We start from the raw sequence: 111504 nt of genomic DNA on the forward strand, positions 1-111504 counted from the left end.
AGTGAAGCTGACACTCATATCATCGGACCGAAATCCTAATGAGCCGATATGCTACGGTTAAACGTCGAAATCGACCAAACCGCCCACATATCTCTTCAGATAAATAGCAATGTCAAAGAGCGTGAGGCCAAAAAGAACCGGAAGCGCTTATCTTTAAGCGCAGCCCGCCCTCAAACCTCGAATTCTTGGTGCCATCCGTTCCAGCGCTGCTGGTCTTTCTGGCGTCCCGTGCGGCGTTGTGTGCCGCTTCGGTGAGGGGACTTCTACGGTTAGTGCCCAAACTCCGCAACCACTTTTTTCACTTCGGGCGCATTTTTTTCTCACCCCCTTTATTTCATTGGTGAAAAATCAGGCGTCTAGCACGGACACGCCGTCAGTGCAGCGCTGCGAAAAGCCGATCGGCGCCGCCTCCCCCAGGGGAAAGCGATTCATCTGCGGGTTTTCGGTGAGTCTTGGGGGCGTTTTGAGCGCGCAATCGGGCGATTCCAAAGCGACTCGCGCGTGCAAGGGTCGTGATATCAGGGAAACGCCTTAGTCATGCCACTCAAAGGCGAGTCGGCCCGACTTAGCCGCGCAGAATCATTCCGCGCGCACGCCAGATCGCGGGCATCAACAGCGCCACATAGATTACGACGATAATCACCATCAGCAGCCAGATCTTGGTGAACACCATGCCCACCGCAATCACCGTTCCGATCAGGGCAAATCCGACAGCCCCCCGCGGGATGCGCAAGGCTTTGGGCGAGAACGTCTTGATCCGCGAGATCATCAGCGTGCCCACCAGCCCGAGCCAAATCGCCACCAGAGCCGGCACAGCGCGCGCGTCCCCGAGATCGGCGAAGGTGACAAACATCGGCAAAAGCGCAAGCCCCGCCCCCGCAGGCGCGGGCACCCCGGTGAAATGACGCATCGATTCGGGCTCGGCGCGCATCACATTGAACCGCGCGAGGCGCAAACAGGCGGCCCCGGTATAGATCAGCACGAAAATCCAACCAAACGCATGGGTCTCTCCCAGCGCGAACCGATACACCAACAGACTGGGCGCGACGCCAAAGCACAGGAAGTCAGACAGGCTGTCGAGTTCCGCCCCAAAATCAGAGGTCGCGTGCAGACGGCGCGCAATCAGCCCGTCCAAGCCATCAATCAGCCCTGCGAGCAGGATCAGCACCACAGCGAATTCGAACCGGTCATCCATCGTAAAGCGGATCGCGGTCAGACCAAGACCCATCCCCGCAATCGTGACCAGATTGGGCACAAGCTGCAAAAACGGCATCCGGTCTTTTTCATGCGGCTCCATTCTGCGCTCCCCTGCCCTGTTGCTTAGCGAACGCCGCCTTGGCGCTGCGGTTCCGTGCCGTCGAGATCGGCGATCACGGTTTCGCCTGCACACATCGTTTGACCAATGCACACCAGCGGCGTCACCCCTTCGGGCAGATAGATATCAAGACGCGAGCCAAAGCGGATCAGGCCAAAGCGCTCACCGCTCATCAGATTCTGGCCCTCTTTGGACCAGCACAGGATGCGCCGCGCCACGAGTCCCGCGATCTGCACCACGCCATATTGCCGCCCATCGGGCAGCGTGACGGCCAGCCCGTTGCGCTCATTATCCGAGCTTGCCTTGTCCAGCGCGGCATTGAAGAACTTGCCAGGGCGATAGGCGATTTTCGAAATCCGCCCCGCTGCGGGCAGCCGGTTCACATGGCAGTTGAACACCGACATGAACACCGAGATCCGCATCATCGGCTGATCGCCCAAGCCCAGCTCGACCGGCGGCACGGCGGGTTCAAGCAATGAGACAACCCCATCCGCAGGCGAGACCATCAGCCCCTCGCGCGTGGGTGTCACCCGATCCGGATCGCGGAAGAAATAGTAACACCACACCGTCAGCCCGACACCGATCCAGCCCAGCGGCTCCCATAGCAGGAACAGCACAAGGGTGATGCCCGCAAAAATGGCGACGAATTTGCGCCCCTCGGGATGCATCGGTTTCACAAAGGTGGAGAGCATAGAGACGGACATGGGGCCTCGCATAAGGTGTTTGCCCCCGTTGCTTAGCCTATGCGGTCGGGCTTGGAAATCCCGTCCATTCGGCTTTGACACATCACGACCGCGCGTGCCCTGCGCATCTGGTGCCCCGCGTTGCCGAGAAGTCGGCTATGTTTAGCACGTGCCGGGGCGCAGGATTGGCCCCGGCACGGCCTGTTCAGGCGTCGGGATTCCCGTTGAGGGGCGAAGACGCAGCGGGGGTCGCGAGGGCCGTCGCGCCCGCGCCACCAAAGCCGCCGACATTCATCATCGTGATGCGGTCGATCTTTTCGGCCGGGCGCATCATCGCCTCAAGGGTCGCGGAAAACGTCCATGCCTGCTCGCAATGACTCTGGCGAGGAAATACCGCTTGGGATGGTAGATCTGTTGCAATAGTGCCCCCTCGCCAGCGCGCCGTTGAGGGGAACACTATTTGACCAAACTCACGCTAAAACTGCGTGCACAAACAGCTATAATTCGACGAAGACTGGGCAAAGCCGTGGCGTTGCAGACGAAACCAGTGACAAGACCAGCCTGATCTGTTGGCAACAGGGCGCGCGTGTCTTGAACGGGATGGGCCGCGCCAAAGGCGCACCCCTGCCTTTAGCGGATTTTCAGTGTCGCCAGTCCGATCAGCGCCAAGATCAGCGAAATGATCCAGAACCGAATGACTATCTGGGGCTCGGACCAGCCCTTTTTCTCAAAATGATGATGGATCGGGGCCATCAGGAACACCCGTTTTCCGGTGCGTTTGAAATAAGCGACTTGAATGATCACCGACAGCGCCTCGACGACGAACAGCCCGCCCACGATGCCAAGGACGATCTCATGCTGGGTGCACACCGCGATCGCGCCCAAGGCACCGCCCAGCGCAAGACTGCCCGTGTCGCCCATGAACACCGCCGCGGGGGGCGCGTTATACCACAAGAACCCAAGCCCGCCGCCCATCAGCGCCGCCGTGAAGATCGCCAATTCCCCCGTGCCGGGCACGAATTGCACGCCCAGATATTCGGTGAAATCGGTGCGCCCGACGACATAGGCAATCGCGCCCAGCGTGCCCGCAGCGATCATCACCGGCATGATCGCCAGCCCATCCAGACCATCCGTCAGGTTCACCGCATTGGCTGACCCGACAATCACGAACATCGCGAAGGGGATGTAGAAATACCCCAGATTGAGCACAACACTTTTGAGGAAGGGCACCTCGACATGACCTGCCAGCTCTGCCGGGTGCAAATACCAGGTGGCCAGCGAGGCGATCAGGGCGAGCAGAAACCCAAGCCCGAGGCGAATCTTACCACTGACACCTTTGGTATTTTGCTTGGAAACCTTGGCGTAATCATCGGCAAAACCAATCGCCGCGTAGCCATAGGTCACCAGCAGGACAACCCAGATATAGCCATTGCTCAGGCGCGCCCAAAGCAGGGTCGAGACCAACAGCGCCGACAGGATCAGGATACCCCCCATCGTGGGCGTGCCTGCCTTGGCAATATGCCCCTCGGGGCCGTCATCGCGAATGGGCTGGCCCTTGCCCTGACGCATCCGCAAGGTGCGGATCAGCCAAGGGCCAAAGATAAAGCCAAACAGCAATGCGGTGAAAAACGCCCCGCCCGCGCGGAAGGTGATATAACGAAACAGGTTAAACGCGCCGCCGCCATCGGACAGATCGGTGAGCCAGTAAAGCATTACTCTTTCCCCCTATGCGCATCGCGCGCGCCGGGCTGGCGCAGTTTCTTCAAAGCCTCGACCACAAGGCTCACCTTTGAGCCTTTGGACCCTTTCACCAACACCACATCGCCGGGATCGACAAGGTGGCGCGCGCGCGCAGCCAATGCTGCGGCGGTCTCAAAATACTCGCCCCGTTTGGCGCGCGGCAGCACATCGCGCAGCGCCGCCATGCGCGGCCCCGCCAGATGCACCACATCGACGCGCGCCATCGCAGGATGTTCCGCAAGGGCTGCGTGCATCGCCCGCTCGTCGGGGCCAAGTTCCAGCATATCGCCCAAGAACGCGATCCGGCGACCCTTGGCGGTGCGCCCGACCCCATCGCGCGGCGTGCTGCCGGCCAGCACCTCAAGGGCGGCCACCATCGAGGCTGGATTGGCGTTGAACGCGTCATCAAACAGATCAAAGCTTTCGCGCTCATCCACGATATCCATATAGATCCGCTGGCGCTGGCCTCGACCCGCCGGGGGCTCCCAAGCGCCGAGATCCATCGCAGCGACCGTTGGATCGCAGCCCGCGGCCTCGGCCAATGCCAAGACGCCAAGGGCGTTAGAGGCAAAATGCGTGCCCGGCGTCATCACCTTGAACAGCATCGGCTTGCCCGCGCGCTCGGCCTGCACCACCGTGGCATCGCCCGCGATATGGGCGCTGATCAGGTGATAATCAGAGCCCGGCGCGGTGCCAAAGGTCACGATCGTTGCAGCCCCCGCTGCGCCTGCGCGCAAAATATCGCTGACCTCAAGTCCGGTGGGGATCACGGCAGTGCCGCCGGACTCCAGCCCCTCAAAGATCGAGGCCTTTTCGCGCGCAATCCCGGCCAGATCGTCAAAAGCCTCAAGATGGGCGGGGGCAATGGTGGTGATCATCGCGGCATGCGGGCGCGCCATTTTCGCCAGCGGCGCGATCTCGCCGGGGTTGGACATGCCGATCTCGATCACCGCGAAATCGGCGTCTTGCGGCAAGCGCGCCAGCGTGATCGGCACGCCCCAGTGGTTATTGAAACTCGCCTCGGCGGCGTGAACGGTGCCATGCGCCGACAGCACTGCGCGCAGCATTTCCTTGCTCGAGGTTTTGCCAACCGAGCCCGTCACCGCCAACACGCGCGCCCGCGCGCGCGCCCGGCCCGCGCGGCCCAGATCTTGCAGCGCGTCCAGCACATCGGGCACGACCAGCAACGCATCGTCTTGCGAACAGCCCTCGGGGATACGCGAAACCAACGCCCCCGCCGCCCCCGCATCCAACGCCGCGCGCACGAAATCATGCCCATCGCGCGCGTCTTTTAGCGCCACGAACAAATCGCCGGGGCGGATCGTGCGAGTGTCGATGGAAATGCCCGTGGCGGCAAAGCGTTGCGTGGCGCGCCCTTGGGTCGCCGCCGCCGCATCCTCAGAGGTCCAGAGCACCGACATCAGATTTTCCCATCCAGAGCGGCCACCGCAAGGCTCGCCTGTTCGACATCATCAAACGGGTAGACATCGCTGCCAATGACCTGCCCGCTTTCATGGCCCTTGCCCATCACAAGCAGCGCATCTCCGGGTTGCAGCGCATCCACGCCGCGCAAGATTGCCTCGGCGCGATCACCCACTTCCATCGCCTCGGGCGCGCCCAGCATCACGGCGGCGCGGATCACGGCGGGGTCTTCCGAGCGCGGGTTGTCATCGGTCACGATCACCAGATCGGCATTCTCATGCGCCGCCTGCCCCATCAGCGGGCGCTTCGTGGCATCACGATCGCCCCCCGCCCCGACAATCGCAATCAGGCGGCCCATCACATGCGGGCGCAGCGCGGATAGCGCGGTTTTCACCGCATCGGGCGTATGGGCATAATCGACGAAGACGGTGGCGCCGTTTTCGCGCGTCGCGGCCAGTTGCATGCGCCCGCGCACGGTGGTCAGGCGCGGCAAGGTGGCGAACACCTCTTCGGCCTCGGCCCCGCACGCAATGGCAAGGGCGGCGGCGCTAAGCACGTTCATCGCCTGAAATCCGCCAATCAGCGGCAGGCGGGTCATCTGCGTCCAGCCCTGCCAGGCAAAGCGCACATCCTGCCCCGTCGCGTCATAGCGCTGCCCGAGAATCTGCATCTCGCAATCATCACCAGTGCCGATCCCGATCAGTTCCTGACCGCGCGCGACGATGTATTTCGCCAACTCGCGCCCCTTGGGATCGTCGAGATTGATCACCGCCGCGCCATCCTCGGGCAGAACGCGGGTGAACAGCCCGGCCTTGGCAGCGAAATAGTCATCAAAACTGGCGTGATAATCGAGGTGATCTTGCGTGAAATTCGTGAACGCCGCCGCCGTCAGCGTCACCCCGTCAAGGCGGCGCTGCGCGAGACCATGCGAGGAGGCCTCCATCGCGGCATGGGTCACACCCGTTTCCGCCATATCGCTGAGCAATCGGTGCAGGGTGATGGGTTCAGGCGTGGTATGGGGCGAGGGTGCGGTATAGCTGCCCTCAACGCCCGTGGTGCCGATATTGGAGGCCTCAAGCCCCAGTTCTTGCCAGATCTGGCGGGTAAATGTGGCCACGCTGGTCTTGCCATTGGTGCCCGTCACCGCGACCACCGTCTCGGGCTGGCGGCCAAACCAAAGCGCCGCCGCAAAGGCCAGCGCCTGACGCGGGTCTTCGGTCACGACAATGGCGACATCGGTGCCCGCAAGTGCTGCGCGCGCCACGCCTTCGCCTGCGCGGTCGGTCAAGACAGCGCCCGCCCCCATACGCAGCGCATAGGGCACAAATTCAGCGCCGTGCATATTGCTTCCGGGAAGGGCTGCGAACAGATGGCCGGGCTTGACCTGACGGCTATCCACCGACAGCCCCGAGACCGGACGGTCCGGCCCGTTCAACGGCGTCAGCCCCAACTCGCTTAGCATCTTGGTGCCTGCGGCCATATCGTTTTATTCCTCACTCAGCCCGCAGTTCTTATCATGGCCCGGTCTGCCAAGGTCAAGGCGGCGGGACGCACTGGGCACGGCTCTGTGTGCGACCGTGTGCCCGGCTTAGTCGGCTTTCACCAGCGAGATCCCGTCCAGCACATCGGGGGTCGTCGGTTCCGGGCGCAGACCCATCAGGGGCGCGACGCGGCGGATCACCTCGGCGGCGACGGGCACAGCCGTCCAGCCTGCGGTGCGCCGCGGGGTCTTGCCCGAGGTATCAGAGGGTTCGTCCAGCGTCAGCACCAGCACATATTTCGGGTTCGTGACCGGGAATACTCCGGCGAAGGTCGAGATCACCTTCTTGTCGTAATAGCCCCCTTGCGGGTCGGGCTTGTCGGCGGTGCCGGTCTTGGCGGCGACCTGATAGCCCGCGACATCGCCATAGCTGGCCGTGCCCCGAGTCACCACGGCGCGCATCATCGCCAGCACTTTGCGCGCCACGTCCGGCGCAACGACCTGCGCCCCCTCAGGAGCGCCGAATTGCTGTTTCACCTCTTTGCGCGGACCGCCTTTCGCAATCAGCGTGGGCAGCACCCGCTTGCCACCATTGGCAATCGTGGCATAGGCAGCGGCGAGATGCAGCGGGCTGTCGGACAGGCCGTGACCATAGCCGATCGTCATCGAAGACATCTCAGACCACTTACTCGGCACGATCGGACGCCCCGTGGGGGCCTCGATCAGCTCGACCGGGGTCGGCTCAAGCAGGCCCAGCTTACCCAAAAACGCCTTTTGCGCTGCGGGACCGATCTTTTGCACGATATGAGCGGTGCCGATATTGGACGATTCCACAAGGATATCGGTGACCGAAAGCTGCTTGCCGTAATTGTGGAAGTCATGGATCGTAAAGCCGCCAAAGCGGAACGGCTTGGTGTCGATCATCGTGTTTGGCGTCACCAACCCTTCGCCCAAAGCCTGCGCCACAGCGAAGATCTTGAAGGTCGAGCCAAGTTCATACACGCCCTGCACAGCGCGATTGAACAGCGGGCTGTCCGAAGGGTCGCCCTTGAGCAGCGGCGCGGGACGATCATTGGGGTCGAAATCGGGCAGGCTCGTCATCGCGACGATCTCTCCGGTCTTGACCTTCATCAGCACGGCCGTCGCGCCCTTGGCATGCATCAGCTTCATGCCACCTGCCAGCACATCTTCCAGTGCGGTTTGCACCGTCAGGTCAATCGACAGGCGCAGCGGCTTGCCGCCATTGGCCGGGTCGCGCAGCCAGCTATCATAGTCTTTCTCAATCCCCGCGACGCCCAGAATCTCGGCCGAATTGACCCCCTGAGCGCCATAGCGCGCGCCGCCCAGAATATGGGCCGCCAAATGACCGTTGGGATAAAGGCGCATCTCGCGCGGGCCAAACAGCAGCCCCGGATCGCCGATGTCATGCACCGCTTGCATCTGCTCGGGCGAGATCTGCTTTTTGATCCAGACGAATTTGCGCCCGCCCGTGAAATCCTTGATCAACCGGTCGCGGTTGAGATCGGGGAAAATCTTGACCAGCTTGTCGATTGTGCCCATCGGATCAATCATCAGCGGCGGCTGGGCATAGAGCGCATGCGTCAGCAAGTTGGTCGCCAGAACGCGGCCCTTATCATCCACAATATTGGCGCGCTGCGCGGAGATCGCCACACGCGGACCATCGGTTTGGGGCTCTTCGGGGCGCGCGGCGGCAAACGACCCCATCCGCAGACCCACCGTCAGAAACGCCGCCAGAAACAGCACCGACATCACCAAAAGACGCCCCTCGGCGCGCTGGCGGGCATCATCGCGCGTGACTTCGCCGCGCAGACGGCGGTTTTCGCGCTCGATCGCATCGGTATTTTCGCCTTTGGCGCGCGCGTTCAGGATGCGAGCAAGCGGGCGAAGCGGCGTGCGCATCAGCGATCCTCCTGCGGGGCGCTGCTGACCTCGATCGGGGCCGAGATCGGCTCCATCTGCGGGGTCGGATAGGCGATTTCGGCCACGGTGCCGAATTGCTCGGGCGTCATCGGCAGCAGTTTGAGCGCGGTGAAATTCAGATTAACAAGTTCGCGTAACCGCTTGGGGCGGTTCAAATAAGCCCATTCGGCATTGAGCACCGACAGCCCCTCGTTCAACGACGCAATTTCACGGTTGAGATCGCGCAGATTATCGACGCGATCCTGCGTGTCGTAATTGACGTGATAGGCCCAGAACGCAAGCGCCATGACCCCCAAAGCCGTAGCAAGATAAGCAAGATGTCTCAACGGCGGCGTCCTTTCTTCGATCCGACGACCAGCCCGGGCAGGCCCAACTGGCTGCGGTCGGTGGCGATGGCGGGTGCATCGGTGCGCCGCGCCACGCGCAGCCGTGCCGAGCGCGCACGCGGGTTGATCGCCAGCTCTTCATCATCGGGGCCATCGCCCTTGACGGTAATCTCGAATGCGGGAACGCGGGTGTCGCCCATCGGGGCATGGCGCGAACCGCCGCCCCCGGTCGAAGCGCGCGCCGCCATAAACCGTTTGACCACCCGATCTTCGAGCGAGTGAAAGCTGACCACGGCGAGTTGCCCGCCGGGTTTGAGCGCACGTTCTGCGGCCTCCAGCCCCGCGATCAGCTGGCCAAATTCGTCATTCACCGCGATGCGGATCGCCTGAAAGCTGCGCGTGGCGGGGTGACTTTGACCGGGCTTGGGGCGCGGCAGGCAAGATTCGATCACCTGCACAAGCTTCGCTGTGGTCTCAAACGGGGTGCCTTGGCGCGCGGCCACAATCGCCTTGGCGATGCGGCGCGAGGCGCGTTCTTCGCCATATTGGAACAGGATATCGGCCAGCTCGGCCTCATCCAGACTATTGACCAGATCGGCGGCCGAGGGGCCCTCTTGCGACATCCGCATATCGAGCGGGCCGTTGCGCATGAAGGAAAACCCGCGCTCGGCCTGATCGAGCTGCATCGAGGAGACGCCCAGATCCAGAACGATCCCATCGAGCGGCACATCGCTATAGCGGTCCATGTCAGAAAATGTGCCTTCGACCAGCTCCAGCCGGTCGCCATATTCATCGCGCCAGCTTTGCGCCATCTTGAACACGGCGGGATCGCGATCAACGCCGATCACCTTATCCGCGCCTGCCTCAAGCAGACCGCGCGTGTAGCCCCCTGCCCCGAAAGTGCCATCCATCCAGGTTCCCGAGACCGGCGCAACCGCCTTGAGCAGCGCGCGCAACAGCACGGGAACATGGGGGGGCGCGGTTGGTTTGGCGTCCCGATCCGACATCGCTCACTCCGCGTATAGCAAGCTGAGGGGGTCGAAATCTTCACCCTGCTCTTCGACCCAAGTCTCGGTCTGTGCCGCGTCAACGGCGTCGAAGGTTTCGGGTTTCCAGATTTCAAAGGTCTCACCGACCCCGGTGAATTTCGCCTCGCCCTCCAGCGCAATCTTCGTGCGCAGCGCGGCGGGCAATACCAGACGCCCATCCGGGTCAACCTCGGTCGGGTGCGATTTCGACAGCACGAGACGTTGCAGCATCACGCGGTTTTTCGACCCGCGCGGCATCGCGGCGATATCCGCGGCCAAAGTCTCAAAGGCTGTTTGGGTGTAGACTTGCAGCATTTTCTGGCTGTCAGAGCCGAACACGATAACCATGCGCGGGCGGTCTACATTGGGGCGCTGGGGGTCGCCCTCTTCGAGCTCACGACGAAACAGGGCGGGAATCGACACGCGACCCTTGCTGTCCACCTTGAAGGTGTATTCGCCTATGAACATGCCCGCCAAACCGCGCGCTCCTTAACCTGTCCCTGACCCGAAGGCCCCGAATGGAAAACGGCGGACTGAGCTGCTGCCACTGCTCAATCCGCCGCCCTCGTCCCATCACTGGGTATGTCCGACTACACGCGCCACCTGGGGGGATGTCTGCTCGCCCGCGCGCCGGATCTCTTTGTTTTCGTGAAGCGAGAGCCTGTATGAAACCTGCATTTCGCCGTGAGGTCTTAGTGCCTCGTTTGTTTTCGCTTCCGATGAACAAGGGATGCCACGGGAATTCATGGCACGCAACAAAAAACTTGCTCTTTTTGACCTAGATGTTGCGGCGGAGTCGCCTTAAAAACAAAGTTTAGTAGGTGAATTCTACTAACTGTTGACGCCACGTCGGCGAATAACACCACATATAGATAAAAATTAGTTCCAAATTTTTTCCGATTTTTCCCCATAAAATCCCAGAATGCGCCCCGATCCCCCCGGATCACCCCCTCAGAGCCAAACATCACACCCCATCACGCAACCGTGATTCGGCCATATTCAACGTGATAAGCGCGTGACTCCTCCGAATCTCGGCGCGAAATGACGTCACGGACCGAAAACACCCCCGTGACTTCCCATATACTGTGCCATGAATTCCCATGCCTCACCCAAACGCCGCGTCAGATAGAAAAACGGCGCCCCAAAAGGACGCCGCTTTCCCTCTCTATATGATACCCTTTTCGCGGTCAGATCAGCCCTTGAGCGATCAAGCCCTGCGCCAATACAGCGTAACTCTGCGCAGCCGGCCCCTCCCCCGAAGCGATCGGCGTACCCGAATCTCCGGCCAATCGCACCTCAAGGTCGAGCGGCAACGCGCCAAGGAAGGGCAGATCCAGCCGCGCCGCCTCGGCAGCAACCCCACCATGGCCAAACAGATGCGCCTCATGCCCGCAATTGGGACAGATATAGGTAGACATGTTTTCGATCAGTCCGACGATGGGGGCCTTGAGGCGGCGGAACATGTCGATTGCCTTCTTGGCATCCAACAGCGCCACGTCCTGCGGGGTGGATACGATGATCGCGCCGTCCAGCGTGGTTTTCTGACACAAGCTAAGCTGCACGTCCCCTGTCCCGGGCGGCAGGTCGATCAACAGCACGTCCAGCGGGCCATATTCGTCCCATTTCACCTGAAACAGCATCTGTTGCAGCGCGCCCATCAACATCGGACCGCGCCAGATCACCGCCTCATCCTCTTTCAGCATCAAGCCGATCGACATCAAGGTGACGCCATGGGCCTGCAACGGCAGGATCGTCTGGCCATCGGGAGAGGCGGGGCGCTTCGTGGCGCCCATCATGCGTGGCTGCGAGGGGCCATAGATATCGGCATCCAACAGCCCGACCTTCTTGCCCGCGCGCGCCAGCGCGACGGCAAGGTTTGAGGAGACGGTGGATTTCCCCACCCCCCCCTTACCCGAGCCAATCGCGAGAATCGTTTTCACGCCGGGTACTTTTTGCGGCCCCGATTGCGGCTTGGCATGACCGCCAATCGCGGGGCCTTTTTGCTGTTGCGCCGTGTTGCCAAGCCCGCGCGGCGGGCCTGCGGGCACAACGACCGTCACGCTAATAATACCGGGCAGCGCGCGCACAGCCGCCTCGAGCGCGGGACGCATCGCCTCCAGTTCGGGCTGCGCCGCCCCTTCCAGCACGAATCGCACCGTGCCGTCCTGCACCGCCAACGCGCGCACCAGATCGCGACTCACCACATCGCCACCGCCAGGCAAAGCCACCCCTTGCAGCGCCGACAGCACCTCTTCTTTGCCCAAAGCCATGCAAATTTCTCCTTGCTCATTTTCCGGGCGCAGATGTCTTGCTGACCCGTTTCGCGCCGACTGTGGCGTTTTTGCCTCGGGGTTCAAGGGGCGAACCTATCTGAAAGGTCAGGAAACCCACCGCCAAAACTGAAGCTGCGCACATATCTTGCCGAAATGGCCCCGAAATGGGTCAGAATCGGTTATGCATTTTCTGCATAGCGGCATTGCCCACCTCCGCCATTGTGCAATCGCAGCATTCACCTCATCTTAAGGCCAACGCGATAGAAAACGCATCGTAACAGACACGGGCCTCAAGACGGAAAATCCGCACGGGCCCAGTAGGAAAGAGTGAGGCTAAAGCAATGGCACTCGTACAAGACATTCGTATCTCTGAACATGGCCTAAGCGGCGTCATGACCAAAATTTCCGAGGCGCTGGCACGTCGTAAAGTGTACCGCCAGACGTTGAGCGAACTGCGTTCGCTGAATGGGCGTGAGCTGGACGATCTGGGGCTGCATGCCTCGATGATCACCCGCGTGGCCTATGAGGCCGCATACGGTAAGTAATTGAATTCCTGAGCCTCTCCTCCTCCTCCCTGAGGCTCGGAAATCGGCGACACCCTCTCTCCTCCTCCCTGAGGGTGTCGCCACAAAGATACCGGCCCGACTTGGCGCGATGCCTTGATGCCGGAACGAGCTGCTCGGTTCCCTCTCCTCCTCCCTGGGAATCGCGCTGAGAAGGCGGCGAGCTCTCTCCTCCTCCCTGAGGTCGCCGCCTATTCTTCAGCGGGCAAACTGCGACAGGCTGTCGCATGCTGCAGCGCAGCACTTGAACACCGGAGCAAATGCTCCACTTTAATACGAAAGGCCCTCTCCTCCTCCCTGGGCCGATCGTTTCGGCGGCACCCTCTCTCCTCCTCCCTGAGGGTGTCGCCACAAGGAATACCGAGGGTCCTCTCCTCCTCCCTGGACCCGAGGCTGCGATGTCACTCCTCTCCTCCTCCCTGGAGTGGCGTCGATCATACCGAAGGGTCTCTCCTCCTCCCTGAGACCCGAGGTAGCTAAAGACGGCGGCACCCTCCTCCTCCCTGGGTGCCGCCGTTTTTTTGTGTCTGGAGCTGCGTTAGGGGTGCTGCCCCCGTCGCCGGATGGCGACATGTGCAAACAAAAAGGGGCGCTGCCCCCGGCCTGCGGCCTCCCCCGGAGTATTTCTTGCTAGATGAAGGGGGCTTGCGCGTGCCCGGCCGGGCGGGCAGGTAGTCTGCAAGGAGTTTGCCGATGCTGTCTTATCAACACGCCTATCACGCGGGAAATCTGGCCGATGTGCACAAGCATGCGCTATTGGCTTGCGCGCTTGACTATCTGACGCGCAAGGACAAGCCGCTGAGCTATATCGAGACCCATGCCGGGCGCGGGTTGTATGCGCTGGATGGGGCGGAAGCCGTGAAAACCGGCGAGGCGGCGGCGGGGATTGCGCGGATTGCCGATCTGGACTGGTTTGCGCCCGAGCACCCCTATGCGCGCGCGCTGGAAACGGTGCGCGCGGCGCATGGTGCGCAGGCCTATCCCGGTTCGCCGCTGATCGCGCAAGCGCTGTTGCGGCGCAGCGATACGCTGCATCTGTGCGAATTGCATCCGCAGGAATATGAGGCCCTGCGCGAGGCGATCGGGCGCAGGCGCGCGATCTTGCATAAGGCGGATGGGTTGGAGATGGCGATTTCGCTGAGCCCACCAACGCCACGGCGCGGATTGATGTTGATTGATCCCTCTTATGAGGTGAAATCCGATTATGATGCGATCCCGCGTGTCATGGCGCAGGTCTCAAAAAAGTGGAACGTTGGGGTGATCGCGCTTTGGTATCCGCGTCTGGCCTCGGGGATGCAACGCGCGATGGTGGCAAATTTGGCCGCGAATTTCCCCGATGCGTTGAGCCATGAGGTCGATTTTCCACCGGCGCGGGACGGACATGGCATGATTGGCTCGGGGATGTTCGTGATCAATCCGCCTTGGGGATTGGCGGATGAGGCCAAGCGGTTATCGACGCTGTTTGCCGCGCTCTAACGTGCCTATTCAGTCAGAGATTGGAGCCATGCAAACAGCGCATAGCTGATCCAGCATGGACAATCCCCCTGCGGCGCGCAATTTTTCCGCGAAACGGCTGCATGCAATGGCATACGGCTGCCACAAGGTCAGAAAGAGGACGCGCCTTGTCCAACAACCCGCGCCTGCGCCACCCCAAATTTCGCGAAAAGCTTATGAGCGCCGAGGATGCAGCGATGCTGATCGCGCCCGGTGCGGTGATCGGCATGAGCGGGTTTACCGGTTCGGGCTATCCCAAGGCCGTCCCCCAGGCGCTCGCCAAACGGATCGAGGGCGAGCACGCCGCAGGACGCCCATTCAAGGTGTCGATCTGGACGGGCGCTTCGACGGGGCCCGAATTGGACGGCGCGCTGGCAAAGGCAGATGGCATCGAATTTCGCCTGCCCTACAACTCTGACCCGATCGCGCGCGAGCGTATCAACAAGGGCCAGATGCAATATTTCGACATGCATCTCAGCCAAGTCGCGCCGATGGCGTGGATGGGTTTCCTTGGCAAGCTTGATACAGCGGTGATCGAGATTTCGGGCGTCACCGAGGATGGCGCACTGATCCCGTCGTCTTCGATCGGCAACAACATGACGTGGCTGGAGCAGGCCGATCAAGTCATCCTTGAGGTCAATAGCTGGCAGTCCGAGGCGCTCAACGGGATGCATGACATCTATTACGGCACCGCCCTGCCCCCCAATCGCGTGCCGATCCCGCTGATCAAGCCCGATGACCGGATCGGGCAAATGCATTTTCGCGTGGATCCCGACAAGATCGTGGCGGTGGTTGAGACGGACGGACCAGATCGCAACGCCCCCTTTAGCCCACCCGATGCGGTGGCCGAAGCGATTGCTGCGAACATCATCGACTTCCTCGCCAATGAGGTGAAACTGGGCCGCATTCCACGTGGTCTGTTGCCGCTGCAATCGGGTGTGGGCAATGTTGCCAATGCGGTGATGGCGGGTTTGATCGAGGCTCCCTTTGACCAGATGACCGCCTTTACCGAGGTCATTCAGGACGGCATGCTGGACATGATCGAGGCAGGCAAGCTGCGCATGGCCAGCGCCACGGCGTTTTCGCTATCGCCAGAAAAAGCGCAGTATTTCAACGATAACGCGCAGGCCTTTCGCGATAAGCTGATTTTGCGCCCGCAAGAGATCAGCAATCATCCGGAACTGGTGCGTCGCCTTGGCTGCATCGCGATGAATGGGATGATCGAGGCTGATATTTACGGCAATGTGAATTCCACGCAGATCATGGGATCGCGCATTCAGAACGGCATTGGCGGCTCGGGCGATTTCGCGCGCAACGGCTATGTGTCGATCTTCATGACACCCTCGGTGGCGAAGGGTGGCAAGATTTCTGCGATCGTGCCGATGGCCGCGCATGTCGATCATATCGCGCAAGACGTGCAGGTGATCGTGACCGAACAGGGGCTGGCCGATCTGCGCGGTCTCTCGCCGCGTCAGCGCGCCGAAAAGATCATCACCAACTGCGCCCACCCCGCCTATCGCGACATGTTGCGTGACTATTATGAGCGCGCCAAGAAAGGTTCGTTCGGGGGGCACGCGCCCAATCTGCTGGGAGAGGCGCTGAGCTGGCACGAACGCTTCGTGCAAAGCGGCTCAATGCTACCCGATTAATCCGTTTTGCGGGTCAGATAGGCTTCGAACGCCGCCAAAGTGCGGCTGGAAACGTGGTGCTCGATGCCCTCGGCATCGAGTTCGGCGACCTCGTCGGGCACGCCCACGGCACGCAGCAGCGCCACGACCACCCGGTGACGCGCGCGCACGCTTTCGGCCATCGCCTCGCCTTCTTCGGTCAAAAACACCCCGCGATAGGGGCGCGATACCGCCAGCCCCTCGCGCTTGAGCCGCGCCACCGCCTTGGTTGCCGTGGGATGCGCCACGCCCAGACGCGCCGCCAAATCGGTGATGCGCGCCTCGCCGAATTCCGCCGCGAGATCCGAGATCATCTCAACGTAATCTTCCGTCAGCGCCCGCGAGGCGGCCTGTCTGGCACGGTCAAAGCCCTTGGTCTGGGTCGGATCTGTCTCGGTCATCGGCAAGCCTTTCGGGGCCTGTTTCGTAGCGTGCTGGCGCTGCCCTGCCAAGGGAAACTTGTATCTGGGTGACACTCTTTCAGCATTGAAATTAGCCCCTTGATAAAATTGTAGCCAAGGCTACATTCCGCAAGACTTTTGTTTTTGATCGCCCCGACAGAAAGCCCCCCCATGAGCACACACGGCCTTTCAGACCGCACCCGCCTCAAGATGTCAGATGTTCTGGCCGGGCGCAGACGTGGCGGTTTGCTGTTGTTCTTTGGCCCTGCGGTGATTGCATCGGTCGCCTATATGGACCCCGGCAATTACGCGACCAATATCGAGGCAGGCGCGGGCTATGGCTATGGGCTGCTTTGGGTGGTGGTTGTAGCGAATATGATCGCGATGCTGTTTCAGGCGCTTTCGGCCCGCGTCGGGATCGTGTCGGGGATGAACCTGGCCGAGCTGTCGCGCGAACATTTCCCCCGTCCGGCTGTAATCGCGATGTGGATCGTGTCGGAAATCGCCGCGATGGCCACCGATCTGGCAGAGTTCTTGGGCGGTGCGCTGGGGCTGTCGCTGCTATTTGGCTGGCCGCTGATCTGGGGCATGGGGGTGACGGCCATCGTGACCTACGCGATCTTGATGTTCGAACGCGGCGGCTTTCGCCCGATGGAGTTGGTGATCGGCGCTTTGGTGATGATCATTGGGGCGAGCTACCTGATCGAGATGTTCATCGCCCCCGTCGATTGGGCTGGCGTTCTGATGGGGATTGGCACGCCCGATCTGCCCGATGCGCGAGCGCTGACCATCGCGGTGGGCATCATCGGCGCGACCGTCATGCCACATGCGATTTTCCTGCATTCCGGGCTGACCCAACATCGCGCCGTCACCAAGGATCCGTCTGAAAAGAAACGCATTGTGCGCTTTTCCAACATTGAGGTGATCATCGCGCTCGCGCTGGCGGGAATGGTGAATATGGCGATGGTGATCATGGCGGCCTCGGCCTTTCATCAAGGCCATTCCGACGTCGCCGAGATCGAGACCGCCTATCACACGCTGACGCCGCTTTTGGGCGGGGCGGCGGCGGCGGCGTTTCTGGTGTCGCTGATCGCCTCGGGCGTGTCGAGCTCGGTGGTGGGTACAATGGCGGGCCAGATGATCATGCAAGGTTTTATTCGCCGCCAAATTCCGGTCTGGTTGCGCCGCGCAATCACCATGCTGCCCGCCTTTGTCGTGGTGGCGATGGGCGTGAACACGACCGAGGCGCTGGTGATGAGCCAAGTGGTTCTGTCGATCGCCCTGCCCGTGCCGATGGTCGCGCTGATCTTGTTTGCGCGTCGGCGCGATGTGATGGGCGAGTTTGTCGTGCAGGGCCCGGTTTTGTGGCTGGCCGGATTGGGCGCGGGCTTGGTTTTGGCGCTGAACTTCGTGCTTTTGTGGCAGATGGCAGGGTTTGCTGTGCCGGGGCTTTCCAGCTAATATTTGCCGATAACCATTTGACAACTATAATCGTTTACAGTGACGGCTCCCTTCGTAGGAACCCGTCTGATGTCTATGATCATCTACGCCATTGATGAACAGTTTGCCGTATCCACGGGCAGCAACGTCAACTCGTCGGCGGGCATGTCTACCTTCGATTATCCACCAAACTCATCAAAGGATTTGGTGATTGAATCGCATCCCGGTGATCCAACGCCGTTCGTTTTCTCACCGGGTGACACCTATACGGTCAGCTTTGCTGGACATGGCGGCACAACGATATCAGACGCCACGGTGCTGCGATCAGATTACATCGACTATGACGGGGATCAGGGCCACGCTATCGTCTTTGAAGGGCTCGATGGAAACGGCGACCTTACGCAAGTGGCTTGGTCGCCGGATTTCAATCTGGAAGACTGGTATTGGTACAACTTCCATGCGGGCAATCCACCGGGATTTTACACCACGGACCAATCCGCAACGACCGAATATCAAGCCCCCTGTTTTGAGGCCAGCACTTTGATTGCGACGCCAGATGGCCTGCGCCGCGCCGATACGTTTAGCGCGGGGGACTGGGTGGTGACACATGATGGCGGCCCGCGTCAGATCCGCTGGGTGTCGCGCCGCCGCGTGCGCGCGATGGGACGGGGCGCCCCGATCTGGTTTGAGCGCGGCGTTCTCGGCAATCATCTGCCCCTTGAATTAAGCCGCCAGCATCGCGTTTTATTGCAAACCCCGCTGGCGCAGGCCGCCTATGGTCAAGATCAGGTGCTGGTGCCCGCATTGGCCCTGGTCAACGGCGCAACCGTGCGTCCCGCGCCCCGCGCGCAGGTCATGTATGTGCATCTTCTGCTGGATGATCATGCCCTTGTCACGGCGTCCGGTGCACTTTGTGAAACCCTGTTGATGGGCGAAATGACGGCGCGCATCTTACCCGATCCACAAGCTCCGGGCCTTACCCCGGCGCTTGCAAGCCTGTCGCAAACGCCCTGTCGCCCGATCTTGAAGCTGCGTCCAGCGGCAGAGCTATGGCGCGCCATGCAAGCCGCGCGCCCGATTGCGCGTGCAGTGCTTGGAAAACGCGGCAAAACCCATGCCAAGGCGTTTATCTTTCACCCCACGCCCGGACAGAATTGCCGCCTGTCAACCGAGTTCGCCGATCAAAATGGCACGTCATCAGCGCTGTCGGCAGGCACCACGAAAGACGCCAGAAGATGCTTTTCGCCTGCCTTGTCAAACTCGACCACCAGCTTGCCACCCTCGGACCCCATCACCTCGCCATAGCCGAATTTCTTGTGAAAGACGCGATCGCCAATGTCGAACGCGGCAGCCTCTTCGGCGTCGATGATCACAGGTTTGCCGCGTGGCTTGGGCGAACTGTAGACGGTGCCACCGCGCGCAGTCGATTGCTGCAAACGCCGCCAGCCCGGTGAGTTATAGACATCGGCACGCGCGGCGCGGTCCGCCATCGCCGGGCTTGCGGCCACGTCGCTACCAAAACCGCCGCCCATACCGCCGCCATACAGGCCCGGCGGGGTCAGCACATCGACATGACGACCGGGCAATTCATCGATGAAGCGCGAGGGCATCTGGCTTTGCCATTGACCATAAACGCGCCGGTTGCCTGCGAAGGAAATCGTACATAGCTGCTCGGCGCGGGTAATGCCGACATAGGCAAGGCGGCGTTCCTCTTCGAGGCCCTTCTGCCCGCTTTCATCCATCGAGCGCTGCGAGGGAAACAGCCCGTCCTCCCAGCCCGGCAGAAAGACCACGGGAAATTCCAGCCCCTTGGCGCCATGCAGCGTCATGATCGAGATTTTATCGTCATTCTCTTGCTTATCATTATCCATGATCAGCGAGACATGTTCGAGAAATCCCTGAAGGTTTTCAAACTGTTCCAGCGCCTTGATCAGTTCCTTGAGGTTCTCCAGACGGCCCGGCGCCTCGGGCGTCTTGTCGTTGAGCCACATCTCGCTATAGCCCGATTCCTCAAGGATTGCTTCGGCCAGACGGACATGGGACAAGTCATTGGCCGGTGCCACGCCCGCGGCATCGGGCTCGATCAACTGATCATCATCCAGCGCCGCCGTGCTGGCCGTCGCGGGCGATGCGGCCCGAATTTCGCCATGCCAGCGGGTGACATTCTCCACGAACAGGCGCAACTGCCCCACCGCCTTGCCCGACAGCGCGCCCTCTTGCAGCAGCAATTTGGCCCCATCAAGCAGGCTCAGCCCGTTCTCGCGTGCCGCGATCTGAATGCGACTTTGCGCCTTGTCGCCAAGACCGCGCTTGGGCGTGTTGATCACGCGCTCAAAGGCCAGATCATCTTCGGGACTGATCGCAAGACGGAAATAGGCCATTGCATCGCGAATCTCGAGGCGTTCATAAAACCGCGGCCCGCCGATCACGCGATAGGGCAGACCAATGGTCAAAAACCGATCCTCAAAGGCGCGCATCTGATGGGAGGCGCGCACCAAAATCGCCTGATCGTTCAAGCTCACCGGGGCGTTGCCGCGCGTGCCGCGTTGAATGGCCTCGGCCTCTTCCCCGATCCAGCGCGCCTCTTCCTCGCCATCCCAATGGCCGATCAGACGCACCTTGTCGCCGCCCTCGGCCTGCGTCCACAGCTCTTTGCCCAGACGGCCCGCATTCTGCGCGATCAACCCCGAGGCAGCGGCCAGAATATGCTCGGTGGAGCGGTAATTCTGCTCAAGCCGAATGACGGTCGCGCCGGGAAAATCCTTTTCGAACCGCAGGATATTGCCCACTTCCGCGCCGCGCCAGCCATAGATCGACTGGTCGTCATCGCCCACGCAACAGATATTGCGATGCCCCTGCGCCAGCAGCCGCAGCCACAGATATTGCGCGACGTTGGTATCTTGATACTCATCGACGAGGATGTATTTGAACCAGCGCTGATACTGTTCGAGCACGTCCGGGTAGGTCTGAAAAATCGTGACCATATGCAGCAGCAGATCGCCGAAATCGACCGCGTTGAGCGTTTTCAGCCGGGCTTGATAGCTGTCATACAGCTCTGAGCCGCGATTGTTGAACGCCGCCGTTTCGCGCCCCTTCACCTTTTCAGGGGTGAGCGCGCGGTTCTTCCAGCCGTCGATCAGCCCGGCCAACTGGCGCGCGGGCCAGCGTTTTTCGTCAATATCGGCGGCGAGAATGAGCTGCTTGAGCAGTCGGATCTGGTCATCGGTATCCAGAATCGAGAAATTTGACTTCAACCCGACCAGTTCAGCGTGGCGGCGCAGCAATTTCACGCAGACCGAGTGGAACGTGCCAAGCCAAGGCATCCCCTCCCCGCCCGTGCCCAAAAGCGCGCCGACACGTTCCTTCATCTCGCGCGCAGCCTTGTTGGTAAAGGTCACGGCCAGAATTTCATTGGGACGCGCGCGGCCCGTGTTAAGCAGATGCGCGATTCGGCAGGTCAGCGCGCGGGTCTTGCCCGTGCCCGCCCCCGCCAGCATCAAGACCGGGCCATCCAGCGCCTCGACCGCGGCACGTTGTTCGGTGTTCAGCCCATCCAGATAGGGCGTGCCGCGCGCCGACATGGCACGTTGCGACAGGCTCATCGCGCCTTCATAGGGATCATCATCAAAAGCCTCGGTCATAGCGGCAATCTAGCGTTTGCGCGCGCCAAGGCCAAGCCCATGTTCGGCATCTGTTCGCAATTTTCTTTGCGGCAGAAAGAGGCGCTACCCCCGTCGCCAGATAGCGACAATTCATAACCGAAGAGGGAGGCCGAGTTTGCCCGTGATTTGCTGGCGCCAATAACGGACAAGAAATTGCGAGCGATTGAAAGGCCTAGGGGTCAATATCGGCCCAATACAGCCCCTCCAGACTTTCGCCGCAGTCATGTCATTGGCCGGTTTCGGTGACCGTCGCGGCCTGCCTCGCGCCGCCCGACACGTGTCAGTATCGGGCAGCGCGCGGCATACGCTTTGCTCTTGCGGGGCTCAGTCCCAGCCGACAACGCCCTTGATCTCGGTGAAGTCGTGAAGACCCCAGTCGGCATATTCGCGGCCGTTGCCCGACTGCTTATAGCCGCCGAAAGGCGCGAAGAGATCCCAATCAGGCCCATTCAAATAAACCGACCCGGCGCGCAGTTGACGAGCCACCCCTCGGGCGCGATCGAGATCGCCCGACTGCACATAGGCGGCCAGCCCGTAGACCGTGTCATTGGCGATCGCGATCGCCTCATCTTGGTTCGTGTAGGACAGGATCGACAGCACCGGACCGAAGATCTCCTCGCGTGCGATGGTCATCTCGCTGCTGACATCGCCAAAGACAGTCGGCTTCACGAAATAGCCGATGTCGTGCCCTTCTGGTTTGCCCAGGCCACCGGTCGCCAATGTAGCACCTTCGGAAATACCCGTCTCGATCAGCCGCTGAACCTTGTCGAATTGCAGAGCCGAGACCAGCGGCCCCATCGTGGTCGCCTCGTTCGCCGGATCGCCAACCACCACGGTTTCCGCAGCGGCGCGGGCGATCGCCATGGCCTGCTCCATGCATTCGGCAGGAACCAGCATCCGGGTTGGCGCATCGCAGGACTGTCCGGTGTTGTTCATCACGGCGAGTGTGCCTTCGGTCACCGCCTTTTCAAGATCGGCATCGGGGAGAATGATATTCGGAGATTTGCCGCCCAATTCCTGCGCCACGCGCTTTACCGTTTCGGCGGCCGTACGTGCCACACTAATGCCGGCGCGGGTCGAGCCGGTGAAGCTGACCATATCGATATCCGGGTGCCCCGACATCACCTGCCCTACATCCGTGCCGGTGCCGTTCACTAGGTTAAAGACGCCTTTTGGGAAACCCGCCATATCGATGAACTCGGCAAAGAGCACCCCCGACATCGGTGCGATTTCTGACGGCTTGAGGACCACGGTACAGCCCGCCAAAAGTGCCGGCGCCACCTTGCACATGATCTGGTTCATCGGCCAGTTCCACGGCGTGATCAGTCCGCAAACGCCAACGGGTTCGCGCAGGATCATAGTGGTGCCGCGCGGAGCCTCCCATTCGAAGGTTTCGGCGGCGGCAATCGCCGCTTCAAGGTGGCCCGATCCGGCAAAAGCCTGAGCCTCGCGCGCCCAGGTGATCGGCGCGCCCATCTCAAGGCTGATCGCCTGCGCCATCTCCTCGTACCGGGCATTGTAGACCGCAAGCAGGCGTTTCGCGGCGGCGATGCGCTCGGTCACCGGGGTCGCGGCCCAGCCGGCGAAGGCTGCGCGCGCGGCCGCCACGGCGCGGTTCACGTCCGCCTCGGCGCCAAGTGAGATCTTCGCATAGGGTTGTTCCGTCGCGGGGTTGATCACCTCAAGCTCGGCCGGGACTGCGGGGGGTACCCATGCGCCGTCGATGTAAAAATTCTGGGCGTTGGTCATCGTCGTCTCCAAATGTCAGTGGCCAATCAGGCCGGAAGCAGGATGGCGCCAGCGCCGGGGCGCAGGGCAAGGGCGGCGGCACCACCGTCGGCGGGCAGCCCGGCCGAGGCGGCACGTTGCACGTCAAGCACCACTTCGGCACCATCGTTCAGCCGCCCGATCACCCGCAGGCTGCGCCCGTGGAAGACCGTGGTCTTGACGGTCAGCCGCGCACCAGCGCCAATCGGCGCAAGGATTAGGTCTTCGGGGCGCAGGCCTAATGTCACCGCAGTCCCCGCAGCAAGCGCTCCGGCGCCTTCGACCGGCAGCACAAAACCCGCGCTTTCGACCTGTCCGTCGCCGGTGACGCGGCCCGCAAGCAGGTTCATGGTGCCGATGAAACTCGCTACGAACCGGGTGGCGGGACGGTCGTAGAGTTCGGCCGGCGTGGCGATCTGCTCGACTTGGCCGCCATTCATCACCACGATCCTGTCCGAGATCGACAGGGCTTCGGTTTGGTCATGAGTGACCAAAATGAAGGTAGTTCCCAGCCTGTTTTGCAAGTTCTTGAGCTCGACCTGCATCTGTTCGCGCAGGGACGCGTCAAGCGCCGAGAGCGGTTCGTCGAGCAAGAGCACCTGCGGCTCGCAAACGATGGCTCGAGCCAGCGCCACACGCTGCCGCTGCCCACCCGAAAGTGCTGCAACTGGGCGTTTGGCCTTGTCGCCCAGCCCCACCATTTCCAGCGCCTCGGCGACCCGGCGCGTGGTCTCGCGCGCCCCGGTGCCGCGCACCGAAAGACCGAAGCCCACGTTCTCGGCCACGTTCATATGCGGAAAGACCGCATAATCCTGAAAGACGGTGTTTACGGGACGGCGATTGGCAGGCAAATGCCCGATCTCGCGCCCGTTTAGCAGGACCTCCCCGGCAGTGGCGGGCTCGAATCCGGCGATGACTCGTAGCGTGGTGGTCTTACCGCAGCCAGAGGGGCCGAGCAGGCTGACAAATTCGCCCGAGGCGATGTCGAGGTCGATATCCTTCAGTCCGAAGACGCCGCCGCCGAAATCCTTCGACACCCCGCGCAGGCTGAGGAGCGGATCAGTAGTCATCCCGGATCTCCGATGGCTTGGTGGTATTCACCCAGATAATGACGCAACGCTCTTCACCGTTATTGCTGAAAGCGTGAAGCAGCGTCGAGCGAAAGGCAAAGCTGTCGCCTTGGCGCAAAAGATAGGTGGTGCCGTCGATGATCAGGTCTACCGAGCCGGTCATCACATACCCGAATTCGTGGCCTTGATGTGCATAGGCCTCGGCAGTGCCGCCGCCCGGCTCGATCTCGACGGTCATCCCGGTGAGGGTGGCGCCGGGGGGGGACAGCAACTGTTTGCGGATCCCTTCGGAACGTACCGGCAGATCACGACGGCGTTGGGCGCGGACGCAGTAGATGTCATTCCCCTCTGACCCCTCGTCCAGCAACAGCGAGGGCTCAATCCCCAGCGCGGCGGCCAGCGGCCAGATCGTGCGCACACGAAGCGAGGAGACCCCGCGCTCGATCTGGCTGAGCGCGCCAACCGAAATCCCGGCCTGCCCGGCCAGATCGGCGAGCGAAAGCCCCGCTTCAAGTCGCAGCGCGCGCAAGCGACGGCCCACCAGAATGTCGGCCAGATTGCTGTCCGCAGGCTTGCGCGCTGTTTCAGCTGAGGGGGGGGTATCACGGGTCATAGGGTTCCTGTCGTCGCGGTAGGTAAGGGGCGCCGATTGCCGGCGCCCCGCTGTTTCAGCCACCGGCCTTGATGCGTTCGAACATCTTGGCGAGCGCGTCGTTCTGCTTCATTGGCCCGGTGAAGATGGTCGTCTCCAGCATCTTCTGCGGATCTGCGGGCAGTTTCAACTCGTGGAGCGTCTCGGCGGGGACTTCCGCAAAGGCGCTATCGGTCGAAGCCCCGTAGCCGTAATCTTCGATCAGATGCTTGCCCGAGTTCGCATCGAGCCGAGCGTTGATGAAGTCATAGGCTAGATCAACGTTCTGCGCATCCTTCAGCATCACGAAGCCACAGGTCCAGGTCAGCATACCCTCTTTCGGATTCATGAACTCGACCGGCACGCCTTGCGCCTTTAGCGCCACGGCCGAGGCGTTCCAGGTCATCGCGGCGGCAAGCTCGCCCGAGGCCAGAGACTGCTCGATCGAGGTCATGTCAGTGGTGTAAGTGGTCAGCAGCGGGCGCTGTTCGCGCAGCTTGTTGGCGACCGTCTCCAGATCGGCGTCGGACATGTCGAACGGGTTCACCCCGGTCAATACAGCTGCAACCAGTGGCGTGTCATGCACCGCGTCAATGGTCGCAAGGCGCCCCGCATATTGCGGATCCCACAGCATATTCCAGCTCATTTCGGCGTCGGGTGCGACCATGTCGGTGCGGTAAAGAATCGAGGTGTTGCCCCAGTCCCACGGGACCATCCAGACCTTTCCGTCACCGGCCTGAATGTCGGGCAGTTCGCGGAAGACCTTGAAGATGTGGTTCCAGTTTTTGATGCGCGAGGTATCGATCGGTTGCAGCAGGCCTTCGGCGTTCCAGCGCGCGATCTTGTCGTAGCAGGGATGCGCCAGATCCGGATGGAAGCCTGCCTTTACCTTGGTGAAGGCGTCGTCGTCATCGCCAAAAACCGAAACATCCAACGCGTCGGGATGGGCGGCGGTGTACCCTTCATGAAAGACTGGCAGCTCATAGCCAGACCAAGTGAAATATGCCAGTTTGCCGTCAGCCAAAGCTGGAGCCGCTAGCATCGCCAATGCGGCCAAGGATGTCGTGAGCAGGAATTCTTGTTTCATTTTTGGACCTCCGTGTTGTTGATTATCGTTTCGTTTTTTCTTTGGGGATGTGCCTGTCAGATCCGGCTGCGGCGGCGCAGAACCTCAGCCAGCGTCGCCAAGATGACTGACGCCAGCAGGATCAGCGTGCCAAGCGCCATCACGACGGGCAGCGATTTCGGGAAGCGCAGCTGGCTCCAGATATAAAGCGGCAGGGTGGGTTCAGTGCCGGAAAGAAAATAGGCCACGATGAATTCATCGAACGAGGTCAGGAAGGCCAGCGTGAAGGCCGAGGCGATGGCGGACCCGGCCAATGGCAGGATCGCACGACGAAACACCGTCCAGTCCGAGGCGCCAAGGTCGGATGCAGCCTCGGCCAAGCTTTGCGGGATCGCGACGAAGCGCGCGCGGATCACTGTCACCGCAGCAGGCAGGCAGACCAGCACATGCCCCATCACGATCGCCGGGCGTGAGGGGCCAAGCCCCGCGAGGTTCACGAGGATCAGCAATGCAATCCCCACAATTACGCCCGGTATCAGGATCGGCATTCGCGCCAGCCCCGAAACCAGCCGCGACAGAACCGGCCGTGGGAAAACGTCGAGATAAGAGATCGTGGTAGCGCAGAGCGTGGAAATCGCGGCTGCGGCTGTGGCGATGATCAGACTGTTGATCAGTGCCTGGCCAATTGCCGGGGTCTCCAACAACGTACGATACCAAGACAACGTGACGCCCTTAAGCGGAAAGGCAGCCTGAATCGCGTCGTTGAAAGAGAACAGCGGGATCAGCGCCACCGGCAAGTAGAGAAAGACAATATAGATCCCTACATAGGCGGGCAGGATACGCGAGGATTTCATACGCGGCTCCCCCAGCGACGGTCGGCCTGACGCAGCAAAATCACGGCGACCAGGATCACGAGCATTGTGGCCACGGCCAGCGCCGCGCCAAAGGGCCAGTCGTTGGCCTTGCCAAACTGGGCTTGAATAAGATTGCCGATCATCGTGCTCGACGGGCCTCCTAGCATGGCAGGTGTCACATAGTCGCCAATGGTAGGTACGAAGACGACCAGCGCGCCGCCGAGCACTCCGGGCATCGACAGCGGCAGAATAATGCGGGCAAAAACCTGCGTCCGGCTCGCCCCGAGGTCGGAAGATGCCTCAATCAGCGATCTCGGGATCGTCTGCAGCGCCACAAAGATCGGCAAGATTGCGAACGGAGCATAAGCATGGGCTAATGTAATGATGACGGCGGTGGGGTTGTTCAGGAACGCGGTCGATGGTTGGTCCCAGATCCCTAGGCTGACCATGGCCGAATTCAGCACCCCATTGTAGGCCAGGACCACCTTCCAGGCGAAGACTCGCAGCAGGTAGCTTGTCCAGAACGGCAAGGTGACCAGAAACAAGATCAGGCCACGTCGCTTGCCCGCATGGAAGGCTAGATACCAGGCTACCGGATAGGCGGTCGCCACTGTCGCCAGCGTCACCAGCCCCGAGATCCACAGCGAGCGCAGCATCACCCGCGCATAGAGGCTATCGGTCAGTATCGTGATAAAATTCGCGAGTGACATTGGCCCCTTCAGGAAGGCACCGTCATTGATCCGGAAGGCCAGAGCCACCACAAGCACCATCGCAAACAGCACCAGTCCGAAAGTGACCAGCACGCCGGGCAGCGACATCGTTGCCCGGAAACCGGTTCCGTTTGTCAGGGCGTGTCTGGGGCGCATTTGGTTTCCTGCCATGCCGGTTTCGTGAATAATTATGACTTTAAGTGCTAAAAATGAAATGGCAACATAAAATTTCATTTTTAGTAAAATTTCCGTGCGCCTCTTCACATTTTCAAGACTCAGAGCCCCAGTGTGTCGCGCAGGCGAAATAGCACCACAGCAGAGCGAACGGCGGGCTTGCGCAAGAAATGGAAAGGAAGCGGTCGCGCGGGCGTGACTGGGAAGTCGAGCGCCGCCTCGGGCACGCCTGCAGCCCAGTCGGCCAGCACCTTTCCCATCGCAGTTCCAAGCGCCAGTCCCCGCCCATTGAACCCCGTCGCCGACATCACCCCTTCAGCCAGCCGTGACAGATGCGGCAGATGGCTGGCTGTCATCGCCACATACCCGCCCCAAGCATATTCGAAGGGCACATTCCCCAGTTGCGGGAACATCTTGCGGCTGACTTGGCGCAGGTTCTCTTGCAGCTTGGCGGTGGTGGCGTTGCTATAGTCGCCACGCCCGCCCATTAGCAGTCGCCCTGCCCCATCCATCTTGTAATAGACCATCACCCGTCTGCTGTCCGAGGCCGCCTGCAGCCCCGGCAGGATGGTGCGGCGGATATCGTCGGGCAGAGGGGCTGTCGCCACCTGCACCGAGCGTACGGGCACCAGAGTTCGCTCCAGCGGAGGGCACAGCCCGTCTGTCTCGGCATTGGTACAGATCAGCACGCGCCGCGCCCGAACTGGGCCTGCGGCGGTCTGGACCAGCGTAAAGTCTCCATTAGTTTTCAATGAAGTAACACGAGTCTTTGCATGAATGCGCACGCCCGCTGCCCGGGCCGCTCGCGCCAGACCAAGCGTGTAATTCAATGGGTGCGCATTGGCGCCGCGCGGATCCAGCAATCCGCCAATATAGATCCTGGTGCCGATCATCTGCGCCACAGTCTCTTGATCAAGCAGCTGCAGTGAGATGCCATGGCGCGCCCATTGCTCTGCGCGGCGCTCCAGCGCCCGCATCGAAGCCGCGTCATGAGCCGGCTGGATCCAACCCGATTGCAGCGCGTCGCAGGAAATCTCGTGACGCGCAATCAGAGCCATGGCCAGATCCGGAGCGCTCCCCGATAGATGGAGCATACGCTCCCCCATGGCTTGTCCGAAGCGTGCGATTAACGCGTCCGGATCGTATTTCAGCCCCGGATTGAACTGACCACCATTGCGCCCGGACGCCCCCCAGCCTGGAGTCTCGGCCTCAAGAACCATGGTGTCGATTCCGTGTTGTGTCAGGTGCAACGCTGCCGAAAGCCCTGTTACGCCGGCGCCGATGATCACCACTTCGGCCTCGGCTGCGCTGTCCAAAGGTGCGCAATCGGGCACAGGTTGGGCCGTCGCCGCCCAAAGGGAGTTCGCAAGGACAGAGGGTTCGTTCGCGATCATGAAGGTCTCCTGCCGCTGCCCGTCGGACGTGTCAAAGACCAGACACACGACGGCATTCATGAAATATAGACTCTAATAGTCTGTTATATGAAATGACAACTGTAAATTTCATTTATCGACAATATGTAACGGCAACCTACGTGTTTAGCCTCGCCTGCATATGAGGTCCGCTGTAGGTTGGGAGCGCTCATTACACTTGTTTCGCCCAAGCGACGGGGCTCTGGGTTCAACGCGTCCCTCTACGATGCCGAGCACCCAGCTCAGTTGCGCGAGCGAAGTTTGCAATCGCTGTATTGCAGCTCTGACGGCGTGGTTGTGGCGCTCCCGTGACGAACGTGCCCAAGAATGCACCCTTCCCTTCCTGCAAAAGATCGCACGGATTGACTTGATCTATTCGTGCGGATTGGCGGCGAAAAGACGTCGGGCAGCGGGCACGAATATGCCGATTAGGGGGACACGTCTTCGACGGGGGCGTATGGCGATGACCGACGTCGTCGCTGGAATGCGCCCGCCCGACCGGGCGAGCGCATAGGGCCACGATCAGATGCTGGCGATATAGCCGCCATCGATACGGATCTGGCTCCCCGTGATGTAGGAGGCACGTTCCGAAGCGAGGAAGGTGACCATATCGGCGTATTCCTCGGGGTCGCCATACCGCCCCATCGGGATCGCCGCGAGGCTTTGCGCGCGCACATCCTCGACGCTGCGGCCTTCGCGCTCGGCTTTCTTCTCGTCAAGGAAGGTAATGCGCTTGGTCGCAATGCGGCCCGGCATGACGATATTGCTGGTGACGCCGTCTTTGCCAACTTCTCCGGCGAGTGTCTTGGACCAGCCGACCAGACTGAGCCGTAGCGCGTTCGACAGACCGAGATTGGGGATCGGGGAGACAACGCCCGACGAGGTCGAGGTGATGATCCGGCCCCAACCACGTTCACGCATTCCCGGCAATACGCGATCGGTGATCGCCATGACCGAAACCACCATCGAGTCGAAGAACTTGCGCCAGATGTCAGGGCTTTGGCCGTTCACGGTTCCGGGCGGTGGGCCACCGGTGATTGCGACCAGAATGTCGACCTGGCCAAGTTGGGCTTCGATCTTTGAGACATGCGCATCGATATCGTCGATCTTGCCAAGATCCCAGGCAAGAGACATCGCTTTGCCGCCCGCATCCGTGATTGCCTTGGCGGTTGCGTCTGCGGCGCCTTGATCAAGATCGGCGACTGCCACAGTGGTGCCCTCGGCGGCAAGGCTGGTGGCGATGGCGCTACCCAATCCGCCACCGGCGCCCAATACCAGTGCCACCTTTCCATTCAAACCAAGATCCATCTACATTCTCCTTTTCCAGATTTTGAAAATTTCGGCGTTTGGCGCATCAGTGTTCGCCTTGGATGATTTCGGCGAAGATCTTGTAGATCACGTCGCGAAACCATTTCTGACCGGGGTCACGGTCGCTGCGCGCATCCCAGCGCAGGTCGACCGAAAAGCCGACCTCGCTCATCGGCAATTCCCGCGCGACAAGTGCCGCCAGCCGACTGTCGGCCTTCAGCCATTCGCTGGGAACGACGGCGATGAGGTCGGTCGTTTCGATGATCTGCGGCAGATCGAACCACGAGGGCACGGTGATCACCTGACGCCGCTGCAACCCGCGCCGCGCAAGTGCATCGTCGATCAGCGTCGTGCCGATCGCTGCTGGCGAGATCCGCGCATGGCGCAGACTGGCATAGCGTTCGACAGTCAAATCCTCGCGCGCAGCGGGATGCTCTTGCCGCATCACCACCAGAAAACGGTCGTCCAGCAATCGCCGCGTCCGCACCGCGGCTGACAGGCTCGCCTCGGGGGCGAACATGATCTGGACATCCGTCTGCTTGCGTCCCGCCTCGGTGCCGGTGCCGAAGGGGATCACGTTTACCGAGACCCCCGGCGCGTCCGCCTCCAGTCGCTGGGCCAGCGGTGCCAGAACCATCCCGGAAACGTAATCAGCGATCTGCATGGTGAAGACCCGATCGCTCATGGACGGGTCGAAACGCTGCTGCATGTCGATCGCGGTCGAGATGTGATGCAGTCCCTCGCCGATCTCCAGCCCGACTTCCAGAGCGCGTTCGGTCGGCTCTAACCCGTTCGGGGTGCGCCGGAACAGTTCGTCGTTAAACATGACCCGCAACCGGGCCAGCGCGTGACTAACAGCCGAGGGCGACAGCCCCACTGCATCGGCCGCGCCAGCGACCGATCCTTGCGACAGGATCGCCTGAAAGATCACCAGAAGATTTAGGTCGAAGCGGCGTAGATTGGTCTGATCGGGCATGGTCTATCCTCGGCTATATGTCACGATCCAAGCATGGCGTCCGGCAGCCACGTGGCAAGCCCCGGAAACAGCACGAGCAGAAAGATCGCGACGAGCATCAGTAGAAAGAACGGAAACGCCGCGCGGGCGATGCGCAGAATATTCGCGCCGGTCATCCCCTGAATGACGAACAGGTTGAACCCGACGGGCGGGGTGATCTGGCTCATCTCCACGGTAACCACCAGATAGATTCCGAACCACAAAGGGTCGATGCCCGCGGCCTGAACCATCGGCAAGATGATCGCGGTGGTCAGGATCACGATAGAGACACCATCCAGAAGGCAGCCAAGAAAAATGAAGACCAGCGTCAGGGCTGCAATCAGTGCGGAGGCGCTCAGACCCATCTCGCCGATCCAGGAGGCAAGATTGGCGGGCAGGCCAATGAACCCCATCGCGGCGGTCAGGAAACTCGCCGCGGCGACGATCAGTCCGATCATGCAGTTGGTGCGGACAGCGCCGTACAGGCCGTCGCGAAACGTTTTCCAGGTAAGGTCGCCGGACAGGCCAACCACGATAAGCGACAAGAGGATCCCGATTGCAGCCGCGTCCGTCGGGCTTGCCAGTCCGGCATAGATCGACCCGATGACGCCGACGATCAGCGCCACGACCGGGATCAAGCGACGCGACAAGCGCAGTTTTTGGGCGAAGGGGATCGCGGGCTCGGGCGCAGGAACAAGCCCGGGCGAAAGCGTCGCGCGGATCATCACATATCCCATGAACAGTCCGATCAGCATCAGCCCCGGCACCACGCCGGCGATGAACAACCGCGCGATCGACTGTTCGGCGGAGACGCCATAGACGATAAGGATGATCGAAGGCGGGATCAGTAGGCCCAGCGTTGCCGAGCCTGCCAAGGTGCCAAAGATCAGCGACTCGTCATAGCCGCGGCGTTTGAGTTCTGGCACCGACATCCGGCCGACCGTGGCGCAGGTGGCCGCCGATGAACCAGAGACCGCCGCAAAGACACCGCAGCCGATGACGTTCACATGAACCAGCCCGCCGGGCAGTCGCCGCAGCCATGGGGCCAATCCGTCAAACAGGTAGGCCGACAGACGTGACCGGGTCAGGATTTCTCCCATCCAGATGAAAAGTGGAAGCGCGGTCAGGGGATAAGAGGCGGTCGAGCTCCAGCCCGCGCTCGCCATCAACTGCCCCATCGGGACATGTGTGAACAAGGTTACCGACAGCGCGGCCACCGCCAACAGCGCCAGCGAGACCCACAAGCCCATGGCAAGCAGTCCGACAAGCGCGCCAAGCGTGACGATCGCAACAATTGCATCCATCGTTATTCGCCTCCAAAGCCTTCGGTTTCGCCCCATGGCGGGGGGGCATCGCGCAGAAAAGCCAGCGCCAGATCGGCCAGCGCGACGGTCATGATCGCAAGGCCCAAAACCATCGGCACCTGAGGGATCCACATCGGAATGGAAACCGCTCCCAAAGACCGATCTCCGAATTGCCAACTTTGCAGCGCCATTTCGCCCGCGCAGATCGTGAAATAGCCCACCAGGATGCAGGCCAATGCGCTTGTCGCGATTTGCATCGCCCGTGCCGCAGACGTGGGCAACGCCCCCAACAGCAAGGTGACCCGGACATGCGCGCCCGCCCGCAACGCGCCAGCGGTGCCAAGAAAGATCGAGCCCGCGAGAAGGAAGCCGCAAAATTCCGCATAGGCCGGCACCGAGAGTCCGGGCGCGGGTTCGCCGAGGGCTTGTGCGCCTCTGTCGAGCAGACCGAAGCCGACCTGCAGCAACATGATCGTCAAAATCGCCACCACTTGCAGCGCCGCCAGAAATTCGGCCAGCCGGTAGATTGGGTCGAGAAAGCGTCGCATCGAAAACCTCCCGTTGCTGGTCCGGGGCATGGACAGGCCCTGCCCCGGTCCTTCGGCTTACTTGCCCATCGCCTTGAGGATGTCTTCGCCCTCGGGACCTGCGCGTTTACGCCACTCGGTCAACATCTCGGCGCCGACCTTCTGCAGGCCTGCGACCAGTTCGGGCGAGGCATCCTCCACCGTCATCTGGTGCTCGGCGAGCGTCTTGGCCGCGTCGGCATTGTTTTGTTCGGACAGTTGCCAGCCGCGTTGCTCGGCCGTTGCCGCAGCTTTCATCAGGGCGTCCTGTTCCTCCTTGGACAGGGCGTCAAACATGCGGGCGTTGACCACCACGATGTTCTTGCCAAGGAAGGAATTGACCTTGGTGTAGCGCTTGACGAAATCCCATGCCGAAATGGACACCCCGGTCGAGGCCGAAGTGATCAGCGCATCGACCCGGCCCGTTGCGAATGCCTGCGGGATATCGGGCACTTCGACCTGCGTGGGCACCGCGCCGGTCAACTGGGCGAGCCGATCGGTCGTGGCATTATAGGTTCGCAGCTTGAGCCCGCGCAGATCCTCGACCGACTCGAGCGGCTTATTCGAGTAAAGGCCGTTGGTCGGCCACGGCACGGCGAAGAGAACCTTGAGGTTCTGTTGCGCCAACTTTTTCTCGATGACCGGGCGCGAGGCATCCCACATCTTTTTCGCTTCGCCATAGCCATCGACAGCGAATGGCAACAGGTCCAGTTCGTAGATTGGGCTTTCATTGGCAAGCCGGCCCAAAAGAAACTCACCCATCGGAACGGTGCCGTTGCGCACCGCATTCTTGATTTCAGGATGGGGGATCAGCGAATTGCCAGTGTGGACCGAGATCGTCAACTTTCCATTGGTGGCCTGTTCCACATCCTTGGCGAACTGCAAAATGTTCTGTTCATGGAAGTTCGCTTCGGGATAAGGCGTCGCCATATCCCAGTTCTGGGCCGTGGCGGGGGTGGCAAGCATCCACGCACTGGCGGCCGCGGCCGCAAGGACCATCCGGATCGGTTCGAGTTTCATAGTTTTCCTCCCTACTGGTTAGACCCGTCCTCCACGGGCATTTTCATCAATCTGCCAAAGCCGGAGCGATCCGGCGCGACGCCGGTGCGGCGCATGGCCAGCCATGCAAGGGCCTGGTTGCTGGTAAGAACCGGCCGTTGCAAAGCTTCTTCGAGCGGCGCGATGATGCGATGGCTGCGAATGGCGGTGCAGCTGAGAACATAGGCCTCGGCCCGGTCATCTTGCGCGGCAAGGCACATGTCCTGCCAGCGCGCTTCGGGCTCCTGCGCCATGTCCCAGTTGCTGTTGATACCTGCTCCATGGGCGCCCAAAACCTTGACGCCGTGCCATTCGAAGAACGCTGTCTCGCGGGCCACTACGGCGTCGATATATGGGGTGACCAGAACGATCTTCCGGGCATTCAGCGCGCGCAGCCCCTCAATCAGCGCGGTGCCCGTGGTGATCGCAGGATAGTCTGTTTCGCGTTCGATCCGTTCGGCGATTTCCGTGTCGGATCCGGGGCGGCGGGTCGAAACGGCCGTGCAGTTGAACGCGATCAGGTCAGGGCGCGTATCGGCCACAAGCGAAGCGGCTTGCGACAAGTCGGTCAGCATCCCGTCGAGATCGGCGTCGCTACTACCGGTAAGGCGCAGCCGGGTCACGTGCAGCTCAGCAGTGGCAGGCACCATATCGCGGATCTGGCTTTCGGCCAAAATGTTACCCGAAGGCAGGATCATCCCGATCCGCACAGGGCTTTCGTTGCAGCTCATCGTGCCTCCCATTCCCGCGCATTGCGAGAAACCTTGACCTAGCCTAGGGGGAGGGCATACTGCACCAAAGCGAATAACATACAGTCATAAATGCATATGGTGCAGGTACCTGGGTAAGGCGCTCAGTGCAGGATGGATTGCAGGAACAAGGTCACCGGTGGCACGAAGGCCGTTGCCAAAAGCACCAACGCCATGACCCCGAGCATCGGCAACATCGCCCGAGAAATCGCCCCGATGGGCTGTTTGCTGATCGCCGCACCGACGAACAAAGCATAGCCGAATGGCGGCGTCGCCATACCGATGGTGAAGTTGATCGTCACCATCGCACCGAATTGAATCGGGTCGATCCCCAGCTGATTGCCAATCGGGATGAGCAGGCTCGACAGGATGATCATCGCCGCAAGGTTGTCCATCAGGCAGCCTATGACCAGCAGGACCAGATTGAGCATCAGGATGTAGATCACCGGGTGATTCGCAAATTGCGACAGCGCACCGGTCAATTTGGCGGGCAGCTGTTCGAATGCGATCAGCCAGCCAAAGCCGTTGGCCGCCGCGATGATGAACATCACCATCGTCATCGTGCGTACAGACACGCGGCTGACGGTAATGATCGAAGTCAGGGTCAATTCACGATAGGCAAACCGCCCGACAAACAAGGCGAAAACTACGGCGACGACGGCGGCTTCGGTCGGGGTGACAATCCCGCCATAGATCCCGCCCAGAACGAAGACAGGGCCAAGCAGTGCCCATTTGCCTTCGTTGATCGCCGCGCGCCGTTCCCGCCAGCTGGCGCGGGCTTGCACGGGGATGGCGTTGCGCCGTGCATGGAACCAGCTGATCACCATCAACCCGGCCGCCAGTAGCACCCCCGGCACCACGCCAGCCATGAAAAGGCGGCTGATCGATTGTTCGGACATCACCCCCCAAATAACCAGAGGGATCGACGGGGGAATGAGCGGACCGATGATCCCGCCTGATACCGCGAGCGCCGCTGCAAACGCCCGCGAATAGCCGCGCTTTTCCATTTCGGGGATCATGATCGTACCGATCGCGGCGGTCGTCGCCGGAGCAGATCCTGAAATGGCGGCGAAGAAGGCGGCCGCCAGCACCATTACCATGCCGAGCCCGCCGGTCCGGTGACGAACCAGCACATCGGCGACATTGACGAGCCTGCGCGAAATACCGCCCTTGGTCATCAGGTCGCCGGCAAGGACAAAGAAGGGTATCGCGAGCAGGCTGAAGGATTGCGTCGATGCAATGAAGCGCTGCGCCAGCACGACCATGTCGATATGCGCCAAATAAAGCGCGAGCGCACTGGACAACCCGAGTGCAAGGGCAAGGGGTACGCGCGCGACCACCAGCGAAAGCGTCCCGAAGACAAGGGCATAGCCGATACCGCTCATTCGATCGTCCTTTTCGCACGTTCTCTAAATCAGTTCCGGGCTTCGCTGCCGGAAGGCGGCGAGGGGTCAGAAGGCTCTTCCCAGGGATCGGCGCCGGATCCGTGAGCCGTGTCGTCACGCGCGAGGGGCGAGACCAGCGCCGCGATCGCATGCAGCGCGATCAACGCACCGGCGACCGGGGCCGACAGATACAGAATGTCGATAGGAGCTTGCAGTGCTGCTGTGCGTTGTCCCTGAGTACGCAACACATAGAACCAGCCTGACCAAAAAAGGATTCCCCCGAAGGTCAGAACCAGAACCTGCACGATCCGATCGGAAACGGCGCGGATACGTTCGAACCGCTCGGGAAGCAAATCGACTGCCACCTGCGATCCTTCCCGTAGCCCGACCGACCCGTAAAGCAGAACCACCCAGCAAAACAGGATGATAGCCATCTCTTCGGTCCAGCTTGGGGGCGCGCCTAACAGGTACCTCATGGCGACCTGCAAGCTCAGCAATCCCAACATCACGAAGATCAGCAGCACGCAAATGCCCGATGTTACCTTTGCGATCCAATCGCTCAGCCATCTGATGGCAGCTGTGATGCGGTTCATCGGCTCCTCCCCTCTGGCGGCGGCCCGGCGCATCGACTGGCGCCGGGCCGTCTTGTCAATTGTCTTGCGCGACCGCGTCTTCGGCTTCTTTCAGCAGATCCGGGCCGATCGAATTGGCGAATTGCCCGTAGACACCTTTCACTTTCTCGCGGAAGGCAGCAAGGTCGGGTACGTCATTGATCTGCATCCCCTCCGCCACAAGCTTTTCGCGGACCACGGATTCGTTGGCCTCGACGGTCTTGCGTTCCTCCAGCACGGCTGTGTGCCCGGCTTCGCGGATCGCAGCCTGAACATCTGCAGGCAGACCATCGAGTGTCTTTTTCGAGATCAGCAGATGGACCGCCGAATAGGTATGCCGGGTCATCGAGGCATATTTCACCACTTCGGGGAACTTGTTCGCCTGAACAACCGACAACGGAATTTCAAGCCCGTCGATCGTCCCTTGCTGAACGGCGGTATAGACCTCACCCCAAGCCATCGGCACCGGGCTGCCGCCAAGCGAATTGAACATGTCAATAAAGACCGGGTTCTGCATCGTGCGGAACTTGACGCCTTCGACATCCGAGGGTTTCTCGATCGGATGGTCGTTGTTGATCATGTTGCGGAACCCGCCCTCGGCCGCGCCAAGCGAAACCACGCCGCGCTTTTCAAGATTGGCTGCCAGTTTCTCGCCGACCGGGCCATTAAGCACCTTATGTGCCTGCTCGGCGCTGGAAAACAGGAAAGGCAGGTCCAGCAGTTGGTAGCTTGGTTCGACCGTCGCGACCACAGCGTTGGTGATCACCCCCATGTCGATCGTGCCGAACTGCATGTTCTCCAGCACGTCCTTTTCGTCGCCAAGCTGCCTGTTGGGAAACAGCGCGACGCTGACCTTGCCCGGCATAGCCGCCTCGATCGCGTCTTTGAAAGCATGTGCTGTAACCGCGTAGGGGTCATTGGGGCTGTCGGCGCTCAGCCAGGCGAGCTTCAGCTCGATATTTTGAGCCTGCGCCGCGCCGCTCAGGGCGGCAATCGCAATTGTGGTCGCAGCCGCGAGACTGCTCAATGTCCGTTTCATCATTTCTCCTCCCATTCACCAATGCTCGCCAAGCGCGGCTGACCGGCCCAGGCATCGTCGGTGTCTGATGAGGTTGGCACAGCCCGGGCCGAGGGCGTTAGCCGTTTTTACCTGAAGGTGATGCAAATTCTTCATGTCAAAATGAATGAGGTGCATGAGCGTCCTGTCTGGGTATGCTGCACGACATGCAGTGTGCCCTGCCGCATATGAAATGTAATGCAGTGCGCCGGGGCGCTATCAACACATCAGGAGATGGCCGCAAGCAAGGGAGAAGCCTCATGCCCCGAGATAACGTTCAACCAGAAATCGTCGAAGCCCCCAAAGGCTTCCGTTGGCCGGGCGACCGGCATGTAGCGGTCGTTTTCAATATCGCCTACGAAGTCTGGTCAGAGGGTACATCCTCGGGCGTTGGGCCGATGGGCAATCCTCTCCCTGCCGGGGTTTTTGATCCCAATGCCGACAGTTACGGCAATTACGGTGCGCAAACAGGGATCAAGCGTCTCGTGAAAGAACTCGGGAAATCAGAGGTCTCGGCCAATATCTTTACCTCTGGTGCAATCGCTGAACGCGATCCCGAACAGCTGCGCGCGGTGATTGAGGCGGGGCATGAAATCGTCGCGCACGGTTACGCGCAGGATCTAATCCCCGCCAAGTTGAGCGCTGAAGACGATGCCCGATACATTGCCCAGACGACGGATCTGCTGGGCGGTGCGCTTGGGCAGCATCCGAAAGGCTGGATCAGCCCGCGTGCGACGGCCGGCCATGACACGATGCGCCGCCTGATTGGTGCGGGATATGAATGGCAAGGGGACATGCTTGATCGCGATCTGCCCTATCTGCAACGTTATCCCGAAGGCGAACTGATTTCGATTCCATTGACGATTGATTTCAACGACTTGTCGCACTCCATGCGGTTCGGGCGGACGCCGCGCCAATTCGTGGAAGTCTTCGATGACGCGCTGGAGCATATGCTGGCCAATACCGACGACCCGGTGATCATCGATGTTCTGGTGCATTGCCATTGCTACGGTCGCCCCGCCGGGGCTTGGGCCTATTCGGAAATTGCCAAGAAATGCGCTGGCCGCGACGATATCTGGGTCACCACCCGTGGTCAGATCGCCGAGCATTTCCGCAAGAGCCTGTGACCGCGCATACCTGGGCACAAAAACTTAGCAAGGGAGATGAGGATGTTGATTGATTGGAGTGCGCTGCCCACGGTGGGCGGAATGCGCGCAGGTTCGGACCGGCAAGGAATCTGCGGCGACAAGATCTCGGCCGTTCGTGTCGTGACCGAACCGGACGCAGAGTTCGATGGCAAGACCCATTGGCACGAGAACGAACAGCTGTTGGTGATGGTCGAGGGGATGGTGAGGGTCACGATCGACGACCGTGAGATGGAAGCCAATCCGGGCGATCTGATTTTCTTTCCTGCGGGGTCGCGCCACGCTGCGATCGGCGTCGGGCCCGAAGGCGCCGTCTATTACGAGATTTTCGCCCCCGCGCGCCCCGACCAGCTTCCCGGTTGGGTCGGCAGTTCCGTCCTGCGCTTCGACTAGGAGCGCCTGCCCCGGCCATCAGGCCCGTTCCCCACCTGATGGCCGAAGACGGCAAATTGCCAAAAATCGGACTGCCTTCAGCTCGGCCCCGCCCTCACGGCGGGGCCGTTTCGATTCTATCAGGTCAACGAGCCGGACTGAGCATCTGACCATAAGGCATTGCCTGTCATGGGACACGAGGTGGGAACGAAGATCTCAGACAAACGTGAGAAGCCGGAAGCCCTCATCGCCAAGCTGCGACGGGTTGAAGGGCTGCAGGTTCAAGGCCCAAAGCTTGCAGCTGCGGTGCGCCAGATCAGGAACTCCCTGCGTCGGTGGCCGACATGTCGCAAAGACAACCACGGCGCACCTAACCAACGCGCACTAGGTCAATTTAATCCGAAGGATCACCCTCACACCGGATCCGGAAAATCCAAAGCACCTGAACGCCGAGATCGAAATTGCACTCGGCGATTTGATGTGTGCCGCAGAGCAACCGATACTCTTGATTGAGAGAGACAGAGGGGATCGGCAAATAGCGGTCAAGCTGGGGGGCGCTGCCCCCGGCTCCTGTGGAGCCTCCCCCGGGATATTTGGATCAAGAGGAAGGAGAGGCGGTTTCGAAAAGCTCTGATCCGGGGCGCGCGGATATTTCGAGCAGCCCCATCACGTAACTCGCGACCGAGCGAAAACAGATCAGCGAAATTTCATTTGGGCCCGAGCGCCAGAACGCGGCAGGCACCTGCGCCAGACGCGTGCGGCGCATCTCGCCCGTGGGCAGGGCCGCGATATCGGCGGGGCACAATTTCATGATGACCTGATCGGATTTCGCGCCTTGGATGCGAAAAAGCGCGCGCGCATCCGAAACATTACTGATCAGTGCATGAGTTTTCTCCAGCGCCTCCGACAGCGTCCGCGCCAATTGCGTAGCCTGCGCATGATCGCATATCAGCAGCAATTCATCCGGGCTCATCCACGCCAACGCGCCGCTTTCGGCTTCCACGATCTGGCGCGGCTCAGGCTTGGGAAAACCATGCGCCTTCAGCGCCTTGAGAAGCGTTTTTGATGTTAAATCACAGCGGATCGACAGCATCCCGACCAGCCCGGCTTCGGCCACGGTGACAAAGCCCTCATGCGTTGCGCCTTGCAAGGCGCTCACAGCGTCAGACATTCTGCTTCTCCCCGTCCTTGTCGTAAAAGACTGGATCGGTGATGCGCGCCTTGACCATCGCATCGCCCTCTCCGGTAAACTCAATCACCTCACCCATCCGGTCGGGCCCGTGCAGCACCAGCCCCATCGCAATGCCCTTGCCGATCGTGGGCGAGTAATAGGTCGAGGTGACGCGGCCTTGCGTGTTGCGCTGCCCATTGGCGTTATAGCCATCTGCGGGGGCGTGGCTGCCATCGGGGATCACCGAGCCATCAAGCGTTTCTAACCCGACCAGTTTCCAGCGGTTGGGATCAGTCATATGCGGGCGCTGTTGGGCGCGTTTTCCAAGGTAGTCGGTCTTCTTTTTCGAGATCGCCCAGTTCAGCCCCAGATCCTGAGGGATCACCGTGCCGTCGGTCTCATCCCCGATCATGATAAAGCCCTTTTCAGCGCGCATCACATGCAGCGCTTCGGTGCCGTAGGGCATGACGCCAAGGTCTTTGCCCTCGGCGACCAGTTTCTCCCACAGCGCAAGGCCCTGCGAGGCGGGCACGGCGATTTCGTAGCTGAGTTCGCCTGAGAAGGAGATACGGAAGATGCGGGCGTCGAAACCGCCAAGGCTGCCCTCAAGCCATTGCATGAAGGGCAAGGCCTCTTTGGACAGATCCATGCCGCCAAGCCTCTCCAGCAACTGGCGCGCCTTGGGCCCGACCACTGCGATTTGGGCGAATTGCTCGGTGAGATTGGCGGTATAGACCTTCCAGTCCCACCATTCGCATTGCAGCCAATCCTCCATCCAGCTGTGGATGCGATCGGCCCCGCCCGAGGTGGTGTGGCACAGCCAGCTATCGTCAGACAGGCGCGCCACGACACCGTCGTCCATCAGAAAGCCGTTCTCGTTGCACATCAGCCCGTAGCGGCATTTTCCGACCGGTAGGGTCGACATCATGTTGGTATAGAGCATGTCAAGGAAGCGTCCGGCATCGGGCCCTTTCACCACGATCTTGCCCAGAGTCGAGGCATCGAGCAGCCCGACATTGCTGCGCGTATTGGTGGTCTCGCGATTGACCGCCTCGCGATGGGATTCGCCCGCTTTCGGATAGCAATAGGGGCGGCGCCATTGGCCCACCGGCTCCCAATGGGCGTGGCGCGCCTCGTGCCAGCTTTGCATCGGCGTGCGGCGCAGGGGTTGGAACAGCGGCCCCTTGGCCTCAGCAGTGATCGCGCCAAGGCTGATCGGAGTGTAGGGCGGGCGGAAAGTGGTGGTCCCGGTGGCCGGGATCGGCTGGCCAAGCGCATCAGAAAGCACGGCGAGCCCATTGATATTGCTTAACTTCCCCTGATCCGTCGCCATGCCGAGCGTGGTGTAGCGCTTGGTATGTTCAACGCTTTCATAGCCCTCGCGCGCCGCAAGCTGCACATCCGAGACCTTCACGTCATTCTGAAAATCAAGGAAGCTTTTGAAGCGCAACGCAGGGGGCGCGCCTGCGGGCATTTGCCAGACCGGCATCATCGCGGCCTCATCGCTGGAACAGGCGCCAAGCCCCGCCCCCCCCATTACCGCCGCCAAGGTCAGATCGCCATTGGCCGCACCGACCACCTGCACCATCGCCGTGCCATCCGCGCCCAGGGGTGGGCGCTCGGGATCGGGGCGGAACATCGCCTGCCCCGCGTCCCAGATCAGCTTGCCGCCGCAATGCGACCACAGATGCACAACCGGCGACCAGCCGCCCGACATTGCCACGCAGTCGCAGTCGATGGTTTCAATCGCACCGCCTTCGCCAGCCTGTGTGCAGATTTCCACCCCCGAGACCTGCTTGCGCCCCAAAACCTTGGCCACCGCGCGCCCCTCAAGCACGCGCACGCCGCGCGCCTTGACCTCTTGGGGCAGCGCGCCGTGACTGGCCTCGCGCGCATCCACGATGGCGGGCACCGACAGCCCGGCATCCAGCAGCGCCAGCGCCGTGCGATAGGCATCGTCATTATTGGTCACGATCACCGTGCGATCCCCGGGCGAGACCGCCCAGTTCGCCACATAATCGCGCACCGCACTGGCCAGCATCACGCCGGGCACGTCATTGCCCGCGAAGGCCAGCGGGCGTTCGATTGCGCCCGTCGCAGTGATCGTGCGCCCTGCGCGGATGCGCCACAAACGATGGCGCGGCAGGTCAGCACCGGGGCGGGTATCGCCCACGCTTTCCAGCCCGATGACATAGCCATGATCATATTGACCCGCCGCCATCAGCCGTGTGCGCAGCGTGACATTTTCCATCAATTCAAGCTCTTGCAGGGTTGTCTTAATCCAGTCGCAAGCCTCGAACCCGTCGATCTGGCCGCCATCGACAGGCGTGCGCCCGCCCCAATACGCGCTTTGCTCAACCAGCCAGACGCGCTTGCCCGCGCGCCCTTCGCGCAGCGCCGCCGCAAGCCCCGCCACACCGCCGCCCACAACCAGCACATCGCAATGCGCATAGGCCTGTTCGTAGCGGTCGGGATCAGCCTCTTTGGGCACGCCGCCAAGGCCTGCGGATTTGCGGATGATCGGCTCAAACAGGTGTTTCCACGCGGCTTGCGGGGCCATGAAGGTCTTGTAGTAGAACCCTGCGGGAAGGAATTTGTAGAACGCGTCGTTGATCTCGCCAACGTCGAATTCAAGGCTGGGCCAGTGGTTCTGGCTGCGCGTTTCCGCGCCCTCGAACAGCTCGGTCGTGGTGGTGCGCTGATCGGGTTCGAAACGGGCGTTGCGACCAAGCCCCACCAGCGCATTGGGTTCTTCGACGCCGCTGGCCATGATCCCGCGCGGGCGGTGATATTTGAACGAGCGCCCGACCATCACCTGCCCCGCCCCGAGCAGCGCCGAGGCCAGCGTGTCGCCCTCATAGCCCTGCATCGGCTTGCCGTTGAAAGTGAAATTCAGCCGTTTTGCGCGGTCAATCAGGCGACCGCCCTTGCTTAGACGTGTGCTCATGCTTGAGGCTCCCATTCGGGCCGTTTCGCCTTGATTTTCTTAATCAAATCGGCAGGCGGCTTGTGGGTTTGCGCCGCGTAGGTGCCAAAGACTTCCAGCGTCGCGGTGCAGCGCGCGGCCAAGAACCACTTGCCGCAGCCATAGGCGTGACGCCAGCGTTCGAAATGCACGCCTTTGGGGTTTTTGCGCGCGAACAGGTAGCCCTCAAAGTCGGCATCCGAGGAGTCTGGTCCAAAGCGTTTGAGATGGGCCTCGCCGCCGGGCGCGAATTCGGTTTCCTCGGCGATGATGCCGCAGCAGGGACAGGTGAGGGTCAGCATGTCAGCGGGCCTTTGCTTGGCAGGCGCCGGGGGCTTCGCGCCCCCGGACCCCCGCGGGATATTTTCGTCAAGAGGAAGACAGATTGCGCCATCAATGCGCCACCCCTGCCGCCACCGACTCGTCGATGAAACGGCCTTCCTTAAACCGGTTGAGGTTGAATTCGGCGGCCAGCGGTGAGTGGCCGCGCGCGATCAGTTCGGCCATTGCGAAGCCCGAGCCGGGAATCGATTTGAACCCGCCCGTGCCCCAGCCGCAATTGACGAAGATGCCCTCAACCGGGGTTTTGGACAGGATCGGAGAGCGGTCGCCCGTCATATCCACGATACCGCCCCATTGGCGCAGCATCTTGAGACGCGAGATGATCGGGAAGGTTTCGACCAGCGCGCGGGTGGTTTCCTCGACATGATGCCAACTGCCCCTTTGGGTGTAGTTGTTAAACCCGTCCGTGCCGCCGCCAATCACCATTTCGCCCTTATCCGATTGGCTCATATAGCCGTGCACGGTGTTGGCCATTACGACCACATCCATGCAGGGTTTGATGGGTTCAGACACCCAAGCTTGCAGCGCCACGCTTTCGATTGGCAGGCGGAAGCCGCCCATTTCGGCCAGAACCGAGCTATGGCCCGCTACCACAATTGCGAGGTTTTCACAGCTGATCTCGCCCTTGCTCGTGGTGATTCCTGTCACTTTTCCAGCATTTTGCGAGATTCCAGTGACTTCGCATTGCTGGATGATATCCATCCCCATGCTTGAGCAGGCGCGCGCATAGCCCCAAGCCACCGCATCATGACGCGCGGTGCCGCCGCGGGCCTGATACAGGGCGCCCAGCACCGGATAGCGCGGCCCGTCGATATTGAGGATTGGCACCAATTCCTTCACGCGTTCGGGTCCGATCCATTCAGTGGCGATGCCTTGCAGGCGGTTTGCATGGACCGTGCGCTGATAGCCGCGCACCTCATGTTCCGTCTGGCCCAGCATCAACAACCCGCGCGGCGAGAACATCACGTTATAATTAAGATCGCGGCTCAGCCCCTCATACAGTGAGCGGGCCTTTTCATAGATCGCCGCCGAAGGGTCCTGCAGGTAATTCGAGCGGATGATCGTGGTGTTACGCCCGGTATTGCCCCCGCCCAGCCAGCCTTTTTCGATCACCGCGACATCGGTGATCCCATGCACCTTGCCCAGGTAATAGGCCGTCGCCAGCCCATGCCCGCCTGCGCCGATCACGACCACCTTGTAGCGTTTCTTGGGCTCGGGGCTGCGCCAAGCCCGCTCCCATCCCGCGTGATAGCGCAGCGCCTCGCGCGCGACAGCAAAGATCGAATAGCGTTTCATGGGCGGCCCTCGGTAACTGATCTGGCGACTCTCATCTGTCTTTGTGATGGACTGCGCGCCCCTTTGACAGCCCCCCCGATGCGGCATTGCAGAGAAAAAAGCGACATCAGGCTGCGACATCGCGCTCCATCGTGGTGCTGGGGGCTTTCAGGCAGGGCATTTCTCGCCTAAATGAATGCGCAAGGAGAGGAAACGCCATGCTGTTCTGGACTATCGCTGCCGCGCTTGTCGCGATCATTACGCTATTGTTTGCACTTGCCGTGATGCGCGGGGGGGCAAGCGATCCGGCCCCGACTGCGTCATATGATGTGCAGGTTTATCGTGATCAGCTGCGCGATATTGAACGCGATGTCGAACGCGGCGTGACCTCGCGCGAAGAGGCCGAGCGCGCCAAGCTTGAAATCTCGCGCCGGATGCTGGAGGCAGACCGCAAAGTGCAGGCGGGGTCGGACACGTCGCGCGCACCTCAGTGGGCGATGATCGTGCTGAGCGTCGGGGCTGTTGCGCTGGTTGGCGGGGCGTTCTGGCTATATGGCCGGATGGGCGCTGAGGGCTATGGCGATCAGCCCATCGCCGAGCGTTATGCGATGGCCAACAAACGCTATGACAGCCGCCCGACGCAGGAAGCGGCTGAGAAAATGGTCGCCGCGCGCCAGGTTGACCAGCCCAAACCCGACCCGAAATTCACCGAACTGATGGTCAAACTGCGCGAAGCCGTTTCAAAAAAACCAAACGACCCCAAAGGGTTGGAATTGCTGGCGCGCAATGAAGCCGCGATGGGCAATTTCGACGCGGCCTGGAAGGCGCAACAGCGGTTGCTGGCGCTCAAAGGCGAGGCGGCCAGTGCCGATGACTACGCCCAGCTTGGCGAATTGATGGTTGTGGCCGCAGGGGGGCTTGTCACGCCCGAGTCGGAGAAAGTCTTTGCCACTGCGCTGCAGAAAGATCCGGAAAACGGGCTGTCGCTTTACTATGTCGGCCTGATGATGGTGCAGAATTCACGTGAGGACCGGGCGTTTCGCATTTGGGACGGCTTGCTGCGCAACTCGCCCGATGATGCGCCTTGGGTGCCCACGATTCGTCAGAATATCAACGAGTTGGCATGGCTTGCGGGCGAAAACGACTACACGCCACCGATGCCGCGCGGCGTTGGTCCAAATCAGGCCGATATTGCCGCCGCTGCCGATATGACCCCGGCCGAGCGTCAGAACATGATCCGCGGGATGGTCAACCAGCTCAATGATCGGTTGGCGCAAGAAGGTGGCAGCGCAGATGATTGGGCGCGGCTGATTTCCTCGTTGCGCATGCTTGGCGAGGTGGATCGCGCCAATGCGATTTATGGCGAAGCGAAGGGCAAATTTGCCGCCCAGCCCCAAGATATGGCCAAGATCGACACGGCGCATCAGGCCCCCGTGGGCAAAGCGCTTGAGGCGACGGGTGGCACGCCTGCCCCTGCCCAAGGTGCGACCCAAGGCGCCCCGATGCTGCCCGGCCCGAGTGCCGAGCAGATGAAGGACGCCGCGCAAATGAGCCCCGCAGATCGCAAGCAGATGATTCAGGGCATGGTCGATGGACTGTTTGACCGCCTGACGACCGAGGGCGGCACCGCAGCGGAATGGTCGCGCGTGGTGTCGTCGCTTGCCACGTTGGGCGAAAAGGATCGCGCGCTTGAGGCATTGGGCGAGGCGCAGCAAGCGCTGGCCAGTGATCCCGCCGCTTTGGCGCAGGTTCAAGCCGCTGCGCAAGCCGCCGGGTTGTCTCAGTGATTTGCCCCGACATGATCGCATTCGCCGCCCAGCTGCCGCGTACAGGCGGGGTGGCGGGTCTTGATCTGGGCACGAAAACGATCGGGGTGGCGGTGTCGGACGGGCTGCGCTCGGTCGCCTCACCGCTGCTCACGATCCGGCGGCGCAAGTTCGGTCTGGATGCGCAGGCGCTGCTGGCCATCGTGGCCGAGCGGGATTTGCGCGGGCTGATTTTAGGGCTGCCGATGAATATGGACGGCTCTGAAGGGCCGCGCTGCCAATCGACGCGGGCCTTTGCGCGCAACCTTGAAAATCTCACCGACCTGCCAATCTCTTTCTGGGATGAGCGGTTGTCGACAGTGGCCGCCGAACGCGCGATGCTAGAGGCCGATCTGTCGCGTGCCAAACGCGCCGAGGCGATTGACCATGTGGCGGCGGCGTTTATCTTGCAAGGCGCGCTGGATCGGTTGCGCTATCTGGGGGCGCAATGAGCGACGAAATCTGGAAACGCGACGAGGTCGAAAGCCCCTGCGTCAAGCTGTGCCAGATTCACCCCCAAGAGCGGCTGTGCATCGGCTGTTTGCGCACCCTCGACGAGATCGGCGCCTGGACCCGTCTCAGCCCCGAGCAGCGTCGTGAGATCATGGCGCAATTGCCCGCCCGCGCGCCTCGGTTGCAACAACGCCGCGGCGGGCGCGCAGCCCGACGCGAGCTCTGATCAGGTGCACCACAGGCCTGCCGTTGAGCAGGCCCGCCTCCCGCCCTATAGTGGCGCGCGCACCTCAAGAACGGATATGACACATGGCTGCTAAACGCGTTCTCATCACCGGCTCTGCCGGGTTTATCGGCTACCATCTGGCCAAGCTGTTATTGGCGCAGGGTGTGCGGGCGCACGGCTTTGACGGGATGACCGATTATTACGACGTCGCGCTGAAACAGCGCCGCCATTCAATGCTGCTGCAAGATGCGAATTTCTCGGCCACCGAGGGGATGCTGGAAGATCGCGATCTGCTAGATCGGGTCTGCGATGAATTCGCCCCCGATGTGATCGTGCATCTCGCCGCCCAAGCCGGCGTGCGCTACAGCCTTGAAAACCCACGCGCTTATATTGAAACTAACGTGGTGGGCACGTTCAACATCATGGAGATCGCGCGCCGTCTTGAGGTCGATCATCTGCTGATGGCCTCGACCAGTTCGGTTTACGGGGCCAACACGGACATGCCCTACGCTGAGACCGACAAGGCCGACACGCCGCTCACGATCTATGCCGCGACGAAAAAAGCGACCGAGGCGATGGGCCATTCATATGCCCATCTGTGGAATATCCCGACCACGATGTTTCGGTTTTTCACGGTTTACGGGCCGTGGGGGCGCCCCGATATGGCGCTGTTCAAATTCACAGATGCGATCCTCGATGGGCGGCCCATCGACGTCTATAATCACGGCGAAATGTATCGCGATTTTACCTATGTCGAGGATCTCGTGCGCGGTATCGCCTTGCTGATCGACACCCCGCCCGTGCGCCCTGCGACCCCCGAGGACATCGCCGAGGGCGACAGCCTGTCCCCCGTCGCGCCCTATCGCGTGGTCAATATCGGCAATTCCGACAAGGTGCGCCTGTTGGATTTCGTCGAGGCCATTGAGGCGGCGATCGGCATCCCCGCCAAACGCACTTACATGGATATGCAAAAGGGCGATGTGCCAGCAACCTGGGCCGATGCCAGCCTGTTGCACAGCCTGACCGGCTATCGCCCACAGACCGATTTCCGCGACGGGGTTGAACGCTTCGTGGCGTGGTTTCGCGACTATTACAACCGCTAGGCCACGCCCCGCCTAAAGCGTGCCCGTCAGCACATAGCGCAGCGCGCGCGCGACTTGTTCGGGTGTGCGCGCAACGGCATTGGCAGCGGCATCCACCTCTTTGAGCGCATGGTCGTGATCATCAGGTTGCAGCACGATGATCGGCTTGCCCAGTGCCGCCCCGTAGCCCGCATCAAAGGCCGCGTTCCACTGTTTGTATTTCTCGCCAAAGCACACAACCAGCACGTCACAGCCCTCAATCCCGCGCCGTGTGCGGATCGCGTTGAGCGACGCCCCCTTGCGGTCATGCCAGAACTTATCCGCCTCGGCCCCGAAGATCTCGACCCCGCAATCATCAGAGGCCGCGTGATCGGTGACCGGGCCGGACCAGTCAATTTTGAGCCCCTTGCACGCCGATTTGACGCTGTCACGCCAGTCGGTGTGGATCTCGCCCGAGAGATAGACTTTCAGCATAGTGCTTCCTTTCATTACCCTCGGGCAAAATGGCGCGCAGCCTCACGCAGTGCAAGACCGCGCCTAGCCAAACACCCGGCCCAGCGCTCCATCCACCGCAGTTGTGATCGCGTCAATGTCATCGGGCGTGGCGATCAGCGCGGGGCTGAAACACAGCGTGTTGTTAAAGCCGGGCAGCGAGCGGTTGGTCATGCCGATGATCACGCCCTGCGCCATGCAATCTGCGACCACGGCGGCGACGCGTTTTTCATCCGCAGGCTCTTTGCTGGTGCGATCGTTGACCAGCTCAGCGCCACAAAACAGCCCCTTGCCGCGCACATCGCCGATCACCGCATGACGCTCCATCAGCGCGTGCAGATTATCCATCATCCGCGCGCCCATCCGGTTGGTGTTGTCCAACAGGTTCTCGTCTTCGATGATGCGCATGTTTTCCAGCGCCGCCGCAGGCCCTGATGTGCAGCCACCAAAGGTCGAAATATCGCGGAAATAGCCCAGCGGGTCGCTGTCATCCTTGAACATTTCGAACACCGCCTCGGTGGTGACGGTGCACGAAATCGCGGCATAGCCAGAGGCCACGCCCTTGGCCATCGTCACGAAATCGGGCTTTACCCCGTAATGCTGATAGCCAAACCACTCGCCGGTGCGCCCGACGCCGCAGACCACCTCGTCGATATGCAGCATGATATCGTATTTGGCGCAGATCTCTTGCACGCGCTGCCAGTAGCCCTCGGGGGGCGTGATGACGCCGCCGCCTGCCGTCACCGGTTCCAGACACAGCAGGCCGATTTCATCAGGACCTTCGCGCAAGATCACCTCTTCGATCGCATCCGCTGCGCGGCGTCCGTAATCTTCGACATCCCATTGCGCGCGATATTCCAGACAATGGGGCACTTCGATGAAACCGGGCGTGAAGGGGCCGTATTGCTGCGCGCGCTGGGGCTGACCGCAAGCCGCGAGCGCGGTGATCGTGGTGCCGTGATAATCGCGCTCACGATAGAGGATCTTGGTTTTGCGCCCGCCATGCACCCGGTGGCCGATCTGGCGCACCATTTTGAAGACCTTCTCATTGGCCTCCGATCCCGAGTTGGCATAATAGACCCGGCTCATCCCCGGCATCTTTTCGATCAAAGCTTCGGCAAACAGCGCCCCCGGGATCGAGCCCGCCGAGCCTGCGAAATAATTGAGTTTCACCAGTTGGTCGCGCACAACATCGGCGATGCTTTCGCGCCCGTAGCCGACATTGACCGTCCAGACACCGCCCGAGACCGCATCCAGATGCTCTTTGCCCAACGCATCCCACAGCTTCATGCCCTTGCCCTCGACCATCACGCGCGGGTCGATGCTTTCAAAGGGTTTATGCTGCGTCAGGTGGTGCCAGACCCGCGCCTTATCAGCCGCGATCACATGGCTCAGATCGTTCGAAGTCAGGTTCTTGTTCATGCTAATCGCTCCACTCAGGGGGCCGCAGGGCGCGGCGGATCAAGCGCTGATCTTTCCGCGCTGCGGCGAAACTGCGTAGTGCCAATTGTGCCCGCCAGATAAGGCCAGTTTTGCAAATTGCACAGGCGCCCCGTCAAAAGCCCCGCCAAAAGTGCCTTTGCTTCAAACGCCGGTTTGCGGGCGCATATCGGCAGCGTTGATCCCGGCGACGCCAACCGGTTTCTTCATCGCGTCGCGGCGGAACGGCTCGCCCAGTTCCTGATTGATCAGCACCTCGATAAAGGTCGTCTGGCCTGCTTTTTGCGCCTTGATCGCGCCATCTAGCGCGGCTGTCAGATCGTCCATGGTTTTCACCTGCACCCCCTTGAGGCCGCAGGCATTGGCGATGGCGGCATAGCTGACGCCCTCATTCAGCTCGGTGCCCACGAAATTGTCGTCAAACCACAGCGTCGTGTTGCGCTTTTCCGCGCCCCATTGGTAGTTGCGGAAGATCACCATCGTGATTGCAGGCCATTCCTTGCGCCCGATCGCCGTCATCTCGTTCATCGAAATGCCAAACGCGCCGTCGCCCGCAAAGCCCACGACTGGCATATCGGGCTGCGCAATTTTTGCCCCCATGATCGCAGGCAAGCCGTAGCCGCACGGTCCGAACAGACCCGGCGCCAGATATTTCCGCCCCGCCTCGAAACTCGGATAGGCGTTACCGATGGCGCAATTATTGCCGATGTCGGAACTGATGATCGCCTCTTTTGGCAGCGCGGACTGGATCGCACGCCACGCCATGCGCGGGCTCATCCAATCGGGCTTGGCGTTGCGCGCGCGGGCGTTCCAAGTGGTGCCCGGATCGTCGTCCTCGTGATCCATGCTGGACAGCTGCTGCGCCCAAGCCGATTTGGTTTGCCCGATCAGCGCGCGGCGCGCCTCGCGCCCGGCATCGCCCGCATCTGTCGCCAGTTCCGCCAAAATCGCATCCGCCACCTTGCCCGCATCACCAACAATGCCCACCGCCACCGGCTTGGTCAGCCCGATCCGGTCGGGGTTGAGATCGACCTGAATGATCGCGGCGTCTTTGGGCCAGTAATCCATGCCATAGCCCGGCAGCGTCGAGAACGGGTTCAGCCGCGTGCCCAGTGCCAGCACCACATCGGCTTTGGCGATCAGCTCCATCCCCGCCTTGGACCCGTTATAACCCAGCGGCCCCGCAAACAGCGGATGCGAGCCGGGGAACGCATCATTGTGCTGATAGCCACAGCAAACCGGCGCATCCAGCCGCTCTGCCAGCGCAATTGAGGCAGGAATAGCCCCCGCCAACACGACACCCGCACCGTTCAGGATCACCGGAAACTTCGCTTGCGACAACAGGGCTGCGGCCTGTGCAATCGCGTCTTGGCCCCCCGTGGGGCGCTCAAAACTGACGACCTTGGGCAGATCGATATCAATCACCTTGGTCCAGAAATCGCGCGGGATATTGATTTGCGCGGGCGCTGAGGCGCGCTTGGCCTTGAGGATCACGCGGTTGAGCACCTCGGCGATGCGCGACGGGTCACGCACCTCCTCCTGATAGGCGACCATATCGGCAAATAGCCGCATCTGTTCGACCTCTTGAAAGCCGCCCTGCCCGATCGTGGCATTGGCCGCTTGTGGCGTGACCAGCAAGAGCGGCGTGTGATTCCAATAGGCGGTTTTCACGGGGGTGACGAAATTGGTGATGCCGGGGCCGTTTTGCGCCACCATCATCGACATCTTGCCACTCGCGCGGGTAAAGCCATCGGCCATCATCCCCGCATTGCATTCATGCGCGCAGTCCCAAAAGGTGATGCCCGCCGCCGGGAAGAGATCGGAAATTGGCATCATGGCTGATCCGATAATACCAAAAGCATGTTCAATCCCATGCAGTTGCAAGGTTTTAACAAAGGCCTCTTCGGTCGTCATCTTCATGGCATAGGCTCCTTGGGATCTCGGGTTTGGGGCCTGAATACGCGCCCCTTCCGCACGATCTATGACGTGGTGCAGCGGGACTGATTAGGGCCAGCCGGACAGGCTACTTAAGTCCAGTTTTGGCAATTTCTTGGGCGATCAGCGCAATGCCCTCGGGGATTCGCGCGTTGCGGATCGAGGAATAGGCGAGGCGATAGAATGGGCACGGTCCCTGCGATTCGTCAAAAAACGCAGCCCCCGGTTCAATCAACACCCCGCGCGCGGCCAGCCGTTCCGCCAGATCGCGGGTATCAATGCCCTCGGGCGCGCGCATCCAAAAGCTGGAGCCGCCAAACGCGCCCTGCCCCGCGACCTGCAATCCCTGCGCGGTGATCGCCTCATCCATCAACATCCGACGGCGGCGATAGGCCTGATGCAGCCGGTTGACCAACGCATCATAATGGCCCAGCGCCAGAAAATAGGCGGCGGTGCGCTGCACATGGCCGGGCGGGTGGCGCAAGACGGTGGCGCGCAGGGCGCGCGCCTCAGCGATGAAGGGCTCAGAGCCCACCAGAAAGCCCAGCCGCAGCCCTGGAAACAGCGATTTGGAGAACGAGCCGACATGGATCACCCGCCCCTCGCGATCCAGCGATTTCAACGAGGGCGAGGCGGCCTTGAGAAAGGACATCTCGAATTCGTAATCATCCTCGACCACGACGAAATCACGCTCGGCTGCCAGCGCCAACAGCCGTTCACGCCGCGCGCGCGGCATCGTCGCATTGGTCGGGCATTGATGGCTGGCGGTGGTGAAAACCACATCGACATCTTCGGGCAGCGCCTCAGGGGGAAGACCGTCTTCATCGACGTCGATCTGCACGCTGCGACAGCGGGTCTGGTCCAGCACGCTGCGCAGCCCCGGATAGCAGGGGTTTTCCAGCGCCGCCGTGCGCCGGCTATTGAGCAAAACCTGCGCCGACAACCACAGCGCATTTTGCGCCCCCAGCGTTAGCAAAATCTGGCTTGGATGGGCGGAAATCCCGCGTCGTGGCAGAATGTTGCGCGCGATATATTCGATCAGCATCGGGTCGTCATGTTCGTAATAATCGCCCGCCATCACGTCGAAATCGCGCTTGCCCAGCGCGCGCAGCGCACAGTGCCGCCAGTTTTGATGATCAAACAGTTCGGGGTCGGTCTGCCCATAGATGAAGGGGAATTCGTAGCTGCGCCAGTTCTGCGCCTTGGGAAAGCTGCGCTGACTGGTGAAGCGCTGCCCTGTCACGCGCGCCCAATCCACACTGTCCGTTTGCGCCCCGGATGGGCGGGTGAATTCAGGCTGGCGCGGCGCGGTATCAGACACGAAATAGCCCGAGCGCCCGCGCGATGTCAGATAATCATCGGCCACGAGTTCGGTATAGGCCAGCGTCACCGTGATCCGGCTGACGCCCAGATGCACGGCGAGTTTACGGCTTGAGGGCAGCTTGTCGCCCGCGCGAAAGCGCCCCTCAAGAATGCCCTCGGCGACCATCTGCTGAATGCGCTGTTGCAGCGTGCCGCTTTGATCGGGCGCAAGGAAGAAGGTCTCGGCAGGGACTGTCATACTGGACCTAAATGCGAACGAAACTGGACTGAAGGCATTTAGCCGTCATCGCCCCGTCTGCGTCAAGCCAACTGCCCGCTGGCGCAGCGCCTAATTGCGATGCGCCAGACGGCTGCTTAGCAAATCGCCGGTTTCCGACAGGATCGGCGTGGCGACGGTCGCGAACGAGGTATTGACCTGCTTAAGCGCACGCAGCGTTTCCTGATGGATATTGCTGGTTTCAATGCTTTCGCCCGCGCCCTCATGCAGACGCATCAGATGCGCGCGCTGCAGGCGTTGTTCGAGCGCGCGGATGTCGTCTTTTTCCTCGACCAACTCGCGCGCCTCATCGGGGTTTTGCGTCATCATCACGCTAAGCGCAAGCTGCACATTGGCCAACACCCGGTCATGAAAATCGCAGATCTCTTTCCAGCCCTGCTCGGAAAAGCGCACCCCTTCGCTATCAAGACGGCGCGCCAGAGAGACCATGTTGCGCGAGATCATCTCGGCCGCGGCAGACAGGTTTGCGGCATTGCTCGACAGCTCCATCGAGCGCGTGCTGGTCTCATCGCTCAGCGCGGCCTGGTTGAGCTTGGCAAGATACAGCTTCACCTCCATCAAGGTTTTGTTGGCGTGGTTTTCATCCGTCACCATGCGCGCGGCAAGCACGTCATCCCATTGCACAAACAGCGCCGGAACCGCGCGCAGCATCGCCTCGGCGGTCTCGCCCATATGCATCACCTCGCGCGCCGCACAGGTCAGCGCGCGCTCGGGGCTAGCAAGCGCTGCCGGGTCCAGCGCGCTGGTGGGGCCGATCCCGGCGCTTGGGTCCATACGCGGGGGCATCAGCGTGCCTGCCAGCCGCGTCACCACCCCGGTCAACGGCAGCGCCAACAGCGCCAGACCGATGTTGAACGCCAGATGCAAATTGATGATCTGCTGCGCCGGGCTATGGCCCAGCCAGTCAAGCGGCAAGGACAGCCTGCTGATCAGCGCCAATAACATCACCGCCCCGCCGCCGCGCAACACGAAATTCGCAACGATCATGCGGCGCGGCTCAATCGGGGCGGTCAAGGTCAGCATGAAAGCGATGAACGTGCCGCCCATATTGGCCCCCAGAACCATCGCCACCGCCGCTTCGGGGGGCAACAGGCCTTGCGACACCAGCGTCACGAACAGCAACACCGCCGCCACGCTGGAATGCACGACCCAAGCAAACACCGCGCCAATCACAAAGGCCGTCACCGTATCGCGCGCCAGATAGGCCATCACATTCGCCGCCCCCTGACTGTCCACCAGCGGCGTCGTGGCCTCGCGGATCATCGCCAGCGAGACAAAGATCAAAGCCAGCCCGATTAGGATACGCCCGGTCTGGCGGATGCGGCGCTGATGGCCGCGCAGGAACATCGCAACCCCAACCAGCAACAGCAGCGGCAGCAAGAAGGTTTGGCGCAACAGCAAGAGCTGCGCCACGATCGCCGAGCCCACATCCGCACCCAGCAAAATCGCCAATCCCACCGCCACCGCAATCGTGCCGCGCGCAACGAAATTGGACACAAGAAGCGCCACCGCCGTCGAGCTTTGCAGCAAGATCGCCGTGCTCATCCCCGACGCCGCCGCCAGCACCCGACTGCCCGCCGACCAGCGCAGCCAGCGACGCAATTGCAATGAGAACGCGCGCTCGACCCCAGTGCGCACCAGACGCACCGACCAGATCAACAGTGCTGCCGCCCCCGCGATATGCAGGAAAAACATCGGGATATTAGGGTGGTCCAAATTGCGTCCTCTCTGCCCCCTCTTGTGATCGGGGCTTCACATTACATAGCGCTCAACGCGGCAAAACCAGCATCCCGCCCGCCGTCTCGAACACCGCGCGCGTCTCTTGAGGGGGCGCGGCCTCGGTCACCAGACGGTCGATCTTGCTAACCGGGCATACCGAAAATGACGCGAGGGCCGCAAATTTCCAGCTGGCAGCCAAGACCATCACGCAATTGGATTGCTCAATCATCGCGCGTGCGATCTGCGCCTCTTCGAGAGTGTAATCCATCGCCCCGCTGCGCGCGTCAAGCGTGCCCATCGTGAGAACCGCGTGATCGGCCCGAAAGGCGCGGATCTGAGTCAGCCCATCGATCCCACGGCCTGGCTATTATCGCCGCTGAATTTGCCCCCCAACAGAAACGCCCGGCTGCCAGTATGGGCGCTGGCAATCGCCTCGACAAAGATCAGCGTCATCAAGCCGGTATCGATGAACAAGGCTTTGATGTCGCCATTCTCGGTGCGGGCGTGGTGGGCAGTGCGATGGCGCGCCGCTTGACGCAGGAAAGAGCGCGCCGTGGTGATAAGCGCGCCGAGCATGGCGATGCAACTCACCCTCAACACTCACCGAGGCGGTGGCCGATCCTGGGCGCAAGTTCCTTAACGAAACTTAACAGAACTGTCACACGAACCCGTTAGGGAGCCGTGAAAAGGGCAGCACACACCCTTTCGAACGCAACCCGACCTATCTGGAGATAGCTGATGTCCCGTTTCCTTCTGGCCGCCGTCATTGCCGTGGCCCTGCCCTCGCTTGCCGGTGCCGAGACCCTGACGCTCTATACCTCGCAGCCCAATGCGGATGCGCAACAAACCGTTGATGCGTTCTCCGCAGCAAACCCCGGCATCGATGTCGAATGGGTGCGCGATGGCACGACCAAGCTGATGGCCCGCGTCGCCGCCGAGTTGGAGGCAGGCCAGCCGCAGGCCGATGTCTTGCTGATCGCAGACACGGTAACGCTGGAGGGCATGGCGCAGGCGGGTCAGCTTGCGGCTTATGCTTCGCCCGAAGAAACCGCTTACGACCCGGCGCTTTACAGCGCGGATGGCTATTACCACTCGACCAAGCTGATCACGACCGGGATCGTCTACAATACGGGCGCGCCGAGCGTGCCGACCTCTTGGGCTGATCTTGCCAAGCCGGAAATGGCCAATCTCGTGGCCATGCCCTCGCCGCTATATTCCGGGGCCGCGCTGATCCATCTCGCAACCCTGACCAACACCAAGGGGCTGGGTTGGGAATATTACGAGGCGCTGGCGGCAAATAAGACGCGCGCCGAGGGTGGCAATGGCGGCACGTTCAAGGCCGTGGCCTCTGGCGAAAAGCCCTACGGTGTCCTCGTCGATTTCTTGGCGTTGCGCGCGAAGGCCCAAGGCTCGCCGGTCGATTTCGTCTTTCCCAAAGAAGGCGTTTCCTACGTCACCGAGCCGGTGGCAATCATGGCTGGCACCAAGCACATGGATGCCGCGCAGAAATTCGTCGACTTCCTGCTAAGTGAAGACGGCCAGAAACTGGTGGCCAAAATGGGCTACATCCCCGCGCGCAACGGTGTGGCAAGCCCCGAAGGCTTCCCCGCGCGCAAGGATATCAAGCTGATGGATTTCGACCCCGCCAAGGCGCTGGCCGATAGCGATGCCAACAAGGCGCGGTTCGCAAAGATCTTCGGCGTCCAATGAGCAAAGCCACGACTGCAAGCGGTGGCAGCCGGTCCCTGGACCGGCTGTTGCCTTTGTTGCTGCTGCCCGTCGCACTGATCGCGCTCGGGCCGGTTCTGCGACTGCTGCTGGAGGGGATCGGCTTTGGCGACGGGCTGACCACGGACCACCTCACAAGCGTGCTTGCGCGCCCCTCCACCGCCACCGCGCTGCGCCATTCGCTGATCACAGCGGGCGGCGGCACGCTTCTTTCGGTGTTGATCGGGGCGGGCTTTGCCTTTCTCGTGGCGCTGACCGATATACGCGGCAAGGGGGCGCTGGTGTTCTGCCTGATGATCCCGATGATGATCCCGCCCCAGATTACCGCGCTGGCGTGGATGCAGATGGCCGGGCCATCCTCGACGATCCTGAAGATGCTGGGCCTTGCGCCACCCTTGGGCAGCCCGCAGCCGCTGCATTCTGCAGGCGGCATCATCTTGCTGCTGGGGATTCAGCATGCTTCGCTGGTGTTTCTGACCTTGCGCGCGGGGCTGCGCATGATCCCCGCCGAGCTGGTCGAGGCGGCGCGCATGTCGGGCGCGGGGCCGGTGCGGGTCTGGGCGCAGACGGTGTTGCCGCTGTCGATGCCATCGCTGATCGCGGGTGGCGCGATGGCCTTTGTCACCGCCTTGGGCAATTTCGGCATTCCCGCGATGCTGGGCATTCCGGCGGGCTACGCAACGCTGCCGACCCTGATCTATCAACGCCTTGTCAGCATGGGGCCCTCGGTTCTGTCCGAAGTCGCTGTGCTGTCGCTGCTGATCGGCGCGGTGGCGATCCTTGGTGTTTTGCTAAGCCGTCTCGTGCTGAAGCGTCAGGGCTTCGGGCTGGTCGGCCTGTCTGGCGCGCCGCTTGCGCTGTCGCTTGGGCGGGCGCGATTGCCGGTCGAGATCGCGATGTGGGTCTTTATCTTTGCGATCCTCGCGCTGCCGCTGCTTGCGCTTTTGGCGACTTCGCTGATCCCGGCCTATGGCGTGCCCCTGACCTTCCACACTGCCACGCTCAAAGCGTGGATCGAGGTCCTGTTCGTGCAGCCCGTCACCCGGCGCGCCTATGCCAACTCCCTGTTTCTCGCGATCACGGCGGCGGCGATCCTGCTGGCGATCTGCCTGCCCCTCGCCTGGCTGATGGAGCGCCGCGCCAATCGCTTCAGCCAGATTCTCGATGCGCTGATCGACCTGCCCTACGCGCTTCCCGGCGTCGTGCTGTCGATTGCCTGCATTCTGACCTTCATCAACCTGCCCTTCACCGATCTGACGCTTTACGGCACGATCTGGATCATCTTGATGGCCTATCTCGCGCGGTTCTTCGTCGTCATGTTGCGCCCGATCCAAGCCAGCATCGCCCAGCTTGATCCCGCGATGGAAGAGGCCGCAGCCAGCGTTGGTGCGCATCTGGGGCGGCGGTTGCGCGACATCGTCCTGCCGCTTGCGGCACCCTCGGCAGCGGCTGGCGCGATCCTTGTGTTCCTGACGGCGGTGAACGAACTGACCGTTTCGGCCCTGCTGTGGTCATCGGGGACCGAAACGCTGGGCGTGGTCATCTACAATCTCGAAGACAGCGGCGAGACGGTCATGGCCTCGGCTCTGGCGATGTCGATCGTCTGTCTGATCATTGCGCTCATGGGGCTGGTGCAAGCCGGGGCGCGCCGTTTTCCGAAAGGGGTCATCCCATGGCAGAGCTGACATTTTCCAACCTATCCAAGACGTTTGGCGGCGCGCCTGCGCTGGATGCGATCAATGCGCAGATCGCCTCGGGCGAGTTCGTGGCGCTGCTTGGCCCTTCGGGATGTGGCAAGACCACCCTGCTGCGCCTGACCGCCGGGTTTGAACACCCCAGCGCCGGTGAGATCCGGGTCGGGGGCGAAACGGTCGTCGGTGCCGGGCGCTTCGTGTCGCCCGAGGATCGCGAGATCGGGATCGTGTTCCAATCCTACGCGCTGTGGCCGCATAAATCGGTGTTCGACAATGTCGCCTACCCGCTTGAGGTGCGCCGCATTCCCCGCGCAGCACGTCAGGCCCGCGTGGCCGATGCGCTGGCCCTCACCGGGCTTGGCGCGTTTGCCGACCGGATGCCGTCGCAATTGTCGGGCGGGCAGCGGCAACGGGTCGCACTGGCGCGCTGCCTTGTGTTCGAACCGCGCGCGGTTCTGCTGGACGAGCCGCTCGCCAATCTCGATCTGGCGCTGCGGGCCTCGATGCAGGACGTGTTCAGACTGTTTCACCGTCGCACGGGCGCGACCATGCTTTATGTGACCCATGATCAGGGCGAAGCGCTGGCGCTGGCCGATCGGGTGGCGGTGATGAATGCGGGGAAAATCCGCCAATTCGCGGCGCCCGAGACTCTGTATCGCGAGCCCGCCGATTGCTTTGTGGCGGGGTTTGTCGGCGATGGCGCGGTGGTCTCGGCCCGCATAACCGGACGGGCCGAGCGCGCGGGCCTTGTGTTGAACGTGCTGGGTCAGGATGTCGTGTCGCGCAGCGCCGCCCCCGAGCCGAGCCATGTCAGCATCCGCCCCGAGTCGATCACATTGGCCGATGACGCCCCGCTGCGCGCCCGCGTGACCAGTTGCACCTATCTGGGGGGGCGTTTTCGGCTGGAGATGGATGCGGCGGGCGAGACGCTGGTGGCCTTCTGCGCCCAGCGCGCCGCGATTGGTGAAACGGTCGGCGTCAGGCTGCACGATCTCTGGGCGTTTCGTGATCCCGACGGCGACGTCGTTTTGCAAAAGGCGCTGGCCGATGCGTGATCAGGTCTCAACAACCACCGCTTGGGTCGAGGTCCTCTCAGGGCTTGGCGAAAAAGGCCCCGCCTGCATCCGGCTCTGGACCGGGCGCGAAATTTGGGTTCTCGACGTCGGTGTCGGACCCGAGGCAACCTCACCATTCCATCCCGAATGGCTGGACGGGGCCGACCGTGTCTTCATCTCTCACGACCACATCGATCACATCGGCGGGGCCGCGCATGCGATTGCTGCGGGTCTGCCGATCCATTGCACCGCGCAAACCGCGCGCGCCCTGCCGCCGGGGGCCGATCTGGTGCTCGTGCCCGAGACGGGGCAGACGCGGGTTGCTGGCGTGACGGTCACGACCGGGCGCAATGGTCACGCTTTGGGCGGGGTCTGGTTTCATTTCGATCTGGGCGACGGGCTGTTCTTTTCCGGCGATTGGTCGCAAGAAAGCACCTGGTTTGCCTTTGACCCGCCGCCCCCTGCCGCAACCGCGCTGATTGACGCCTCTTATCAACTCGATGATGTTCCCCAGACCGCCCGTCGCACCGCGCTGGACGAGATGCTGGCGCAAACTGACGCGCGGCAGTTCCTGTTCCCTGTGCCGCCATCGGGGCGCGCGGGGGAATTGGCGCTGCACTTGATGCGCCACGGCGACGTCTCTTTCGATGACACCTGCCGCGAAGCAATTGAGGATGGGATCCAAAGCGGCAGCCTGTCCCCACAATCCGCAGCGCTCGCACCGCTTTTGACCCGTGGCTTTGACAAATCGGCGCAGTTTCTGCTTTGCGACACGCCCAATGCCGATGGTGGCATGGCGCAGAAAATCGTGCGCGACTGGCATGAGGCAGGTCGGCTTGGTCAGGATGCGATCGTCGTTTTCACCGGGCATATGACGGCACATGCACGCGCGATTGCAGCACAGGGCGGGCGGTTCTTGCGATGGAATGTGCACCCTCCGCTTTCGGACCAGATCGAAATGATCCGCCACCTTGGCGCGCGCCGCGCAGCCCCGTTATTCTGCGCCCAGCCCGAGCAATACCTGCTTGAGCCACGCTTCCCGGCCGAAATCCTGCTCAATGAAAGATGCCCGCTATGACCCTGCCAGACCTGCCCTTCGTCGTGATCCGTCACGGTGAGACCAATGCAAACCGCGAGGGATGGATCGCAGGTCGGATCGAGGCGCAGTTGACACAGGCGGGGCAGCGCGCCGCGCACTCCTTGTCAGACCGGGAGTGGCCCGAGGAAATCGTCCTGTTCGTCAGCCCGCAGCAACGTGCCCAACTGACCGCGCAGCTGGCGTTTCCACAACGTCCGTTGATCACGCTGGACGGGCTGCGCGAACGCGATTGGGGCGTCTTCGAGGGGCGCCCCCTTGCCGAGGCACCACCGCGAGAGGCCACTCCCGACAAGGGTGAGCCCTGGGCCGACATGATCGCGCGTGTCGCGGCCGCGATCACGCAGGCCCAAGCTGAGGCGGCAGGCGCCCTGCCCGTTCTGGTCGCGCATTCCGGCGTCATTCGTGCAGCACGTCACCTGACCTGCGGCTCCGCGCACGGCCCTACCCCCGCCAATACCACACCATATCTGTTCACCCCACTCACGGGCGACTGGCGCGAAACCGAATTGGCGACACAGGACGCTATATTTCAAACGTAAACCTGCAAAGTCGGCGGGTGAGGCCACCAAAGATGCGGCTGCGAAAACCGGGAGGCTAAGGGAAATGTCCCGCGGATAACGGCATCTCTACAGAGCCTGCGCCATTTCAATCACCAAATACTCACTTGATGAACGCATCTTTGTGAGTAGGCAGCCGCCTCACCCAGCCGTGAGGCCTTGTGATGAAAGGCGTCACGGAACTGTCAAATCCCTCCCCTAGCGAACGGTCATGCCCGAAGTCGCCATTCAAGCGGCAGGCTGCCAAATATGAGGGAAAGTCCATGACCACCAAATTCCGTTCAACGGTGTGCCTCGGTGCGCTCGCATTGGCCTGCGCCGCTGCGTCTGCACAAGCGGGCGACGCCACCAACACCGCTACACCGATTAAGCACCTCGTGGTGATCTTCCAGGAAAACGTCTCGTTTGACCACTATTTCGGAACCTATCCCAAGGCCGCAAATCCCGACGGAGAGCCAGCATTCACGGCCAAAGCGGATACGCCACAGGTCAATACGCTGACCTCGGCAGGTTTGCTGCAGGCCAATCCCAACAGATCAAACGCAAAGAATGGCGCAGATGCCGCTGCCCCGTTCCGTCTGGATCGCACCCAAGCCGCCTCGGCGGACCAGAACCATGGCTACACCGCCGAACAGGCCGCCTTTGACGATGGCCGGATGGATCTTTTCCCCGCCAATACCGGACGCGGCTCAAAGGGGGGGGCCGGATCGTTTGGCACCAAGGGTCAGGTGATGGGGTATTACGATGGCAACACTGTTACCGCACTTTGGAACTATGCCCAAAGCTTCTCGATGAATGACAATGCTTTCTCGACCACCTTTGGCCCGTCGACCCCGGGCGCGATCAACCTTGTTTCCGGGCAGACCAATGGTGCGATCCTGCCGCCGGGGCGCGAACTTGAAGCGGACGGAACTTATGACAAAGGCCGTGTGGTTCCTGACGGCAATGGCGGCTGGACGATGATTTCCGACCTCGATCCGACAGGAGACGTCTGCTCCAAAGGCAAGACCACCTTGATGAGCGGGCCCAATATCGGAGACATGCTGAACGCGCGCAACCTCACTTGGGGCTGGTTCGAGGGTGGCTTCGATCTGAGCCAAACCAATGCGAACGGCACCACCGGATGCGACCGCAAGACGACCTCGGACGTCACCCATGTCAGCATCGTGGACTATATCCCACATCACCAGCCCTTCCAGTATTACCCCTCAACGGCAAACCCAACGCATAAACGCCCGTCTTCGCTCGCGGCGGTTGGCACCTCGCAGGATGGCGGCGCGAACCACCAATATGATATCACTGACTGGTATGGCGCGCTCAAGGCGGGCAATTTGCCTGCGGTCAGCTTCCTCAAGGCATCGGGCTTTGAGGATGGTCATGCGGGCTATTCGGACCCGCTTGATGGTCAGAATTTCATCGTGCGGGCAGTGAACGCTGTCGGGAAGTCGAAATTCTGGAACGATACCGCGATCATCGTTCTCTATGATGACTCTGATGGCTGGTATGATCACGCGGCGGCCGTCATCAACCCCTCGAATATCCCTCTCAAAGGCTATGACGTGCTCAATGGCGATCGTTGCGGCACCACGGGCGTAGCGCTTCCGGGCGTCAACGGCAAACCGGCGCAGGGTCGTTGCGGGTATGGCACGCGCCAACCGTTCCTCGTGATCTCGCCTTATGCCAAAGCAAACCATGTCGATCATACGCTGACCGATCAAACCTCGGTCCTGCGCTTTATCGAGGATAACTGGATGGGTGGGTCGCGCCTTGGCGCAGGATCGTTCGATGCGGCCTCAGGCTCGATCGACGCGATGTTTGACTGGGCCAAGGGCGCGGCCAAGCCGTTGATCCTTGATCCCAAAACGGGCGAACCGGTTCACTCGTAAGGAGATAGGGATGCGCATGTCGATCACTCCCAGGATCTTCCCCCAAAGGCGCATCCTTACTGTAGCGCTGGCTGGCCTCGTGCTAGCCAGCGTCTTTTTGCCCCTCTCAGGGGGGCGCAATCTCGCCTATGGCGCAAACCTGCCCGCCATTGCGGCCCCCAAGCCCGCCCCGCTGACGCACCCCCTCAGCGCCGTGGCGATGATCGGGCGCGACATGTTCAGCGATACCGCGCTATCCGCAAGTGGCCGTTTGTCCTGTGCGTCCTGTCACGATCCGCGCAATCATTATGGCCCTGATGGAACTGCCCCAGTCGTTCCGGGGGGCGCACATCTTGACCGGGTTGGGCGGCGCGCGGTGCCAACGCTCAGCTACAAATTTCTCACCCCAGCCTTCACCATCGGGCCGCAAGATCCCTCATTGGAACAAAATGAGGCCTCGCCCGAACTGGTCGCCGCGCAGGGCCAGAACGCAGATGCCAGCGCACCCGCGTCATTGGGGCATTTGCCCTCAGCGCCCAAGAAATTAGCGGGGCAGACGACGCTGGGCGCACCCGTTCCCCGCGGTGGGCTGTTCTGGGACGGGCGGGCCGACACGCTTGAGGATCAAGCCGAAGGCCCGTTTTTTACATCTTTCGAGATGGCCAATACTCGCCCCGCGCTCGCTCAGGTCTTGCGGACGCGCTATGGCGCGCGCCTCGCTGCCCTGTTTGGTGCAAATGTGCTGAGCGACGAGCCGATGCTGATTTCAGAGGCCGCCTTTGCGCTTGCCCGTTATCAGATCGAGGACCCTTCGTTTCACGCCTTTTCAAGCAAATTCGACGCCTATCTTTCCGGCCACGCTCGTCTTAGCCCAGCAGAGGCGCGCGGGCTGGCATTGTTTAACGATCCCACAAAGGGCAATTGCGCGGCCTGCCATCTCGACACGACAGCAAAAGACGGCACACCGCCCCTTTTTACCGATTTCGAATATGAAGCGCTCGGGGTGCCGCGCAATTCCAGGATCCCCGCCAATGCGGATCCGAATTGGCATGACCTTGGTCTGTGCGGGCCGATGCGCCATGATGCAACGTCCAGACAAACATCTTATTGCGGCTTGTTCAAAACGCCGACGCTGCGCAATGTCGCGACCCGGCATGTTTTCTTTCACAACGGGGTTTATACCAGCCTACAAGATGTGTTGGATTTCTACGCAAGGCGCGATAGCGACCCACAAGCAATCTATCCAGTGAAGTCCGGCAAGGTTCAGATTTTCAATGACCTGCCCCGTCGCTATCACAGCAATATTGATGTCACTGATGCGCCCTTCGGGCGGAAACGCGGTGATGCGCCCGCTTTGAGCAAGACCGAGCAAGCCGACATCATCGCTTTTTTAAACACCCTCACCGACGGCTATCATCCGTATAAAAACTAGCCAAAGAGCCAACAGGTCGCACGACTGTCGCCCAAGCGCCATGCAACGCTGAACCGCCGCCCCACCTCGCTCTCGGATTATCACAAACGCGTCGTCATTCGGTAACAGATCCGTCACATGCGCGGTCTACTTCCCCCCTCATTGCATGGGTGGAAACATGAAACTTGAACTCCGCAACGTCAGTAAGTTTTTTGGCCAGAAGGCAGCGGTTGAAACTGTTTCTCTGACGCTGGAAGGCCCCGGTTTTGTCGGTGTCATCGGACGCTCGGGGGCTGGTAAATCGACGCTGTTGCGCATGATCAACCGTCTTGGTGATGCCACTACGGGCAATGTCATGTTTGACGGAACCGATGTTCTTTCGCTCAAGGGGCGCGAAAAGCGCCAGTGGCAAACCAATTGCGCGATGGTGTTTCAGCAGTTCAACCTCGTGGCGCGGATGGATGTCGTCTCAAACGTGTTGCACGGGCTATTGGGGCAGCGTTCGACGCTATCGAGCCTGCTCAATCTCTGGAGCGCGGCCGATATTCGTCGCGCCCTCGAAATCCTCGAACGGCTTGGCATTGCCGAACAGGCCACAAAGCGCGCCGAGGCGCTGTCGGGTGGCCAACAGCAGCGCGTCGCGATTGCGCGCGCCTTGATGCAAGACCCCCAGATCATTCTCGCCGACGAGCCTATTGCCTCGCTTGATCCGATGAACGCCCAAGTGGTGATGGATGCGCTCAAACGGATCCAGGTCGAAGACGGTCGAATGGTCGTAGCCAACCTGCACACGCTCGACACTGCGCGTCGCTATTGCGACCGCGTCATCGGCATGCGCGACGGGCGCGTGGTCTTTGACGGTCGCCCCGACCAACTCACCACCGGAGTCGCGCGCGATATCTACGGCGCTGACGCCAGTTTTTCTGAATCCGCCACCTCAACGGCAATCGAGGCGCTGGGGGATGACCGCGAATACGCAGCCGCCATGTTGGACGGTTGAGTAACCATCGGCCCGGCTGCCGGGCCATTCAAACCAAAGGGAACGACCATGAAACAGCTGCTTGCCATTCTGGCCGCGACCACCGCCCTTGCGGGCGCGGTGCAGGCTCAAGAGATCAAACAATTCAACATCGGCATCCTGGGCGGCGAGAACGCGCAAGACCGTATCGCCAACAACCAATGTCTGGTGGACTACATGTCCGACGCCTTGGGCGTGCCGGTCAAATTGTTCACCCCGGCCGATTATGACGGCGTGTTGCAGGGCCTGATCGGCGGCACGATCGACTTCGCGATTCTGGGTGCTTCGGGCTATGCCAAGATCGCACTGGATGATCCGGGTGCGGTGACACCTTTTGCGACGACGGCCAACCCTGACGGCTCGTTTGTCTACTATTCGGTGGGCTTTACGCGCAAAGACACGGGCATCAAGTCGCTTGACGACATGAAGGGCCATAGCTTTGGCTTTGGCGATCCGAATTCGACCTCGGGCTATTTGATCCCTTCGGTCGAAATTCCCAAGCAAACGGGCCATTCGATGAAATCGGGTGACTATTTCGGCGAGGTGAAATTCACCGGCGGTCACGAGCAGACCATCGTCGCGGTCAACAATGGCGATATCGACGCTGGCGTGACCTGGGCCGATGGACAGGGCAACTGGGAAGACGGCTACAATAACGGAGCCCTGCGCAAGGCCGTCGATTCCGGCCTGATCGACATGAACAATATCGTCGAAATCTGGCGCTCCAAGCCGATCCCGAATGGCCCGTTGGTCATTCGCAATGCCCTGCCCGAGGACATCAAGCAAAAGGCCGAACAGGTCATGCTGACGCTCAAGGACAAGGATAGCGAGTGCCTCTATAACGCGGCTGGCGGCGAGTCGGCAGGCTTCGTCAAGATTGACCCGTCCTATTACGACTCCATCATCGACGTGCGCAAAGCCAAGATCGAACAGGGCTCGTAAGCCCTGCCCCCTGTGGGCCGGCGGGACACCTCGCCGGCCCCATTGTTTTTGGAAAGCCCATGACCGAAACCAACGCCACGACCCTATCGCGCCAAGACTATCTTGCACTGGTGCGTCGCAAGCGTCTTTACAGCGCAATTATCTTGACGATCTTCGTGGCGCTTATGGTGTCGGGCTTTCGCACGGCGGATGCACGCAACGCGGGTGGCTTCTTTGCGGGGCTGCATCGTTTTTTCGATTTCCCAAGCGAGATATTTTCCGAAGCCATCACCAAATGGCGCCGGTTTCCCGAATTGCTTTGGCGGTATTTGCCGTCGCTGTTTGAAACGCTCAATATTGCGGCGCTTGCGATCGTTCTGGGCGGGTTGGGCGCGGTGGTGCTGGCACTTGTCTCAACGCATGGGCTTGCACCTTGGCCGCGCGCCATTCCCCTCTTTCGCCGCACCATGGATGTGATGCGCGCCTTGCCGGAAATCGTCGTCGCACTGGTGCTGATTTATCTGCTGGGCGGTGGGCCGGTGCCTGCAATGGCGGCGATCGCGCTGCATACCACCGGCGCGCTAGGCAAGCTGTTTTCCGAGGTTGCCGAGAATGCCGATCTCAAACCGGTTGAAGGGTTGGCCTCGACCGGGGCTGGCTGGGTGCAGCGTATGTGGTTCGGGGTTTTGCCGCAGGTGGCACCGAACTGGTCGTCCTACGCGCTGCTGCGCTTTGAGATCAATATCCGCGCCTCGGCAATCCTAGGTTTCGTGGGCGCGGGCGGGATCGGTTATGATCTCAAGACCGCGCTGCAATGGGGACAAGGTCGCTATGACGCTGTGGTTGCGATCTTTGCGTTGCTCTTCGCAACCATCGTGATTGTTGATCACATCTCGGACCGGGCGCGCGGGCGACTGGTACGGGGCGCAAAGGCCACGGAGGGCCGGATATGAGCCTGTTGAGCACCGACCAACCCAGCGGCCTTGCTCTGGCAGGGCTTGATCAGGTTTTCCGGGCGCGGCGGCTCCGGTCCTTTGCAGGGATCGCCGCAGTTCTGGCCTATCTGGTCTATGTCTTTTTCGCCTTTGACATTCCCGGTCTGGCCGCCAAGGCGCGCCCCGAAAACGCCGCCGTGCTGCTTGGCGATTTCTGGTCCTACAAGACGCATGTCACGCGCGACAACCGCTCCGACAAGGTTACCGTCGCGATCGAGGGAGAGCGCCGTGGCACCTATCTTGCAGACGCGCCGCCCGATTGGGTGGCGCGCGACGGCTCTCTCACGCAGATCACATTGCCCCATGGCGCGCATGTCACCTACACGTCCAAGGCAGCACAGGTCGACGTGCCCGATTTTGGCATGATCCAGCTCGCATTACAGGGACGGCATGTCCTGCTTACGCTGCCCGAGGGCCGCGCCATGCCCGACTGGATCTCGGCGGCGCGCAACCGGGTGTCGATGGATCGCGGCGACTGGCGGTTCTCGATGACACCAAGCAGAACCGAGACCTTTCGCTACTTCCCCGGCTGGGAGATGTTCTTTTTCACGCTCGACAGCCCGTTCTCGGGTAAGTCAGTCGTCGAGCTTGCGAAACTGGCCATTTCGGGCAAGCGGGTGAACCCCGAGATGTCGAACCTGTCTGCGATGTTTGGCGATTTTTGGAACAATAAGGTCTGGCATCATGGCGACGTCTTCTGGGCGCTCTGCGAGACCGTGCTGATGGCATTTCTGGGCACGATGGGGGCGGGCATGATCGCGCTGCCGCTGGCCTTTCTGGCGGCCACCAACTTTACCCCGCTCGTCGCACTTCGGCTAAGCCTGCGACGCGTTTTCGACTTTTTGCGCGGGGTGGATGGGTTGATCTGGACGGTGATCTTGTCGCGCGCATTTGGCCCCGGCCCCCTGACCGGATCGCTTGCGATTTTGATGACCGATACCGGCACTTTCGGAAAAATGTTTTCCGAAGCGCTCGAAAACATCGATGACAAGCAGGTTGAGGGCGTCGGGTCGACCGGGGCCAACGCGCTGCAACGTGCGCGCTTTGGGGTGCTCCCGCAGCTTGCGCCGGTGATCCTCTCACAGCTTCTGTATTACCTCGAATCCAACACCCGCTCGGCCACCGTGATCGGCGCTTTGGTGGGGGGCGGGATCGGGTTGTTGCTGACACAAGCGATCCTGACCCAAAAGGACTGGGAAGAGGTTTGCTATTATGTGATCCTGATCGTTCTGACGGTCATGGCCATGGATAGCGTGTCCGGCTGGATCCGGCGGCGTTTCATCAAAGGATGAAGCGATGCCAAGCGTGAGCTTTACGCCCCCCCTTGGACAGGCAAGCGCCAGTTTCGACGCTGCCCGCACCGATAGATTTCTATATTCCAACGGTCCTCTCCACGCTTTTTAACCCCACCCGACCCGAGGTTCCCATGCCCAAGCTATCCCCCGACACGCCCCAAATATCCGCCGATTGCGAGGTGGAGAATTCGACCTTCGGCCGCTATTGCGAATTGGGTCGGGGGTGCCGCGTTCTCAATTCGAGTTTCGGTGACTACGCTTATGCCGACCGCTTTGCCGACATTGCCAATACCAGCGTCGGGAAATTTGCCAATATCGCGGCGTTCACCCGGATCGGCCCGACCGATCACCCGTGGCGCAACGCGGCGCAGCACCATTTCCTCTATCGTTCGCGGTCCTATTTCGATGATGAGCCGGATTGGAAGGACTTTTTCGATCAGCGCGCCGCGCGTCGAACCACGCTGGGCGCTGATTGCTGGATCGGGCATGGTGCGATCATCAAGCCCGAGGTGAGTATCGGTGTCGGGGCCATCGTGGCCGCTGGCGCGGTGGTAACCAAAGACGTAGCCCCCTTCACGATCGTGGCAGGCGTGCCAGCAACACGACTGCGGCTGCGCTTTCCCGAAGACGTCGTGCAAGATCTGCTCGCGCTTGCGTGGTGGGACTGGGACCATGCGCGCTTGCGCGACGCGCTCGCCGATTTCCGCACGCTCTCGGCGGCGGAGTTTGTTGCCAAATACCGAGAGTGAAGGGCGCGGCAAGTTCCGAAGCGACCCTCTCGTGGCTTGCGAACAAGCCACTGTCGAGCCATAGGCGAGTGACGCGTACACGAAGGAGGCGCTGGTTATCCGTGTCAAACGCAAGCTTAAATCCGTCAACATGGTCGACGCCTTGAGCGATCTGTTCAGGCCTCACGCGGCCCGCCTGAGGTCATAAGGTCAAACAATGGCGCCAAAACGGTCTTCATCGCATCAGGATCACTTGGGAAAACGGCTCCTGCGAGAGCTTCAATGCTCGGTTCCGGGACGCGTTGCTGAACGGTGGGGTCTTCTCGACGCCGCGCGCGGCACAGATCCTGATCGAACGATACCGGCCGCCCGCGCCCGAAAGTATCGTCACGATGGAGCGCAGGCCAATCCTGCCCTAACAATCACTCTGGACCACTCAGGTGGGGCTGATCAACATAACAGTGGGCAGAAACGCTTTGCTGAGTGGAGTTTCGTGTGCGGCGCTGCCCCCTTACCGAATGGAAAGACAGGGCTGACCCTGCCGAGAACCAAATGGACCGGCAGGTCTGCGGAATGATCTCAATTGGCAGGCGGTCTTATTAACGCCTGACCTGGCCAAACGCCTACTCCGGTCTCTTTCGACCCGTCACCATCGAACGAACCAGATTTTCTCTGTGGACAAAGCTCGCAAGGAAAACGCCGCCGATGTGCAACAAAGCAAGGATCAGAGTAAGATTGGCGACCACTTCGTGCAGGTCCTTGAACGTCTCACCTTGGCCCCCTTCGCCCCGCATACCTTCATCGTCGTCATCCTCCTCACCGACATCCGCACGGGCCGGAGTCACGATGGAAAACCCGCTCGGCATATCGCCCGAAGAGGCGAATATAGCTGCCAGCGGCCCTTTGTTCTCATCCTGAGCATAAACTGCCATCGCGCTCAGAACTGTGATCAACAGCGCTGTGAGTAGCCCAAAGACCATCCACGCCCCTGCGGGACTGTGGCCAAGGTAGCGTTTTGAACGACCGCCCAACAAACTCAGCAGATACCGAAATGCGGTAAAAGGACCGAACAGGAAATCGCTAAATCTCGCGTGCGGAGCCCCCACAAACCCCCAGATAATGCGAAGGACAATCAGTCCGCCGACAACATATCCGGCCCAGACATGAACCGCCAAGGTGCTGTCTTCTGGTTCGATGAAGTAGGCGACCAGAAAGGCCATGACGAGAGACCAATGGAAGACGCGCACGAACGGATCCCAGACTTTGATCGCGGGTGTTGTTGGACGTTTCATCGCGGAGGCTCCCCAATCAGATCGCGATAGGCTCGACGCTGCCATCGAGGTTCATCAGCAATGTTTCCATCTGCAGTTCGGGATGAAGTGTCGTGATCTCTGCTGCCAGCAGCGTGAGATATTCTGTGTGGACCTGCGTTTCCTTTGCAGGATCCTTGCCAAAATCCTCGCCGAGGATGGTCTTGTAAGCGCCGCAATCGCGGTGATCCATGATGATGACCCGTTTGATCTGGTGCAGGTCAATCGCAACCTGAAGATGATCCCGGAACGTCTTGCCCCATTCCGAGAACTGATCGGTCATCGCCCCAAGCGACGCCCCCGCGAGGACAACATGGTCATATTTGTCAGTCATGCCCCGCCCGTCCATGTAGCGCACGATGTCATCCATCAGACGGTAATCCATGCAACTCAGCAGCAGGGCATCGGTTGTTGCGGCCCGCGCCGCAGATGGGGTGATCACGTTATATAGACTGACCGCGCCGCCAAGCGCGGCGAGTTTGACGAACTTGCGTCTGCCAATGGCCGTTGGCTTTGGGTTATGTTGGCACTGCGGTTCCGGAATATGGTTATCACACATGGGATTATTCCTTTTTCAATCTGGGCTACGTCGTGTTTTGCATGAAATTCCGCCGCTACGCGGGCAGATCAAGAGATCGCCACGCAGCAGGGGAAAGGCTGGTGCAGACAGGGCGTCCGGTCAGAACGGGTTTTGTTGCGCACGGAATTCCCAGACGGTGACCTTGCCATCTTTGTTGGCGTCCGCAGCTTCGTAACTGGCCTGCGCCTTTGCCATGAACTCGGCCAGCGTCACATTTCCATCGCTATCGGCGTCCATATCTTTGAATCGCACGGCGCGGTTGACATAAAGCCGCTCAACATTCCTGCGCCCCATCGGCATGGACGACGGTGCGCTGTCCATATACTCCTCTTCGCTGATCTGGCCGCTTCCGTCAGCGTCAAATTGGGCAAATCCAACACTGGCATGTGTCGATGCCTCAGCCGCACTGATAAACCCGTCGCCGTCTGTATCAACCGGGCGCGCCATCATGCCCATTCCGCCGCTACCATAGGGTCCATACCCCAACGGCATGACCTGCATCATGTCGTCATTTTCAGAGTCACCATCCGCCAGAACGACCGTCCCGGTTGCCAATGCGGCCATGACTGTGGTTGCGGCCACCAAGCCGCGAATTGAAATGTATTTGGGCATCTTGGTCTCTACCTTTGTGTTAGGGAAAGAAGTGCCGATCACAGCGATCTGACCGGCACCGCTGAAAATCAATTGTTACCGGAGCCGCCCGAACCTGCAGAATCCGGGGCGCAGTCTCTGGCCTGCTCCTTGGTCTGGTCCTTGTCCTGAACTTGGTCGGCACATGCCTGCAAACGATCATGTTCGCGCAAAAGCGTGGTGCAGGCGTCCGATGACACACCATCGCAATCTTTAAGCTGATCTCGAATCCTTAACAGATCGGCGCAATCGCTTGCCCCCAAGGAACCGCAATCTTGAAGTTGGTCGCGGTCCTGAGTTTGGTCCTGCGCCACAACCATGTTGGGAACAGTGATGCTCATCGCAAGCGCAAACGTTGAAATCATAGCGAGTTTCATAACCTTTGTCCTTTCCTGATATCTGTTTCCGAAGATCAAGTTTCACATGGCCGCGCCGCCACTCCATTGATCCTGATCAACCCACCAAGGTCGCCTGCCAAGAATAGGCGAAGAACCGCCGAACGACGGCGTAGGTCGCCATTCGGCCGATGATGCACCACGCCTCAGATTATCGCCCCGGAACAGCAGCTGCGCTGTTCCGGGGCATCTCAGTGTCGGCGCTGTGATCAGTCGTCGCTGCCCTCGCCGCTGTCGCCATCACTTCCGTCTTCGCCGTGGCTTTCGCTGTTCCGGTCATTTTCCCGCTCTTGGTACTCGTCGCGTTCGCGGTATTCTTTCCGCTGCGTGTACTCATTGCGTTCGCGGTACGTGTTGCTCTCGTCCGACATTTTGGTTGAGACGAACTCGTAAGCGTTCCGAAACGCGTTTCCGTATTCGTTGTTGTCGGACTTGCCCGATGCTTGGGCGGCGCCTAGTGCGACAAAACCAACGGTGGTTGCCAGTGCGGTCGTGAAAAGGATTGTACGTTTCATGCTATCTTGCTCCATATCGACGTTGCGAGAGGCGTGTTTGCCGTCTCTGATGCAGCATTGATGACACGAGTCGCCTGACACGCCGCTGACTGGGATTGTCAGCAGATTGTCAGCTGGCAAGTGATCGAAAACAGGCGTGAAAAGCCTGTAGGGCATCCTTTTCATTGGCTTTGCGCTACCAGCTTTGCCGCAGAACCGGGGGGGAGGTCACATCATCACAGCCGATATTTATCGGGAAAAATCTGGCATATGGAGGATAGTGGCGGAAGCGGTGGCCGCCTAGGCCCTTTCGCGTGCTGTCGCGACCAATCGCCATAACCCAATAAAATAACAAGATTTATTCAAAATCCTTTCGCAAGCTATTGCAATCTGTCGCGCCCAATCACATTCTCTTTGGTGGGTAGGATGCTGGGTAGGATAGTTAGGTTCCCATGCCGAAAATCGCGAAAGAACTCTCTGCGCTGGAAGTGAAGAATTTGCGCCATCCCGGCGTTGGTCGCAATGTCTGTATTCCGGTGGGTGGTGTATCGGGTCTGTATTTACAGATTACGCCCAGCGCGGGGCGGTCTTGGCTGTTGCGCACGACGATTGCCAGCAAGCGGCGCGAAATCGGGCTGGGTGGATACCCTGATATTACCCTAAGCCAAGCGCGTGAGCGCGCCAGAGAGGCCAAGGCGCAGGTGTTGGCAGGAATTGACCCTGTGGCCCAGCGCAAGGCTGTCAGAGCGGCGCTAGTGGCCGATCAACGGCGCGGGATGCTCTTTGGCGAGGCGGTGGACCATTACCTGAGCGCCAAGCTCGACGCCTTCAAGAATGACAAACACCGCGCGCAATGGCGTAGCACGCTGGAAACCTACGCCGTGCCAGAGTTGGGCAAAATGCTGGTGCAGGATATTACCGTGCAAGATGTGCTGCGCGTCCTTGAACCGATTTGGCACAGCAAGACCGAAACCGCATCGCGCCTGCGCGGTCGCATTGAATCCGTGCTGTCTTGGGCCACGGTCGCAGGCCATCGCCGGGGGGATAACCCTGCGCGCTGGGCTGGCAACCTCAAGGAACTGTTGCCCGCGCCTGCCAAGCTCAAGGGCAGCGCCAATCAACCCGCCTTGCAAATTGATGATGCACCGCTTTGGCTGGCGGATCTGCGCAAGCGTGAGGGCTTTAGCAACAAGGCGCTGGAATTTGCAGCGCTGACCGCCTCACGCTCGCAAGAGGTGCGCGGGGCGCGTTGGGATGAAATCGACCTAGAGGCGGCTTTGTGGACCATCCCGGCCAGCCGCATGAAAATGGACCGCGAACACCGCGTGCCGTTGTCGGGCGATGTGGTGGCGCTGTTGCGTGCGCTGCCACGGCTCAAGGATAGCCCGCTGGTGTTTCCGGCGGCTCGGGGCGGGGAATTGTCAGACATGGCCCTGAGCGCCGCTATGAAGCGCCTGCACGCGGCCAAGCTGGCAGAGGATGGCGTGGGCTATGTGGACCGGGCCAGCAAGCGCCCAGCCGTGCCGCACGGCCTGCGCTCGACCTTTCGCGATTGGGTGGCAGAGCGCACGCATTTCCCCGGCGATATGGCAGAGGTTGCCTTGGCGCATAAAGTCGGAAACGCTGTCGAGGCTGCGTATCGGCGCGGCGATATGGTCGAGAAACGGCGCGCGATGATGGATGCTTGGGCGGATTACTTGGCTGGCAGAGCGCGGGCTGGGGCTAATGTGGTGAGGATTGGCTGATGTGGTGTCCAGAAGGTTATTTGAGCTACTCCGACTTCGAGGCCATTTGCTATGAAGCTGGCCAAAAGCTATTTCCTTATGACGATTACTTTGCCGAGCAACGAAAAGACAATTGGGCACGACATAAAATCTCTGAAGATCCGTCTATTCGCGCTTTAGCGACTACCGATTGGCTCAAGATACAGTGTTTAGGGAGCGATATAGTCGAAAAAACAATATGTTCTCCGAGAGGCGAACGTCTTAAGGTAACGGGACTTTTCTTTTCTGAAATACCTTGGCCCGACAAAGCCGATCCTTGGCAAATCTATCCCAAAGATAGCGACTTCGAAGAAATCCGGTCTTTTATTCTCGCGCAATTTAGTGCGCCGTCTCCTTGGGTGAGCTTGTCAGTGAATGGTGAGGTCCGCTGTCCGAGCTTTCTTAAAATGGTAATGTACGATGTTAGAAATCTCTTTAAAAGATCAGCTTTCCCGATAATCTTTCCGCGTCTAACCTACGTGAGAAGGAATGTAGCGCCCTTTGTCGGTTGGAGAGTGTGTTTTGACAAGGCAACTTTCCCAGCCTCGTCACAAGAGTTAATCGCACTTTTTGCGGACAGGCTGACCAAGCCATCGGAGGAAGAAACCCGAAATAATGACTTTCGACATAGGGGAAAGCAGGACGAGATAAGAGCACTCATTGCGCTACACTTTCCTAAAGGGATTCAAGACGTTTCTGCTAAGAACTTGCAGAGAGCACTTGAGGGGCATTTTAATAAACTGCCGCATTTGGACACAATTAGAAGGGCGGTAGGCAGGAAGAAATAAAATTGGGCAAAAGGGGTAGGCATATCAGTTAATACTAGTTTTGCCCAAAATGCCTATCTTTTTTAGACCTAACGTAGTGCCAATTATTGCACCCAATCGCAACGCTAACCGATTGGATCGCAACAAATGCCACAAACCTACCTCTCCGACCTTCAACTTGCCGCCCGCTATGGCGTCCACCGCTCGACGCCGTGGCGCTGGGCAAAGACCGATCCGCGCTTTCCTAAGCCTGTAACCCTTTCGCCGGGTTGCACCCGGTGGAACTTGGCAGAATTAGAAAACTGGGAAGCTGCCAAAACAAACGCTGCATGAATAAAAACCGCCACCCATTAAACGGGCAGCGGCTCTATTCAGCATCGTTTTCACAGACGCAGAATACCCCCGTCCCGTTTTGTTTTCAACGAAGGAAACAGAACAGATGAAAATCAAAGCGAAAATCGAAACGGGCGAAATGCCCATCACTTTGCAGCTAAAGGGCCGCTTGGCGTGGACGCTGATGGAATTGGTGAAAGCTGGTGACGTTGGCATCACGCCACTGCACAATCCCGCACCGCGCGTCTCGCATTATGTGATGAGCCTGCGCCGCAAAGGCGTTGCCATAGATACCGAAATGCAACCGCACTTTGGAGCCTTCCCCGGTGAGCATGGTGTCTATCGCCTGAAAAGCACCGTGACGATTGAACGGGTGGAGGGCCGCGCATGATGGCCCTTCGCATTTCCCGCCTTTGTCGTGAACTTGGTGTTTCCCGGTCGGTGGCAAAGTCCATTGCAGCCCTTGCCTATGGGGAGGGGAAGCAATGACAGCCCTTCGGGTTTCGAGTTTGCCCGATGAGATCCGCAATGAGGTCGCTCGCCTGAAAGGGGCGGGCTTCCCCTTGCTGCCCTTGGGCGGTGCGCATGGCAAAGCACCACTGTTGAAGGCATGGGCAGGCCCCGGCCTAACCTTGGCACGGATCTTGGCACCGATGCACCGCACAGGCTCACAAGCCTATGGTGTGCGGCTGGATGGCTTGGCCGTGATCGACTGCGACAGTGACGACAGCGCCCTTGTCGCGCAGATGGAAGCGCGCTTTGGTCAAAGCCCTGTCCACATCAAAACCCCACGCGGGCGGCATCTATATTATCGCGCTGCCGGGGCCGTGCCAAACTTGCGCGGCGAGGGCTTGCCAGTAGACATCAAGACGGGCGCGCGCAGCTATGTGGTGGGGCCGCAGTCTTTGCGCCCTGATGGCGGTTTCTATGAGCCTGTGAAGGGCCTGCTAGGGAAAGACGCCCTGCCAGCCCTTCGCATCGCAGCAAGCCCGATGTGCGCACAGATCCTGACAGGGCATCGTCATGTTGAACTTGTGAAAGAGGCTATGCGGATGGTGGAGCTGGTGGACAGCGTCAAAGAACTGCAAGCCAATCTGGTGGGTATCCGCGATGATTGGTGCGTTGATCCCGCGACCATGCCCGATAGCGAGTTGCACGATATTGCTGGATGGGCTTGGAAGTGCCGCTTGGAAAACCGCATTTATCGGGGCCGCGACAGCGCCTTTGCGGTGCAACGGCTGGCCTTGGATTCCCTACGCAGCCTTTCCAACGGTGCGGACGCCATCGCGTTACTGGTGCTGTTAGAAGATCAGCACGGCCATACTCCTGGCAAACGCTTTCCTTTGGACTTTGACGCAATGCGAGCGGCTGGCCTGTTGAACCTGTCCAAACCAAGGCTGCGCGCAGCACGCCGTGCTCTGGAAGGTGCTGGGCTATTGCGGCTGGTGGGCAAGCATCGGGCCGGATCAAAACCGCAAACCTTTGTCCTAAGCAGGCCACAACCCGCAGTCGGTGGGGCCATGAATGTGCAGCCGATGCCAAACGTGCGCCGTGATGTGTTGCCGGGGAAAACAGGGGGGAAGGGCTAGTATTACTTATGACGCACGATTTCAGACCTACAAATTCAACGGAGGCGACGAGAAACGCCATGACAGCCAAACCTCAAAAGCAAAAAATGCCCGCGCCAATCACGGACGCGCAACAGGCCCGCATTGATGCCGTGGCTCTAAAGCAGGCCGCTAGGGCAGATGGGCCGCCAATGAAGCTCAAGACAGTGGATGGCGTGCTGCAAATCAACTTCACCCATGCCGATCCAGACTTGGCCCATATCCTAATGATGGCAGACCTTGGCACATGTGATCCAGATTTCATGGCTGGGATTCAAGGGCAGGTAGCATATGTCGGTGCACAGGGTCGCCAGATTGACGAACGCGCAAGCAACTTCCTTTTGTCGGTCGCACGCGCTGTGCAGCCACGTGATGAATTAGAGGCCATGCTTGCGGTGCAGATGGGCGCGATTCATCAGGCCACCATGATGATGGCAAGGCGGTTGAACCATGTTGAGACGATTCCGCAGCAAGACGCTGCCGAACGGGCGCTTAATAAGCTGGCGCGCACCTACACCACGCAGATGGACGCGCTCAAACGCTATCGCACAGGCGGGCAACAAAAAGTTACGGTAGAGCATGTGACAGTGAACCAAGGCGGGCAGGCTATTGTCGGTGCGGTATCACACGGAAGGGAGAAATTATGAAAACTAGAATTGGTTTTTGCGCGACCATCTTAGCAATAACGCTAACTTCTGGGGCGCTTCATGCTGACGCAGATCATAATTTACAGATTATGATTGATGCAGCGCGAAAGCTCAATTGGGGCGATTGGATGGGTGACAACCATGCCTACTTACTAGTCAAACAAGAAACACAAGTCGCACCTGTCGCAGTCATATTCGGATACGCCGACAATGCTGCTGCATGTGAAACACTTGCTAGCGCCCTGTCACAGCCACAGGCTCGGGCAGGAACCTTCAAATGTCAGCCCATTTTTAGCTCAGGAGGGGGCCGCAATGAAAAGTAACGCCAACCCCATGCACAAGGCTCACAGTGCGCCCCGATGCCATGCCAAGGCCAAGACAACTGGCAACCGCTGCAAAGCCCCTGCGCGGCGCGGCTGGACGGTTTGCCGGATGCATGGCGCAGGTGGTGGCGCACCCGCTGGCCCCGGCAATGGCTCTTGGCTGCATGGGGGGCGTTCGCACGCTATGGAACAGGACAGGCGCAACCTGATGGCGCTTGTGAAATTGTCTCGGGATAGTTTGAAGGCGATGCCACGCTGACAACACGCGTTTTCCTCAAGCGTGGATGCGCACACAAGCCGGGGGTGTCGGTGTCCCGCTAGATGCTGCCAAAGGCTGAAATGCCCCCCCCCCTAGAGTGGATCTGCACCGGGCCGACCGCTCGAACACGGCGAATCCCTAGCGTTTTTCCTTTGGTGGGTAGGTTGGCGGGTAGCACCAAGATAATTGAAAATAAGTCAATGTTTTCAAAGGTAAATGGCGGAAGCGGTGGGATTCGAACCCACGGTACGGTTCCCCGCACGCTAGTTTTCAAGACTAGAGCCTTAAACCACTCGGCCACACTTCCATCCGCGCTCGCATTAGCCCGGTTCACGCGATTCTGAAAGCCTTTCGCGCCAATTTCCGCCCGCCTTGTGCAGCGCAGCTTTTCATGAGCCGGGCAACGCGCTAGGATCACGCGCGAAGGCGCTGGCTGCGCAGGCCGTTTCAGGCTGTACAGGACAGGATCGCTGACGGGGCAGATAGAAGCGGGACAACCGCGCGAAGCAAGGGGCGAAGGATGAAACGGCAGCAGATGCAGGAAAACGGTTTGCGCATGCGCGCATCGGCAGTGGCGCTGATTTTTGGGGCGGGGCTGGCGCTTTCGGGCTGTCAGGATGGCGCAAAACCCTTTGATTTCCTAAAGAAAAAACCTGCAGATGACAGCAGTGCCGACGCGGCTGCGACCCCTTCCAAGGCGACCAAACTGGTCGAGCGCGATGTCGAAGCGCCGCAGGTGTTTTCCGTTGATGAGCAAGGGTTGTGGGACGGTCGTCCGTCATTGGGCGGTGTCTGGGTTGCGCATCCCAAGGTCAAAGACCCCGAGCGCGTGATCATTCGCAACCCGAGCAATGGCAAATTCGTGATCGGCGCGCTGTTCCGGCGTGAAATCGACAATCCGGGACCGAAGCTGCAGGTCAGTTCGGATGCGGCCGACGCGCTTGGCATGCTTGCGGGCGCACCGACGGAATTGTCTGTCGTGGCGCTGCGCCGCGAGACGGCTCCGGTTGCGGATGAAACCACGCCATTGGTCGACAAGCCCGTGATCGCCGCGCCCGAAAAAGTTGAACAAAAATCGCTCGATACGGTGACCAGTACGGCGGCAGGCGCGATCGCCAAGGCTCAGGCAACGGACAAAGCCACCGCAAAAGCTCCGGCCAAACCCGCGATCGGCGAAGCCCCGACCCCTGCACCCGCCCCCGCACCGCCCGTTGCGGAACCGCAGACGCCTGCTAAATCCATGGTCAAAGCACCCGCAGGCAAGATGTATATCCAGATCGGTATCTTCTCGGTCGAGGCCAATGCCAAGCGCGCCCAAACCCAAATGGGCAAGGCCGGTGTGATCGCGACAATCAAGAAAGAGCAAAGCCAAAACAAAACCTTCTGGCGTGTGATCGCAGGGCCTGCGCCCTCCAAATCCGATCTCAACGCGCTGAAGACAACCATTCACGGGCTCGGCTATCCCGATGCCTACCCCGTCTCGAACTAGGATCGATATGAAACTTACCCGACTGATATTTGCCACGCTGCTGGGGGCGCTGATCGCCCTGCCCGCCTTTGCCTTTGACACCAAGGCGCGCGCGGCCTGGGTCTATGATGTGACGACGAAAACGGTGCTGCTGGACAAAAACGCCGATATCCCGCTGCCCCCGGCGTCGATGTCGAAACTGATGACGCTCGATCTGCTGTTTGAGGCGCTCGAAGATGGCCGCATCACGATGGACACAACCTTTCCGGTCTCGGCCCATGCGCAGTCGATGGGCGGCTCGACGATGTTTCTCAACACCACCGACCGGCCCGCGGTGAAAGACCTCATTCAGGGGATCATCATCAATTCGGGCAATGATGCCTGCGTGACCATCGCCGAGGGGCTGGCCGGATCAGAGCCAGCCTTTGCCAAGCTGATGACCGAACGCGCTCATGAACTGGGCATGAAGAACTCGATGTTTGCCAATGCCAGCGGGTGGCCCGACCCCGGTCAGCGCATGTCGATGCATGATCTGGGTATCGTTGCCGATCGCATCATCACCCATTTCCCGCAATATTATCACTTCTTCAGCGAGACCCATTTCAACTACAAGGATCGCGCCCCCGCCAATGCGCAAAACCGCAATCCTCTGTTGGAAATCAAGGCCGCTGACTGGAAGGCCGATGGCATGAAAACCGGCCATACGCAGGAATCGGGCTATGGCTTGGTGGGCTCTGCGGTGATGGGAAATCGTCGGATTCTGTTCATCCTGTCGGGCCTTGATTCAGAAGCTGCGCGCGCTCAAGAGGGTGAAGCGGTCGCGAATTGGGCCTTTCGCCAATTCGTGATGAAAGACGTCGCCAAGGCCGGCACGCAGCTCGCGCAGGCCTCGGTCTGGCTGGGCGCGCAAAGCAGCGTCGGGCTGGCCCCGGAAAGCGACCTCTCGCTGCTGATCCCGGCCAATGCGCAAGATAAGGTCAAGGCCGAGGCGGTGTTTGACGGCCCTGTGTCCGCGCCCATCAAGAAGGGTCAAAAGCTGGGCAAGCTGGTCATCACGGTGCCCGGTCTGGATGCCCCGCGCGAAGTGGCGCTGGTGGCGGAAAACGACGTCAAACGCGGCGGCTTCATGGTGCGTGTCAAGGCCGCTATTGCGCGTCTTGGCGGCAAGGCCTTCACCGCCGCGATGCAAAAGGTCAACAGCTAGGGTATGTTCATCAGTTTCGAGGGGATCGACGGGTCGGGCAAGTCGACGCAAGCGCGGATGCTGGCCGAGTCCCTGCGCACGCGCGGGCATGACGTGGTGCTGACGCGTGAACCGGGCGGCTCTCCCGGTGCCGAGGAAATCCGTCGTCTCGTGCTGGAGGGCGACCCTGATCGCTGGTCGGCGCATACCGAAATCCTGCTGTTCACCGCCGCGCGCCGCGATCATCTGGAACGCGTGATCGAACCTGCGCTTGCGGCGGGCAAGGTGGTGATTTGTGATCGCTTCGCCGATAGCACGCGGATGTATCAGGGCCTCTCGCGCGGCGATCTGCGCGCGTTGGTGGATCAGTTGCACGCGCTGATGATCGCCCGCGAACCTGACCTGACGATCCTGATCGACATCGACCCCGCCACTGGCCTCGCGCGCGCCAAAGGGCGGCAGGGCAGCGAAGAGCGGTTCGAGGATTTCGGCCTTGGCTTGCAGCAAAAAATGCGCGCCGGATTTCTGGATCTCGCGCGCGAATTCGCGCCCCGTTTCGCCGTGATCGACGGCGCGCGCGCATCTGAAATAATCGCGCAAGACGTGCTGGAAACCGCCCTCGCCAAGCTCTAGAGTGGCGGGCATGAGCGCAGCCGACCTCCCCGACCCAACCCTCGCGCCCGGAGCGCGCCACCCGCGCGAAACCCGCGTGTTGGTGGGTCAAACCCGGGCCGAAGAAGATTTCCTCGACGCCTTCAACATGGGGCGGCTGCATCACGGCTGGCTGCTGACCGGTCCGCGCGGCGTTGGCAAGGCCACGCTCGCTTGGCGCATCGCGCGATTCCTGCTGACGCGCCCCGATGACAGCGGGCCGGGCCTGTTTGGCGAACCCGACCTGCCCCACAGCCTTGATGCCGATCCCGATCACCCGGCGCTTGCGCGCATCACGGCTGGCTCGGAGCCCGGTATTTTCACGCTCAAACGCGGCCCCAATGAAAAGGAAACCGCGCTGTCGCAAGACATTCGCGTCGATCAGGTGCGCAAGCTGAAATCGTTCTTGCACCTGTCCGCGACCGAGGGCGGGCGGCGCGTGGTGATCGTGGATGCCGCCGATGAGCTCAACATTCAAGCCGCCAATGCATTGCTCAAACTGCTTGAGGAACCGCCCCCGCGCGTGACCTTCCTGCTGATCGCGCATCAACCCGCGCGACTGTTGCCTACGATCCGCTCGCGCTGTCGCGAATTGCGCCTCGGCACGCTGTCGCCCGAACAGATGGAAGCCGCCCTCGCCGCCGCCGAAGACGAGGGCGAGCCGCCCGAGTTGGACCACCATGCGCTGGCGGCGCTGTCGGGGGGCTCGGTCGGGGCGGCGATCCGGCTGATCAATCTTGAGGGCATGACGCGCTATGCCAATCTGATCAAGCTGATGGCCACCCTGCCCCAGCTGGATCGTCTTGGCGCGATTGCGCTGGCCGAGGGTTGCGCAGGCAAAACCAACGAGGCGCGCCTTGATCTGACGCTGGGCCTTGTCGAATTATTTCTGGCCCGCGTGGCGCGCACCGGGGTTGCGGGCGCGCCCATGCCACAGGCCGCGCCTGGCGAGGCGGAGTTGCTGACCCGGCTGTCTCCCGATGAACAGGCGGCAATGAAATGGGCGCGACTGCATCAAACGCTGGGTGTGCGCGCGCGTCATGGCCGGGCGGTCAACCTTGACCCTGCCGCCTTGGTGATGGATATCGTGCTAGAGATCACCGCCGCTGCCGCGTGAGCCGCGCGAAAGGAGCCTTGTTTTGACCCTCCCCCCCGAGATCACCGCCCCCACTGAGATCACGGACAGCCATTGCCACCTTGATTTCCCCGATTTCGCGGGCGAATTGGATCAGGTCGTCACGCGCGCCAATGCCGCCGGGGTGACGCGGATGGTCACGATCTGCACCAAGCTGAAAAACGAGCCTTCGGTGCGCGCGATTGCTGAAACCCATAAAGGTGTGTTCTACGCCGCGGGCACCCATCCGATGAGCGTGGCCGAAGAGCCGATGACATCGGTCGAAGAACTGGTCGCGCTGGCCCAGCATCCGAAATTCGTCGGGATTGGCGAAACCGGGCTGGATTACCATTACACCGCCGAGAGTGCCGAGGCGCAAAAGGTCTCGCTGCGCATCCATATCGCGGCGGCGCAGGAAACCGGCTTGCCGCTGATTATCCATGCGCGCGATGCTGATGAAGATATGGAAGCGATCCTGACCGAGGGGATGCGCGCCAAGCCCTATCCCTGTGTCATGCATTGCTTTTCCTCGGGTCCGCGTCTGGCGCAGGCGGCGATTGATCTGGGGTTCTACCTGTCGATGTCAGGCATCGCGACCTTCCCGCGCAGCCAGGAGGTGCGCGATATTTTCGCCGCCGCGCCGCTTGATCGCATCCTCGTGGAAACCGACAGCCCCTATCTTGCCCCGCCGCCCCATCGCGGGCGGCGCAACGAGCCTGCCTATTCCGCACTGACCGCCAAGGTCGGGGCCGATGTGTTCGGAATTTCTCTCGAGGACTTCGCCGCCGCCACGCAGGCCAATTTCGATCGGCTGTTTGCGAAAGCCGCCCAACATGGCGAGCGTGGGAGTCTCGCGCCATGAGCCACCTGCGTTTCACCATTCTGGGCTGCGGCTCGTCGGGCGGCGTGCCCCGGATCGGCAACCACTGGGGCGAATGCGACCCGAACAACCCAAAGAACTACCGCCGCCGTTGCTCGATGCTGGTGGAGCGCATCACGCCGCAGGGCCGCACGCAGGTGCTGATCGACACCACGCCCGACATGCGCGCGCAACTGCTCGATGCCGGTGTCGGCACGCTCGACGCGGTGGTCTACACCCATAACCACGCCGATCATGTCCATGGCCTCGACGATCTGCGCCAGATCGTGTTCAACATGCGCAAACGCCTGCCCGTCTGGGCCGATAGCGACACGCAAGAGGCGCTGCTGAACCGCTTTGCCTATGCGTTCGTGCAGCCCGCTGACAGCAATTACCAACCGATTTGCGATCTGCATGCGATCCGCCATGACAAGGCCTTCGAGGTCACTGGCGCGGGCGGCGCGATCCGCTTTCAGCCCCTGCGGGTCGAACATGGCAATATCGACGCGCTTGGCTTTCGCATTGGCCCGCTCGCTTATCTGCCCGATGTCTCGGCGATTCCTGATCCGGTTTGGGCGCATCTTGAGGACCTCGATTGCTGGGTGCTCGATGCGCTGCGCCGCACGCCCCATCCGACCCATGCCCATCTGGCGCGCGCGCTGGAATGGATCGAACGCGCTCAGCCCGCAAGTGCGGTGCTGACCAATATGCATATCGAACTGGATCATGACACGGTGGCGAACGAAACGCCCGATCATGTGCGCCCGGCTTATGACGGGATGGTGTTGGAGTTTGCCGCCCCTGCGAGCCCCGCATGAGCGTTCTCATCGACGTTATCCTGCCGGTCTTTCTGGTGCTTGGTTTTGGCTATGTGGTCGCGTGGCGGGGGCTGTTTTCCGAAGGTGCCGTCGATGGGCTGATGCGCTTTGCGCAGAATTTCGCGGTGCCGGTCTTGCTGGCGCGCTCGATTGCCAATCTTGATCTCGGGCAAAGCTATAACTGGGGCATGATGAGTGCGTTTTATGCCGGGGCGCTTGTGGCCTTCGCCATCGGGATCGCAGGGGCGCGGGCGATGGGGCGCACCGGGCCGGAAAGCGTCGCCATTGGCTTTGCCTGCCTGTTTTCCAACTCGCTGCTACTGGGCGTGCCGATCACCGAGCGCGCCTATGGCGCCGATGCGCTGTCGGGCAATTTCGCGATCATCTCGATCCATGCGCCGCTGCTGTATACCATTGGCATCCTCACGATGGAGGGCGTGCGCAATCACGGCACCGGCGCGGGTCTGGGCCGGGTTGGGATGAACGCGCTGGTGGGGGTGATGCGCACGCCGCTGGTGATTGGCATCCTGACCGGCTTTGCAATCAAGATCGCGACCACGCTGACGGGCTATCCCCTGCCCCATCCGCTGCGCGAGGCGATGAATATGATGGCGCAAGCCGCGCTTCCGGCAGCGCTGTTCGGGCTGGGCGGCGTTTTGTATCGCTACCGCCCTGAAGGCGACACCCGCGCCATCGCAATGGTCACCGGTCTGTCCCTGCTGGTGCATCCCGCGATCACGTATTCGCTGGCGCATTTCGCCTTTCATGTGGATACAAACGCGCTGCGCTCGGCCACGCTGACGGGCGCGATGGCACCGGGCGTGAATGCCTATCTGTTTGCCAATATCTATGGGGTTGGGCGACGCGTTGCTGCCTCGGCGGTGCTGATCGCCACGGCGCTGTCGATCCTGACGATTTGGGGCTGGCTGGCGATCCTGCCTTAGGTGGGGCTGCCTTGAGTGCGCCGCACCCGGATCACCACATCCACACGCGTCACCTGTGCCCCTGCGGGGGCTTTGGGCACGCGGATCAGTTCCAACTCTTCTGCGGGGGCGTCCGAAATCCGGTTCTCGTCTTCCCAGAAGAAATGCGGGTGATCGTCCATGCGCGTGTCGAAATAGCTGCGCGAGCCATCAACCGTGATCTCATGCATCAGCCCGGCCTCACAAAAAGCGCGCAAGGTGTTGTAAATCGTGGCCAGCGAGACCCGTTCGCCCGCGTCCTGAGCTGCAGCAAACAGGCTTTCGGCGGTGACATGACGGTTTTCACCATCGCCCACCAAAAGGGCAGCCAATGCCAGACGTTGGCGCGTCGGGCGCAAGCCTCCTTCGGCCAGCCACGCCCGTCCACGCTCTTGCATTACTGTTATTCTTGCGGGCATTAGACCTCTCCTCTGCCCCAATATGCCCCTTCGCTAGTAATATTTCAATGGATCCCCCGTGGTGGCCTTGCCCTTGCGCCGATCAGGGCGGCAATGATAGAGGATTGAAAACGCACGGCAGAACCGGGAAGGAGCACCGATGGCAGGGTTTCCGACAAGCTTCGGGAAAGAAGATCTACTCAAATGCGCCCGCGGCGAGCTATTTGGCCCCGGCAATGCGCAGCTTCCTGCACCGCCAATGCTGATGATGGATCGCATCACCGAAATCTCGGGTGATGGCGGTTTGCACGGCAAAGGCCATGTGGTTGCCGAGTTCGATATCACCCCCGATTTGTGGTTCTTTGACTGCCACTTCCCCGGCAATCCGATCATGCCGGGCTGTCTGGGCCTTGATGGTCTATGGCAGCTGACCGGGTTCAACCTTGGCTGGCGCGGCTGGCAGGGTCGCGGTTATGCGCTGGGTGTGGGCGAGGTCAAACTGACCGGCATGGTGCGCCCCGATCGCAAGATGCTGACCTATAAAGTTGATTTTACCAAAGCGATCCAGACGCGCCGCCTGACAATGGGCGTGGCCGATGGCATTGTTGAGGCCGATGGAGACGTGATCTATCAGGTCAAGGATATGAAAGTCGCGCTCTCGGAAACCTGAGCGCTAGAGAGAAAAAATGGAGGGCCGCATGCGCCGTGTCGTCATTACCGGGCTGGGCATCGTCTCGCCCATCGGCAACTCAGCCGAAGAAGTCACCGCCAGCCTCAAGGCCGGAAAATCGGGCATCACCTTCCAGCCCGAATATGCCGAGCTGGGCTTTCGCAGTCAGGTCGCGGGCGTGCCCGATATCGATCTGGCCGCCAATATCGACAAGCGCCAGTTGCGCTTTATGGGGCCGACGGCCGCCTATGCCTATATCGCGATGGCGCAGGCGATTGCCGATGCTGGTCTTGAGCAATCGGATATCTCCAACGAGCGCACCGGCCTGATCGCAGGCTCGGGCGGACCGTCCACCTCGAGTTTCTTTGCCGCACACCAGATCGTTCAGGAAAAGGGCAGCCCCAAGCGCATCGGCCCGTTCGCGGTCACCAAATGCATGTCCTCGACCGTCTCGGCCTGCCTCGCCACGCCGTTCCAGATCAAGGGCGTGAACTACTCGATCACCTCGGCCTGCTCGACCTCGGCGCATTGCATCGGCAACGCCTGCGAGCTGATCCAGATGGGCAAGCAGGACATGATCTTTGCCGGTGGCGGCGAAGAGGTCGACTGGACGCTGTCCTGCCTGTTCGACGCGATGGGCGCGATGTCATCCAAGTATAATGACGCGCCCACCACCGCTGCGCGCGCCTTCGATGCGACCCGCGACGGGTTCGTGATTGGCGGCGGCGGCGGGATGCTGGTGCTTGAAGAGCTTGAGCACGCCAAGGCACGCGGCGCGAAAATCTATGCCGAGATCACCGGTTATGGCGCGACCTCGGATGGCTATGACATGGTTGCCCCGTCCGGCGTGGGTGGTGAGCGGGCGATGAAACTCGCGGCCTCCACCCTGCCCGAGGGACGCAAGATCACCTATATCAACGCCCATGGCACCTCGACCATGGTCGGCGATGTCGTCGAGGTTGAGGCCGTGCGCCGCGCGCTTGGCGACGATCACGCGCCGATCAGCTCGACCAAGTCGATGACCGGGCATGCGCTTGGCGCGGCGGGCGCGAATGAGGCGATCTATTCGCTGCTGATGATGCAGAACGATTTCATCGCGCCTTCGATCAACGTCACCCAGCTGGACCCCGGCATTCGCGAAGGCGAAATCGCCACCAAGCTGGTCGAGAATGTGAGCCATGATTCGGTGCTGTCCAACAGCTTCGGCTTTGGTGGCACGAATGCCTCGCTTTTGATGAGCAAATACAAAGACTAAATCTAAAAATCTCGGCGAGGACGGACATGGCAGATCTGATGAAGGGCAAGCGCGGCCTCGTGATGGGCGTCGCCAATGAGCGCTCGATTGCGTGGGGCATCGCCAAGGCGCTGGCCGATGAGGGCGCGGAACTGGCGTTTTCCTATCAGGGCGAGGCGTTTGGCAAGCGGGTCGAACCGCTTGCCGCCAGCGTCGGGGCCAGTCTGCTCGTCGATGTCGATGTGAATGACGACGCCTCGATGGATGCGGCTTTTGCGCGGCTCAAGGACGAATGGGGCAGCCTTGATTTCGTGATCCACGCCATCGCATTCTCCGACAAGACCGAGCTGGCGGGCCGTATCATCGACACCTCGCGCGACAACTTTAAGAACTCGCTCACGATTTCCTGTTATAGCTTCATCGACGTGGCCAAGCGGGCCAGCGAATTGATGAATGACGGCGGCTCGATGATCACGCTGACCTATATGGGCTCGCAGCGCGTGACGCCATTCTACAACGTGATGGGCGTGGCCAAGGCAGCGCTGGAATCAGCCGTGCGCTATCTCGCCGCCGATCTGGGGCCTGACGGCATTCGCGTGAACGCGATCTCGCCCGGTCCGATGAAAACACTGGCCGGCGCCGCGATTGGCGGGGCGCGCAAGACCTTCCGCCATACCGAAGCCAACGCACCCTTGCGCCACAACGCCACGCTTGAGGCCATCGGGGGCACCGCCGTCTATCTGTGCTCAGATTACGGCGCGTGCACCAGTGGCGAGATCATCTCGGTCGATAGCGGCTATCACGTCATGGGCATGCCCGCCGCCGATAACCTCTAGGCGCGCCTCGGTTCGGCGCGCTAGACTGCTACGCAAGGGAGGACCATCCATGTCCATTCAGCTTTGTGTTTTCGATGCTTACGGCACGCTTTTTGACGTCGACGCCGCCGCGCGCGATCTGGCGATTGAAGAGCCGCGCCTGCACGCGATCTGGCCGCGACTGGCCGCTGATTGGCGGCGCAAGCAGTTGGAATATAGCTGGCTGCGCGAGATCATGGGCGAATATGTCGATTTCTGGCAACTCACCCGCGACGGGCTGGATTGGGCGATGGAGGCACAGGGGCTGAATGACCCCGATCTGGCAGACCGGTTGATGGCGCTCTATCGCGCATTGCCCGCCTTCCCCGAAGTCCCCGAGATGCTGGACGCGCTGCACCATCGCGGTGTCGGGCGCGCGATCTTGTCCAATGGCGCGCCAGATATGCTGGAATCTGCGGTGCAGGCGGCCGGGATTGGGCATCTGCTTGATGAGGTGATCTCGATCCACGATCTTGGCCAATACAAACCCGCAAGCGCGGTCTACGCGCTGGTGGCCAAACAGATGGGCGTCGCCCCTGAACAGACCGTGTTTGTGTCCTCCAACGGCTGGGATGCGGCGGGCGCGGCCAAGGCGGGCTTTCGCGTGCTGTGGGTCAATCGTGCGGGCGCGCCGGTTGAACGGCTACCCTATAAACCCGCCGCCATCCTGAGCGATCTGCGCGCCGTGCCCGACAAGCTTTGACGCCTAGCGGTCGTCTTTCATCTGGCGCAGCGCATTGCGTAGCCGCACAGTCTGCGCATTGAACGCCTCCGGGTCGCCGTAATCGACAAAATCGAGATAGCGCGCATGTTGACCGTGCAACCGACGCGCATGCTTGATCGGGCACCAGAATTGCTCAGTGCGCGCGGCCACCTCACTCACATAGCTCAGCAGCCCGTTGCCATAGCCGCAATAAACACAGTTCAGCTTTTGCAACGCGTTCAGATAGGCCAGATGCTGGCGGTCGATCGCAATGTGATCGGCGCGTTTGACCTTGGCGATGCGATAGATCGGGAAACAGATCGCCTGATAGATCGTGATGAAAATATCCAGTACAATGAAGGGGATGATCAGCGAATAGATCACCGGAGATGTCAGCACCACCATCGGGCGCGTGCGCTTAAGGAAGATCCACAGATTCACTCGAGCGCGCCGCTGCGCCTCACGCGCGCTTTGCTCGAACACCACGCGATTATGTTCCAGCCGATAGGCCATCGCAGCGCGGCGCGTCGCCCATTCTGCCTCGATTTCCTCTTCGATCGCGTTCAGTTTTTCGTGCAATTTTTCGAGTGTTTCGGGCATGGCGCTCTCCTTTGAACGCAGTATGATCCGAGCAGCCGCAGCAATCCAGAGGAGACCGCCATGAAGTTCTTCACCGCCGATGACGGGGCGAAACTAGCCTATCTCGATGAGGGCGCGGGCGTGCCGGTTCTGGCCTTGTCGGGGCTGACGCGCACGGTGCAGGATTTCGACTATGTGGCGCCGCATCTCGACGGCATCCGTTTGATTCGCATGGATTATCGCGGGCGCGGGCACAGCGCGTGGACCGGACAAGATAGCTATAACGTGCCACGCGAAGGGGCGGATGCGCTGCAACTTCTGGACCATCTTGGGCTGGACAAGGCCGCGATCTTGGGCACCTCGCGTGGCGGGCTTATCGGGATGTATCTGGCGGCTACGGCGAAAGATCGGCTGATCGGGCTCGCGCTCAACGATGTGGGCCCGGCGCTGAACACGGACGGGCTGAACAAGATTTTCGACTATATCGGACGCAATCCGGCGGCCAAAACCCATGCCGAGATGGCTGCAAAACTGCCCGCCGCGATGACGGGCTTTGCCAATGTGCCCGAGGGCCGCTGGCTAAGCGAAAGCCAGCACCACTACACCGAAACCGAGGCGGGGCTGAAAATCAACTACGATCCCGCCCTGCGCGAGGCATTTCTGGCGGCCTTCAAAGGTGGCGTGGCCGAGGTTTGGCCGCTGTTTGACGCAACCGAAGGCCTGCCGCTGGCGCTGATCCACGGTGCGAATTCCGATCTGCTGAGCGAGGCCACGGCGCAGGAAATGCGCGCACGTCGCCCCGACATGATCTACACATCGGTGCCCGACCGCGCCCATATCCCGTTCCTCGACGAGCCCCAATCGCTGGCATCCCTGCGGGCGTGGATCACCAAACTGCCCTGATGTCTTACGCATGAACGAAGCCCGCATCACCCTGATCGCCAGCGCGATCACCCTTGCGACCGGCGTAATCTGGGGCCTCTATTGGCTGCCCGTGCGCGCTTTGGCCGATCACGGTTTCGCAGGTGCCTGGGGTAGTTTGGTGATCACGCTGGGCGCGCTGATCGTGCTGGCGCCCATCGCCTATGCGCGCCGCCACACCATCGCGCGCAGTTCCAAATTTGGGCTGTTTTCCATTGCCTTGGGCGGCGCGGCCTTCGCGCTATATTCAATCGGGTTTCTTTATGGCCGGGTCGCACTGATCATCCTTTTATGGTGCCTCACCCCGGTCTGGAGCACGCTGATCGCGCGCTTCATCATGGGCTGGCCAACCCCGCGGCTGCGCATCGTGGCGATGATCGTTGGGATTGGCGGGCTTGCGCTAATGCTGGGTGCGGGGGGCGGGTTGCCGTTGCCGCGAAACTTGGGCGAATGGATGTCGCTGCTCGGGGGCTTTTTGTGGTCGATCTCAACCACCGGCATGCGCGCGAAATCCACGCTGCAACCGGGGCCTGCCGCCTTTGTTTTTGCGCTTGGCGCGGTCCTCGCCTGCGCGGTGCTCGCGCCGATCTTGCAGCCCATACCCAGCACGTTTGAGCCACGCGCGCTGCTTGCGTCTCTCGCCCTTGCGCTTTTCACCGGAGCGCTGTGGTGGGGGCTATCGCTCGCGGCCTTGATGTGGGCCACGGTGCGCATTGATCCCGCGCGCGTGGGCATCTTGATGATGACCGAGGTGGTGGTGGGGGCCGCCTCGGCTGCGGCCCTTGCCCATGAAACGCTTTCGACCCTTGAACTCGCGGGCGGCACGCTGGTTCTGGCGGCCGGTGTGCTGGAACTCTGGCCCGTCAAACCCGCCCGCGCCCCGGCGTGAGCGCATAGAAAAGGCGCCCCGAGAGGCGCCTTTTGCGTGCATCCATGGCGACAGAATCAATCCTTGGCGCGCTCTACATAGGTGCTGTCGTCGGTGTTGATTACGATGCGCGTGCCCGCGCCGATATGGGGGGGCACCATGACGCGGATACCACCGGTGCAGGTCGAAGGCTTATAGCTTGATGACGCGGTCTGCCCCTTGACGACCGGCTCGGTTTCCTCAACCTCAACGGTCACTTTCTGGGGCAGTTCGATTGCAATCGCAGCCCCTTGGAACGTCTTGAGATAAACCCGGAGACCATCGCGCAAGAACACCTTGGAATCGCCAATCACGTCCTCTTGGACCGCAATCTGCTCATAGGTGTTGGGGTCCATGAAGTGATAGCCCTCGCCATCCTCATAGAGGAAATCATATTCGTCATCCTCGACATGAGCGCGCTCAACCTGCTCGGTGGTGCGCCAGCGTTCCGACACTTTGGTGCCATCGGAAATGCGGCGCATGTCGACCTGCGTCACTGGCGTGCCCTTGCCGGGATGGATGTTTTGGGCCGTGATCACGACATACAGCTTGTCGTCGATTTCAAGCACATTGCCCTTGCGGACCGAAGACGCGATGACTTTGACCATGGGATATCCCTTGTGAATTCGCAAAAAACAGGCTCTGGCGCCCAGATTGCTGAGCGCCTAAACCATTTGAACCCGGATTTCCAGCCTGAAAGCCACGCTATGCCCCGCCCCTTCTGGCATCCTGACCGCCATGCCGACCGCCGCGCCGCGCTGCTGGCGCGCAATCGCATTCAATCGGCGATCCGCGGTTGGCTGGCCGATGAGGGCTTTCTTGAGGTCGACCCATGCGCGCTGCAAATCAGCCCCGGCAACGAGGCGCATCTGCACGCCTTCTCCACCCAAGCCATCGGCAATGACGGGCATCCGCAGACTATGTATCTGCACACCTCGCCCGAGTTTGCGATGAAAAAGCTGCTCGCGGCGGGCGAGCCCCGGATCGCGACCTTCGCCCATGTCTGGCGCAACCGCGAGCGCGGGCCGCGCCACAGCCCCGAATTCACCATGCTGGAATGGTATCGCGCGGGCGAGGATTACACCGTTCTGATGCGCGATTGCGCCACGATCCTGCAACTGGCGGCGCAGGCGGCGGGGGCCACGCTGCTTCGCCATAACGGCGTTGACTGCGACCCGTTCGCTTTGCCCGAGCGACTCTCGGTGGCCGAGGCGTTTGCGCGTTTTGCCGGAATCGATCTGCTGGCAACCTGCGACGGGGCGGCAACCGATGCCGAGGCCCTGCGCGCGCAATGTGACAGCGCCGGCTTTGGCGTGGCGGATGACGACAGCTGGTCGGATATGGTCTCAAAGCTGCTGGTCGCCAAGGTCGAGCCGCATCTGGGCCATGGTCGTGCGACAATCCTCGATCGCTACCCGCTGGCCGAAGCCGCACTGGCCCGTCCCACCTCCGACGATCCGCGTCTTGCCGAGCGGTTTGAGCTATACGCTTGCGGGGTCGAGCTGGCGAACGGCTTTGGCGAGCTGACCGACGCATCCGAGCAACGCCGCCGTTTCAGCGCCGATATGGACCTCAAAGAGCAGCTTTACGGCGAGCGTTATCCGCTGGACGAAGACTTCCTCGCCGCACTTGACCTGATGCCCCCGGCTTCAGGGATTGCGCTGGGGTTTGACCGGCTGGTGATGCTGGCCACCGGCGCGCCCAAAATCGACGACGTGATCTGGGCGCCGGTGGGCTGAGGCGCTACTTGCTTTGCGCGGCATGTTCCTTAAGGACGGCCAGCGACACTTCGCGCAGCGCATCACGATGGGTCGAGGCAAGCATGACCTTGGGCGCGCAGCCCTCAAGCGCCGCATCGGCAAACCGCGCCGCACATAAACACCAGCAATCTCCCGGTTTGAGCCCGCCAAACCCGTATTCAGGGCGCGGCGTGCTCAGGTCATTGCCGACATATTTCGACCAAGCCAGAAATTCGGCCGTCATCAGCGCGCAGACCGTGTGAGAGCCCGAATCCTCCCAGCAGGTGTTACAACTGCCATCGCGGAAAAACCCGGTCATCGGGCGCTTGGAGCAAGGCTGCAACGCCTCGCCCAGCACATTCACCGCCTCATACATCTGCATCGCGCATCGCTCCCTTTCACAAAGCTTCCGCGATGCGCCGCAGCATGGCAAGGTTTTCCGCGTCCACACCAGCCTCTTTGAAGCCGCGATCCGCGGAATTGACCGCAATTACGGCATTATGGGCGGGGTTGATGTAGATATATTGGCCGTAAATCCCGTGGGCGAAATAATCGCCGCCATTTTGGGCCGTATCTGTGGGCACCCACCATTGATAACCATAGCCCGCCCCGCCCGGCGCTTGCAGTGAGGTCGAGGCCTTAACCCAATCGGCGGGCACGATCTGGCGGCCCTGCCATTGCCCATTTTGCAGGAACAGCTGCCCAAAGCGCGCATAATCACGGGTGCGCAGGTTCAGCCCGCCCAGCACAAAGGATGTGCCCTCACCATCCGTCAGCATCACCGGTGACGCCTCCAGCCCCAGCGGCTTGATGATCAGATCGTCCATCGCCACCGCCGGATCAGCCCCCGTCGCCCCCGCGATCACCATGCCCAGCACATGGGTGTCAATCGAGACGTAATGCATCCGCGCGCCGGGATTGGCCGCGCGCATCTTCAGCCCAGCGGCGAAATCATTCATCGACCCGCCCAGCGCCAGCACCCGGCCCATGCGATTGATGTCGGAATTGTAGTCAAGGTAGTCCTCGTTGAAAGCTACCCCCGAGGACATCGTCAGCACATCGCGAATGCTCGCCCCGTCATAGGCCGAGCCTTTGAGCGCGGGCGCATATTGCGTCACCTGCGCGTCCAGATCGGGGATCGTGCCGTTGTCATGCAAAATACCGAAGGTGGCGGAGAGAAAGGATTTCGCCACCGACCAGCTAATGCGTTCATCATCGGGCTTGGTGTCGCGGTAATAGTGCTCAAACACTTGCTGGCCGTTATGCAAGACCACCAGCCCTGTCACCCAGCGCCGGTCAATCCAATCCTGCGCGCCTGTAGGCAGCGTGATCTGCGCCCCCTTGGGCAAAGGCACCACCGGCCCCGCGCCGCGATCAAGCACGCGCGAGCGAAACAGTGACGGCATATTCGAAAAATTAGCCGTGATCCGGTCGGCATTGAACAGGTGATTGACCGCCCAAAGCCGCGCGATTTCCTGACGCTTCCAAATCGCCAGCCCCGCCACGACGATCACCAAAACAGCAAGTATCCGCAACGTCCAACGCAGAAATTTCCGCATAGTCCCCTCCCCAGGATTATTTGGGACAAAGCAAACACGCGCCGCCCCGCTCTCACAAGCAAGACGGCGCGTCACCACGGAAATTTGCGGGTCGCTTAAGCGCGGCATCGCCCAGCGCACGGACCCCCAGCGCACGGACCCCCAGCGCATGGCACATTACCGCGTGCAACGCAGGCTTCGCTGCCACGTGCGATCAGTAAATATAGCGGATCTGATCAGACCAATAGCGTTCCATCCGGCGCAGCGTGTGATTCATCTCCTCCATCGCCTCGAACGAGATCACACCGCGCACATCCATACCGTTGGCATGGCGTTCAAACAGCGCCTCAACCTTCTGGCGCAAATCATTGCCCTTGGGCGTCAGGCGTACCCGCACGGAGCGGCGATCAATCTCACAGCGCTGGTGGTGCATATAGCCGGCTTCAACCAGCTTTTTGAGGTTATAAGACACGTTGGAGCCTTGGTAATAGCCGCGTGTCTTCAACTCACCCGCCGTGACCTCATTCTCTCCAACATTGAATAGCAAAAGCGCCTGAACCGGATTGATCTCAAGGATATTGAGTCGTTCAAACTCATCCTTAATCACATCCAGAAGCAGGCGATGAAGCCGCTCTAACAGCGCGAGGCTGTCCAGATAGCCCGCCATCAGCCCCGGCATTCCCGGCGCGGGCGTCATATCACTTACCGATTTCTGCACGGTCATTCGATTCTCCGCGAGTTCGCATCCACAGATGTAAAACTGGCGGAAAATGGCAAAGATACCGTTAAGCAGCCCAAACGCTTGTTATTTGGGCGATTTTCGCACGAAATCGCGCGTTCCTACTCCTGCGGAGTGTGGCGCGCGCGGGCAAATTCGCCGATCTCGGCCAGCAAATCCCGATACTGCGCCGGGCCGGGTTGCGCCCCCGACACCCACGGGTAGAGGTCTTGATCGTTCTCCTCAAGCAAGAGGTCATACAGATCAAGGCTGGGCGCATCGAGCCCCGCAAGCCGCGCGTCCGAGAACGGCCCGAGGATCATGTCCATCTCTTTGGTGCCCCGCCGCCAACTGCGCATCCGCATCCGCTTGATCCGTGACTCTGCCGTTTCGCTCATTCGTTCTCTCCTGCCATAAGCCGCTTTTCCAACCGGCCCAGCCGCGCATCCAGCTCTTCAAGGCCAGAGCGCACTTCGCGGATCTCGCGCACAAGGGCACGATCCGCCCCCGGCTCTGCCACCAGATCGGGCGGACCGTCAAGCCCTGCGCCCTCGCCCGTGAGCAACCACATCAGCGTCACGTTCAGCATCCCCGCCAGCATCTGCAGCCGATTGGCGCGCGGCTCGGCCACGTCATCTTCCCACGCCGCAAGCGTTTCAAACCGCACGCCCAGCTTTTTGGCAAGATCCTCTTGGCTGAGCCCCGCGGTTTCGCGCGCACCGGCCAAACGGTCGCCAAAGGTCGCACTCGCCTCGCCATACCAATGATCGGTCATGATCGACTCCTGCTCTGTCTTGATTGCACTCGCGCGCAAGCCTAAGACCGTTGGCGCAAAGTTACAAACCGGAGACGACCCGATGGCCTTTCTTTCCGACACGCTCGCACGGGTGAAACCCTCTCCCACGGTCGCCATGACGGGCAAGGTCGCCGAGTTGCGCGCCGCGGGGCGCGATGTGATCGGCCTGTCAGCGGGTGAGCCAGATTTCGACACGCCCGACACTATCAAAGCCGCCGCCAAGGCCGCAATCGATGCGGGGCGCACGAAATACACCGCCGTTGACGGGATTGCCGAACTCAAGGCTGCAATCTGCGCCAAATTCGCGCGCGAAAACGATCTGACTTACACGCCGTCGCAGGTCTCGGTTAGCTCTGGCGGCAAGCAGGTGCTGTTCAACGCGCTGATGGCCACGCTCAACCCCGGTGACGAGGTCATCATCCCGACGCCCTATTGGGTGAGCTATCCCGACATGGTGTTGATCGGTGGCGGCACGCCGGTTTTCGTTCAAGGCGAGGCGGCGCGGGACTACAAGATCAGCCCCGAGGCACTGGAAGCCGCGATCACACCCAAGACCAAATGGTTCCTGTTCAACTCGCCCTCCAACCCCTCGGGCGCGGCCTATTCGCGTGATAAATTGCGCGCGCTGACCGATGTGCTGATGCGTCACCCGCAAGTCTGGGTGATGACAGATGACATGTATGAACATCTCGTCTTTGACGGGTTCGAATTCACCACGCCCGCGCAGGTCGAACCGGGGCTGTATGAGCGCACGCTGACCGTCAATGGCGTCTCCAAAGCCTATGCGATGACGGGCTGGCGGATCGGTTATGCGGCGGGGCCCGAAGCGCTGATCGCGGCAATGCGCAAGGTGCAGTCGCAGTCCACCTCCAACCCCTGTTCGATCAGCCAATGGGCGGCGGTTGAGGCGCTCAACGGCCCGCAAGATTACATCGCCACCTCGTGCGCGGCGTTCAAGCGCCGCCGTGATCTGGTGGTGGCGGGCCTCAACGCCTGCCCCGGCATCTCCTGCCCCACGCCCGAGGGCGCATTTTACGTCTATCCCTCGATCAAAGACTGCATCGGCAAGACCACCGCTGGGGGCACCAAGATCAGCGATGACGAGAGCTTCGCCAACGCCTTGCTGGAAGAGGGCGACGTGGCCGTGGTGTTCGGCGCGGCCTTCGGGCTTTCGCCAAACTTCCGCATCAGCTACGCTACCTCAGATGAGGCGCTGCTTGAGGCTTGCGCGCGCATCAAACGGTTTTGCGAAGGGCTGCGATAAGGCGGAAAACGGCCAGCGGGGACACAGGTAAATGGGCGATCTGCCAGAGTATTACTTCCGGGTGAAAGATAACGGCGCGGCGGTGTTTCGTGTCGATACCGAGAACCGTCAGCGCCGCATCGAGATGGATCAGATCGCGGTCGTGAATATCCGCAATGGCGAGATCAAACCCCAAGGCGAGCGCGCGCTCACGCCCGAGGACCGCACCGAAATCGAAACTTGGATCGCCCATCGCCGCGAGGTTCTGGCCGCGCGCGAGGTCGATGACATCCTGCGCGCCGTCGATCACCTCAACCTTGTGACGCAATGGGCGCAATCGAAGGCTACCGACACCCAGCTTGAGGAAATCACCGACACGCTTTTGCTGACGATGCATGACCTGCGCACAGTTCTGGTGCGCAAAAAGGCGGACCGGCTATTGGCAAAAGGCTAAGCGCGTCAGATCCGCGACTTCTAGCCTTTGAAGATGAACCCTGAAACGGGATAGACGCTGCCCAGCGCATTGGGCTGGCTCATCACGCGCACCTTGCTCCAGTCATTCTTGGGCGACACATCCATCACGACCATGCCCAGCGACACCTGATTGCGCTTCCAATTGGCGTGATCGATGCGAATTTGGCGCGACGATTCGATGGCCGAGACAACCGCGACATGGCCGAGCGGAATCTTGCGGTTTGCCGAAAACGCCATCACCGCCCCGACTTTGGGGGCGTGGCTGCGCTGATAGCTGCCCTGCGCCTGCGCCCACCACGTCCGCGCATTGCCGCGAATATCGACGCCCGAGGCATTGCGCGCAAACGGCACGCACCAGACTCGCTGACGCTGGGCGCGCATCTTCTTGGCCACGGCAATCGCATAGGCGCGGCGTTCGGGGGAAATCTCGCCCGTCTGATCCTGCGCGCTGGCAAAATTCATCGCCCCTGTCGCGCCAAGATTGCTGCCATCGGAACAGGCGGCAACACTCAGCAGCGCAACAATAAGAAGCGGCAGCCGGAAGGTTAGTTTCGGAGCGGTCACGCTATGGGGCATTGGGTCACTGTCTCGTTGGCGGCATTGCCGACTTTTTTTCAAGCTTTAGCGAGAAAATCGTGATGCGGGAAAGATAAACTGACCCCACCAACAGGGCGGCGGCGGAAACTCGCCAGTCAGAGGACCCGGCCCCTCATTGATGCGCGGTATTTGACACCACGCGACCTTGGGCTAAGACCAAGCGAGACGCCGATAAATGCGATGGGCTTGGCCCAGGGGGCAGGCATGACGAATTCCGGGACCGTTCTGGTGATGGGCAGCGCGCCAAACGTCACCGCGTGCCGTGACTGGCCCAAATCGTATTTCTCCGCGATCATCGCGATCAATAACGCATGGCGCGTGCGCGACGATTGGGATTTCCAAGTCGCCCCCGACGATTTCCCCAAGGATCGCCTGCCACAGGCTCTGCGCGACAGGCAAAGACTGATAGGTTCGGCCAGCTATGTGCCGGCAAATAATGACTTTGGCGGCATCATCTATGCGGGGGCGACGATGGTCTTTTCGGCAGGCTATTGGGCGCTTGCAGAACTACGCCCGAAAACGATGGTGTTTGTGGGCTGCGACATGGTCTATCCCACGCGCGGCAAGACCCATTTTTACGGCTCTGGCACACCCGATCCGTTGCGCGAGGATGTGACCTTGCGCAACCTCGAGGCCAAGTCAGCCCGCCTGATGGCCCATGCCGCGCGTCAGGGCTGCGCCTGTGTGCGCCCGGATGGGGGCGAAAGCCGTCTGCTATTTCCCACCGTCACGCTTGAAGAGATCGCGCAGGGCGCGGTGGGTTCGATTCTGCCCGATCCGTACGCGTTCTTGCAGGTGAAGGCGCGCGAACAGGCGCTGGGGTATTTCGTCAAATCGGGGCGCTATTGGGAAAGCCCGGATGCGTTAAACGTCACAGATGTCGACGCGATCGACCAGATGTGGGCGCAGCTTTGTACGCGCAGCGCCCCGCAGCACCGCCCGCTTTCCGCCTAGCGCAACGCGTGCATCACGCCCCGGGCCAGATCACACACTCACCACCTCGCGCAGCGCCTCGCGGGTGAGCGTCGCCTTGGTGCCCTCCATCGCGACCGCACCGCGTTTGAGAACATAGAACCGATCGCCCAGATCATGGGCAAAGTCGAAATACTGCTCGACCAGCACAATCGCCATATCGCCCTTTTCGCGCAGATACGAAATCACCCGGCCAATCTGCTGGATGATATTGGGCTGGATGCCTTCGGTCGGCTCATCGAGCAGCAGTAACTTGGGCTTCATCAGCATCGCGCGCGCAATCGCCAATTGCTGTTGCTGCCCGCCCGACAGATCGCCGCCCCGACGGTTCAGGAACTCTTTGAGGATCGGGAACAGCTCGTAAATCTCATCGGGAATGAAATGTTCCGATTTCGGCAAGCAGGCGAAAGCGGTCTCCATATTCTCGCGCACGCTGAGCAACGGAAAGATCATCCGCCCCTGGGGCACATAGCCAAGCCCCGCGCGCGCCATCGCCTGCGGCGGCACACGCCCCATCTCGACGCCATCCAGCACCACATCCCCGCCCGAGCGGATATGCGTCCCCGAAATCGCCTTGAGCAGTGAGGTCTTGCCCACCCCGTTCGTGCCCATGATGCAGGTCACCTCGCCCGCGCGCGCCTGCATGTCGATCCCATACAGGATCTGCGAGCCACCATAATGCAGCGTCAGCCCGCTGGTCCTCAGCATCGCGGTTTTCACTTCAGCGTCCAAGATACACCTCGATCACCCGTTTATCCGCCGTCACATGATCCAGCGATCCTTCGGCCAGAACCGAGCCCTCATGCAGCACCGTCACCCGGCAATTCAGACGGCGCACGAATTCCATGTCATGCTCGACCACCACCACCGCGCGGGTGCGGGCGAGATCGACCAGCAGCGCGGTTGTCGCCTCGCGCTCTGCCAAGGTCATGCCTGCGGCTGGCTCATCGACCAGCAGCAGCTTGGGCTCCTGCGCCAGCAGCATCCCGATCTCTAGCCATTGCTTTTGCCCGTGGCTCAACTCACCCGCCTTGCGCGGCAGTTGATCGGCCAAACCGACCTGCGCTGCGATCTCGGCCACGCGGGCATCGTCCTTGGCCCCCGCCCGCCAGAACAGCACCTTCCACGGGCTGCGCGCAGCTTTCAGCGCCATCATCAGATTGTCGGTGACCGATTGATCCTCAAACACCGTGGGGCGCTGAAACTTGCGCCCGATGCCCGCGCGCGCGATCTGCGCCTCGTTGCGCTTGAGAAGGTTGGTGTAATTTTCGCCCCAGCGCACCGTACCCTCATCGGGGCGGGTCTTGCCGGTCACGATATCCATGAAGGTCGTCTTGCCCGCGCCATTGGGGCCGATCACCGCGCGCAGCTCGGCCGGGCCGATGTTGAAGCTGAGATTGTTGATCGCCTTGAACCCGTCAAAGCTGACCGAAATGCCCGACACTTCCAATAGCGTGCCCGCGCCTGCGCCGATGGTCATTCGCGCGCCTCCTCTTGCTGCAAGCTGCCCGCATCGGGGCCAAGCGGCGCACCGCCACGCCTCGGCGAGCGTAGCCCCGCGATCAGATCGACCAACCCCGACAGCCCCTTGGGCGCGAGCAACGTGACCAGCACAAAGGCCAGCCCGAGCAGCACCTGCCACCAATCGACCCATTTGATCGTGTAAAACCCAAGCGGCACATCAGGCACCCGGCCCCCGGTGAACCAGCTGGACACGATAGAGACGAAAAACGCCCCCATCACCGCGCCATATAGCCGCCCCCGCCCACCAATCGCGACCCAGACCGCCAGATAAATCGAGGCAATCGGCGCCATCTCTCCGGGGTTGATGATGCCCGCCTGCGGGTAATACAGCGCCCCCGCAATCGCCGCGATCACCGCCGTGAGGGTAAAGACAAACAGCTTGAACCCCTCGACCGGGTAGCCCAGAAACCGCACCCGCGCCTCATCATCGCGAATACCGCGCATCACCGAGCCGAACTTGCCCGCCACAATCGCTGCTGCAAGGAGATACCCCAAAGCCAGCGCCAGCGCCGAGGCCCACAAGAACCAGACCGAGGAATGATCTTGATCCGCGCTCAGCCCGGGAATGTTTTGCAAGCCCGACAGCCCGTTATTGCCCCGCAGCCCGCTTTCGTTCTGAAACAGATAGAGCGACAGCGCCAACGTCATCGCCTGCGTCAAGATCGACAGATACACCCCCGCCACCCGCGAGCGAAACGCCAACCAGCCAAAGACCAGCGCCAGCAGCCCCGGCACCAACACCACCAATAGCAACTGCATCGGCAAGCTGCCCGCAAAGCTCCAGATCGCGGGCAGGTTCGAGCTGCCTACGACACCGAAAATCTGGCTGCCAATCGCGTCTTGCAGCTCTTGCGGGGTCATCGGGAAATCGCTGGCCGAGGCCAGCACGATATCGCGCGTGCGCTCATACATCAGCCACATGCCGATCATATAGCCGCCAAGCCCGAAAAACGCGAAATGGCCAAGGCTGAGAATGCCCGTATAGCCCCAGACCAGATCCATCGCGATGGCGATCAGGCACAGGCACAGCGTCTTGCCCAGCGTCTTGACCATCGAGGTCGAGATCACGCCCGGCCCATAGGCGTGGCTGAGCAAGGTGATCGTGAGCGTGAAGATCGCAAGGATCAGCAGGAACCAGATCACCGAGGGGTTCTTGGCCAAAAATCCAGGTCTCATGCGGCTGCCTCCGATGTCGCAGCGGGGGTTTCGCACCCCCGCGCCCCCGCGGGATATTTGGACCAAGGGGAAGGGAAAACCGGGTTTGCCATGCTTAATCCCCCGCCGCCCGGCCCTTGAGCGCGACGATGCCGCGCGGGCGGAATTGGATGAAGATGATGATGAACAAGATCATGTAAGTTTGGGCGGCCAAGGTGTTGGAGGGGTTGAGGAACTCGATCCCCTTTTGCAGCCCGCCGATCAGCGTGGCCCCCGCCAACGTGCCAAAGATCGAGCCAACCCCGCCCACGACCACCGTCATGAAGCTTTGCACGATGTAATCCTGTCCCATTTCGGACGTGACCTTGGCGAACAGCCCGATCGCGACGCCCGCGATCCCCGCGATTCCGGAGCCAAAGCCAAAGGCCAGCATGTTGATGCGATCCGGGTTGATCCCCATCGAGGCCGCCATCGAGGGGTTTTGCGTCACCGCGCGCACCTCAAGCCCCAGCCGTGTGCGCTTCATCACCCAAAGGTAAAGCCCGAGGAAAACAAGGGCGAGCACGAAGATCGCGATGCGGATATAGCTGATCGAGACGATGTCGTTGATCTGCAGCGCTCCATCCAGCCAAGGTGGCGAGGTCAGCGGGCGCGCCTGCGTGCCGAATATATTCTTGAACAGTTGTTGCAGCGCAATCGAGATGCCGAATGTCGCCAGCAATGTCTCAAGCGGGCGCTTATAGAGATAGCGGATCACCAGCCTTTCCATCGCCACCCCCGCGCCAAAGGTAATCGCGAAGGCCAGCGGCAGCGCGATCAGGATCGAAGCGGTGTAATCGGGCACGAATTGCTGCACCACATAGCCGGTATAGGCGCCCATCGTGATGAACTCGCCATGCGCCATGTTGATCACGCCCATGATGCCAAAGGTGATCGCGAGTCCAATGGCCGCGAGGAAATAAATCGAGGCCAGCGACAGCCCATCGAGCCCCAGATCGACGCTTTGCATCAGCCCCACCTTGCGACTGACGCGAGCCAGCCCGGCCTCGGCGGCCTTGGTCACGGCGGCGTCGGGCTCGGCGTAGATATCGGCATAACTGTGAGCGTCGATCAGGGCCTGCGCCTCGGCCTCGCTGAGGCGCGGCGCGACCGTGCCCGCCTTGGCCAGCGCGCTATAGGCCAGCTCGCGTTTGGCCGAATCGGACATGTCCGCCAAGGGCAGCCCGCCGACGGAACCATTTACCACATTGGCCGCTAGCGCCTGTTTCATCGCCCCATCGCTGATACGTTCGGGCGCCATCTTGGCCGCAACGAGCAGCGCGTAGGCCTCACCCTCGCTCAGATCGCGACCGAGGCGCAGTGTTTTGGCGACATTGCCTTGCGGCGCCCCGTCGAACGCCTTGCGTTGCGTCGCGACCAGCGGGTTCAGCGTCGCACGCAGATCGAGCCCGGTATCAGCCCCAAAGCTGTCTATGGCTGCAACACGTTCGCCCGCATCCTTGCCAAAGCGGATCGTCAGCAACCGCTCAAGCCGTTGCTTTTCCAACCTGATCTGAGCGTCTGGCTCCTGCGCAATCGAGGCCCGCAATGGCGCGAGATGGCTGGCCTCGCCGTCGCGTTCAATCGCCGTCAGCGCCTCGCGCCGCTTGGTCGGGTCGGGATCGGACAGCAGAAAGCGCACAAGCGCAGCACCGATCACCGCGCGCACGCCGGAATTGGGTTTGACCTCGGAAATCTCGTTGCGCGGTGCGGTGCCAGCCGACGCGCCCGTCACCGGATCGCTCAGCGCATAGTCTTGGCCCTTCTTTTCGATCAGGAACAGCGTGTCATCAGACGTGCGCAGCCCCACGCGACGATCCGCCCAAGCCTGCAAAAATCGCGATGCACCGGGGCCGGAGGCTACGATCTCATCGATCACCGGGCCGATGGTCATGCGCGAGGGTTTGGCGATTTTCGTGACGTTCCTGGCCAACACCGCCGCCAGCCCGGTTTGCGGGTCAGCACCCTGCCCAGCCGTGGTGGGGGCCGTCTGAGCGGCGCTCTCTTGCGCCACGCCCGGAAGCGCCAGCATCAAGAAAATTCCCAGCGTCATTAATACCTTGCGCATCCCGCCCCCTTGGAATTCGGCGGGGGATTGCCCCCCGCCATCGGTCGATCAGTAATTCGACTTCTTTTGCACGCAGGTCTTGGTCTCGGTGTTATACATGCCGCAATCGAGACCCGGCCAATCCGATTTCAGCACCGCAGATTCCGGCAGGAAATCGGTCCAGGCATCGCCCGGCACCGGATCGGTCTGGGAGATGATGTCGAACTGGCCGTCCTCCATGATCTCGCCGATCAGCACGGGCTTGGTCAGATGGTGGTTGGGCAGCATCCTGGCGGTGGTTCCGGTGAGGTTGGGGAATTCCTGCCCCGGCATCGCGGCAATCACCTTGTCGGTATCGGTCGAGCCGACCTGCGTCACCGCCTGCACCCACATGTTAAAGCCGATATAAGTGGCCTCCATCGGGTCATTGGTCACGCGGGTGTCGTCGCCCGTATAGGCATGCCACTGCTTGATAAACGCGGCGTTTTCGGGCGTATCGGCGGATTCGAAATAGTTCCACGCAGCGAGCTGGCCGACGAGGTTCTTCAGATCGGCCGAGCCCAGACCCGACAGCTCTTCTTCACCCACCGAGAAGGCGACGACCGGAATATCATCGGCGGTGATGCCACTGGCCGCGAGCTCTTTGTAAAACCCGATATTGGCATCGCCATTGATCGTCGAGATCACGCCGACCTTCTTACCATCGGCACCCAACGCCTTGACGTCAGACACAATTTTCGACCAATCCGACTGACCGAAGGGCGTGTAGTTGACAAAAATATCGCTCTCGGCGATGCCCTTGGATTTCAGATAGGCATCCAGAATGTTGTTCGTGGTGCGCGGATAGACGTAATCGGTGCCCAGCAGTGCGAATTTCTCGACGCCGAGTTCTTCAAGGAAATAATCCACTGCCGGGATCGCCTGCTGGTTCGGGGCAGCGCCGGTATAAAACACGTTGCGCGAACTTTCCTCGCCCTCATATTGCACCGGGTAGAACAGCAAGCCGTTCAGCTCTTCCAGCACCGGCAGCACCGATTTGCGGCTCACCGAGGTCCAGCAGCCAAAGATCACATCGACCTTGTCCACCGAGATCAGCTCGCGTGCTTTTTCCGCAAATAGCGGCCAATCCGAGGCCGGATCGACGACGACCGCCTCCAGCATCTTGCCGTTGATGCCGCCCTTTTTGTTTTGCTCTTCGATCAGCATCAGGACAGTGTCCTTCAGCGTCGTCTCTGAAATCGCCATCGTGCCCGACAGCGAGTGCAGAACGCCGACCTTGATCTTGTCACCTTCCGCAAAAGCGATGCTTCCCGTCAAAGAAGCCGCCCCCGCGAAGGCCGCCGAGATCATAAGATTGCGCCGAGTAATCATGTGTTTTCCCTCGTTTTGTCAGCGCGCGTGGCCTGTTTGGACAGGCTCTCGTCGTGGCGGCTGATCCTCCAATGTTGGCTGTGGTGCGCAGACCCATACTGCGACCGAAGGCGCGATCTGAGCGCCTCGCTTATGGAAGCCGTCACGCTGCGTCGCAGCAAAACAAACCGTGCACCCGCCGCATGAAACCTGCCGAGAAGATGCGTTTGCTGAAATTTTCTACGAAAATCCTTACAAACTGCGCAATTTATACGCGCATTCTTACACGTTCATGCGAGAATCGGCTGAAGCACCAATCCCCCTTCGCGGATCAAAAACGCCACGATATCTTCGACCCCAGTGCCCTGACGCAGCCGCGCCAGCACATAGGGACGCGCGCCGCGCGCGGCCTTTGTGTCGCTCTCTAACAGCGCCAGATCGACGCCGACATAGGGCGCAAGATCGGTCTTGTTGACCACCAGAAGGTCCGATTTTGTCACCCCCGGCCCGCGTTTGCGCGGAATGTCCTGCCCCGCCGCGGTGTCGATCACATAGATCGTCAAATCGGCCAGTTCGGGGCTGAACGTGGCGGCCAGATTATCACCGCCCGATTCAATCAGCACCAAATCCAGATCGGGAAAGGCCCGGTTGAGATCGGCAATCGCGGCAAGGTTGATCGAGGCATCCTCGCGGATCGCGGTGTGCGGGCACCCCCCTGTCTCGACCCCCCTGATCCGCTCGGCGGGCAGCACTTGGGCGCGCATCAACGCCTCGGCATCCTCGCGCGTGTAGATGTCATTGGTCACCACCGCCATCGACAGACGCGGCGCCAATGCGCGGGCCAGTTGCTCAGTCAGCGTCGTCTTGCCCACGCCCACCGGCCCGCCAATTCCCACCCGCAAAGGTCCGTTGCCCATAGCTTCACCTCATGTCTTGAACAGACGCACATCCAGCGTCTCATGTTGCATCGCCGCGATCTCGGCGCGAAAGGCGCTGGTCGCGATATCGCCTAGCTCTGACTTGGCCGCACGCGCAGCAATCGCGGCGATCCGGTCATGCTGGCTCGTCAAAACCCGTTGACCCGCAATTTGTCCTAAAGGGACAAGCCTGACCGCCGCAGACACCAGGTTCGCGGCGAAGGAATGTAGAAAAAGTGCAATGATCTGATCGGATGGCAGCGGCAAATGACGCGCCGCTTCGGCCACAGAAACCGGCAATGCACGGGGCGGAACCGCCACTTCGCGCAGCCCCTCCTGCGCGCGCGCAAAGGCTGCGCCCTGCTCGACCGTCTCATGCAACCGCTCTGCCGATCCCGCCAAGGCGCGCGCCATATCCTCAAGCCCATCCAGATCCGCGCCGCGCAACCCGCAGGCCAGCAGCACCGCATCGCTCCAGCCCGCGCCATGCGCCAACACATCCCCAAGCCATTGCGCGAAACTGCCCGCATCCGTCACATCGCCTGCCGCGATCGCCTGCTCCAACCCGTGGCTATAGGCGAACGCCCCCGTCGGAAATCCCGGCGAGAGCCATTGCATCAGCGACAGATGGGCAGCGGCCTCAGACATGGTCGTGATCGTGGTGATGCGACCCGTGGCTGTGGGAATGCCCATCGCCATGGTGATGGCTGTGGCCGTGCTCATGCCCCATCGTGCGCCCCATCCCATAGGCGCCGCCCTCGGGTTGGAAGGGCTCAACGCCGGGGCTGACCTGCGCGCCCAGCCCCTTGAGCATGCCTTCCAGCACATGATCGGCGCGGATCACCAACCGATCCGCCTCAATCTGACACGGCGTGTGGCGATTGCCGATATGCCAGGCAAGCCGCGCCAGATCGCCTCGGATCACCAGCACCGGCTCCAGCGCGGGACGCACCTCGATAAAGCGCCCATCCGCCAGCACAAACGCCTCACCTCCGGTCAGGTTCGTGACCTCGGCCAGATCGACCAGAAACCCGGCACCCGAGGCCGCCACCAGCCGCTTGCGCCGCAGGAACCGCCCCTCGTAATCCAGCGCGACGTGGTCCAATGCCCCGAACCACGCGCCTTTCTTGGCGATCTTTTCGGCGGTTGGATAATCGCTCATTCCCGTGACTCCGTTAATGAATTTTCAAACATGCAGGTGCACTTTCGGGCCAAGGTAGAAGGAGAAACAGAATGTTTGACCACCGCGCCCCTGCTGATGAACTGGCCCGAATCCGCGCTGAAATCGCGCGCCTCAAACACCGTGAGGCTGTGCTGCGTGAGGCTGTGCTGCGTGAGGCCTATCTGACCCGCTCCGACATGCCCAAGATCGGCCGTTGGACCAAGGTTGAGAGCCACACCGAACGCCGCGCCGTCTTTGACCCGCGCCTGTTGCCCGCCACGATCCGCAACGACCCAACCTATCAGCGCGAAAAAGTCATGCGGCTGTTGCGCATCGCGCCCAACGACCCGGCGGCGCAGCGGCTGCCCGAACTTATTGCGCCGGTTGCGCCCCGGCGCTCGGGGCATCTTCGCGAGGTCTCGTGCACCCATTAGACCCTCAAAACAGGAAATAGCGCTGAGCAAGCGGCAGCACCGTGGCGGGTTCGCAGGTCAACAATTCGCCATCCGCGCGCACTTCATAAGTCTCGGGATGCACGTCGATCTTAGGCGTCGCCGCATTGTGGATCATGTCCGCCTTGCCGATATCGCGGGTCTTTTCAACGGCCAAGGTGGTTTTCTGCAACCCAAGGCTGGCGGCCAGCCCGTTGGCCTGCGCCGCTTGGCTGATAAACGTCACGCTTAAGGCATGGCGCGCACCACCAAAGGCGCCAAACATATTGCGCGTGTAAAACGGTTGCGCCGGGATGGAACCATTCGGATCGCCCATCTGCGCCGATACGATCATCCCGCCTATCAGAACCATCTCGGGCTTGGCTGCGAAAAACGCCGGATTCCAGAGCACCAGATCCGCGCGCTTGCCCACCTCGATCGAGCCGATATGGCGGCTCATCCCGTGGCAGATCGCCGGGTTGATCGTGTATTTCGCGATATAGCGTTTGACGCGGGCATTGTCGTTCTCGCCCTGCTCTTCGGCCAACCGCCCGCGCTGCTTGCGCATCTTGTCCGCGGTTTGCCAGCAGCGAATGATGACCTCGCCCACGCGCCCCATTGCCTGACTGTCCGAAGAAATGATCGACATCGCGCCCATGTCATGCAGGATATCCTCGGCCGCGATCGTTTCCTTGCGGATCCGACTTTCGGCAAAGGCCACATCCTCGGGCACCTTGTTGTCCAGATGGTGACAGACCATCAGCATATCGAGATGTTCTTCGACCGTATTGGCCGTGTAGGGCCGCGTCGGGTTGGTCGAGGACGGGATCACGTTGGGCGCGCTCACCACTTTCAGAATATCTGGCGCATGACCGCCCCCTGCCCCTTCGGTGTGAAATGCGTGGATCGTGCGCCCTTTGATCGCGGCCAATGTATTCTCAACAAACCCGGATTCATTGAGCGTGTCGGTGTGGATCATCACCTGCACGTCCATGTCATCGGCCACGCTCAGACAGCAATCAATCGCGCCCGGCGTCGTTCCCCAATCCTCATGCAGCTTCAACGCCGCCGCGCCGCCATTCACCATCTCGATCAACGCCTCCGGGCGCGAGGCATTGCCCTTGCCAGATAGCGCCAGATTGACCGGAAACGCGTCAAAACTTTGCAGCATCCGCCCGATATGCCACGGCCCCGGCGTGCAGGTGGTCGCCAAGGTGCCATGCGCGGGGCCGGTGCCGCCGCCCAACATCGTCGTGATACCCGAGGCCAGCGCATCCTCGATCTGCTGCGGACAAATGAAATGGATATGCGCATCAAACCCGCCTGCGGTCAGGATTTTCCCTTCCCCCGCAATGACTTCGGTGCCCGGCCCGATGATGATATCGACGCCCGATTGCGTATCCGGATTGCCCGCCTTGCCAATCGCCGCGATCATCCCGTCGCGCAGCCCCACATCGGCCTTGTAGATGCCCGTGTGATCCACGATCAGCGCATTGGTAATCACTGTATCCACCGCCCCGCCCGCGCGAGACACCTGACTTTGCCCCATCCCGTCGCGGATCACCTTGCCGCCACCGAACTTGACCTCTTCGCCATAGATGGTCAGGTCGCGCTCGACCTCGATGATCAGATCGGTATCGGCCAGCCGCACCCGGTCTCCCGTCGTGGGGCCGAACATATCGGCATAAGTGACGCGCGAGATTGTTGCAGCCATTACAGCGCCCCCATCACTTTCTGATTGAATCCATAGACTTGCCGAGCACCGCCAAAGGGCACCAACCGCACTTCGCGCGATTGACCCGGCTCAAAGCGCACCGCTGTTCCCGCAGCAATATCCAGCCGATAGCCACGCGC

General features: G+C 61.1%; 111 protein-coding genes, 1 tRNA gene and 2 pseudogenes (1 of these 114 only partly in view). 49 read left to right on the plus strand and 65 right to left on the minus strand.

Going from position 1 to position 111504, the window contains the following annotated elements; translation table 11 throughout:
* Positions 1–565 precede the first annotated feature (565 nt).
* The 11 genes from pssA to AB4874_RS12405 form a co-directional block, all read right to left on the minus strand.
* Positions 566–1297 (minus strand): CDP-diacylglycerol--serine O-phosphatidyltransferase, encoded by a 732-nt coding sequence (gene pssA / locus AB4874_RS12355; protein WP_368392204.1) that lies wholly within the window; start codon positions 1295–1297, stop codon positions 566–568.
* A 23-nt stretch (positions 1298–1320) separates the two neighbouring features.
* The gene (locus AB4874_RS12360; RefSeq protein WP_368392205.1) at positions 1321–2019 is read right to left on the minus strand and encodes a phosphatidylserine decarboxylase; all 699 of its coding nucleotides are present in this window, start codon (positions 2017–2019) and stop codon (positions 1321–1323) included.
* A gap of 184 nt (positions 2020–2203) precedes the next feature.
* Positions 2204–2329, minus strand: coding sequence for a hypothetical protein (locus AB4874_RS12365; protein ID WP_368392206.1), 126 nt, complete (start codon positions 2327–2329; stop codon positions 2204–2206).
* A 299-nt stretch (positions 2330–2628) separates the two neighbouring features.
* Positions 2629–3711, minus strand: coding sequence for a phospho-N-acetylmuramoyl-pentapeptide-transferase (mraY, locus tag AB4874_RS12370; RefSeq protein WP_295532676.1), 1083 nt, complete (start codon positions 3709–3711; stop codon positions 2629–2631).
* On the minus strand, positions 3711–5159 hold the full coding sequence (locus tag AB4874_RS12375; RefSeq protein ID WP_368392207.1) for a UDP-N-acetylmuramoyl-tripeptide--D-alanyl-D-alanine ligase: 1449 nt from the start codon (positions 5157–5159) through the stop codon (positions 3711–3713). The genes mraY and AB4874_RS12375 overlap by 1 nt, the downstream gene beginning before the upstream one ends.
* The gene (locus AB4874_RS12380; RefSeq protein WP_368392208.1) at positions 5159–6640 is read right to left on the minus strand and encodes a UDP-N-acetylmuramoyl-L-alanyl-D-glutamate--2,6-diaminopimelate ligase; all 1482 of its coding nucleotides are present in this window, start codon (positions 6638–6640) and stop codon (positions 5159–5161) included. Before AB4874_RS12380 ends, AB4874_RS12375 begins: the two co-directional genes overlap by 1 nt.
* Positions 6641–6748: 108 nt before the next feature.
* A complete protein-coding gene (locus tag AB4874_RS12385) occupies positions 6749–8563 on the minus strand; it encodes a peptidoglycan D,D-transpeptidase FtsI family protein (protein ID WP_368392324.1) in 1815 nt (604 codons plus the stop codon).
* Positions 8560–8907, minus strand: a complete 348-nt coding sequence (gene ftsL, locus AB4874_RS12390; protein WP_295532679.1) for a cell division protein FtsL — start codon at positions 8905–8907, stop codon at positions 8560–8562. The genes AB4874_RS12385 and ftsL overlap by 4 nt, the downstream gene beginning before the upstream one ends.
* The gene (rsmH, locus tag AB4874_RS12395) at positions 8904–9914 is read right to left on the minus strand and encodes a 16S rRNA (cytosine(1402)-N(4))-methyltransferase RsmH (RefSeq protein ID WP_368392209.1); all 1011 of its coding nucleotides are present in this window, start codon (positions 9912–9914) and stop codon (positions 8904–8906) included. Before rsmH ends, ftsL begins: the two co-directional genes overlap by 4 nt.
* 3 nt (positions 9915–9917) lie before the next feature.
* On the minus strand, positions 9918–10403 hold the full coding sequence (mraZ, locus tag AB4874_RS12400) for a division/cell wall cluster transcriptional repressor MraZ (RefSeq protein WP_295532681.1): 486 nt from the start codon (positions 10401–10403) through the stop codon (positions 9918–9920).
* Positions 10404–11122: 719 nt separating this feature from the next.
* Entirely contained in the window at positions 11123–12205 is a 1083-nt protein-coding gene (locus AB4874_RS12405) for an Mrp/NBP35 family ATP-binding protein (RefSeq protein ID WP_295532682.1), read from the minus strand.
* Positions 12206–12549: 344 nt separating this feature from the next.
* Here AB4874_RS12405 and AB4874_RS12410 point away from each other — a divergent pair, with 344 nt between their 5' ends.
* The 3 genes from AB4874_RS12410 (at position 12550) to scpC (ending at position 15914) form a co-directional block, all read left to right on the plus strand.
* Positions 12550–12753 (plus strand): DUF1127 domain-containing protein, encoded by a 204-nt coding sequence (locus tag AB4874_RS12410; protein WP_438273476.1) that lies wholly within the window; start codon positions 12550–12552, stop codon positions 12751–12753.
* 711 nt (positions 12754–13464) lie between these two features.
* Complete coding sequence (locus AB4874_RS12415; RefSeq protein ID WP_295532683.1) at positions 13465–14247, plus strand: 23S rRNA (adenine(2030)-N(6))-methyltransferase RlmJ; 783 nt, start codon at positions 13465–13467, stop codon at positions 14245–14247.
* A 146-nt stretch (positions 14248–14393) separates the two neighbouring features.
* Positions 14394–15914, plus strand: a complete 1521-nt coding sequence (gene scpC, locus AB4874_RS12420; RefSeq protein WP_368392210.1) for a succinyl-CoA:acetate CoA-transferase ScpC — start codon at positions 14394–14396, stop codon at positions 15912–15914.
* Here scpC and mntR read toward each other — a convergent pair.
* Entirely contained in the window at positions 15911–16408 is a 498-nt protein-coding gene (gene mntR, locus AB4874_RS12425) for a manganese-binding transcriptional regulator MntR (protein WP_368392211.1), read from the minus strand. The two genes, scpC and mntR, sit on opposite strands and share 4 nt — an antisense overlap.
* A gap of 96 nt (positions 16409–16504) precedes the next feature.
* Between mntR and AB4874_RS12430 the strand changes: the two genes are divergently transcribed.
* Both AB4874_RS12430 and AB4874_RS12435 read left to right on the plus strand, forming a co-directional pair.
* Complete coding sequence (locus AB4874_RS12430; protein ID WP_368392212.1) at positions 16505–17794, plus strand: Nramp family divalent metal transporter; 1290 nt, start codon at positions 16505–16507, stop codon at positions 17792–17794.
* Between the two features lie 144 nt (positions 17795–17938).
* Positions 17939–18694 (plus strand): annotated as a pseudogene (locus AB4874_RS12435) (Hint domain-containing protein); the annotation flags it as partial.
* 260 nt (positions 18695–18954) lie between these two features.
* Here AB4874_RS12435 and AB4874_RS12440 read toward each other — a convergent pair.
* The 17 genes from AB4874_RS12440 to AB4874_RS12520 form a co-directional block, all read right to left on the minus strand.
* The gene (locus AB4874_RS12440) at positions 18955–21414 is read right to left on the minus strand and encodes an ATP-dependent helicase (RefSeq protein ID WP_368392213.1); all 2460 of its coding nucleotides are present in this window, start codon (positions 21412–21414) and stop codon (positions 18955–18957) included.
* A 345-nt stretch (positions 21415–21759) separates the two neighbouring features.
* Positions 21760–23184 (minus strand): aldehyde dehydrogenase family protein, encoded by a 1425-nt coding sequence (locus tag AB4874_RS12445; protein ID WP_368392214.1) that lies wholly within the window; start codon positions 23182–23184, stop codon positions 21760–21762.
* 26 nt (positions 23185–23210) lie between these two features.
* On the minus strand, positions 23211–24272 hold the full coding sequence (locus AB4874_RS12450; RefSeq protein ID WP_368392215.1) for an ABC transporter ATP-binding protein: 1062 nt from the start codon (positions 24270–24272) through the stop codon (positions 23211–23213).
* A complete protein-coding gene (locus AB4874_RS12455; protein WP_295532690.1) occupies positions 24262–24885 on the minus strand; it encodes a cupin domain-containing protein in 624 nt (207 codons plus the stop codon). Before AB4874_RS12455 ends, AB4874_RS12450 begins: the two co-directional genes overlap by 11 nt.
* A gap of 55 nt (positions 24886–24940) precedes the next feature.
* Positions 24941–25990 carry an ABC transporter substrate-binding protein gene (locus tag AB4874_RS12460; protein WP_368392216.1) on the minus strand — a complete coding sequence of 350 codons (1050 nt, stop codon included), beginning with the start codon at positions 25988–25990 and terminating at the stop codon, positions 24941–24943.
* 56 nt (positions 25991–26046) lie between these two features.
* Positions 26047–26823, minus strand: coding sequence for an ABC transporter permease (locus AB4874_RS12465; protein ID WP_295532692.1), 777 nt, complete (start codon positions 26821–26823; stop codon positions 26047–26049).
* The gene (locus AB4874_RS12470) at positions 26820–27767 is read right to left on the minus strand and encodes an ABC transporter permease (protein WP_368392217.1); all 948 of its coding nucleotides are present in this window, start codon (positions 27765–27767) and stop codon (positions 26820–26822) included. The genes AB4874_RS12465 and AB4874_RS12470 overlap by 4 nt, the downstream gene beginning before the upstream one ends.
* A gap of 41 nt (positions 27768–27808) precedes the next feature.
* Positions 27809–29101, minus strand: a complete 1293-nt coding sequence (locus tag AB4874_RS12475) for an NAD(P)/FAD-dependent oxidoreductase (RefSeq protein ID WP_368392218.1) — start codon at positions 29099–29101, stop codon at positions 27809–27811.
* 540 nt (positions 29102–29641) lie between these two features.
* A complete protein-coding gene (locus tag AB4874_RS12480; RefSeq protein ID WP_368392219.1) occupies positions 29642–30427 on the minus strand; it encodes an SDR family oxidoreductase in 786 nt (261 codons plus the stop codon).
* Positions 30428–30473: 46 nt separating this feature from the next.
* Entirely contained in the window at positions 30474–31403 is a 930-nt protein-coding gene (locus AB4874_RS12485) for a LysR family transcriptional regulator (RefSeq protein WP_295532696.1), read from the minus strand.
* Between the two features lie 20 nt (positions 31404–31423).
* Positions 31424–32725 carry a TRAP transporter large permease gene (locus AB4874_RS12490; RefSeq protein ID WP_368392220.1) on the minus strand — a complete coding sequence of 434 codons (1302 nt, stop codon included), beginning with the start codon at positions 32723–32725 and terminating at the stop codon, positions 31424–31426.
* A 2-nt stretch (positions 32726–32727) separates the two neighbouring features.
* A complete protein-coding gene (locus tag AB4874_RS12495) occupies positions 32728–33273 on the minus strand; it encodes a TRAP transporter small permease (RefSeq protein WP_368392221.1) in 546 nt (181 codons plus the stop codon).
* Positions 33274–33330: 57 nt separating this feature from the next.
* Positions 33331–34311, minus strand: coding sequence for a TRAP transporter substrate-binding protein (locus AB4874_RS12500; RefSeq protein ID WP_368392222.1), 981 nt, complete (start codon positions 34309–34311; stop codon positions 33331–33333).
* Between the two features lie 11 nt (positions 34312–34322).
* Positions 34323–35060 (minus strand): maleate cis-trans isomerase family protein, encoded by a 738-nt coding sequence (locus tag AB4874_RS12505; protein WP_368392223.1) that lies wholly within the window; start codon positions 35058–35060, stop codon positions 34323–34325.
* 122 nt (positions 35061–35182) lie between these two features.
* The gene (locus AB4874_RS12510; RefSeq protein WP_368392224.1) at positions 35183–36463 is read right to left on the minus strand and encodes a TRAP transporter large permease; all 1281 of its coding nucleotides are present in this window, start codon (positions 36461–36463) and stop codon (positions 35183–35185) included.
* Between the two features lie 29 nt (positions 36464–36492).
* Positions 36493–37056, minus strand: coding sequence for a TRAP transporter small permease (locus tag AB4874_RS12515; protein ID WP_368392225.1), 564 nt, complete (start codon positions 37054–37056; stop codon positions 36493–36495).
* 55 nt (positions 37057–37111) lie between these two features.
* Entirely contained in the window at positions 37112–38113 is a 1002-nt protein-coding gene (locus tag AB4874_RS12520; RefSeq protein ID WP_368392226.1) for a TRAP transporter substrate-binding protein, read from the minus strand.
* A 278-nt stretch (positions 38114–38391) separates the two neighbouring features.
* Here AB4874_RS12520 and AB4874_RS12525 point away from each other — a divergent pair, with 278 nt between their 5' ends.
* Together AB4874_RS12525 and AB4874_RS12530 are read left to right on the plus strand one after the other, a co-directional pair.
* A complete protein-coding gene (locus tag AB4874_RS12525) occupies positions 38392–39258 on the plus strand; it encodes a polysaccharide deacetylase family protein (RefSeq protein ID WP_295532704.1) in 867 nt (288 codons plus the stop codon).
* A 42-nt stretch (positions 39259–39300) separates the two neighbouring features.
* A complete protein-coding gene (locus AB4874_RS12530) occupies positions 39301–39669 on the plus strand; it encodes a cupin domain-containing protein (RefSeq protein ID WP_368392227.1) in 369 nt (122 codons plus the stop codon).
* 577 nt (positions 39670–40246) lie between these two features.
* Here the strand turns inward: AB4874_RS12530 and AB4874_RS12535 are convergent.
* From AB4874_RS12535 to AB4874_RS12550, 4 genes are all read right to left on the minus strand, one after another.
* Positions 40247–40819 carry a sarcosine oxidase subunit gamma gene (locus tag AB4874_RS12535; protein WP_368392228.1) on the minus strand — a complete coding sequence of 191 codons (573 nt, stop codon included), beginning with the start codon at positions 40817–40819 and terminating at the stop codon, positions 40247–40249.
* Entirely contained in the window at positions 40812–43766 is a 2955-nt protein-coding gene (locus AB4874_RS12540) for a sarcosine oxidase subunit alpha family protein (RefSeq protein ID WP_368392229.1), read from the minus strand. The genes AB4874_RS12535 and AB4874_RS12540 overlap by 8 nt, the downstream gene beginning before the upstream one ends.
* Entirely contained in the window at positions 43763–44086 is a 324-nt protein-coding gene (locus tag AB4874_RS12545; RefSeq protein WP_368392230.1) for a sarcosine oxidase subunit delta, read from the minus strand. The genes AB4874_RS12540 and AB4874_RS12545 overlap by 4 nt, the downstream gene beginning before the upstream one ends.
* 91 nt (positions 44087–44177) lie before the next feature.
* The gene (locus AB4874_RS12550; RefSeq protein ID WP_368392231.1) at positions 44178–45422 is read right to left on the minus strand and encodes a sarcosine oxidase subunit beta family protein; all 1245 of its coding nucleotides are present in this window, start codon (positions 45420–45422) and stop codon (positions 44178–44180) included.
* Between the two features lie 197 nt (positions 45423–45619).
* Here AB4874_RS12550 and ccmI point away from each other — a divergent pair, with 197 nt between their 5' ends.
* The 4 genes from ccmI to AB4874_RS12570 all read left to right on the plus strand — a co-directional run bounded on the left by ccmI (position 45620) and on the right by AB4874_RS12570 (position 48988).
* On the plus strand, positions 45620–47188 hold the full coding sequence (gene ccmI / locus AB4874_RS12555) for a c-type cytochrome biogenesis protein CcmI (RefSeq protein ID WP_368392232.1): 1569 nt from the start codon (positions 45620–45622) through the stop codon (positions 47186–47188).
* Between the two features lie 11 nt (positions 47189–47199).
* On the plus strand, positions 47200–47658 hold the full coding sequence (gene ruvX / locus AB4874_RS12560) for a Holliday junction resolvase RuvX (RefSeq protein WP_438273477.1): 459 nt from the start codon (positions 47200–47202) through the stop codon (positions 47656–47658).
* Positions 47655–47885 (plus strand): DUF1289 domain-containing protein, encoded by a 231-nt coding sequence (locus AB4874_RS12565; protein WP_368392233.1) that lies wholly within the window; start codon positions 47655–47657, stop codon positions 47883–47885. Before ruvX ends, AB4874_RS12565 begins: the two co-directional genes overlap by 4 nt.
* Before the next feature lie 83 nt (positions 47886–47968).
* Complete coding sequence (locus tag AB4874_RS12570; RefSeq protein ID WP_368392234.1) at positions 47969–48988, plus strand: NAD-dependent epimerase/dehydratase family protein; 1020 nt, start codon at positions 47969–47971, stop codon at positions 48986–48988.
* Between the two features lie 12 nt (positions 48989–49000).
* Here AB4874_RS12570 and AB4874_RS12575 read toward each other — a convergent pair whose 3' ends face one another.
* From AB4874_RS12575 to AB4874_RS12605, 7 genes are all read right to left on the minus strand, one after another.
* Positions 49001–49441 (minus strand): YtoQ family protein, encoded by a 441-nt coding sequence (locus AB4874_RS12575; protein ID WP_295532714.1) that lies wholly within the window; start codon positions 49439–49441, stop codon positions 49001–49003.
* Between the two features lie 63 nt (positions 49442–49504).
* Entirely contained in the window at positions 49505–50881 is a 1377-nt protein-coding gene (locus AB4874_RS12580) for an aminotransferase family protein (RefSeq protein WP_368392235.1), read from the minus strand.
* A 162-nt stretch (positions 50882–51043) separates the two neighbouring features.
* Positions 51044–52819: a sulfoacetaldehyde acetyltransferase gene (xsc, locus tag AB4874_RS12585; protein WP_368392236.1), complete on the minus strand. Its 1776-nt coding sequence runs from the start codon at positions 52817–52819 to the stop codon at positions 51044–51046.
* A gap of 103 nt (positions 52820–52922) precedes the next feature.
* Complete coding sequence (gene pdxR / locus AB4874_RS12590) at positions 52923–54395, minus strand: MocR-like pyridoxine biosynthesis transcription factor PdxR (protein ID WP_368392237.1); 1473 nt, start codon at positions 54393–54395, stop codon at positions 52923–52925.
* Positions 54396–54485: 90 nt separating this feature from the next.
* Positions 54486–56150, minus strand: coding sequence for a Na/Pi cotransporter family protein (locus AB4874_RS12595; RefSeq protein WP_295532718.1), 1665 nt, complete (start codon positions 56148–56150; stop codon positions 54486–54488).
* 52 nt (positions 56151–56202) lie between these two features.
* Positions 56203–56451, minus strand: a complete 249-nt coding sequence (locus AB4874_RS12600; protein ID WP_368392238.1) for a DeoR/GlpR family DNA-binding transcription regulator — start codon at positions 56449–56451, stop codon at positions 56203–56205.
* Positions 56452–56492: 41 nt separating this feature from the next.
* Positions 56493–56729, minus strand: a complete 237-nt coding sequence (locus AB4874_RS12605; protein ID WP_368392239.1) for a hypothetical protein — start codon at positions 56727–56729, stop codon at positions 56493–56495.
* A 162-nt stretch (positions 56730–56891) separates the two neighbouring features.
* Between AB4874_RS12605 and AB4874_RS12610 the strand changes: the two genes are divergently transcribed.
* From AB4874_RS12610 to AB4874_RS12670, 13 genes and pseudogenes are all read left to right on the plus strand, one after another.
* Positions 56892–57863 (plus strand): ABC transporter substrate-binding protein, encoded by a 972-nt coding sequence (locus tag AB4874_RS12610; protein WP_368392240.1) that lies wholly within the window; start codon positions 56892–56894, stop codon positions 57861–57863.
* Positions 57860–59566, plus strand: a complete 1707-nt coding sequence (locus tag AB4874_RS12615) for an ABC transporter permease (RefSeq protein ID WP_368392241.1) — start codon at positions 57860–57862, stop codon at positions 59564–59566. Before AB4874_RS12610 ends, AB4874_RS12615 begins: the two co-directional genes overlap by 4 nt.
* On the plus strand, positions 59554–60630 hold the full coding sequence (locus AB4874_RS12620; RefSeq protein ID WP_368392242.1) for an ABC transporter ATP-binding protein: 1077 nt from the start codon (positions 59554–59556) through the stop codon (positions 60628–60630). The genes AB4874_RS12615 and AB4874_RS12620 overlap by 13 nt, the downstream gene beginning before the upstream one ends.
* The gene (locus AB4874_RS12625) at positions 60623–61708 is read left to right on the plus strand and encodes an MBL fold metallo-hydrolase (protein WP_368392243.1); all 1086 of its coding nucleotides are present in this window, start codon (positions 60623–60625) and stop codon (positions 61706–61708) included. The genes AB4874_RS12620 and AB4874_RS12625 overlap by 8 nt, the downstream gene beginning before the upstream one ends.
* Complete coding sequence (locus tag AB4874_RS12630; RefSeq protein WP_368392244.1) at positions 61705–62268, plus strand: histidine phosphatase family protein; 564 nt, start codon at positions 61705–61707, stop codon at positions 62266–62268. Before AB4874_RS12625 ends, AB4874_RS12630 begins: the two co-directional genes overlap by 4 nt.
* A gap of 281 nt (positions 62269–62549) precedes the next feature.
* A complete protein-coding gene (locus tag AB4874_RS12635) occupies positions 62550–64172 on the plus strand; it encodes a phospholipase C (RefSeq protein ID WP_368392245.1) in 1623 nt (540 codons plus the stop codon).
* A 16-nt stretch (positions 64173–64188) separates the two neighbouring features.
* On the plus strand, positions 64189–65583 hold the full coding sequence (locus AB4874_RS12640) for a cytochrome-c peroxidase (protein ID WP_368392246.1): 1395 nt from the start codon (positions 64189–64191) through the stop codon (positions 65581–65583).
* 157 nt (positions 65584–65740) lie between these two features.
* A complete protein-coding gene (phnC, locus tag AB4874_RS12645; protein ID WP_368392247.1) occupies positions 65741–66562 on the plus strand; it encodes a phosphonate ABC transporter ATP-binding protein in 822 nt (273 codons plus the stop codon).
* Positions 66563–66610: 48 nt separating this feature from the next.
* Complete coding sequence (gene phnD, locus AB4874_RS12650; RefSeq protein WP_368392248.1) at positions 66611–67522, plus strand: phosphonate ABC transporter substrate-binding protein; 912 nt, start codon at positions 66611–66613, stop codon at positions 67520–67522.
* Between the two features lie 59 nt (positions 67523–67581).
* Positions 67582–68454, plus strand: coding sequence for a phosphonate ABC transporter, permease protein PhnE (gene phnE / locus AB4874_RS12655; RefSeq protein WP_368392249.1), 873 nt, complete (start codon positions 67582–67584; stop codon positions 68452–68454).
* On the plus strand, positions 68451–69788 hold the full coding sequence (phnE, locus tag AB4874_RS12660) for a phosphonate ABC transporter, permease protein PhnE (protein ID WP_368392250.1): 1338 nt from the start codon (positions 68451–68453) through the stop codon (positions 69786–69788). Before phnE (AB4874_RS12655) ends, phnE (AB4874_RS12660) begins: the two co-directional genes overlap by 4 nt.
* A 134-nt stretch (positions 69789–69922) precedes the next feature.
* Positions 69923–70540, plus strand: coding sequence for an LbetaH domain-containing protein (locus AB4874_RS12665; RefSeq protein ID WP_368392251.1), 618 nt, complete (start codon positions 69923–69925; stop codon positions 70538–70540).
* Positions 70541–70610: 70 nt separating this feature from the next.
* A pseudogene (locus tag AB4874_RS12670) lies at positions 70611–70938 on the plus strand (integrase core domain-containing protein); the annotation flags it as partial.
* Positions 70939–71142: 204 nt separating this feature from the next.
* On the opposite strand, the gene AB4874_RS12675 reads toward AB4874_RS12670, so the two are convergent.
* From AB4874_RS12675 to AB4874_RS12695, 5 genes are all read right to left on the minus strand, one after another.
* Entirely contained in the window at positions 71143–71811 is a 669-nt protein-coding gene (locus tag AB4874_RS12675; RefSeq protein ID WP_368392252.1) for a cytochrome b/b6 domain-containing protein, read from the minus strand.
* Positions 71812–71827: 16 nt separating this feature from the next.
* A complete protein-coding gene (locus AB4874_RS12680; protein ID WP_368392253.1) occupies positions 71828–72388 on the minus strand; it encodes a carbonic anhydrase in 561 nt (186 codons plus the stop codon).
* Between the two features lie 120 nt (positions 72389–72508).
* A complete protein-coding gene (locus AB4874_RS12685; RefSeq protein WP_368392254.1) occupies positions 72509–73021 on the minus strand; it encodes an EF-hand domain-containing protein in 513 nt (170 codons plus the stop codon).
* 68 nt (positions 73022–73089) lie between these two features.
* On the minus strand, positions 73090–73416 hold the full coding sequence (locus AB4874_RS12690) for a hypothetical protein (RefSeq protein ID WP_295532735.1): 327 nt from the start codon (positions 73414–73416) through the stop codon (positions 73090–73092).
* 227 nt (positions 73417–73643) lie between these two features.
* Positions 73644–73949, minus strand: coding sequence for a hypothetical protein (locus AB4874_RS12695; protein WP_368392255.1), 306 nt, complete (start codon positions 73947–73949; stop codon positions 73644–73646).
* Positions 73950–74380: 431 nt separating this feature from the next.
* Between AB4874_RS12695 and AB4874_RS12700 the strand changes: the two genes are divergently transcribed.
* From AB4874_RS12700 to AB4874_RS12730, 7 genes are all read left to right on the plus strand, one after another.
* Complete coding sequence (locus AB4874_RS12700) at positions 74381–75673, plus strand: tyrosine-type recombinase/integrase (RefSeq protein WP_368392256.1); 1293 nt, start codon at positions 74381–74383, stop codon at positions 75671–75673.
* A complete protein-coding gene (locus AB4874_RS12705) occupies positions 75673–76479 on the plus strand; it encodes a hypothetical protein (protein ID WP_368392257.1) in 807 nt (268 codons plus the stop codon). Before AB4874_RS12700 ends, AB4874_RS12705 begins: the two co-directional genes overlap by 1 nt.
* A gap of 126 nt (positions 76480–76605) precedes the next feature.
* Entirely contained in the window at positions 76606–76791 is a 186-nt protein-coding gene (locus AB4874_RS12710) for a helix-turn-helix transcriptional regulator (protein WP_368392258.1), read from the plus strand.
* A gap of 106 nt (positions 76792–76897) precedes the next feature.
* Positions 76898–77182 (plus strand): winged helix domain-containing protein, encoded by a 285-nt coding sequence (locus AB4874_RS12715; protein WP_368392259.1) that lies wholly within the window; start codon positions 76898–76900, stop codon positions 77180–77182.
* A gap of 94 nt (positions 77183–77276) precedes the next feature.
* Positions 77277–78380: a bifunctional DNA primase/polymerase gene (locus AB4874_RS12720; RefSeq protein ID WP_368392260.1), complete on the plus strand. Its 1104-nt coding sequence runs from the start codon at positions 77277–77279 to the stop codon at positions 78378–78380.
* A gap of 8 nt (positions 78381–78388) precedes the next feature.
* Positions 78389–79045, plus strand: coding sequence for a hypothetical protein (locus AB4874_RS12725; protein ID WP_368392261.1), 657 nt, complete (start codon positions 78389–78391; stop codon positions 79043–79045).
* The gene (locus AB4874_RS12730; protein ID WP_368392262.1) at positions 79042–79368 is read left to right on the plus strand and encodes a hypothetical protein; all 327 of its coding nucleotides are present in this window, start codon (positions 79042–79044) and stop codon (positions 79366–79368) included. The genes AB4874_RS12725 and AB4874_RS12730 overlap by 4 nt, the downstream gene beginning before the upstream one ends.
* Positions 79369–79844: 476 nt before the next feature.
* Here AB4874_RS12730 and AB4874_RS12735 read toward each other — a convergent pair.
* Positions 79845–79934, minus strand: a tRNA-Ser gene (locus AB4874_RS12735).
* Positions 79935–80147: 213 nt separating this feature from the next.
* On the opposite strand from AB4874_RS12735, the gene AB4874_RS12740 reads away from it, so the two are divergent.
* Genes AB4874_RS12740 through AB4874_RS12770 form a run of 7 tightly spaced genes read left to right on the plus strand, consistent with a single transcriptional unit; the run spans position 80148 to position 86664 of the window.
* Positions 80148–81116: an SPOR domain-containing protein gene (locus tag AB4874_RS12740; protein WP_368392263.1), complete on the plus strand. Its 969-nt coding sequence runs from the start codon at positions 80148–80150 to the stop codon at positions 81114–81116.
* A 7-nt stretch (positions 81117–81123) separates the two neighbouring features.
* A complete protein-coding gene (locus AB4874_RS12745; RefSeq protein WP_295532738.1) occupies positions 81124–82299 on the plus strand; it encodes a D-alanyl-D-alanine carboxypeptidase family protein in 1176 nt (391 codons plus the stop codon).
* Between the two features lie 3 nt (positions 82300–82302).
* Positions 82303–82911, plus strand: coding sequence for a dTMP kinase (gene tmk / locus AB4874_RS12750; RefSeq protein ID WP_368392264.1), 609 nt, complete (start codon positions 82303–82305; stop codon positions 82909–82911).
* 10 nt (positions 82912–82921) lie between these two features.
* Positions 82922–84046, plus strand: a complete 1125-nt coding sequence (locus AB4874_RS12755; protein WP_368392265.1) for a DNA polymerase III subunit delta' — start codon at positions 82922–82924, stop codon at positions 84044–84046.
* 40 nt (positions 84047–84086) lie between these two features.
* Positions 84087–84905: a TatD family hydrolase gene (locus AB4874_RS12760; protein WP_368392325.1), complete on the plus strand. Its 819-nt coding sequence runs from the start codon at positions 84087–84089 to the stop codon at positions 84903–84905.
* Positions 84902–85720: an MBL fold metallo-hydrolase gene (locus tag AB4874_RS12765; RefSeq protein ID WP_368392266.1), complete on the plus strand. Its 819-nt coding sequence runs from the start codon at positions 84902–84904 to the stop codon at positions 85718–85720. Before AB4874_RS12760 ends, AB4874_RS12765 begins: the two co-directional genes overlap by 4 nt.
* The gene (locus AB4874_RS12770; protein WP_368392267.1) at positions 85717–86664 is read left to right on the plus strand and encodes an AEC family transporter; all 948 of its coding nucleotides are present in this window, start codon (positions 85717–85719) and stop codon (positions 86662–86664) included. Before AB4874_RS12765 ends, AB4874_RS12770 begins: the two co-directional genes overlap by 4 nt.
* On the opposite strand, the gene irrA is transcribed toward AB4874_RS12770, so the two are convergent.
* Positions 86661–87101 (minus strand): iron response transcriptional regulator IrrA, encoded by a 441-nt coding sequence (gene irrA / locus AB4874_RS12775; protein WP_368392268.1) that lies wholly within the window; start codon positions 87099–87101, stop codon positions 86661–86663. The two genes, AB4874_RS12770 and irrA, sit on opposite strands and share 4 nt — an antisense overlap.
* 139 nt (positions 87102–87240) lie before the next feature.
* On the opposite strand from irrA, the gene fabA reads away from it, so the two are divergent.
* Genes fabA through AB4874_RS12795 form a run of 4 tightly spaced genes read left to right on the plus strand, consistent with a single transcriptional unit; the run spans position 87241 to position 90541 of the window.
* A complete protein-coding gene (gene fabA / locus AB4874_RS12780) occupies positions 87241–87750 on the plus strand; it encodes a bifunctional 3-hydroxydecanoyl-ACP dehydratase/trans-2-decenoyl-ACP isomerase (RefSeq protein WP_295532744.1) in 510 nt (169 codons plus the stop codon).
* Between the two features lie 28 nt (positions 87751–87778).
* Entirely contained in the window at positions 87779–89005 is a 1227-nt protein-coding gene (gene fabB / locus AB4874_RS12785; protein ID WP_295532745.1) for a beta-ketoacyl-ACP synthase I, read from the plus strand.
* 26 nt (positions 89006–89031) lie between these two features.
* Positions 89032–89820 (plus strand): enoyl-ACP reductase FabI, encoded by a 789-nt coding sequence (locus AB4874_RS12790; RefSeq protein ID WP_295532746.1) that lies wholly within the window; start codon positions 89032–89034, stop codon positions 89818–89820.
* A gap of 49 nt (positions 89821–89869) precedes the next feature.
* Entirely contained in the window at positions 89870–90541 is a 672-nt protein-coding gene (locus tag AB4874_RS12795) for a haloacid dehalogenase type II (protein WP_368392269.1), read from the plus strand.
* Positions 90542–90544: 3 nt separating this feature from the next.
* Here the strand turns inward: AB4874_RS12795 and AB4874_RS12800 are convergent, their stop codons facing one another.
* Positions 90545–91141 carry a hypothetical protein gene (locus tag AB4874_RS12800; protein WP_295532748.1) on the minus strand — a complete coding sequence of 199 codons (597 nt, stop codon included), beginning with the start codon at positions 91139–91141 and terminating at the stop codon, positions 90545–90547.
* 60 nt (positions 91142–91201) lie between these two features.
* Here AB4874_RS12800 and AB4874_RS12805 point away from each other — a divergent pair, with 60 nt between their 5' ends.
* Together AB4874_RS12805 and AB4874_RS12810 are read left to right on the plus strand one after the other, a co-directional pair.
* On the plus strand, positions 91202–92023 hold the full coding sequence (locus tag AB4874_RS12805) for an alpha/beta fold hydrolase (RefSeq protein WP_368392270.1): 822 nt from the start codon (positions 91202–91204) through the stop codon (positions 92021–92023).
* A gap of 10 nt (positions 92024–92033) precedes the next feature.
* Positions 92034–92930, plus strand: coding sequence for a DMT family transporter (locus AB4874_RS12810; RefSeq protein WP_368392271.1), 897 nt, complete (start codon positions 92034–92036; stop codon positions 92928–92930).
* Between the two features lie 56 nt (positions 92931–92986).
* Here AB4874_RS12810 and efp read toward each other — a convergent pair whose 3' ends face one another.
* Entirely contained in the window at positions 92987–93556 is a 570-nt protein-coding gene (gene efp / locus AB4874_RS12815; protein WP_295532751.1) for an elongation factor P, read from the minus strand.
* A 99-nt stretch (positions 93557–93655) separates the two neighbouring features.
* Here efp and epmA point away from each other — a divergent pair, with 99 nt between their 5' ends.
* Positions 93656–94687: an EF-P lysine aminoacylase EpmA gene (gene epmA / locus AB4874_RS12820; RefSeq protein WP_368392272.1), complete on the plus strand. Its 1032-nt coding sequence runs from the start codon at positions 93656–93658 to the stop codon at positions 94685–94687.
* Positions 94688–94691: 4 nt separating this feature from the next.
* Here the strand turns inward: epmA and AB4874_RS12825 are convergent, their stop codons facing one another.
* From AB4874_RS12825 to AB4874_RS12845, 5 genes are all read right to left on the minus strand, one after another.
* Positions 94692–95069: a DUF2237 family protein gene (locus AB4874_RS12825; RefSeq protein ID WP_368392273.1), complete on the minus strand. Its 378-nt coding sequence runs from the start codon at positions 95067–95069 to the stop codon at positions 94692–94694.
* 16 nt (positions 95070–95085) lie between these two features.
* Entirely contained in the window at positions 95086–96246 is a 1161-nt protein-coding gene (locus AB4874_RS12830; protein WP_368392274.1) for a serine hydrolase domain-containing protein, read from the minus strand.
* Between the two features lie 193 nt (positions 96247–96439).
* The gene (locus AB4874_RS12835) at positions 96440–96949 is read right to left on the minus strand and encodes a MarR family winged helix-turn-helix transcriptional regulator (protein WP_438273478.1); all 510 of its coding nucleotides are present in this window, start codon (positions 96947–96949) and stop codon (positions 96440–96442) included.
* A 116-nt stretch (positions 96950–97065) separates the two neighbouring features.
* Positions 97066–97341 (minus strand): FAD assembly factor SdhE, encoded by a 276-nt coding sequence (locus AB4874_RS12840; protein ID WP_295532755.1) that lies wholly within the window; start codon positions 97339–97341, stop codon positions 97066–97068.
* Positions 97338–97718: a helix-turn-helix domain-containing protein gene (locus AB4874_RS12845; protein WP_295532756.1), complete on the minus strand. Its 381-nt coding sequence runs from the start codon at positions 97716–97718 to the stop codon at positions 97338–97340. The genes AB4874_RS12840 and AB4874_RS12845 overlap by 4 nt, the downstream gene beginning before the upstream one ends.
* A gap of 82 nt (positions 97719–97800) precedes the next feature.
* On the opposite strand from AB4874_RS12845, the gene AB4874_RS12850 reads away from it, so the two are divergent.
* Together AB4874_RS12850 and AB4874_RS12855 are read left to right on the plus strand one after the other, a co-directional pair.
* Positions 97801–99003 carry a pyridoxal phosphate-dependent aminotransferase gene (locus AB4874_RS12850; protein ID WP_368392275.1) on the plus strand — a complete coding sequence of 401 codons (1203 nt, stop codon included), beginning with the start codon at positions 97801–97803 and terminating at the stop codon, positions 99001–99003.
* A 31-nt stretch (positions 99004–99034) separates the two neighbouring features.
* On the plus strand, positions 99035–99436 hold the full coding sequence (locus AB4874_RS12855) for a hypothetical protein (protein ID WP_368392276.1): 402 nt from the start codon (positions 99035–99037) through the stop codon (positions 99434–99436).
* Between the two features lie 20 nt (positions 99437–99456).
* Here AB4874_RS12855 and AB4874_RS12860 read toward each other — a convergent pair whose 3' ends face one another.
* Complete coding sequence (locus tag AB4874_RS12860) at positions 99457–100032, minus strand: CHAP domain-containing protein (RefSeq protein WP_368392277.1); 576 nt, start codon at positions 100030–100032, stop codon at positions 99457–99459.
* A gap of 225 nt (positions 100033–100257) precedes the next feature.
* Here AB4874_RS12860 and AB4874_RS12865 point away from each other — a divergent pair, with 225 nt between their 5' ends.
* Entirely contained in the window at positions 100258–101007 is a 750-nt protein-coding gene (locus tag AB4874_RS12865) for a hypothetical protein (RefSeq protein ID WP_368392278.1), read from the plus strand.
* Between the two features lie 30 nt (positions 101008–101037).
* Here AB4874_RS12865 and urtE read toward each other — a convergent pair whose 3' ends face one another.
* The 8 genes from urtE to ureE all read right to left on the minus strand — a co-directional run bounded on the left by urtE (position 101038) and on the right by ureE (position 109219).
* Positions 101038–101733: an urea ABC transporter ATP-binding subunit UrtE gene (gene urtE, locus AB4874_RS12870; protein ID WP_368392279.1), complete on the minus strand. Its 696-nt coding sequence runs from the start codon at positions 101731–101733 to the stop codon at positions 101038–101040.
* A 13-nt stretch (positions 101734–101746) separates the two neighbouring features.
* Positions 101747–102505, minus strand: coding sequence for an urea ABC transporter ATP-binding protein UrtD (gene urtD, locus AB4874_RS12875; protein ID WP_368392280.1), 759 nt, complete (start codon positions 102503–102505; stop codon positions 101747–101749).
* Positions 102502–103725 (minus strand): urea ABC transporter permease subunit UrtC, encoded by a 1224-nt coding sequence (gene urtC / locus AB4874_RS12880; RefSeq protein ID WP_368392281.1) that lies wholly within the window; start codon positions 103723–103725, stop codon positions 102502–102504. Before urtC ends, urtD begins: the two co-directional genes overlap by 4 nt.
* Positions 103726–103819: 94 nt before the next feature.
* Positions 103820–105811 carry an urea ABC transporter permease subunit UrtB gene (gene urtB / locus AB4874_RS12885; RefSeq protein ID WP_368392282.1) on the minus strand — a complete coding sequence of 664 codons (1992 nt, stop codon included), beginning with the start codon at positions 105809–105811 and terminating at the stop codon, positions 103820–103822.
* Between the two features lie 48 nt (positions 105812–105859).
* Positions 105860–107161 (minus strand): urea ABC transporter substrate-binding protein, encoded by a 1302-nt coding sequence (gene urtA, locus AB4874_RS12890; protein WP_368392283.1) that lies wholly within the window; start codon positions 107159–107161, stop codon positions 105860–105862.
* Between the two features lie 269 nt (positions 107162–107430).
* Positions 107431–108057, minus strand: a complete 627-nt coding sequence (gene ureG / locus AB4874_RS12895) for an urease accessory protein UreG (RefSeq protein ID WP_295532765.1) — start codon at positions 108055–108057, stop codon at positions 107431–107433.
* 9 nt (positions 108058–108066) lie between these two features.
* Complete coding sequence (locus AB4874_RS12900; protein ID WP_368392326.1) at positions 108067–108705, minus strand: urease accessory protein UreF; 639 nt, start codon at positions 108703–108705, stop codon at positions 108067–108069.
* Positions 108698–109219: an urease accessory protein UreE gene (gene ureE / locus AB4874_RS12905; RefSeq protein WP_368392284.1), complete on the minus strand. Its 522-nt coding sequence runs from the start codon at positions 109217–109219 to the stop codon at positions 108698–108700. The genes AB4874_RS12900 and ureE overlap by 8 nt, the downstream gene beginning before the upstream one ends.
* A 71-nt stretch (positions 109220–109290) precedes the next feature.
* Between ureE and AB4874_RS12910 the strand changes: the two genes are divergently transcribed.
* Positions 109291–109653, plus strand: coding sequence for a hypothetical protein (locus tag AB4874_RS12910; protein WP_368392285.1), 363 nt, complete (start codon positions 109291–109293; stop codon positions 109651–109653).
* A 4-nt stretch (positions 109654–109657) separates the two neighbouring features.
* Here the strand turns inward: AB4874_RS12910 and ureC are convergent, their stop codons facing one another.
* Together ureC and AB4874_RS12920 are read right to left on the minus strand one after the other, a co-directional pair.
* Positions 109658–111364 carry an urease subunit alpha gene (gene ureC / locus AB4874_RS12915; protein ID WP_368392286.1) on the minus strand — a complete coding sequence of 569 codons (1707 nt, stop codon included), beginning with the start codon at positions 111362–111364 and terminating at the stop codon, positions 109658–109660.
* Positions 111364–111504, minus strand: the end of a protein-coding gene (locus AB4874_RS12920) for an urease subunit beta (RefSeq protein ID WP_368392287.1). 165 nt of this gene lie beyond the right edge of the window; only the last 141 of its 306 coding nucleotides appear in the window; the start codon falls outside the window, past its right edge; the stop codon is at positions 111364–111366. Before AB4874_RS12920 ends, ureC begins: the two co-directional genes overlap by 1 nt.

This window comes from Thioclava arctica, from assembly GCF_040892615.1.
GTDB lineage: Bacteria > Pseudomonadota > Alphaproteobacteria > Rhodobacterales > Rhodobacteraceae > Thioclava > Thioclava arctica.

What these genes read in the sequence shown, in the direction of transcription:
- pssA (WP_368392204.1), bottom strand. Translation starts at nt 1,297, where the DNA reads ATGGAGCCGCATGAAAAAGACCGGATGCCGTTTTTGCAGCTTGTGCCC.
- AB4874_RS12360 (WP_368392205.1), bottom strand. Translation starts at nt 2,019, where the DNA reads ATGTCCGTCTCTATGCTCTCCACCTTTGTGAAACCGATGCATCCCGAG.
- AB4874_RS12365 (WP_368392206.1), bottom strand. Translation starts at nt 2,329, where the DNA reads ATGCGCCCGGCCGAAAAGATCGACCGCATCACGATGATGAATGTCGGC.
- mraY (WP_295532676.1), bottom strand. Translation starts at nt 3,711, where the DNA reads ATGCTTTACTGGCTCACCGATCTGTCCGATGGCGGCGGCGCGTTTAAC.
- AB4874_RS12375 (WP_368392207.1), bottom strand. Translation starts at nt 5,159, where the DNA reads ATGTCGGTGCTCTGGACCTCTGAGGATGCGGCGGCGGCGACCCAAGGG.
- AB4874_RS12380 (WP_368392208.1), bottom strand. Translation starts at nt 6,640, where the DNA reads ATGGCCGCAGGCACCAAGATGCTAAGCGAGTTGGGGCTGACGCCGTTG.
- rsmH (WP_368392209.1), bottom strand. Translation starts at nt 9,914, where the DNA reads ATGTCGGATCGGGACGCCAAACCAACCGCGCCCCCCCATGTTCCCGTG.
- mraZ (WP_295532681.1), bottom strand. Translation starts at nt 10,403, where the DNA reads ATGTTCATAGGCGAATACACCTTCAAGGTGGACAGCAAGGGTCGCGTG.
- AB4874_RS12405 (WP_295532682.1), bottom strand. Translation starts at nt 12,205, where the DNA reads ATGGCTTTGGGCAAAGAAGAGGTGCTGTCGGCGCTGCAAGGGGTGGCT.
- AB4874_RS12410 (WP_438273476.1), top strand. Translation starts at nt 12,550, where the DNA reads ATGGCACTCGTACAAGACATTCGTATCTCTGAACATGGCCTAAGCGGC.
- AB4874_RS12415 (WP_295532683.1), top strand. Translation starts at nt 13,465, where the DNA reads ATGCTGTCTTATCAACACGCCTATCACGCGGGAAATCTGGCCGATGTG.
- AB4874_RS12430 (WP_368392212.1), top strand. Translation starts at nt 16,505, where the DNA reads ATGAGCACACACGGCCTTTCAGACCGCACCCGCCTCAAGATGTCAGAT.
- AB4874_RS12440 (WP_368392213.1), bottom strand. Translation starts at nt 21,414, where the DNA reads ATGACCGAGGCTTTTGATGATGATCCCTATGAAGGCGCGATGAGCCTG.
- AB4874_RS12445 (WP_368392214.1), bottom strand. Translation starts at nt 23,184, where the DNA reads ATGACCAACGCCCAGAATTTTTACATCGACGGCGCATGGGTACCCCCC.
- AB4874_RS12450 (WP_368392215.1), bottom strand. Translation starts at nt 24,272, where the DNA reads ATGACTACTGATCCGCTCCTCAGCCTGCGCGGGGTGTCGAAGGATTTC.
- AB4874_RS12455 (WP_295532690.1), bottom strand. Translation starts at nt 24,885, where the DNA reads ATGACCCGTGATACCCCCCCCTCAGCTGAAACAGCGCGCAAGCCTGCG.
- AB4874_RS12460 (WP_368392216.1), bottom strand. Translation starts at nt 25,990, where the DNA reads ATGAAACAAGAATTCCTGCTCACGACATCCTTGGCCGCATTGGCGATG.
- AB4874_RS12465 (WP_295532692.1), bottom strand. Translation starts at nt 26,823, where the DNA reads ATGAAATCCTCGCGTATCCTGCCCGCCTATGTAGGGATCTATATTGTC.
- AB4874_RS12470 (WP_368392217.1), bottom strand. Translation starts at nt 27,767, where the DNA reads ATGAAATTTTATGTTGCCATTTCATTTTTAGCACTTAAAGTCATAATT.
- AB4874_RS12475 (WP_368392218.1), bottom strand. Translation starts at nt 29,101, where the DNA reads ATGATCGCGAACGAACCCTCTGTCCTTGCGAACTCCCTTTGGGCGGCG.
- AB4874_RS12480 (WP_368392219.1), bottom strand. Translation starts at nt 30,427, where the DNA reads ATGGATCTTGGTTTGAATGGAAAGGTGGCACTGGTATTGGGCGCCGGT.
- AB4874_RS12485 (WP_295532696.1), bottom strand. Translation starts at nt 31,403, where the DNA reads ATGCCCGATCAGACCAATCTACGCCGCTTCGACCTAAATCTTCTGGTG.
- AB4874_RS12490 (WP_368392220.1), bottom strand. Translation starts at nt 32,725, where the DNA reads ATGGATGCAATTGTTGCGATCGTCACGCTTGGCGCGCTTGTCGGACTG.
- AB4874_RS12495 (WP_368392221.1), bottom strand. Translation starts at nt 33,273, where the DNA reads ATGCGACGCTTTCTCGACCCAATCTACCGGCTGGCCGAATTTCTGGCG.
- AB4874_RS12500 (WP_368392222.1), bottom strand. Translation starts at nt 34,311, where the DNA reads ATGAAACTCGAACCGATCCGGATGGTCCTTGCGGCCGCGGCCGCCAGT.
- AB4874_RS12505 (WP_368392223.1), bottom strand. Translation starts at nt 35,060, where the DNA reads ATGAGCTGCAACGAAAGCCCTGTGCGGATCGGGATGATCCTGCCTTCG.
- AB4874_RS12510 (WP_368392224.1), bottom strand. Translation starts at nt 36,463, where the DNA reads ATGAGCGGTATCGGCTATGCCCTTGTCTTCGGGACGCTTTCGCTGGTG.
- AB4874_RS12515 (WP_368392225.1), bottom strand. Translation starts at nt 37,056, where the DNA reads ATGAACCGCATCACAGCTGCCATCAGATGGCTGAGCGATTGGATCGCA.
- AB4874_RS12520 (WP_368392226.1), bottom strand. Translation starts at nt 38,113, where the DNA reads ATGAAACGGACATTGAGCAGTCTCGCGGCTGCGACCACAATTGCGATT.
- AB4874_RS12525 (WP_295532704.1), top strand. Translation starts at nt 38,392, where the DNA reads ATGCCCCGAGATAACGTTCAACCAGAAATCGTCGAAGCCCCCAAAGGC.
- AB4874_RS12530 (WP_368392227.1), top strand. Translation starts at nt 39,301, where the DNA reads ATGTTGATTGATTGGAGTGCGCTGCCCACGGTGGGCGGAATGCGCGCA.
- AB4874_RS12535 (WP_368392228.1), bottom strand. Translation starts at nt 40,819, where the DNA reads ATGTCTGACGCTGTGAGCGCCTTGCAAGGCGCAACGCATGAGGGCTTT.
- AB4874_RS12540 (WP_368392229.1), bottom strand. Translation starts at nt 43,766, where the DNA reads ATGAGCACACGTCTAAGCAAGGGCGGTCGCCTGATTGACCGCGCAAAA.
- AB4874_RS12545 (WP_368392230.1), bottom strand. Translation starts at nt 44,086, where the DNA reads ATGCTGACCCTCACCTGTCCCTGCTGCGGCATCATCGCCGAGGAAACC.
- AB4874_RS12550 (WP_368392231.1), bottom strand. Translation starts at nt 45,422, where the DNA reads ATGAAACGCTATTCGATCTTTGCTGTCGCGCGCGAGGCGCTGCGCTAT.
- ccmI (WP_368392232.1), top strand. Translation starts at nt 45,620, where the DNA reads ATGCTGTTCTGGACTATCGCTGCCGCGCTTGTCGCGATCATTACGCTA.
- ruvX (WP_438273477.1), top strand. Translation starts at nt 47,200, where the DNA reads ATGATCGCATTCGCCGCCCAGCTGCCGCGTACAGGCGGGGTGGCGGGT.
- AB4874_RS12565 (WP_368392233.1), top strand. Translation starts at nt 47,655, where the DNA reads ATGAGCGACGAAATCTGGAAACGCGACGAGGTCGAAAGCCCCTGCGTC.
- AB4874_RS12570 (WP_368392234.1), top strand. Translation starts at nt 47,969, where the DNA reads ATGGCTGCTAAACGCGTTCTCATCACCGGCTCTGCCGGGTTTATCGGC.
- AB4874_RS12575 (WP_295532714.1), bottom strand. Translation starts at nt 49,441, where the DNA reads ATGCTGAAAGTCTATCTCTCGGGCGAGATCCACACCGACTGGCGTGAC.
- AB4874_RS12580 (WP_368392235.1), bottom strand. Translation starts at nt 50,881, where the DNA reads ATGAACAAGAACCTGACTTCGAACGATCTGAGCCATGTGATCGCGGCT.
- xsc (WP_368392236.1), bottom strand. Translation starts at nt 52,819, where the DNA reads ATGAAGATGACGACCGAAGAGGCCTTTGTTAAAACCTTGCAACTGCAT.
- pdxR (WP_368392237.1), bottom strand. Translation starts at nt 54,395, where the DNA reads ATGACAGTCCCTGCCGAGACCTTCTTCCTTGCGCCCGATCAAAGCGGC.
- AB4874_RS12600 (WP_368392238.1), bottom strand. Translation starts at nt 56,451, where the DNA reads ATGGGCACGCTTGACGCGCGCAGCGGGGCGATGGATTACACTCTCGAA.
- AB4874_RS12605 (WP_368392239.1), bottom strand. Translation starts at nt 56,729, where the DNA reads ATGCTCGGCGCGCTTATCACCACGGCGCGCTCTTTCCTGCGTCAAGCG.
- AB4874_RS12610 (WP_368392240.1), top strand. Translation starts at nt 56,892, where the DNA reads ATGTCCCGTTTCCTTCTGGCCGCCGTCATTGCCGTGGCCCTGCCCTCG.
- AB4874_RS12615 (WP_368392241.1), top strand. Translation starts at nt 57,860, where the DNA reads ATGAGCAAAGCCACGACTGCAAGCGGTGGCAGCCGGTCCCTGGACCGG.
- AB4874_RS12620 (WP_368392242.1), top strand. Translation starts at nt 59,554, where the DNA reads ATGGCAGAGCTGACATTTTCCAACCTATCCAAGACGTTTGGCGGCGCG.
- AB4874_RS12625 (WP_368392243.1), top strand. Translation starts at nt 60,623, where the DNA reads ATGCGTGATCAGGTCTCAACAACCACCGCTTGGGTCGAGGTCCTCTCA.
- AB4874_RS12630 (WP_368392244.1), top strand. Translation starts at nt 61,705, where the DNA reads ATGACCCTGCCAGACCTGCCCTTCGTCGTGATCCGTCACGGTGAGACC.
- AB4874_RS12635 (WP_368392245.1), top strand. Translation starts at nt 62,550, where the DNA reads ATGACCACCAAATTCCGTTCAACGGTGTGCCTCGGTGCGCTCGCATTG.
- AB4874_RS12640 (WP_368392246.1), top strand. Translation starts at nt 64,189, where the DNA reads ATGTCGATCACTCCCAGGATCTTCCCCCAAAGGCGCATCCTTACTGTA.
- phnC (WP_368392247.1), top strand. Translation starts at nt 65,741, where the DNA reads ATGAAACTTGAACTCCGCAACGTCAGTAAGTTTTTTGGCCAGAAGGCA.
- phnD (WP_368392248.1), top strand. Translation starts at nt 66,611, where the DNA reads ATGAAACAGCTGCTTGCCATTCTGGCCGCGACCACCGCCCTTGCGGGC.
- phnE (WP_368392249.1), top strand. Translation starts at nt 67,582, where the DNA reads ATGACCGAAACCAACGCCACGACCCTATCGCGCCAAGACTATCTTGCA.
- phnE (WP_368392250.1), top strand. Translation starts at nt 68,451, where the DNA reads ATGAGCCTGTTGAGCACCGACCAACCCAGCGGCCTTGCTCTGGCAGGG.
- AB4874_RS12665 (WP_368392251.1), top strand. Translation starts at nt 69,923, where the DNA reads ATGCCCAAGCTATCCCCCGACACGCCCCAAATATCCGCCGATTGCGAG.
- AB4874_RS12675 (WP_368392252.1), bottom strand. Translation starts at nt 71,811, where the DNA reads ATGAAACGTCCAACAACACCCGCGATCAAAGTCTGGGATCCGTTCGTG.
- AB4874_RS12680 (WP_368392253.1), bottom strand. Translation starts at nt 72,388, where the DNA reads ATGTGTGATAACCATATTCCGGAACCGCAGTGCCAACATAACCCAAAG.
- AB4874_RS12685 (WP_368392254.1), bottom strand. Translation starts at nt 73,021, where the DNA reads ATGCCCAAATACATTTCAATTCGCGGCTTGGTGGCCGCAACCACAGTC.
- AB4874_RS12690 (WP_295532735.1), bottom strand. Translation starts at nt 73,416, where the DNA reads ATGAAACTCGCTATGATTTCAACGTTTGCGCTTGCGATGAGCATCACT.
- AB4874_RS12695 (WP_368392255.1), bottom strand. Translation starts at nt 73,949, where the DNA reads ATGAAACGTACAATCCTTTTCACGACCGCACTGGCAACCACCGTTGGT.
- AB4874_RS12700 (WP_368392256.1), top strand. Translation starts at nt 74,381, where the DNA reads ATGCCGAAAATCGCGAAAGAACTCTCTGCGCTGGAAGTGAAGAATTTG.
- AB4874_RS12705 (WP_368392257.1), top strand. Translation starts at nt 75,673, where the DNA reads ATGTGGTGTCCAGAAGGTTATTTGAGCTACTCCGACTTCGAGGCCATT.
- AB4874_RS12710 (WP_368392258.1), top strand. Translation starts at nt 76,606, where the DNA reads ATGCCACAAACCTACCTCTCCGACCTTCAACTTGCCGCCCGCTATGGC.
- AB4874_RS12715 (WP_368392259.1), top strand. Translation starts at nt 76,898, where the DNA reads ATGAAAATCAAAGCGAAAATCGAAACGGGCGAAATGCCCATCACTTTG.
- AB4874_RS12720 (WP_368392260.1), top strand. Translation starts at nt 77,277, where the DNA reads ATGACAGCCCTTCGGGTTTCGAGTTTGCCCGATGAGATCCGCAATGAG.
- AB4874_RS12725 (WP_368392261.1), top strand. Translation starts at nt 78,389, where the DNA reads ATGACGCACGATTTCAGACCTACAAATTCAACGGAGGCGACGAGAAAC.
- AB4874_RS12730 (WP_368392262.1), top strand. Translation starts at nt 79,042, where the DNA reads ATGAAAACTAGAATTGGTTTTTGCGCGACCATCTTAGCAATAACGCTA.
- AB4874_RS12740 (WP_368392263.1), top strand. Translation starts at nt 80,148, where the DNA reads ATGAAACGGCAGCAGATGCAGGAAAACGGTTTGCGCATGCGCGCATCG.
- AB4874_RS12745 (WP_295532738.1), top strand. Translation starts at nt 81,124, where the DNA reads ATGAAACTTACCCGACTGATATTTGCCACGCTGCTGGGGGCGCTGATC.
- tmk (WP_368392264.1), top strand. Translation starts at nt 82,303, where the DNA reads ATGTTCATCAGTTTCGAGGGGATCGACGGGTCGGGCAAGTCGACGCAA.
- AB4874_RS12755 (WP_368392265.1), top strand. Translation starts at nt 82,922, where the DNA reads ATGAGCGCAGCCGACCTCCCCGACCCAACCCTCGCGCCCGGAGCGCGC.
- AB4874_RS12765 (WP_368392266.1), top strand. Translation starts at nt 84,902, where the DNA reads ATGAGCCACCTGCGTTTCACCATTCTGGGCTGCGGCTCGTCGGGCGGC.
- AB4874_RS12770 (WP_368392267.1), top strand. Translation starts at nt 85,717, where the DNA reads ATGAGCGTTCTCATCGACGTTATCCTGCCGGTCTTTCTGGTGCTTGGT.
- irrA (WP_368392268.1), bottom strand. Translation starts at nt 87,101, where the DNA reads ATGCCCGCAAGAATAACAGTAATGCAAGAGCGTGGACGGGCGTGGCTG.
- fabA (WP_295532744.1), top strand. Translation starts at nt 87,241, where the DNA reads ATGGCAGGGTTTCCGACAAGCTTCGGGAAAGAAGATCTACTCAAATGC.
- fabB (WP_295532745.1), top strand. Translation starts at nt 87,779, where the DNA reads ATGCGCCGTGTCGTCATTACCGGGCTGGGCATCGTCTCGCCCATCGGC.
- AB4874_RS12790 (WP_295532746.1), top strand. Translation starts at nt 89,032, where the DNA reads ATGGCAGATCTGATGAAGGGCAAGCGCGGCCTCGTGATGGGCGTCGCC.
- AB4874_RS12795 (WP_368392269.1), top strand. Translation starts at nt 89,870, where the DNA reads ATGTCCATTCAGCTTTGTGTTTTCGATGCTTACGGCACGCTTTTTGAC.
- AB4874_RS12800 (WP_295532748.1), bottom strand. Translation starts at nt 91,141, where the DNA reads ATGCCCGAAACACTCGAAAAATTGCACGAAAAACTGAACGCGATCGAA.
- AB4874_RS12805 (WP_368392270.1), top strand. Translation starts at nt 91,202, where the DNA reads ATGAAGTTCTTCACCGCCGATGACGGGGCGAAACTAGCCTATCTCGAT.
- AB4874_RS12810 (WP_368392271.1), top strand. Translation starts at nt 92,034, where the DNA reads ATGAACGAAGCCCGCATCACCCTGATCGCCAGCGCGATCACCCTTGCG.
- efp (WP_295532751.1), bottom strand. Translation starts at nt 93,556, where the DNA reads ATGGTCAAAGTCATCGCGTCTTCGGTCCGCAAGGGCAATGTGCTTGAA.
- epmA (WP_368392272.1), top strand. Translation starts at nt 93,656, where the DNA reads ATGCCCCGCCCCTTCTGGCATCCTGACCGCCATGCCGACCGCCGCGCC.
- AB4874_RS12825 (WP_368392273.1), bottom strand. Translation starts at nt 95,069, where the DNA reads ATGCAGATGTATGAGGCGGTGAATGTGCTGGGCGAGGCGTTGCAGCCT.
- AB4874_RS12830 (WP_368392274.1), bottom strand. Translation starts at nt 96,246, where the DNA reads ATGCGGAAATTTCTGCGTTGGACGTTGCGGATACTTGCTGTTTTGGTG.
- AB4874_RS12835 (WP_438273478.1), bottom strand. Translation starts at nt 96,949, where the DNA reads ATGACCGTGCAGAAATCGGTAAGTGATATGACGCCCGCGCCGGGAATG.
- AB4874_RS12840 (WP_295532755.1), bottom strand. Translation starts at nt 97,341, where the DNA reads ATGAGCGAAACGGCAGAGTCACGGATCAAGCGGATGCGGATGCGCAGT.
- AB4874_RS12845 (WP_295532756.1), bottom strand. Translation starts at nt 97,718, where the DNA reads ATGACCGATCATTGGTATGGCGAGGCGAGTGCGACCTTTGGCGACCGT.
- AB4874_RS12850 (WP_368392275.1), top strand. Translation starts at nt 97,801, where the DNA reads ATGGCCTTTCTTTCCGACACGCTCGCACGGGTGAAACCCTCTCCCACG.
- AB4874_RS12855 (WP_368392276.1), top strand. Translation starts at nt 99,035, where the DNA reads ATGGGCGATCTGCCAGAGTATTACTTCCGGGTGAAAGATAACGGCGCG.
- AB4874_RS12860 (WP_368392277.1), bottom strand. Translation starts at nt 100,032, where the DNA reads ATGCCCCATAGCGTGACCGCTCCGAAACTAACCTTCCGGCTGCCGCTT.
- AB4874_RS12865 (WP_368392278.1), top strand. Translation starts at nt 100,258, where the DNA reads ATGACGAATTCCGGGACCGTTCTGGTGATGGGCAGCGCGCCAAACGTC.
- urtE (WP_368392279.1), bottom strand. Translation starts at nt 101,733, where the DNA reads ATGCTGAGGACCAGCGGGCTGACGCTGCATTATGGTGGCTCGCAGATC.
- urtD (WP_368392280.1), bottom strand. Translation starts at nt 102,505, where the DNA reads ATGACCATCGGCGCAGGCGCGGGCACGCTATTGGAAGTGTCGGGCATT.
- urtC (WP_368392281.1), bottom strand. Translation starts at nt 103,725, where the DNA reads ATGAGACCTGGATTTTTGGCCAAGAACCCCTCGGTGATCTGGTTCCTG.
- urtB (WP_368392282.1), bottom strand. Translation starts at nt 105,811, where the DNA reads ATGCGCAAGGTATTAATGACGCTGGGAATTTTCTTGATGCTGGCGCTT.
- urtA (WP_368392283.1), bottom strand. Translation starts at nt 107,161, where the DNA reads ATGATTACTCGGCGCAATCTTATGATCTCGGCGGCCTTCGCGGGGGCG.
- ureG (WP_295532765.1), bottom strand. Translation starts at nt 108,057, where the DNA reads ATGGGCAACGGACCTTTGCGGGTGGGAATTGGCGGGCCGGTGGGCGTG.
- AB4874_RS12900 (WP_368392326.1), bottom strand. Translation starts at nt 108,705, where the DNA reads ATGTCTGAGGCCGCTGCCCATCTGTCGCTGATGCAATGGCTCTCGCCG.
- ureE (WP_368392284.1), bottom strand. Translation starts at nt 109,219, where the DNA reads ATGAGCGATTATCCAACCGCCGAAAAGATCGCCAAGAAAGGCGCGTGG.
- AB4874_RS12910 (WP_368392285.1), top strand. Translation starts at nt 109,291, where the DNA reads ATGTTTGACCACCGCGCCCCTGCTGATGAACTGGCCCGAATCCGCGCT.
- ureC (WP_368392286.1), bottom strand. Translation starts at nt 111,364, where the DNA reads ATGGCTGCAACAATCTCGCGCGTCACTTATGCCGATATGTTCGGCCCC.